Here is a 115,343-nt window from a genome sequence, read left to right on the forward strand (position 1 = left end):
CAAGCCTGGCCAGGCGCCGCGCCAGATCAGCCAGCTCGCCGGGGCTAGTGCCGCAGCGCAGATGCGTGCCGGCTGGATGGATGTGGATGTCCAGATGGGCTTTGGAAACGTCGATGCCGACGAAGCCGGAGTGTACTAACATGGCCTTGCTCCCAGGCTTGTGGTGCGGGCGAGAGCCCAATCAACCGTTCGGGGTCAAAGGGAGCAGGCAGGGCCTTGCTTGACCGCGGCTGTCAAAAACCAGCCCGTAAAGACGGCCTCCTGCCTGCATCAGCCGGGATGCGCATCCCGGCTGATGCGCCAAGTAAACCATATTCCCTCCACACAAGCCCGCGGGCAGCCCGAAGATGGTATCGAGGCAAGAATGGATTCCCGCCTGCGCGGGAATGACTCCGTGTCTGGCTGAGCTATCGTGCCTGGCTAGCCATCGCGGTTTGGCATGGGCCGTGTGCCTTGTCACACGCCCGCCCCCTAAGGCGCAGGCACATAAGTCTCGCTGCACAGCGCGATAAAGCTCTTCATCGCCGCCGATTGCGGGCTGGACTTGCGCCGCGCCACCAGCAATTGCCGCAATGCCCAGGGCTCGGCCAGCGGCGCACAGACCAGGTCCGTCCCTGCCAGCAAATGCAGGCTGGTGGAGCGCAGGAACCCGATGCCAAACCCGGCCTCGACCATGCGCACCAGCGCCGGGAAGCTCTCGACCCGCACGCTTTCGCCCAGGGGCCGTCCGGCGCGCTTGGCGGCTTCGCTCAGCAGGCGGTCGAGCGAGCCGGCCTGATGGATGCCGACGATTTCGTGGCCGATCACCTTGTCGAAGGCGATGTCCTGGCGCGGCAGGATCTGGGCGGCCAGCGGATGATCGGGCGGCGCCAGCACCCAGACGCGATCATCCTCGAAGGGTTTGATCTCGAAGCGGGCGAAATCGTAATTGTCGGAAACAATGGCGATATCGGCCCGGCCCTCGTCCAGCGCCAGCAACCCCCTGGCCGCGCTCATTTCCTGGATGTCCAGTGCGATGGCCGGATGCTTGCCGGCAAAGCGGGCCAGCAGTTCGGGCAACCGGCCGGTCAGGGCCGAACTGGTGCAGGCCAGCCGCAGGCTGCCACGCTGGCCGGTGGCGAAATCGGCCATCACCGCATCGAGATCGGCAATGGCCCGCAAGACGCTGCGGCACCCCTCGGCATAGGCGTCGCCGGCGGCGGTCAGGCGCACGCCCTGCGCCGAGCGGTCGAACAGCACGACGCCCAGCCGGCTCTCCAGATCGGATACCCGGCGGCTGACCGCCGAGGAGGCGATCCCCTCGCGCTCGGCGGCGCGACCAATGGAGCCGGTATCGGCCAAAAGCAGAATCAAGCGTGCGGTGACGCTGTCGAACGGATGCATGCCATCTCCCCAGATGGCGGCACCATAGCCACTCATCGCGCCTAGATCACCAAGGAGATACCGCGTGCGAGGTAAAAAATGCCAATCGCGGTGACAATCCAGCGGGTCCAGCGGCGGAAATTGGCGTCGGTCAGCCGCTGCAGGATCCAGTGTCCGGCGCTGGTGCCGGCAATGGCGAAGGGTGCAGCCAGCGCCACCGCCGCCCATTCATTGGCCGACAGCACCATGGCCGCGCCCCAATAGAACACCACCTTGGCCGCATGCGAGATCACCTGCGCCGCCGCCTTGGTGGCAATCACCTTGCGCCGGTCCATCTGGGTGCGGATGAAGAAGATGTCGATGGTCGGCCCCGAAACGCCCACCGCCAGGTTGAGCCCGCCCCCCACAAGGCCGCAGACAAAGGCATGGTGGGGCTTGCTGGCATCGAGCGCCAGCCAGTCCTTGGGAATCCAGACCAGGATCGGCATCAGGCCGATGGCGATGCAGACCGTCGCCAGGTCGGGCGTATAGCGCAGCAGGTAGAGCAGCACCCCGGCGACGACCAGGCCCATGCAGATGATGCCGAGAATGCGCCAGTCGATATAGTCGCGCGATAGCCAGGCGCGTGAGCCATTGGCGATGATCTGGATGGCGCCCTGCACCGCGATGGCGGTCCCCACCGGCAGGATCACCAGCAGCAGCGCCAGCAGGATCAGCCCGCCAGCCATGCCGAAAATGCCCGAAATTGTCGATGTCGCGAATACCGCCACCAGCATGGCGGCGCCGACCCAGATACTCATGGTTCGTCCTCAATCCCCATTGCGCTTGTGCGCCAACGCGGCGGACGCCGCCAGTGTGGATCCGGCATGAGGGGTTGCCGGGAACGAGAGTGCCCGCGGATCGTCGCCGCGGGCACCTTGCATTCAGCGCCCCTGCATCAGGTCGAGGCGGCCCTGGGCCCGCCCGCCGCCACCAGCTCGTCGGGGATATCGTCGAACGAGGCATAGTTCATGTTGTAGAGCCGCGCATATAGCCCATCGAGGGCCATCAGTTCGTCATGGTTGCCGTTTTCGATCAGCTCGCCATTCTGCAGCACGATGATGCGATCGGCGCCGCGAATGGTGGCGAGCCGGTGGGCGATGACCATGCCGGTGCGCCCCTCGAGCAGGGTCAGCAGCGCCTTCTGGATCTGCCGTTCCGTATAGCTGTCGATATTGGCCGTGGCTTCGTCCAGCACCAGGATCTTGGCGTCGGCCACCAGTGCCCGGGCAAAGCTGAGCAATTGCCGTTGCCCCAGCGACAGGTTGGAACCGCGCTGTTCCAGCACGCTGTCATAGCCGCCCGGCAGGCGCTCGATGAAGTCATGCGCGCCCACGGCCCTCGCCGCCGCGATGACGTCTTCGCGGGTCGCCGAGGCCTTGTTGTAGCGGATGTTGTCAAAGATCGAGCCGGTGAACAGGAAGGGCTCCTGCAGCACCATGGCCACCTGCTCGCCGAGCGATTCCTGGGTGACGTCGCGCACGTCATGCCCGCCGACCATCACCGCGCCGCCCTGCACCTCATAGAACCGGTGCACCAGCGACATGGCCGACGTCTTGCCCGAGCCGGTCGGCCCGACCAGCGCGACGGTTTCGCCCGGCTTGACGGTAAAGCTCACATTCCTGAGCACCGGCCGGTCGGCGCTATAGCCGAACACCACGTCGCGGAACTCGACCGAGCCGTCCATGTCCCGGGTCAGCGTCACCGCATCGGGCTTGTCATTGATGGTGGCGGGAATATCGAGCACATCGGTGATGCGGCGGCCCGAGGTCATGGCGCGCTGCATGATCGAATACTGCATGGTCAGCGAGCGGATCGGATCGAAGAAGCGCTGGATATAGAACAGGAAGGCGACGATGACGCCGATCTGCAGCCCGCCATTGAGCACCAGCGAACCGCCGACCACCACGACGATGGCCATGGCCATGCCGGTGAGGGTATCGACGATGGGCACCATGACCTGCGCATAGCGCGAGCCGGTGAGCTGGGTGCGCAGATTGGCATAGGCCTTGTCGTCATAGAGGTCGAAATTGACCTTCTGGCGATCCAGGTTCTGCACGGTGCGCACGCCGTTGATGCCCTCGGCCATGGCGCCATTGGTGATCGAATTGGATTCGTGCGCCGCCCAGAAGGCGCGCTTGGCCGGCGGCAGCCAGAAGATGCGCACCACGAACAGGATCGGCATGGTCGAGAGCGTCAGCAGGCCCAGCCGGAAATCCAGGGTCAGCAGCACCACGACAATGCCGAACAGCAGCACCACGTCGCCAACCGAAATAACCGAGGTTTCCAGGAATTCCTGCATGGAATTGACGTCGCCCTGCAGCCGGCTCATCAGCCGGCCGACTTCGGTCTTGTCCATGAAGCTCAGCGACACCCGCTGCAGCTGGGCAAACATCGCCCGGCGCATGTCGAACAGCACGTTCTCGGCCACCTGGCCGACCTGGCTTTCCTGCACCCAGGACGCGGCATAATTGATCGCCACCACCACGGCAAAGGCCGCGACGGCCCAGAGCAGGTTGGTGGCATCGCCACCCTGCACCATGCCCCGGTCGATGGCGAAGCCGATGATCAGTGGAATGGCCAATTGTGTCGCCGTGAATACCAGCACGGCGGCTACCGACAGGTAGATCTTCATGCGGTAGGGCCGCACAAAGGCCCAGATGCGGCGCACGGTCTTGGGGTCATAGGCCTTGCCGAAGACTTCCTCTTCGATGCGATGGCTGCCGACACTGGCGCGGGGCGGGCGCTGGCCCGGGAATGCGGCGACGTCGCTGTCGTTGTCTTCGATCACGCTCATCGGGCGGCGCTCCCCATTTCAAGGTCATCGACGGGGCGGGTCTGCAGGTCGTAAAGCGCCCGATAGCGGCCACCCAGCGCCAGCAGCTCTTCATGGGTGCCGCGCTCGACGATCTTGCCGCCGTCAAGGAACAGGATCATGTCGGCATGCAGGAGCGAACTCAGCCGGTGCGAGATGACCAGCGTCACCCGGTTGCTGGCAAAGCGCTTGATGGCGCTGCGGATGCGGTGCTCGGTGCCGGCATCGATGGCGGCGGTCGAGTCGTCGAACACCATCACCGCCGGCTTGAGCACGAGGCTGCGGGCAATCGACAGACGCTGGCGCTGGCCACCCGACAGCGACACGCCGCGTTCGCCCACCACGGTGTCGTAACCGGCGGGCAGGCCCATGATGTAATTGTGCAGCTGAGCACTTTCGGCGGCTCTTTCGATCTTGGTCTCCTTGGACCAGGGATCGCCATAGGCAATGTTGTTCTCGATGGTGGTGGTGAACAGGAACGAGTCCTGCTGCACCACGCCGACAGCTCGCCGCAGCGAGGCGAGCGAGACCGCGCTGACATCCTGCCCGTCAATGGTGATGCGGCCACCGCTGATGTCGTAGAAACGCGGGATCAAATGGGCGAGCGTCGACTTGCCGCTGCCCGGCGCGCCGACAATGCCTATCGTCTGGCCGGCCCTGGCCTCGAAGCTGACGCCATCGAGCGTCGGATATTTGGCGCCCGGATAGGTGAAGCGCACATCCTCGAAATGCAGCGTGCCATCGGTGACCTCGAGGTCGGCAACACCGGGCGCATCCTCGATTTCCAGCGGCTGGTCGAGAAAGCCATAGAAGCGCTCGCCGCAGGTGGCGGCACGGGCAAACGAATTGACCATCAGGCCCAGCTGGCGCACCGGCATTTGCAGGATGGTCATGAAGGTCAGGAACGAGGCGAGTGTGCCGACGCTCATGTCCCCGGCCATCACCTTGTTGCCGCCCACCCACAGCACCAGCCCCATCGCCACGAAGAACGAGAAGGTCATGATGCTGGTATTGCGCACGCGCACCTGCACGCGCTCATGGGCCAGGTCCAGCGCCGCCCTGGAGGCGGCGTCGAACTTGCCCAGCTCGAAATTCTGCGCCGAAAACGCCCGGACCACGCGGATGCCGCCGAGATTTTCTTCCATCACCCGGGTCAACGCCGAGAGCTTTTCCTGCAGCACCAGCCAGGTGGCGCGCAGCGTCAACTGGGCGACCGAGGAGCGCCAGGCGACAAAGGGCACAAAGCTCAGTGCCAGCAGGCCCAGCACCATATCGGTGCTCAGCAGCATATAGGCGCCGACCCCGATCAGCACCGTCAGCAGGATGGTGCGAATGAAGCCGGTGGAAAAGAACATGCGCAGCCCGTCCAGGTCGAGCAGGCCCAGCGTGATCAGGTCACCGCTATGGACCCTGTCATGATAGGAATAGGACAGGCGCTGCACCTTGTCGTAAAAGGCCAGGCGCAATTCATAGCCGACATGGTGGCCCACCGATTCCGAATAATAGTTCTGCAGCAGGGTGAAAAACCCGCGCGCCACCGAGACCGCCAGCAGGCTCATCGCGGTCCAGAACAGCGCCTGTTCGGCGCCCTCGCCCGCCGTGGTCAGAATGCCTTGCGCCTGATCCACCGCATGGCCGAGCAGGCGCGGAATCAGCAGCTGCAGCACCGCCGCAATGACCGTCGCGCCAATCGCGGCAGCGGCCTGCCAGGGATGGCGGAATGAATAGAGGGTAATCCGGGTCAGCGGCCCATGGTTCCTGCCCGCATGAGCGGCAGCCACATGCGCGCGCGCATCACCGCGTGATCGGACGCGGCCAGGCTTATCGGTGGTCAAGGAAGTATCCAGACTTCAATATAATAGGGGGCGCCCAAACAGGGAAAGCAGACAACCGGAAACCCGGTTCGGGCAAATCAACTCGCCATGGCATTCAATGCCCATTCGAACTGCCATTCAAGACGGTTTTCCGCAAAAAGCGCAAATCGCGCACCGTTTTGCCCCGTCACGGGACTGTCACTCGGGCAGCGGGGCCTCGGGGTAGATCAGGGCCGAACACAGCCGGTTCTGCGCATCCAGCTTTGCCTGTTCGTCGGCACTGACCCGGCCGGTATAGATGGCATTCCAGAGGTCGTTTTCCTGCACGCCTTCGAGCCCGCACTGGCAATAGGTGACGCATAGATTGGCCGGCGTGCCGCCCTCGGTACAGGTCTGCTGGCAGGAGCCGAGAAACTCGCCATTGCGGCTGGCAATCTCGGGCTGCAGCCATAGCGCAAATGGATAGAGCACGCCGAGCAGCAGCGGCTGGTGCACCAGATAGATGACGAGGCTCCAGCGCCCGGCCAGCGCCAGGCTGCGCAGGATCGGGCCCCGCGCCGTGATCGTCGCCAGCCGCTCGGCCAGCGATGAGGCCAGGATCAGGCGCGTCGCCAGCACGCCAAGCAGCACCACGCCAAACCAGGGAAACACCGGGACCAGATCATTGGCCGGCGGCGGCACCACCCAGAAGCCGATCCAGGACCAGACCTTGTGGTCAAACATCGGGTCGGAATAGACCAGCGGCAGGCCGATAAAGATCGCAGCGACAGCAACAACCAGCCAGAGCGGCGCGCGCAGGAAGGGCAGCGCCATCAGGCTGAACAGCGCGATGGCATGCAGCACGCCGAAATAGACGAAGCTATCGGGGAAGGCGAAAAACGTGGCCACGGTAATGGCCAGCGCCCCGGTTGCGACCATGGCAAAGCGCTTCCAGAAGGCGCGCCAGCGAATGGCTCGCCCATGTCCCAGCACAAGACCAACGCCCACCAGCAACAGGAAGCTGGCCAGCAAGGTCCGGGCAAAGGCGACCCAGCCGGGGTCATAGCCGACATCGACGGGAAAGAAGCGCAGATAGCTCAGATCCCAGAAGAAGTGGTAGACCACCATGCCCACAATGGCGACACCACGCGCGATATCGACAATGGCAAAGCGGGGAGGTTTTGGCGTAGTTGCGTCAGCGTTAGTCATTCCAAAGCCCCCTCACCCAAGTGCCTACCGCTGGAGCGTAGGCCACAATGCCACCCAACCCACCAGCCGTCATCCCGGCGAAAGCCGGGATCCAGTTTTCTTCCCGCACCCCCAAACTGGACCCCGGCATCAGTCGGGGTGACGCCGGGGTGGTCGACACGTCCGTAGCAACTCCCGCCCTAAAAACGAAAGCAGCGCTCTAATCCGCCTGCCGCTCCAGCACCGCCAGAAACGCATCGCCGTAACGCTCCAGCTTGGCCTGACCGATTCCGGGAATGCTCAACAGGTCATGCAATTGCCGCGGCCGGGCCAGCGCCATGGCGCGCAGGGTGGCGTCCTGGAACACCACATAGGGCGGCACGCCCTGTTCCTTGGCAATGCGCAGCCGTTCGGCGCGCAGCGCATTGAACACGGTCATCGCCGGCTCGGCCAATTGCACCGCGCCGGCCAATTGGCGGCGCACATCGGCAGATTTTTTCGGCCGGTCCTTGCGCAGGATCACCGTCTGCTCGCGCTTGAACACCGCATGGGCGCCCTGCCCCAGCGTCAGCGCGCCATGGGCCGCGTGATCGACCACCACCAGCCCGGACGCCGTCAGCTGCCGCAGCACCGATTGCCAGACCCGCGCGTCGAGATCCTTGCCCTGGCCGAACACGGCCTGCTTGTCATGGCCGAAGCGCTCGACCTTTTCGGTCACCTTGCCCATCAGCACATCGATGACATGGGCAGCGCCAAAGCGCTGGCCGGTCCGGTAGATCGCCGCCATCGCCTTGATCGCCGCCTCGGTGCCGTCCCAGCTTTCCACCGGCGAGCGGCAGGTATCGCAATTGCCGCAATCGCCGGCATAGTCCTCGCCGAAATGCGCCAGGATCGCCTTGCGGCGGCAACCGGCGGTTTCGCAGACGCCGAGCAGAGCATTGAGCTTGCGGTTTTCCAGCCGCTTGATCTCGTCGGGCGCATTGCCTTCGTCGATCATGCGGCGGCGCTGCACCACATCGGCCATGCCATAGCTCATCCAGGCATCGGCCGGCGCGCCATCGCGACCAGCGCGGCCGGTCTCCTGGTAATAGGCCTCGATCGAGGCCGGCAGGTCCATATGGGCGACATAGCGCACGTCGGGCTTGTCGATGCCCATGCCAAACGCCACCGTCGCCACGAGGCAGACGTCTTCTTCCTTGAGGAAGATGTCCTGATGCGCATTGCGGCGGGCGGCATCCATGCCGGCGTGATAGGGCAGTGCGCGGATGCCCTTGGCCGACAGCCATTCGGCGGTGTCCTCGACCTTGGCGCGGCTCAGGCAATAGACGATGCCGCTATTGCCCTTGTGCCCGGCAAGGAAAGTCAGCAGCTGCTCGCGGGCCTTGTCGCGCTCGATGATGGCATAGGAAATATTGGGGCGGTCGAAACTGGTCGAGAAGACCTCGGCGCCTTCCAGCCCCAGCCGCTCGATAATATCCTGTCGCGTCGTCGGATCGGCGGTTGCCGTCAGCGCAATGCGCGGCACGCCGGGGAACAGTTCGGTCAGTTGCGCCAGGTCACGATATTCCGGGCGGAAATCGTGGCCCCATTGGCTCACGCAATGGGCCTCGTCAATGGCGAACAGCGCGATATCGAGCCCTTCGACCATGTTGCGGAAGCCCTGCGTCGCCACGCGTTCGGGCGCCACATAGAGCAGGTCCAGTTCGCCATTGCGCAATTGCCGGCGCACATCGCTGGATTCTTCGGGCGTCAGCGACGAATTGAGCGCGGCGGCGGCAACGCCGGCCTGGCGCAGCGCCTCGACCTGGTCGCGCATCAAGGCAATCAGCGGCGAAATGACAATGCCGACACCGGGACGGCAGATGGCGGGGATCTGGTAGCAGGCCGATTTACCGGCGCCGGTGGGGAACAGCACAACCGCATCGCCGCCATTGGTGACATGATGGATCACATCGCCCTGCAGGCCGCGGAAAGACTTGTGGCCGAAGACATCGCGCAGCACGGCTTCGGGCTCGCGGGGCGTCGGCGAAACTGCCATCGTCCCGAATTGTGCCATGCCAAAATCCTGCCGTCGCCCGGCGCCGAATCCGGCACCCTCACCCGCCCCTTGGACCATAGGGCGCGGTGAGCCGCAAGGCATGGATGGGTCACGTGTTGCCGCAGTCCAGCAGCTTGTCAGCTATGGGCAGCATGCTGACTATTGCGCTTGCGCGTAGCGGCAGCCTTCTTCGCCGAGGCGGAGCGCTCGGCGGCCGAGCGGCTGGCCGAAGCCTTGCCGCCTTTTTCGCCCCCCTTATGGGCCGCGGGATGGCCTGTATCCTTGCCGCGCTCGGAGCCGGATTTCTTGCCGCCGCCATCGTCCTTGTTGACCGTGGCCCAGGCGCGGCTCTCGGCCTCCTGCTCGGAAACACCCCGGCTTTCATAGCTTTCGGCGATGTGTTCGGCCTTGCGCTTCTGCTTGTCGGTATAGGCGGATTTGTCGCCTCTGGGCATCTCGTCCTCCATCAGGTCGAGGCGCGAAGCGGGCGGGATAAGGGCTCGGCTACCATTTCGTTGGTCAGGATGGGAAACCGGAAAAACCATCCTGTTCCCTCTGCCGCCACGTCCGGTTGACGCGCTCGCTGCCTCAGCAAGAAAACCAGCATGCTGGTAGTTTTGTTCCCGCTTTTACGTTCACATCGCTGCTGCGCAGTCGATCACTTCGGCTGCGTCAGGGGCTTGCTGAGATAGCGCGAACCACCTTCGACGAACCGCCAGGGGGTCTCGACACCCTTGGTCAGCCCGATCCTTATCCCCGTCTGGACCTCGCCAATTTCGTCTGCCGGCGCCAGCAGGAATGGCGGCTCATCCAGCGGCAAGTGATTGTGCGCATTGCTTATTCCCAGCGCCTGGCACAGCCGTCCCGGCCCCGCACACAACAGGCGCTCATTACTCATCCCCCGCCGCTCCGCCATCAGCGACACTCCATGCGTCGGCCGCAATGCCCGGATCAGCACCGCGCTCCCCGGCCGGCACACAAAGTTGAGGCACCAATGCATCCCGTAGATCCTGTAGACATAGGCCCGCCCCACCGGCCCAAACATCGCGCCATTGCGCGGCGTCGGACCGTTGAAGCTGTGCGCTGCTGGATCGGTCTCGTCATAGGCCTCGACCTCGACCAGCGGCCCGCCAACGCCATCGACGAGCAGCGTCACCCCGATCAGGTCGCGCGCCACCTCGAGGACGGGACGGTCAAAAAAACTCTTGTCGATCAGAGGCGTATCAGCCATCGGCGCAACCAGGGCCGGTCAGCCCGGGATCGGGCCATCCTTTTGGGCACGCAGCATGCCGGCATAAACGCCGGGCTTGGATTTCGGGATTTCCAGGCAATCCAGCCGCTTCTGGTAAAACGCGATCGGGCCGGGATCGCCGATGACGGCATAGCCATAGCCCGCCTCGCGCATGCCCTTGAGGGTGGCGATCAGCAGCGCATCGCCAATGCCCTGCCCGCGTGCCGCGACATCGACGCCGGTGGGGCCGAAAAAGCCCTTGGCGGTGGTGTCATGGCAGGCAAAGCCCAGCATCTTGTTGTCCTTGACCGCGATCCAGGTGGTCACCGGCGTCTGCGCCAGGCCGCGCGCCGCTTCGGAGACCCAATGTTCGCTGAAATGCGCGCGGATCCAGTCCAGCACCACATGACCTTCCGGCGCAATGGCGCGGCGCACCATGATACCGGCGGCGGCCACGCGGGCTTCGGCTTCGAATACGGGCAGGTCGTAGAGGCGGACCAGATAATCGGTCACGGCAGTCTCCTCGGATCGGATAATGGTGGCGGGCCCGTGGCCGCGCATTTGCCGAACAATGTGGAAGCCTCGGGTCGGGCAAGTCAAGCAGACCAAACCGGCAAATTCGACAGAATTCGTACGGCGAAACGGCGGATAGATCAGTTCAAGTTATTGATTTACATATATTTTAATACTGACACGCGGTGCAGCACCGCGCAGCAGGGGGATAACTTGAAATGAGGTTATCCCCCTGCGCGCGCCCATTCGGGCAACCAGCTGCCATGGGCCGCGATCAAGTCGTCGACGAGGTTCCAGATCTGCTCCAGATCCAGCTCCGCCGCAGTGTGCGGGTCCATCATCGCCGCGTGATAGATATGCGCGCGGTTCTCGGTCATCAGCGCCGCCACAGTCAGTTCCTGCACATTGATATTGGTGCGCATCAGTGCCGTCAGCTGCGGCGGCAGCGCGCCGATAATGGTCGCCTGGATGCCCGAAGCATCGACCAGGCACGGCACTTCAACAGCGCAATTGGCCGGCAGCGAGGTGATGGCGCCATTATTGCGCACATTGCCATAGATCACCGAAGGCTCGCCGGTCCAGACCGAGTTCATGATCGAGGACGCGTATTCGTGGCTGGCCTTGACCTCGATTTTGTCGGCCTTGCGATAGTCGGCGGCCTGGCCCTTCCAGCGGGCAATCTGTTCGACGCAGCGCTTGGGATATTCATCCAGCGGAATGCCGAACTTCTCGATCAGGTCGTCGCGGCCTTCCTTGATGAAATAGGGCGTGTATTCGGCAAAATGCTCGGAGCTTTCGGTGACGAAATAGCCCAGCCGCGTCATCATCTCGTAGCGCACCTTATTGGGGCAGCGCGGGTTCCAGCCGGGCTTGGGGGCGCGGCCTTCGGCATAGGCGCGATGCAGGTCGGGATAGAGATCGCGATAGCTGCCATCGGGCTGGCGATGCTCGAATTGCAGGTAGAACGCCATGTGGTTGATGCCGGCGGAGCGGTAGCGGATCTCGTCATAGGGAATGCCCAGATCATGGGCCAGTTCATGGGCCGTCCCCTGCACCGAATGGCAGAGCCCGACCTGGCGGATGGCCGGATACTTTTCGGCAATGGCCCAGATGTTGATCGCCATCGGGTTCACATACTGCAGCATGATCGCCTGCGGGCAGACCTGCAGCATGTCCTCGCAGATGCTCCACAGATGCGGCACGGTGCGCAGGCCCCGCATGATGCCGCCGACGCCCAGTGTATCGGCAATGGTGTGGCGCAGATTGTATTTCTTGGGCACCTCGAAATCGACGACGGTGGCGGGCTCATAGCCGCCGATCTGGAAGCAGACGACGACGAAATCGGCACCATCAAGGGCGCGGCGCTGATCGGAGAAAGTCTCAACCGTCGCCGGCGCGCCAAGGGTGGCTACCAGCTTGCGGGCGATGATCTCGCTCTCCTCAAGCCGGGCCTGATTGATGTCCATCAGCGCAATGCGGGCACCGGCCAGCGCCGGGCGCTGCAGCACGTCGCCGACGATGTTTTTCATGAACACCGAGGAACCGGCGCCGATGAAGGTCACCTTGGGATTTGCCACGAGAGACGCTCCAGAATCAGCCGAACACACCGAAAATCTACGCCTTGCCCCAAGTCGCGCAATCGGCATTACTAAGCCATTCTTCCGGGATCCTAAGATTGAAACTGCAGCCACCCAACGTCAAAGCCAGCAATATCGCCCCGCGGCCGGCACCGCGGGCCGATCGGAGCTTTTACGCTTCCGGCAAGGCATTCGGCCGCTTCGGCATCCGCTCATTCCAGCCGCAGGTGATGGCGGAAGCCCATAGCCACGGCCATATCGAGCTCAATTGGCTGACGACCGGCAGCATCGGCTACAGCTTTGATGGGCGACCGGCCGAAGTTCCCGCCGGGCGCCTGGTGGCGTTCTGGGCCGGTATTCCGCATCAGGCGCTCACCCTCAGTCCCGATGCCGGGCGGCAGGTCAATATCTACCTGCCGATGGACGCGTTTCTCCACATGCCACGCCTGGGCCAACTCACCGAAACCCTGATGGGCGGCGGCGTAATCCAGCTACATGCCGAGGTGGCCAGTCTCGACATGGTCGAGCGCTGGCATCAGGACTATCGCAGCGGCGATGCCCAGCGGAGCGATCTGGCGATGATCGAACTGGGCACGATGTTCCGCCGCACCGCCCTGCTGGGCTGGGACGCATTGTTGCCGGCCTGGATTGAGCCATCGGCCATCCAGAACCGCTCTATGCCGCCAGTGCACTATGTGGTGCAGATGGTGCGTCATATCGTCGAAAATCTGACAGAACCACTGGCTACCCAGACCGTCGCTGCCGTCGTCGGCCTGCACCCCAATTATGCCAGCAACCTGTTCACCGCGGTGATGCACATCCCGATACAGAAATTCGTGGTGCGAATGCGGTTGATCAAAGCCCGGGGACTGTTGCTGGAGGGGCGGCTGTCGACTGCCAATGTCGGCTTTCAGTCGGGCTTCGCCTCGCAGAGCCAGTTCTACGAACACTTCCGCAAGGCCTATGGAACGACGCCGAGCCAGATGCGCAATTCCAGCAGGCGTTAGCGCCCAGCCTCTGTTAACCGAGGTCACCGCTTGCCGCCCCGCAGCGCCCCGCTTCGTGGTAATAATGCGCGAAACTATTGATACTGTTTCAATTCTAGCGAATTGGTGAAGCGCTGACCGTGACTATCAAGGCTGAATCACAGCGCAGTGGCGTCGAGATGCGGCGGCATCGCCGTTACCAGATGCCCAATCGGATTTACCTGGCGGTGCTGATCGCACTGGCGGAAGGCCTTGTTGCGGCAATCATCGTGCTTGTTGTCGCCATACTGGCCGGCGTGACCAGTGAGCCGCTGGCGCCAGCCAACCTGATCCTGGCGAGCGTGGCCGGCCTGGCCTATGGATTCGCCAGCCTTGTCAGCGCGGCCAGCTTTCTGTCGAATCCGCGGCCGCGCCGCCCGGTGCTCATGGAGAGCCTTGTCAGCTGGATTCTGGCCTTCGCGCTTGGGCTCGCGGCAATCTTCATGCTGGACCTCGACCATTCAGCCCAACGCAGCGGCCTGCTTGCAACATTTGCCGTGGTCGGTGTCATCGTGATGGGACTGCGCGGCGCCATGTTCATGCAGGTGCTGGCGATGATGTCGCGCGGCCAGTTGCAGATGGAGCGGATCGGGGTGGCCGGAGCCACCGAGGACGTCATCAATTACCTGGTCAATGGTCAGGTCTGGCGCCACGGCGCGCAACCGGTCAAGACGCTGCAGCTTGGCGCCGATGAAGCGGCGACACTGACCGAGGACAGCGAAATCCTGACGCGCTTCGTCGAGGACTGCATTGCGCGCAATTGCGAACAGGTGGTGTTTGTCGGCGACATGAACGACCTGGCCACGATGAGCCGCATCGTGCAGGCCTGCCGCCGCTATGCGCTCAACGTCGTGTTCGCGCCGGCGACCCGGCGCAATGACATGCAATATCTCGACATCGTGCCGCTGGGCCCCAACAACTCGGTCAGAATTCTCAACAAACCGTTGGGCCACGCCGGTCTTGCGGCAAAACGGCTATTCGACATCCTCGGCTCAGCAGCGGGCCTATTGCTGCTCTCGCCCTTCCTGCTGCTGGTGGCAGTGCTGATCAAGCTCGACAGCCCCGGCCCGGTGTTTTTCCGGCAGGAGCGCATGGGGTTCAACGGACGGGCTTTCAGCATCCTGAAGTTCCGCTCGATGCGGGTCATGGAGGACGGGCACACCATGCGCCAGGTCGAGCGTGAGGACCCCCGCATCACAAGGATTGGCAAGCTGCTGCGGTCCAGCAGCATCGATGAACTGCCCCAGTTGATCAATGTGTTGATGGGGCAGATGAGCCTGGTTGGTCCTCGCCCGCATGCCGTGTTGCATGATGCAACGATGGCGCGGCAATTGAGCCAATATGCCCATCGCCAGCGCATCAAGCCGGGTATTACCGGCTGGGCACAAGTCAACGGCTTCCGGGGAGACACCTCGACCTTTGAGCGTATCGAGGGGCGGGTGCTGCATGACCTCTATTATATCGACAATTGGTCGATGCTGTTCGACGTGTGGATCATCATGCTGACGGCGTTTTCGCCGCGGACGCGGCAGAACGCGCGTTAGCGCGGCTGGCGGATGACGTTGCGGATAGTGAAGCTTGACTGGATGCGTAACACACTGGGAAGACGCGATAAAACCTCAGTGTGGATGCGCTCGTAGTCGGCCATGCTGGAGGCTTCGACGCGCACCATATAGTCGGTCATGCCGGTCATCAGGTAGCATTCGCGGACTTCGGCGCATTTGCGGACGGCGGTCTCGAAACGGCGCATGACGTCCTCGGTCTGGCGTTCCAGGGTGATCTGGACGATGACCATGGTGGTATCTTCGGGCGAGGCATCAGCGATGATGGCGGTGTAACCGCGAATGGTGCCGTTGGATTCCAGCAGATGCAGGCGCCGCAGGCAGGCGGATGGCGACAGGCCGACCGCCTCGGCAAGCCTGGCATTGCTCATGCGGCCATCGCGGCGGAGCAGGCTCAATATCTGGTTATCGATAGCGTCGCGGGCCATGCACGCTCCTGCACAATGCTGATGCTTTCTGCCAAAAATGCTCACGCAGTGCAACTAAACACCGATCATTGACGGGATATTCGAATGTTTCTGCGCTAGTCTGTGGCGGTCAAACACGTCGCTGGGAGGCGTCGTTGAGCTGCTCTGAAACCGATTCAGCGACCCTGGCCAATGGTGTGCTGACCATTGATGTCGGCGCAGTGGTGGCCAATTATCGCACTCTGGTGGCTCAGGTGGCGCCGGCGCGGTGTGCGGGGGTCGTCAAGGCGGATTGCTATGGGCTGGGAGCCGACAGGATCGCGCCGGCGCTGTGGCAGGCGGGGTGCCGGGACTTCTTCGTGGCGCTGGTCGGCGAGGGGCTGGCGCTGCGCGATATTGTGGGGCCAGAGGCGCGGATATATGTGCTCAATGGGCTGCCGCCCGGCGCGGAAAGCGCGGCGGTATCGGCCAATTTGATCCCGGTTCTCAATAGCTTGGCGCAGTGCCGGGCGTGGAAAGACACCGGTCTGCCGGCAGTATTGCAGGTGGATAGCGGCATGTCGCGCATGGGGCTTTCGGTGGCCGACCAGCAGGCATTGCTGGCGGATAGGGACCTGCTGGAAAGCCTCGATCTGGTGCTGTTGATGAGCCATCTGGCCAATGCCGATGAGCCCGATCATGAGGGCAATTTTAGCCAGCATGCTGACTTTCTTGCTGCCAGCAGCTTGTTCCCAAGCTTGCCACGCTCGCTGGCCAATTCGGCGGGGTCATTTCACGGGGATAGATTTCATCTCGATCTCTGCCGGCCGGGCGCGGTGCTCTATGGCATCGAAGCTGGTCCGCGCGTCAGCGGGATCAAGCCGGTGGTCAGCCTGCAGGGTCGGGTGGGCCAATTGCGCGACATCCCCGCCGGGGCGGCCATTGGCTATGGCTACCAATTTACCGCCGACCGGAGGATGCATCTGGCGACGATCAGCGTCGGCTATGCCGATGGCTGGCCGCGCAGTCTGTCCAATCGCGGCGCGGCCTGGTTTGGAGAGCAGCGGCTGCCAATCGTCGGGCGGGTATCGATGGACAGCTTTGTCGTCGATGCCGGGGCTGTGCCGGAGCTGGCCGAGGGCGATCTCGTCGAACTCATCGGACCACATCAGAGCGCCGACGCTGTCGCGCGCGATGCCGGCACCATTGGCTATGAAATCCTGACCAATCTGGGCCGGCGGTATCATCGTGTCTATCGTTTCAGCGCAGGGGGCGCGTCATGAAGGTCATCATTCTAGGCGGCGGCGTCATTGGCGTGACCTCGGCCTATTATCTCGCCAAGGCGGGCCACGAGGTCGAGGTGATCGAGCGGCAGCAGGGCGTGGCGCTGGAAACCAGCTTTGCCAATGCCGGGGAAGTCTCGCCCGGCTATGCCTCGCCCTGGGCCGGGCCCGGCATTCCGCAAAAGGCCATCAAGTGGCTGATGATGCGGCACCCGCCGCTGATCGTGAAGCCAGTGCCGGACTATTACATGGCGCGCTGGATCCTGCAGATGCTGACCAATTGCACCGCGGGCCGCTACGCGCTCAACAAGGCGCGCATGGTGCGGATTGCCGAATATAGCCGCGACGTGCTCAAGGACCTGCGCGCCGATACCGGCATTGCCTATGACGAGCGCATGCAGGGCACGCTGCAGCTGTTCCGCACGCAAAAGCAGCTGGATGGCGCGGCCAAGGACATCAAGGTGCTGGCGGAATATGGCGTGCCTTACGAAGTGCTGGACCGGGCCGGCTGCATTGCCGCCGAGCCGGGTCTGGGCCAATCCACGGCGCCGATTGCCGGTGGCCTGCGCCTGCCGGGCGACGAGACCGGCGACTGCCATATCTTCACCAATCGACTGGCCGAGATGGCGGCCGCGCTGGGCGTGGTGTTCCGCTATGGCGTGACCATCAAGGCGCTGCAGTCCGAAGGTGGCAAGGTCACTGGTGTCGAGACCGATACCGGCGTGGTGCGGGGCGATGCCTATGTGCTGGCGATGGGCAGCTTCACGCCGCACCTGTCGCGCAAGCTGGGGATCGACCTGCCGATCTATCCGGTAAAGGGCTATTCGATCACCGCCAAGATCACGGATGCCAATGTGGCGCCGGTATCGACGATCCTGGATGAGACTTACAAGATTGCCGTAACCCGGCTGGGCGACCGAATCCGCGTTGGCGGCATGGCAGAGCTATCGGGCTATAGCGCCAACCTGCCGCCGGAACGGCGGGCAACGCTGGCCCATTGCGTCAACGAACTGTTCCCCGGTGCCGGCGATACGGAAACGGCGAGCTATTGGACCGGGCTGCGCCCGATGACGCCCGATGGGACGCCGGTGATCGGGGCCAGCAAGCTGAGCAACCTGTTCATCAATAGCGGCCATGGCACGCTGGGCTGGACCATGGCCTGCGGCTCGGCCCGGGTGATCGCCGACATCGTTTCGGGGCGTCCTGCCGAGATCGATGTCAGCGATATTGGACCCTCGCGTTATGACTGACGCTTAGGCGGCGCTGGGGCCGGGATCATCGCCATTGTCATGACCGCTCTCATGACCGTTGTGATGGCCGTGGCTATTGGCTTGGCCGAGCGACTGCCCGGCCCGGCGCAAACGGAAAGCGCTGAGATGGCTGACCGCATTGGGCGGAGCCGAGGCGGGCATCGCATCGGCGATGATCGCTGCAACCGGGTCGATGCGGCGCTCGGCTTCGGGCTGATAAAGCACGGCATCGAGCGTCAGCACTTCCTCGGCTCCGTCTTCACGAAGGCTGACAACGCTCTGGCCGGCACTGAGACCGAGCAATGCCAGACCGCGCGGCGAATTGAGCTGCAGGGTAATGCCCAGAATAGACTCGTGCGCGGCGGCGACGATGGTGCGCTCCTCAACACGGCCAGCATTGATGCGATAGCGGATGCGGCTGTTGATGGTCGCCACGTCACCGGCAATGTCATCGGCAAAGACCGGCACGGCGGCGTGGAGCTTGCGGCGGATCAGCATGGCGGCGCCGGCAAAGGCTTCCCGCGAATTGCCGAGCAGGGCTTCGAGAACGGCATAGTCCTTGGCGGTCAGGGTGATGGTTGGGGTCGACACAGGCAATCTCCGGGAAAGTGGGAACTGGGCCTTGAGCAGGCGCGGCTATGTCCCCTGACCCGGCGATCCCTTGGGGATTGCGGGCCAGGGGTCAGCAGCCTGCGACAAGCACCCCGGATGGCATGGAGTAGCGGCTCATTCGGCGGCTTCCGCTGCGGGCTCGGGCTCCGGCTTGGTGACAGCGAGCACGGTCAGCACATTCTTGCGACCGTCGCGGGTCAACCAGGTGATGGACTGGCCGGTGCGCAGCCCGATCAGGGCGGTGCCGATGGGCGTGAGCACCGAGACCTTGCCCTGGGAAATATCGGCATTGGCCGGATAGACCAGGGTGACGTCCTTTTCCTGGCCGTCATGGGTGCGGTAGCGGGCCAGCGAGCCCATGCGGATGACGTCGTCGGCCAGCTTATGGTCCGGCACGACCCGCGCCCGCTCCATTTCATAGAGCAGGTCATCAGCCGCATCGGCGGAATGGCCGGTGCCGCCCATGGCCAGCACCATCAATTGGCGATGTTCGGCGGCGCCGACGACAATGGCAGGCCGGAGAGTGTGAGTTCGCATGTGCAGGCTCCTATGCGATCGAATGCGGCGACCCCTTGTGGGTTCGCGCGCAAGAAACTGTTGGGATGGAGAAGCGCCCTGCCCGGCGCAAAGCACGGGCAGCGATCAAACGAGATATCGTCTGGAATGCGTCATGAACCCCTAAACCCGGCGGGCGCAAAAGCGCGCGGGTTTAGGGCTACTATCCTTCGACCGGATAGTCCCGGCGGGGTGCCGTGGCCAGAATGGTGTCAAACGGGTTCATGACTAGATAGGTAGCCGCTTGGCGCGGGAAGTCAAGGTCGGGACCCGCGGCCCGGCCTTTCGGTGGGTGACCGACGGCAAGCGTCGGCCAGGGATTAGCAGCAAGCGCCGGTCAGAGACGAGCGGCGGCAGCCTTGTCGCAGAACAGATGCACATTGGCGTGGTTCTGCAGGGCCGAGGCCGGGCAATCCAGGCTCTCGGCGCCGCGCAGCGCTGTGTGTAGCGCCTCGGCCTTGTGCTCGCCGGTGACCACCAGCATGATTTCGCGCGCTTCCAGGATGGTGCCGACGCCCATGGTGATGGCTGTTGGCGGCGGGGTTTCGCCGGGCGGGAAATCGCCGGTATTGGCGACAATTGTCGATTCCGTCAGCGTCACCTGGCGGGTGCGGCTGTCATGGGGCGAGCCCGGCTCGTTGAAGCCGATGTGACCATTGCGGCCCAGACCGAGGAATTGCAGATCGATACCGCCGGCGGCGATGATCGCCTCTTCATAGGCACGGCAGGCCGCGACCAGATCGGCCTGGGCGACGTCGGGCAGATGCGCACGGGCGGGGTCGATGTCGACCAGGTCGAAAAGGCATTCATGCATATAGGTGGCAAAGGCCGCCGGATGGCCGGGCGGCAGGCCGACATATTCGTCGAGATTGAAGGTCGTCGCCCCGGCAAACGGGCTCTGGCCGGCCTGATGCAGCGCCACCAGGTGCTGATAGACCGGGCGGAACGAATTGCCCGTGGCAGCGCCCAGCACCGCATTTGGCTTGGCGCGCAGCGTTTCGGCAATATGGGCAGCGGCGGCCGCAGCCACCTCATCGGCGGTGTCGAACAGGGTGACGATGAGATTGGTCATGTCGAAATGCTTTGCACTTGGAAGAAAACAACAGGGACGGCGTGGCTCAGGCCACGTCGTGCACCTTTGGCAGGCTGCCGGTACCGCCGGCCGCCTGGACCGAACGCATGCCCGCCTCTATCGCAGAGGCAAGGCACTTGTCCATATCGGCGCCCTGCAACCAGACATGCAGGAACCCGGCATTGAACGCATCGCCAGCGCCGGTGGTGTCGACAACTTCGACGACAGGCGAGGTCTGGGCGATAATTTTGCCCCCGGCGGCCAGCATGCCGCCATCGCCGCCGCATTTGAGCACGACGACTGGAAAATGCTTGGCGAGGGTCCGCAGGGCCTGTTCGGGATCTTCGCAATGGGTGAGCGCGCGGGCTTCTTCCAGATTGGGCAGGAAGACATCGACGCCGGCAGCCCGCTCGAAAAACAGCGGATCCTTGATCAGGTCCGCATCCCAGCTGGGATCGAGCGAAACGGTGAGGCCCCGACGCTTGGCAGCCTGAACGGCGCCCGGCATTTCGTGCAGGGTGGCATATTCGGCGATGTGCAGATGGGCCGCGTCGGACCAATCCAGCGCCGTCTCGAAGGACGCGGGCGCAGCATGGCCGGCACGGCGCGACAGGAAGGCACGTTCCTCGTCCTGCACCATGACCACGGTCAGCTGCGGGCCGGCCGAGGCGTGCAGTTCCAGGAATTGCAGATCGATGCCGAGGTCGAGCATCTGCGGCTTGAGCGCGTTGGAAATGGCATCGGTGCCAAAGCGCGCCAGGAGGGCCGCGGGACGGCCGAGCGCCGCCGCATGGGCCGCCGTGATCAGCGCGCCGCCGCCGGGGGTCAGCGTGAAATCGCGGGCGAACAATTCCCGGCCCAGCTCGGGCATGGAATCAAGGCCATTAAACACCATGTCGCAATAGACGCGGCCGAGGCTAAGAATAGCCCGGCCGCCCGAATTCGTAGAACTCATACCCGACCCAGTGCCTGCTCGGTTGCCGCATCGAAGATGTAGAGCGAGCCCGGCTCGGCGCGCGCCGTGATGGCACTGCCGATCTTGGGCACGACGCGGCCGGGAGCCGTGGCGATGACCGTGGTGCCGGCCAGCGTCATATGGACCAGGGTTTCCGAGCCGAGCGGCTCGACAGCGGTCACAGTGCCGGTCACGACGAGACCGCCACCCTGCATGTCGTCGACCACCAGGTCATGCGGGCGGAAGCCGACCAGCACATTGGCGTCCGCCGCGCCCTCGAGCCTGGGGCCATCCCAGGTGGCGCCGTCGATGGAAGGCGTACCGCCGACCAGCTTGCCGGCCACCAGGTTCATCGACGGGCTGCCGATGAAACGGGCGGTGAACACATCGGTGGGGTGCTCATAGAGATCGGTCGGGGTGCCGACCTGCAGGATGCGGCCATCGCGCATGACGACGATGCGATCGGCCATGGTCATGGCTTCGATCTGGTCGTGGGTCACGTAGACGATGGTGGTGCCGAGGCGCTGGTGCAGGCTCTTGATTTCCATGCGCATCTGGCTGCGCAGCTGGGCATCGAGGTTGGACAGCGGCTCATCGAACAGGAAGGCTGCGGGATCGCGCACCATGGCGCGGCCGATGGCAACGCGCTGGCGCTGGCCGCCGGACAGGGCAGCCGGGCGGCGATCCAGCAGCTTTTCCAGGCCGAGGGTCTTGCCGGCTTCCTCGATCAGGCGCTGCTTTTCGGCCTTGGGCAGCTTGGAGGTATAGAGGCCGAAGCCGATATTCTGGCCGACGGTCATGTGCGGATAGATGGCGTAGTTCTGGAACACCATGGCAATGTTGCGCTGCTTGGGCTCGCGCTGGTTGACGACTTCGTCGCCGATCAGCAGCTTGCCGCCGCTGATGTCTTCCAGACCGGCAATCATGCGCAGGGTCGTCGACTTGCCGCAGCCCGAGGGGCCGACAAACACGACGAACTCGCCGTCTTCAATGGTGAGGTCGATGCCATGGACAGCACGGGACTTGCCGTATTCCTTGACCAGACCTTGCAGTTCGATCTTTGCCATCAGGCAATTCCCCTCAGTGCTTCAAAACGCTGTTTCAAGAGTTGCGCGGCGGCCGACTGGCGCCGCAGAAGTTCGGTGTGGCGGGCGCCAAACCGGGCGGCACGATCGCGGTAGCCGGCGATGGCCTGACCCAGCGGCTCGGGCGCCGGGCCGCCGAAGCGGGTGCGCACGGCCACGAAATATTCCGGCGAGACCAGCTCGGCGAAGGTTGCCGCATCGATGCTGGTGGTGCGACCGGTCGCCTTGTCGAAGGCGGCGACGAAGGGCGCATAGCCATCGACGGGCAGGTCGCCATCCATCGCCACGACGGCACGGGCCACCGCGGCGGCAATCTCGTGGCCCTCGCGGAAGGACAGGCCTTCGCGGCGGACGAGGCTGTCGGCCAGTTCGGTGATGGTGATGCAGGAGCGGCGGATATTGGCGGCGACGCGCGCCGGATCGACCTTGACCTGGCTGATCAGGGCGGCCAGCAGGTCGAGCACGCGATAGGCCGAGTCAAAGGCCTGGTAGCCCATGGCCTGGGTTTCGCCCTCGCTGTCGTTCATGTCGGTGAACGGGGTGTTGTGCATGACGTCGAGCATGGCGCGGGCGCGGCCGAAGGTCTGGCTCGACAGGTGCCGCAGGTGCTCGATCGGCACCGGATTGCGCTTTTGCGGCATGATCGAGGAGATCTGCACCAGGGCATTGGGGACGTAGATCTGGCCGACTTCAAAGCTGGTCCAGAACTGCAGGTCCTGAATGGGCCGGCCGAGATGGAGGAACAGCAGCTCGATGGCGCCATAGGTGGCGGTGATATAGTCGACTGCGGCGATGCAGCTATAGGAGTTCTGCAGCGGGGCGGCAAAGCCCAGCAGTTCGGCGACGCGGGCACGGTCGATGGCGAAGCCGGAGGTGGTGATCGCGGCGGCGCCCATCGGGGACAGATCGACGATCTCATAGGCTTCGAACAGGCGCTCGATATCGCGGGCCAGCACTTCGGTCATCGCGGCGAGGTAGTGCCCGAAGGTGGTCGGCTGGGCCGGCTGGCCGTGGGTATAGGCCACGATCAGCGTCGCCTTTTCGCGGTCGGCGGCCTCGATCAGCGCGGTGTGCAGGGCCAGGGCCTTGCCGATCAGCACGTCGAGCCGGGCCTTGAGGCCAAGCTTGAACAGGGTGTGATCGATATCGTTGCGCGAACGCGAGGTATGCAGGCGCCCGGCCAGATCGGGACCGAGGCGCTGCTTGAGTTCCTTTTCGATGAGGAAGAAGAAGTCTTCCACCTCACCGGTATAGACGAGCTTGGTCGGATCGACTTCGGCATCGATGGCCACGAGCGCGCCAGCGATCTGCGCCGCCTGATCGGCATTGAGAATGCCGGTTTCGGTCAGCATGACCAGATGGGCCTGGTCGATGGCGCGGAACGCCTCGACATGGTGGTTCTTGGCGCCATCGAAGAGCGGCCGCAGGACAGTGTCCTTATAGACCGGATCGGGGAAGACGCTGGTATCGGAGAGACGAGGATCGGTCATGACTTAGCCCTTGAGACCGGCCAGCATCACGCCGCGCACGATATAGCGCTGCAGTGCCAGGAAGACGAGGAGCGTGGGAATGGTGGCGAGCGCAGCGCCCGTCATGATCATTTCCCACTGGATGGACTGTTCCACCGCAAAGCTCGAGAGACCAACCGGCAGGGTATAGAGCTCCTTGCTGGTGGTGACGATCAGCGGCCAGAAGAAGGCGGTCCAATTGCCCAGGAAGGTGAAGATGGCCAGCGCCGAGATCGCCGGGACGACCATGGGCATGGCGATCTTCCACCAGATGGTGAATTCGTTCAGCCCATCGACGCGCGCTGCCTCGAGGAAGTCATTGGGAACGCCTTCGAAGAACTGCTTCATCAGGAAGGTGCCGAACGCGGTCATCATGCCGGGGAACATGATGCCCCAATAGCTATCCAGCCAACCGAGCTGGCTCGACATCAGATACCACGGGATCACCAGCATTTCGGTGGGGATCATCAGGGTCGACAGGATGGCGAGGAAAATGAAGTAGCGGCCCTTGAACTCGAACTTGGCCAGCGTGTAGCCGACAAGGCTGTCGAAGAAGACGTTGGACACCGTCACCGCCAGCGCGATGAAGGTGGAGTTGAGGAACCAGCGCATGAAGCGGCCGTCCGACAGCACCTTGATGTAATTGTCCAGCGTTGGCGCGGCCGGGATCAGGCGCAGGTCATAGACCTGGCCCGCGGTCTTGAGCGAGGTCGAGAACATGAACAGCAGCGGGCTCACCATGATCAGCCCGCCGATGAACAGCAGGGTCCAGGCGATGATGCGGCCGGGGCGGATATTGAGGCGGTTGGCGGCGAGTTCGCCGGTGGGTGCAGTCACGGAGCTCATTTCTTTTCCCTCAACACCCACAATTGCAGCAGCGACACGCACAGCAGGATGGTGAACAGCACGACGGTCTGCGCGGCGGCATAACCCATCTGATAGGAGGAGAAGGCGGTCTGATAGATCATCAACACCAGCGGCTTGGTCGCATTGAGCGGACCGCCGGGGTCGTTGGTGGTCATGTTGTAGACCTGATCGAAAATGCGCAGGAAGCCGATGGAGGAGAACACGACGATGAACACCGTCGTCGGCTTCAGCAGCGGAATGGTGATCTTGCGCAGGATGGCCCAGTCACCCAGCCCGTCGATGCGGGCCGCTTCATAAAAGGTTGACGGAATGGCGCGCAGGCCAGCCATGAAGATGATGATCTGGAAGCCAAGGCCGGCCCAGATGGCTGGCACGAGGATGGTCGGCAATGCCTGGGTGGTCGAGCGCAGGAATGGCTGCTGCTCAAGCCCGATCGAGGACAGGATGCTGTTGATCACGCCAATCGGCAGCGGCTGATAGAACCAGCGCCAGACCCAGCCCATCGCCGCAGCAGTGGTCAGGAAGGGCAGGAAATACAGTGCCCGGATCAGGCCATGCATGAACCGCACGCGGTCAAGGTAATAGGCGATCAGGAACGACACGATCAGACTGACCGGCGTGCCGATCAGCAGGTAGAGGAAGGTGTTCTGGAAAACTTTCCAGAACACCGGATCGGCGAACATCTTCTGGTAATTCGCCAGACCGATGAAATTGGCTGGGCGCAAAAGATCCCAGTCGGTCATGGACAGCCAGAAGGCTTGCAGCGTCGGATAGAACCGGATGCCGGCATAAAACAGGATTGGCAGGGCCAGGAATGTCCAGGCCCAGATCACCCTTTTGGTGCTGATGCTGAAGCGGTCCCAGAGGCGCCCCCTGGCCGCCCCTTCAGTTATCGTATCCGACGCCATGTTCGTTCTCGCTTACCTGGAGCTTACTTTGCGGCTGCGTCGATGATTGCCTGCTCGGCCTGAGCGGCCTGTGCCAGGGAATCTTCGATGGCCTGGTTTTCCAGCAGCACGCGGTTGACCATGTCGACCGCAACCTGGCGCTGGCCAGCTTCGTCAACGAACTTGGTCGTGTGTGCGTATTCCAGGCCCTTCAGGAACGGGGCGCGGATCGGATCAGCCAGATTGGCGTCGGTCATCGCAACGTCGCGACGAGCTGGCAGTTCGCCAACCACGTTCAGCCAGATTTCCATCGCTTCGGGCGAGGAGATGTAGGCCAGGAACTTTTCCGCAGCGACCTTCTTCTCGCCTTCGGCTGTGGCGCCGATGGCGTTGGCGAAGTAGCTCGAATAGTTCGAACGCATGCCATTGGCATCAGCCGGCAGCTCGACCACACCCCATTCGAAGGGGTTGGAACCGAAGGCGCCGAGGCGGAAGGTGCCGTCGATGGTCATGGCAGCGAGGCCAGCGCGGAACGCGGCCTGGCCTTCGTCCATGAAGCCGACGACGCCGACTTTCTGCTCGGTCTGCAGGTCGGTGTAGAACTTGAGCGCGGCAGCGCCGGCTGCGTCGTTATACGCCACATTGCCTGCGTCATCATAGGGAACGCCACCGTTCTGGCGCACCAGAACTTCACGCCACCAATGGTGATCCTGACCAGCCATGTCCATGGTGATACCGGCCGAGGTGATGTTGCCGGCGCCATCGCGCTTGGTGGTGGCTTCGGCAGCAGCGAGCATCTCGTCCAGGTTTGCCGGTGGGTTGGCAATGCCAGCCTCGTCGAACAGGGCCTTGTTGTAGAACAGCGCGAGCGAACGCACGGCGGTCGGCAGACCATAATAGTCTTCGCCGCGCTTCATTGCCGAAACGATCGGGAAGAAGTCGGCTTCGATCGCATCATGCGGGAACACTGCGGGATCGAGCGGCTGAATGAGGCCACCCGAAACGAAGGTGTCGAGCCAGCCGTAGAACAGCTGCACAACATCGGGGCCCTGGCCAGCAACCTTGGCCGCGACAACGCGGGTCTGGTAATCGGCGTAAGGGAACGTGGTGTGCTTGACGGTGATGTCCGGATTGGCCGCTTCGAAATTGGCGATGAGCTGATCCATCGCCTGAACGCGGGTCTCGAACACATACTGCCAGTATTCGATTTCGACGGCCTGGGCCGAGCCCAGAGCCAGGAAGCTGATGCCGGCTGCAAGCCCGGCAAGTTTAGCCTTATTGCGCATGAATTCCCTCCAATTCGCCGGCCTGTCGCTAGGCGACTGCACTACCGGCATTCTCCAGCCAGCGGCGGGCCAACCCCACCATTCCGGCAGTTTGAAGGTCATCTAACTGACACGCCTTTGTCAATAACATAATCTACTTGCGTTATTTTTGTCCCGCTCTAGTGTTTTGGTCGCGGAGTGTGTAGGCGAGAGCCGGGGAGAACACATTGATGACCAGCCAGGACAAGCGAGGCATGCGCCAGCGCGTGGCGATCGGCAGCAATCCCGAACGCAACCGCGCCCATAATCGCCGGGTGGTGCTCGAAGTTATCCGCCTGCACGGCCATCTCGGCCGCACCGACATTGCGCGACGCGCGCAGCTGACCCCCCAGGCAGTGGCCAATATCGTTGAAGAACTGCTCGATGACGGGCTGCTGATCGAGCTGGGGCGCCTGCGTTCCGGCCGGGGCCAGCCGCCGATCCAGTTTGCGGTGAACCCCGATGGGCCGCTGACCGTGGGCGTCGAGATTGCCGCCGACCATATGGTAACGGTGCTGCTCGACCTGTCGGGCGGACTGCGGGCCCAGGCGATCAGCCGACTGGAACGCACCGACCCCGACTTTATCCCCGGCCATGTGGCCAGCGAGGTCGAAAAACTGCAGACCATGGTGGGCGCGACGCCAACGCGCCTGCTGGGCATTGGCGTGGTGATGCCCGGTCCGTTTGAAATTGAAGGCATGAGTTCGGTCGGCCCGGCCACCCTGCCCGGCTGGACCGGCGTGGACGCCGCCACGCTGATCGCCAAGGCGACCGGCGAACATGTAGTGCTGGAAAACGACGCCACCGCCGCCGCGGTCGGCGAGCGCCTGTATGGCGCCGGGCGGCAATTGGGCAATTTCTGCTATCTGTATTTCGGTGTCGGCCTGGGCCTTGGCGTGATCCAGGAGGGTCGGCCGCTGCGCGGCGCTTTCGGCAATGCCGGCGAAATCGGCCATATCGGACTGGTGCCGCGGCGCGGCAAGGCTATCCATGGGCCGGAGGGGGCGCTGGAGCGCTTTGCCTCGGTCTATGCGCTGCGCGATCATCTGGCAGCGGCCGGCATCGCAGCCACCAGCGTCGAGGATATACAGGCGCTGCACGACGCCAATAATCCGCATCTGGCAGCCTGGATCGCCGTGGCCGCCGATTATCTCGCCCCGACCGTGGCGATGATCGAGAATATCTTTGACCCCGAGGCCGTGGTGTTTGGCGGCGGGCTGCCCGATTCCGTGCTCGACGCGGTGATATCGGCGCTTTATCCGCTGCCGATGTCGGTGGCGACGCGCAGCGCGCGAGCCAGCGAGCGGGTGTTGCGCGGGCAGACCGGGCAGTTGACGGCAGCGCTCGGCGCGGCAGCCCTGCCGCTGCTGGAGACGGTGTCGCCGCATCTCAGCGTTGGCCCTGCATCGGCAGGCCCAGCCGGCTAGGCCCGGCGCAAAGCACCCGATTTTCCGGACGAAACCAGCAACGCAATCACGGCGGTGGTTTTGGCGCTATGGTTGGGTGGTTTTGCTAATTATTGGATTTTATTTAGCACATATTTCTACTTTTTATCCAGCGCGCGCCATATTTTCCTTTTACCCTGTGGTCAGACAAGATTGCGGTGAAGGAGCCCTGAAATGCGCGATGTGGAGCAGACAGCAAGCCGGTTGATCGATCAGGTCGCGGCGGCGGTGGTCGGCGCCAGCCATGCCGTTGCCGGGCCTTTCGGATCGCGTCGGCTGGTTTATGCCGATTATACCGCCTCCGGGCGCAGCCTGCAGTTCATCGAGGACGCGATGGCCAATCGGGTGCTGCCCTATTACGCCAACACCCATACCGAGACCTCCTATACCGGCATGCAGACGACGCGGTTTCGCGAACAGGCGCGGCGGGCAATCCGGCGAAGCGTGGGCGCGAGCGAACAGCATGCGGTGATCTTTTGCGGCTCGGGCGCCACCGCCGGGGTCAACAAGCTGGCCAGCATTCTGGGCCTGCGCAGCAATACATATGCCGGCAGCGACAGGCCGGTGGTGTTCGTCGGGCCCTATGAGCACCATTCCAACGACCTGATCTGGCGCGAATCATGCGTCGAGCTGGTGCGGATCCCGCTCGATGAAACCGGCCATCTCTGCATGGGGACACTGGCGGGCGAATTGCTGAGGCACCGCGACGCGCCGATGCGGATTGGCAGCTTCTCGGCGGCGTCCAATGTGACCGGGGTGCGCACCGATATGCGGGCGCTGGCGCAATTGCTGCATGAGCATGATGCGCTGTTCTTTGCCGATTACGCGGCGGCGGCGCCCTATGTGGCGATTGCCATGTCGGCCTCGGCGCCCGAGGCCAATGACCATATCGACGCGATCTTTTGTTCGCCGCACAAGTTTGTCGGCGGGCCCGGGGCGTCGGGCGTTCTGGTGGCGGATCGCAAGATCCTGGCATCGGCGGTGCCCAGTGTGCCGGGCGGCGGGACGGTGGCTTACGTCAATGCACGGATGCACCGCTATGTCGCCGATGCCGAGCGCCGCGAGGAGGCTGGTACGCCGGCGATTCTGGGCGATATCCGCGCCGGGATGGTCATGCAGCTCAAGGCCGATATCGGCGCCGAGCGGATCGAGGCGCTGGAAGCGGCCAATGTGGCGCGGGTGCTCGACGCCTGGGCGGATGAGCCCAATATCGAGATCCTGGGACCCAGCAGCACCGACCGGCTGGCGATCTTTTCGTTCAATATCCGGTCGGGCGGGCGCTATCTGCACCCCAATTTCGTGGTGGCGCTGCTCAATGACCTGTTTGGCATCCAGGCGCGGGGCGGATGCTCGTGCGCCGGGCCGTATGCGCATGACCTGCTGGGAATCAATGACGAGAAGGCGGCGCGCTATGATGCGCTGATCCAGGAAGGGCTCAGTGCCTATCGGCCAGGCTGGGTGCGGCTGAATTTCAACTTCTTCCTCGATGCGGCAACAGTGGAATTCATTGTTGCGGCGGTGCGGTTCATCGCACGGCGCGGGGCGGAGATGCTGGCCTATTACGGCTGCGATCCGGTCAGCGGGCGCTGGCGGGTCACGGGCACGGCAATCGAGCCGGCGTTTGGCTTTGACGATCTCTGCGACTGGGGCAGCAGTGATGCGGCAGTGGCAGTGGATTACCCCGATTTTGCAACGGCGCTTGCCGAGGCCGAGCGGCTGGCGGATGCGGCACAGCCATGCCGGGCCAGTGCGGATGCGGTGACCAGCAATCCCGATCGGTGGTTTGCGCTGGCGGGCGACGCCGCCTGAACCAGACTGCATGGCGCATAAAAAGGCCCCCGATCCAGGATCGGGGGCCTTCTGGTTTCCGGCTATTGGGAGGCGCCGAAAAGCCGACCCGCGACGGAGGCATCGCGGACCGGAAAGGTTTAGCGCCGGGCCGGCTGGGTCAGGTTCGCCAGGAGGCGGAAGGCGCCGGGGGTGAGCTTGTCGAGCTGATGGTGCAGCACGAGGCTGGTGTGGGTATGGCGGCCCTCACCAATCTCGGCCGACATCAGCGAGCCGAGCAGCGGCTCTTCGCCGGCATCGCTCATCGACAGCAGCGGCTTGTAGACCTCGTCCCATTCGGAAACGAAGTAGAGGCCACGCTCCTTGTCCCAGTTCGCCCAGTCTTCTGGACCAATGACGTTGGGGTAGTTGAGCAGCGGGTGATCGGGCTCGAGCGCCGTCACTTCGGCCTTGGCATCGGTGACGCGATAGCGGATCGAGGGCGAACCGATCTTGAGGAAGGCCAGCGGCACGGTCTCGGGATCCCAGCCGTCGGACGGACGGTGGTAGAGGGTCACCAGGTGGCCGCCATTGTTCACCCATTCATGGATGCCCGGGAGAGCAGCGACCAGATCCTTGCGGCGGCCGAAGGCGAAGATGCCGACGACGATGGTGGTGAGGCCACGATAGGCGCCCGCCTCGATATCGGAGGGGCTGAGTTCGACGAGATCGAGACCCAGACGCTTCAGCCAGATGGCGACATTGTCATTGCCCGAGCCGACATAGCCCACCTTGGCGCCTTCCGGCAGAGCGGCTTCAACCGACTGCACCGGGACCGATACCAGGGTCGGGACGACCGACTTGCCGATATGGGGATAGGAGAAGGTGTTGATGGCGTAGGCCGGCTGATCCAGGAGGCTTGGCTCGATGGCGATGCGGGTGGTGCCCAGATCGGCAGGCGGGGTCAGCTCGAACGTGCCGGCTTCGCGGCCGGTTTCGCCGGTTGCCGTCATCGACCAGCCTTCAGGCAGGTTGAAATCGAGATCGGACGTGGTGGCGCCACCAACGACGGCGGTCATTTCCACCGGCTCGAGTTCATTGACGGTGTTGAGAACGACGGCATCGGGCTTGAGCTCGAGCGAAGCGGCCGGGATGACGCGCAGGGCATCTTCCAGGTCGATATCGAGCACCGCCGTGCGGCCGGCGATCTCGGCCGTGAGACGCACAAAGGCATCGCCATTGCCGCCAAGCGGATCGAACTGCTCGGTCAGCGGATTGGTCAGCACGGCATCGGCGGCGACGGTGACCTTCTGGCCATCGGCATCGTCAACGCTGGTGAGACCTTCGCGGCCGATGACCGCAACCGACTTGACGACCACGGCTTCGGGCGCATCGACCAGGGTCTTGACGATGACGTCCTCGCCCGGACGCAGGTCAGCACCATCGGTATAGGCGCGGACATTCATGCCGGCGGCAGTGGCCAGCACCAGGTCGACCTCCTTGACCTTGCGGTCGAGGCGGTGGGCAACGCTATCGACCAATTCGGCCGGCAGCTGAGCGCGGGCAGTGTCGATGGCAGCGCCGACTTCGGCGATCTTGGCGAGCACGACCGCCGGATCACCATAATCGGCGATGGCTTCATCGATGAGGCCCTGAGCGGTGCGCAGTGCGTCGGCAGCAGAGGCGGGCATGCCATCGAGTTCGGCAATGTGGCCGACGGTGGCGATGAGGCCTTCACGCATGTCGCTTTCCGGCTGGCCGGCTTCGCCCTTGGCCGTCCAGGCCAGGTTGAGCGCCCATTCGGTCTCCGGATCAGGACGCCAGCGGCCCATGCCCTGGGTCAGATGGCACGACCGCGACCATTCACCCATCTGCGGGAAGGTTGCGCCCGAAATCGGATCGCGCTCCGGTGCCTTGACCACCAGCGTGGTCGGTGGGGGTGGGGTTTCGTCGTCATAAACGCCGCCGCCACCGCCATAGGCCGGCAGGTAGATCTTGGGCACCGACCAGGGCTTGAGACCGGCAGCGATCTGATCGGGGAATTCCTGCGCATTGCCCGACAGTTCGGCCGTGACGAAGGTGGCGACGTTGGCGGCGCGGTGATGACCGTGCTGGCCGCCGACATCGAGGAAGCAGTTCATGATGACGTCGGGACGGTAATAGCGGAAGGCCCAGGTCATGCGTTCGATGACGCGATCACGACCCCAGCGATCGATGGTGGCATTGGGGTCTTTGGAGAAGCCGAAATCGTGGACACTGTCATTATGGCCCTGGCCGCCAAAAGCCAGCGAGGCATCGAGCGAGCGCGAGGCTTCGGTCATTTCACGGGTGCGCAGCACGCCGAGAACCGAACCGCGCTCCGGGCCGATAGCGTTCTGGCCACCTTCGCCGCGGGTGATGCAATAGAGCACCGGGCGGATGCCATAGACGTGGCGGAGCGCTGCCAGCATGCCGCTTGGCTCATCGTCCGGGTGGGCGCCGGTGGTCATCAGGGTGACGGTGGACGTCAGGCGCTCGAGCTGGCGATACAGCTTGACGATTGCCGGTTCGCCCTTCTGGGCTGCGATCAGCTCCAGGTTCGACGCGGGCGCTGCCCAAGCCGGGATTTGCGTGGCCGCCAGCACTGGCGGGACGGAGGCGATAAAGGTTCGCCGGCTCATTCGTGTCATCGAAAGATTCCTCTCATTCCCAACCCAAGGCCCGGCAAAAGCCGGGAAAACCTGGGCTCTCCCAAGGCACATGACATGCCTATGACGGAACTATGGAAGGCCGATTAACTTAACTCAAGTGTGTTAATCAGCTTATTTCGAAGACTTTAGTTTTAGCACGAACGGAGCCGACGACGCTGCGGCGAGACTAGAGCGAAACGGTAACCGGGGTCTCCAGCTGGTGCAGAATGCCATCATCGCCGGCATCGGCTTTCCACATCAGCATGCCGAATTCGGCCGGCCTGTCGAGCACGGTCAGACCAGCGTGCCAGACATTGCGGCCGATGCAGATGGCATCCTCGGGGCCGGCGATGAAGGCGCGCGCGCCGGACATGTCGGGCGTGCCATCGGCAGAAGTTGGCGCGACGAGAACCAGCCAGCGACCGGCCTTGATCGGCAGGAAGCTCTGGGTGGAATGGGCATGGCGTTCCAGCGCGGTGACGGTGATGGCCGTCTCGGCAACCGGATTGGGGCAGAGAATGGTGAAGGCGTGATGGCCGGGCACATCGCCGACCTCAAGGACGGGCGCGAAGACGGTCGCCTGGCGGTCCGGCGCGGCCAGAATGGTCACATAGGGCGCGATGGCTTCGGCGGTGAGCTGCTGGGCAATCAGGGTCTGGGTCATGGGATGGTTCCGGTTAGTTCAGTCGCCTGAAGCCGCTATGGCAGACTGGCCCCTTGAGCAAGGCGGAAATGTCGCGGCCGTTTTCACATTGTGCAACCCGGCCGAAAATCGGATCCAGCGCATCGAAGTAACCGGCGACGATATCGGGCGTGTGCTGGGTGCAGACATAGACGGCCGGCAAGGGCCGGCAGGCCCGACGTGGTGATGGTGTGGCGCGTGCCATCGCCGGGTGAAGTGCCTATTCGTGCGGCTTGATGGTTTTCATCAGGATGGTGGGATCGGTCGAGGGCGAGGGAATGGCGATGCCGATGCTGGACACGGTGTAGCGGACGCGGCGCAGGGTTTCGCGCGCGGCTGGACCGCCGCGATAGGCGACACCGGTGGCGATGGTGTCGATGACGCCCATATGGGCGTAGCGTGAGGGCGTCGGGATCAGCACATTTTCGTCCTCGTTGATGACAATGGGGATGACCACATCGGCCACGCGGGCCAGGGGGCTGTCGGGCCGCGTGAGGGCGATGGTTCTGGCCCCGAAGGAGCGGGCGATCTCGACAGCCTCGGCCACCGGCTTGGAGCGACCGCTATTGGAGATGGCGAGAACGGCGTCACCACGCGACAGGGTCGCGGCGGACATGCGCTGCTGGTGGCCGTCGATATAGGCGCTGACGGGCATGCCAATGCGGAACAGGCGCAGCTTGGCGTCTTCAACGAGACTGGCCGAGCCACCGCCCTGCCCATAGATATCGATGCGGCGCGCAGTGGAGAGGATATCGATGGCAGCGCCGACGGCGGCCGTATCGAGATCATTGAGGCAATCACGCAAAGCCGACATGGCCCGGCTCATTACCGATTGCGCCAATTGGCCGATATCGTCGGAGAACTGCCGTTCCGGGCGCAGATAGGCAGCGGCCACTGTCAGCGTGGTGGCCAGCATTACCTTGAATTCGCTGAACGAGGCACACCCGACGGAGCGGCAAAAACGGGTGACGCTGGGCTGGCTGACGCCGGCGCGCCGCGCCAGTTCGGCAATAGTCATGCGGGTGGCTGCGTCGTAATCGCTGCGCACGGCCACGAGGACCTGATGCTCGGCGGGCGACAGGTTCTCCTCGACCCGCTGCATGCGCGAGACCACGTCGATAACTTCCGGATTGAGCGAGCGATGCGTGGTCTCGGCTTTTTTGCTCTTGGTCATGCTGGCTCCGGAAGGATGAGGACACGCTGAAACATAATTTCACTCGCGGCACTTGGCTAGCGACCTTGAGGCCGCATCGCCCGTCAGGTCAGCGAAAACCAGGCGACCAGTTCGGCGGTGTTGCGCACGCCAATGGCACGGGTAAGGCGGAGGCGATGGGCTTCCACCGTACGTCTGGAGAGACCGAGCTCGGCGGCGATGACAGCATTGGTTTTGCCCTGGGCGACGAGGCTGAGGATCTGACGCTGCCGATCGGTCAGGGTCATGGTGGCGTCGGTTACGGCCCGGTTCATCGGCTCGAAGCAATAGATCGCCTGCGCAAACGGGTCATCCTGATCGCGTGAGCGACCATTGACCCGACACCAGAAGCGATGGCCCTGCGCATCGGCCATGATGCGCTCGTCATAATAGACCTGACCGCCGGTCAGGTGGTTGCGCCACATCTCGCCGGTGCGGACAAAATCGGCCAGTTTGGGATAGAGCCGGGAGAAGCTGCGATCGATCAGATCGTGGCGTTCGAAGCCGAACAGATCGGCAAATTCGCGGTTGCAGTCGCGGATGATGCGGTGTGTGGCATAGACCATCGGCACGGGAATTTCGGCCAGGGTGAAGCGCTCGACCGGTGCATCGGGTTCATGCTGTGTCATATGGTATAAATACGACTAACTGCGGTAGCGCGACAAGCCTTAGCTATTTGCAACATGGCCGATCGGAACACCGACGGCAGGGCGTGACGCGAGGAGGCCGAAGTGCAAAAAGTCTATGCGGGCGCGGTGGAGGCCCTGGCGGGCCAGCTGGCTGATGGCATGGTGGTGATGTCGGGTGGATTTGGCCTTTGCGGCATTCCCGAAGCCCTGATCGAAGCGGTTCGCCTCTCGGGCGCCAAAGACCTCACAGTGATTTCCAACAATGCCGGGGTCGACGGGATCGGGCTCGGCAAGCTCCTCGAAACGCGCCAGATCCGCAAGATGATCTCGTCCTATGTGGGCGAGAACAAGCTGTTTGCCCAGCAATTCCTGTCGGGCGAACTGGAGCTGGAATTTACCCCGCAAGGCACGCTGGCCGAGCGCATTCGCGCCGGTGGCGCGGGCATCCCGGCGTTTTTCACCAAGACCGGCGTCGGCACGGTGATTGCCGAGGGCAAGGAAGTGCGCGAGTTCGATGGCGAGCTGTTCGTGATGGAGCGTGGGCTCGTCGCCGATGTGGCGCTGGTGCATGCCTGGAAGGGCGATAGCGAAGGCAATCTGGTCTATCGCAAGACGGCGCGGAACTTCAATCCGATGATGGCCAGTGCCGGCAAGGTGACGATTGCCGAGGTCGAGCATCTGGTGCCGACCGGCGAGATCGAACCCGATCAGGTGCATACGCCCGGCATTTTCGTATCGCGGATCGTGCATGTGCCCAATCCGGTCAAACATATCGAACAGCGCACGGTGCGACCGCGCCAGGAGGAGGCAGTCTGATGGCCTGGACGCGTGAAGACATGGCGGCCCGCGCGGCTGCGGAACTGCGTGACGGCTACTACGTCAATCTCGGTATCGGCATTCCGACGCTGGTTGCCAACTATATCCCGGCGGGGATCGATGTGCGGCTGCAGAGCGAAAACGGCATGCTGGGCATGGGCCCGTTTCCGCTGGACGGCGAGGAAGACGCCGACCTGATCAATGCCGGCAAGCAGACCATTACCGAACTCGACCTGACGAGCTTTTTCTCCAGCGCCGACAGCTTTGGCATGATCCGGGGCGGCCATATCGACCTGTCGATCCTGGGCGCCATGCAGGTGGCCGAGAATGGCGACCTGGCCAATTGGATGATCCCGGGCAAGATGGTCAAGGGCATGGGGGGCGCCATGGATCTGGTCGCCGGCGTCAAGCGTGTCGTCGTGGTGATGGAGCATGAGGCCAAGGGCGAGCCCAAGCTGCTGAAGGCATGTACCCTGCCCCTGACCGGGCAGCGCGTTGCCGACCTGGTGATCACCGATCTCGGGGTTTTCACCATCGCCCGTCGCGGCGAGACGCGCATGGTGCTGACCGAACTGGCGCCGGGCGTCAGCCTTGATGAGATCACCGCCAAGACTGAAGCCAGTTTCGTCGTCGGGCTCAACTGAGGGGCTTTGCCATGAGTGATATTGTCATTGTTTCGGCAGCGCGCACGCCGGTGGGCTCGTTCATGGGAGCGCTGGCCAGCGTGCCGGCGCACCAGTTGGGCGCCGTGGCGATCGGGGCGGCGCTGCAGCGGGCGGGCGTTGATCCCGCTAGCGTGGATGAAGTGATCCTTGGACAGGTGCTGACGGCAGCGCAGGGGCAGAACCCGGCGCGGCAGGCAGCAATGGCCGCAGGCATGGGTCACGCGGCGACGGCGTGGAGCCTCAATCAGGTCTGCGGCTCGGGACTGCGCGCTGTGGCACTCGGCATGCAGCAGATTGCGCAAGGGGATGCAGGGATCGTGGTGGCGGGCGGGCAGGAATCGATGTCGCTGTCGCCGCATGCGCAATATCTGCGGACGCCGACCAAGATGGGGCCGGTGACGCTGGTCGATACGATGACCGTTGATGGTCTGATCGACGCGTTTGGCGGCTATCACATGGGGATCACCGCCGAGAACGTGGCGCGGCAGTTCGGCATCGACAGGCAGGCGCAGGATGGGTTTGCACTGGAGTCGCAGGTCAAGGCAGCGCAGGCGCAGGCGGCGGGGCGGTTTGTGGCCGAGATTGCTCCGGTCACCGTCGCCGGGCGGAAGGGCGAAGTGATCGTCGATGCCGATGAGTATATTCGCACGGATGCCAATGCCGAGGCGCTGGCCAAGCTGCGGCCGGCATTTGACAAGGCGGGTACGGTGACGGCGGGCAATGCATCGGGGATCAATGATGGCGCGGCGGCGCTGGTCTTGATGCATGCCGACGAAGCGCAGCGACGCGGGCTGACGCCGCTGGCCCGGATTGCTTCCTGGGCGACAGCGGGCGTTGATCCGGCCTTGATGGGAACCGGGCCGATCCCGGCTTCGACCAAGGCCCTGCAAAAGGCGGGCTGGCAGGCAGCCGATCTGGACCTGATCGAGGCCAATGAGGCGTTTGCGGCGCAGGCCTGCGCGGTCAATCAGCAGATGGGCTGGGACCCGGATCGGGTCAATGTCAATGGCGGCGCCATTGCCATCGGCCACCCGATTGGCGCATCGGGCGCGCGCATCCTCGTGACACTGCTGCATGAAATGGGCCGTCGCGGCGCCCGCAAGGGTCTCGCGACGCTGTGCATTGGCGGCGGCATGGGCGTAGCGCTTTGCGTCGAGGCTGACGCCTAAAGCGCGCTCGCGGCGAGGAAGTCGCGGGTATAGGCCTCATTGAGGTCGCGGTTGCGGAGTTGCTCGCGCGTCAGGGTTTCGACCACCTTGGCGTGCTGCATCACCATCAGGCGATCGCACATATAGGACACGACAGCCAGATTGTGGCTGACGATGGCGAAGCTCAGGCCAAGCTCCTGGCGCAGGCGATTGAGCAGGTTGAGAATCTCGGCCTGGATCGACACGTCGAGCGCCGAGGTGGGTTCATCGAGCAGCAGCAGCTTGGGCGATAGCGCCAGGGCCCGGGCGATGGCAACGCGCTGACGCTGGCCACCGGACAGCTCATGGGGATAGCGATAGGCAAATTTGCTACCCAATCCGATCAGATCGAGCAATTCCATGGTGCGCGCTTCGGCATTGGGGAGGCCATGGATGCGCATGGGTTCAGCGATGGCGCGGCCAATCTGGTGGCGCGGGTGGAGCGAGGCATAGGGGTCCTGGAACACCATCTGCACATGCTGGGCAAATTGCCGGCGCGGGGTCTTGGCGGCTTCCAGCCCATCGACCTGCACTGTGCCGGACCAATCGCCGACCAGCCCCATAATGGTGCGCAGGATGGTGGACTTGCCGGAGCCGCTTTCACCCACGAGGCCAAAGCTTTCGCCCGGAGCCACGGCGAAGCTGACATTGTCGACGGCGGTGGTGGCGCCGAAGCGGACGGTGAGGTTTTCGACGGAGAGAATGGGCCTGGTCATAATTGCGTCGCCCAATCGGCTTGCCGCTGCAGGATCGCCAGCGGCTCAAGCGGTCCGTCAATGGTGGGAAGGCAGGCCAGCAGCCCGCGGGTATAGGGATGCCGGGCCTCGTTGAGGCGACCGGCCACCAGCGTCTCGACGATCTGGCCGGCATACATGACCAGCACCCGGTCGCAGAAGCGGCTGACCAATTGCAGGTCATGGCTGATGAAGATCAGACCCATCTGACGGCGGGTCACCAGTTCATCGAGGATCGACAGCACCTGCAATTGCACGGTGACGTCGAGCGCGGATGTGGGTTCGTCAGCGATCAGCAGGTCGGGCTCGCGCACCACCATCATGGCGATCATCACCCGCTGGCCCATGCCGCCCGAAAGCTCGTGCGGATAGCGATCGAACACCTGCTCGGGATCGCGGATATGCATGGTGGCGAGAATATCGAGCGTGGTGCGGCGGGCGGCATCGCGGCTGATGCGGCGGTCACCGATGCGGATGGCTTCGACGATCTGTTCGCCGACCCGCATCACCGGATTGAGCGAGAATTTGGGGTCCTGCAGGATCATGCCCATACGACCACCGCGCAGCTTGCGTCTCGTGCCGCGGGGGGCTTCGAGCAGGTCGATATCGTCGAAGCGCAGCACATCGGCCTGCATGCGGGCATAGTCAGGCAACACGCCGAGCAGGGCGCGGCCAGAGAGGCTCTTGCCCGATCCGCTTTCGCCGACCATGCCGAGCTTTTCGCGGCCAAGGGTGAAGCTGACGCCGCGCACGGCCTCGTGCAGCGAGCCGTCCTCGGTGGGAAAGGCGATGCGCAGGTTTTGGATTTCGACGAGCGGCCTGGTCATATGCGGGCCTTCAGATGTGGGTCGAGCAGGTCGCGAATGGCATCGCCCAGAAGGTTGAAGCCGAGCGAGACGATGAAGATGGCGAAGCCGGGCACCGTCGCCACCCACCACTGATCGAAGATGAACTTGCGACCAGTAGAGATCATGGCGCCCCACTCGGGCAGCGGCGGTTGCGCGCCGAGGCCGATGAAGCCGAGGCCGGCGGCGGTGAGGATGATGCCGGCCATATCCAGCGTCATGCGCACGATGACCGAGGACATGCACATCGGCATGATGTGGAAGAAGATGATGCGCATTTCGGACGCACCGGCCAGCCGCACGGCATTGACGTAATCACTGTTGCGGACGGCCAGCGCTTCGGCGCGGGCCATGCGGGCATAGGGCGGCCAGGCAGTGAGGGTGATGGCCAGAGCAGCGTTGACGATGCCCGGTCCAAGTGCGGCAACAAAGGCCAGTGCCAGCAGCAGCTTGGGCACGGCGAGGAAGACGTCGGTGACGCGCATGAACACCACGTCGAGCCAGCCGCCATAGGTGCCCGAGACGACGCCGATGAACAGGCCGATCGGCGCGGCGGTGACAATCACCAGCCCGACGATCAGCAGGGTCAGGCGCGAGCCATAGATGACGCGGCTGAGAATATCGCGGCCCAGCTCGTCCGAGCCCAGCCAGAACTCGGGACCAGGCGGGGTCAGGCGCGCCTGCAGATTGGGCAGATAGGGATCATGAGGCGCCAGCCAGGGTGCGAAGGCGGCGCAGAACAGCAGGATGACGATGATGGCGAGGCCGAACATGCCCAGCGGATTGCGGGAGAAGCGGCGGCAGAAACTGACGACCTGCTTCCACTGCGCGGCCCGCGCGGCGCTGCCGCCGATGATTGTCGCCTGGTCGATTGTGCTCATCGCCGGCTCCTAGCGGGTACGCGGGTCGAGCGTGGCATAGAGCACGTCCGACAATTGATTGAGGAAGACGAAGATGGCGCCGACGAGGAAGGTGCCGCCCAGCACTGCGTTGATATCGCCGCGGAACAGCGAGGAGGCGATGTAGCTGCCAATGCCGGGCCAGCCGAACACGGTTTCGATCAGCACCGAGCCCTCGAGCAGGCCGCCATAGGAGAGGGCAATAATGGTCACCAGCGGGATGGCGGCATTGCGCAGGGCGTGGCCGAGGACAACTTCAAACTCGTTGGCGCCCTTGAGGCGCGCCGTCAGCACATATTCCTGGGTCAGCTGATCGAGCATCAGCGAGCGGGTCATGCGCGAGATATAGGCGAGGCTGAAATAGCCGATCAGTGCCGCCGGCAGGGTGATGTGGCTGACCGCGTTCCAGAACACCTCCCATTCGCCGCGCAGGGCGCTGTCGATCAGGATGGAATTGGTGATCGGCTTGACGATGCCGACATAGAAAACGTCGATCTGGCCGGGGCCCGAGACCCAGTCGAGCTTGAAATAGAACACATAGAGGCCAACGAGGCCGAGCCAGAAGATGGGCACCGAATAACCGATCAGCCCGATAATGCGGATCAGGTGATCGGGCCACTTATCGTGCCAATAGGCCGAGGCGACGCCGGCGGGCACGCCAAGCACGATGCCGATAAACAGGCCGATGGTGGCTAGCTCAAGCGTGGCCGGAAAGAAGGTCAGCAGATCGCTGAGAACGGGGCGCGTGGTCGTGAAGGAGGTACCAAAGTCGCCCTGCAGCAGCTTGAGCGTATAGGTGGTGAACTGCTCCCAGATCGGCTTATCCAGCCCCAGGGCGAAGTAGACCTTGTCATAGGCTTCCTGCGTGGCCTTTTCACCGACGATGGACAGCACCGGATCGATCGGGATGACGCGGCCGATGAAGAAGGTCAGCGCCACCAGCCCCAAAAGGGTGACGGCCACTGTTGCCAGCCAGGAGGCGACGCGCCCGAGACGGTGCACATTATCTGTTGCTGAAAGCGCCACCGGATACCCTTGAGGCTAAAGAAAGAGACCGGCACGGCGGACAGCGCCGCCGTGCCAAAGCATGGATCAGTCCTTGGTGACGTTCCAGTAGCGGTCGTCTGACAGGGTCAGGCCGAGGACGAGACCTTCGACATTGGAGCGGATGGCGACGCGGCGCACTTCCTGGAACATGTAGAGGAAGGGCGAGGTGTCGGTGTGCTCGACCTGGATTTCCTCGTACATGGTGCGGCGGGCTTCGGTGTCGTTTTCGCGCAGCGCCGCCATGGCGCGGGGCGACAGATCACCGGCATCCCAGCCGAAGCGATCGGCAAGGCTCTGCGAGCCGTCAGGTGCATCCTCGGCATTGACCGCAAAGGCCTTGGCGTTGGAGTGGGGATCCGGATAATCCGGGCCCCAGAGGCCGACCCAGACGTCGAGGTCGGCGGCGCGGTAACGCTCGAGCCATTGCTGGCCATCCACGACGAGCAGGTTCAGGTTCACCCCGACCTGCGCCATGGTGGCCTGGACCGCCTGGGCGAAATCGGTATAGGGCGGCACGTTCCAGACCACGGCATCAAGGGTCACCGGGGTGCTGACACCACTGGCGGCGATCAGTTCCTTGGCCTTTTCGATATCGAGCGAATAGGGCGTGTAATCGGAGGCACCGAGGAAGCCGGCAGGCACCAGCGTCTGGTGGACGTCGATCGTGCCCTGCCCGATGGTCTGGGCAATGCCGTCATAGTCGACCAGATACTTCATCGCCTTGACGAAATCGGGATTGCTCAGCGCCTCGTTACGAACATTGAGGCCCATGTAATAGATGACGCCGGAGCTGCCATCGAGGGTCTTGACGTCGGCATTGGCCGAGATCGAGGCATGGTCATCGGGTCCGAGCTTGTTGGCGATGTCGATGTCGCCCTTTTCCAGCAGCAGGCGCTGGGCGGCGCTTTCGGGCACGTGCTGGAAGAAGACGCGCTCGACGCCGGGCGTTTCCTGCCAGAAGTTGGGGTTGGCCGACAGCAGGATGGACTGCTTTGGCTCCCAACGGGTCAACTCAAAAGGACCCGATCCGGCCGAATTGCCCTGCTTCAGCCAGGCATTGCCCCAATCGCCATCCACCTCATGCTCCTTGACCAGGACGCTATCGACGATGCCGCCGACATAGGATGAGAGGGCATAGAGCACGAACGACTCGGCATAGGGCTGACCGATGGTGAAGACAAAGGTGCTTTCGTCTATTGCCTTGATGCGCTCTTCGACATTGTCGCTCGAGATTTCAAACTGCGTCAGCAGGAAGGCAGAACGCGAGGCCATCGCCACGACGCGGCGCAACGAATATTCGACGTCGAAGGCGGTGACCGGATTGCCCGACGCGAATTTGGCATCGGGGTTCATCGTGAAGGTGAAGACAGTACCGTCTTCGGAGACTTCCCAGCTTTTCGCCAAGACGCCGAAAATCTGGGTCGGATCCTTGACGTCGAAGGTCACCAGAGGCTGGTAGATCTGCTTGGCGGCCATGATGCCACCGACTTCGCCGACTTCACCGGGATCGAGCGTGATCACGTCGTCAATTGCGTCGGCAATGACCAGGGTATCGGCGGGCGTGGCGGCAAAGCTGACGCCGGTCAGCATGGTCATGCCGAGCAGGGCTGTGGCCAGGGTCTTGGTTAGTCTCATCGGGGTTCTCTCCTCAGGCAAATTCGGGGCCGCGCGGCATCGCGGCGCTCAGGGGGCAGGTGAATATTCGGCGAAGAGGCGCAAGGTGCCGACCCACAATTCAGTGGCGACAACATCGCCGATATTGCGGGAAGCATGGGGGCGCGAGGACTTGAAGTGCAGCGTGTCACCCGCCTGCAGCCGATATTCGACGCCCTCGACTTCGTAGGCCATGGCACCGGCGATCAAGTAGACGAATTCCTCGCCCTCATGGCGCATCACCTCCGACGCAAAGCCGGGGGGGACATGGGTGATGCAGGCGTTGAGCTTGGCTTCGGCAAAACCGGGTTCGAGAAACTCGTACATCGGCTCGGTCGAGCCGAGGCGGAATTTGGAGCGCTGCGCAGCGCGCGTAATCGCGTGGTGATCGCGTGCCGGAGCCAGCGACAGAAAGCGGTCGACGCTGGTTTCGAGCGCCTTGGCAACGGCATAGAGCGAGGCCAGGGAGGGGCGCGAAATATCGCGCTCGATCTGGGAGATGAAACCAACGGTCAGCCCGCTGGCTGCGGCGACTTCCTGCATGGTGAGGCCAAGCTCCTTGCGGCGCAGCCGCAAGCGCATGCCCAAGCTTGGCTCGGTCGTATCAGCCTTGACCACCGCATCCCCCATGAGCCCGATTTTGGGGCTTCAGTTTTAGTCAGACTAAACAGAAGCCCGAAGCGGCGTCAATGTCCAAGAGGAGCATAGGAAGCCAGCGTGCGGCGCAGCGCGATATCCTCATCGATCAGCTCGGCAAAACCCAGATCGGCGCGGATGAAACTGGTATCCAGGGTGAGCGGATAGCGCAGGTCCATCGCATCGGCGCGGTCGGCCCAGACGCCCTGCCCCGCCGGCGCGGCGACCACCGCACTATCGATATCGAGGATGGCCAACAGGTGGGTGGCCCATTGGGCGGCAGTACGGACGATATCCTGCCCGACATTGTAGGTCTTGCCGCTGGCCCTGGGGGAGAGCGCCGCCAGCACCATGGCCTCTGCCACATCCTCGACATAGCCGTAGGAATTGGGCCAGCCAAAGGCCCGCTCATCAATGGCGAAGGGTTCGCCGGGCCTGGCATTGTCAACGACCCAGCCGAAACGGCGCTGCTTGTCGGCGACACCAAAGATCATCGGCGGGCGGATCACGACCAGGTCGAGATCGGCAGCGGCCGCAGCCTCCTCCAGCACCAGCTTGTCGTAATTGTCGAACAGGTCTTCGCTGACGCCCTGGGGGCGCCGTGGATTGCCGCGATAGGGATAGCGCATGTTGCGCAGCGGCGCGTCTTCGCTGGCGGGCGCCGGCCGGATGGGCGGTGTCTCCTTGCGGAGGAGACCGGCATAATTGGCATAGACATCGACCGAGCTGGTCAGCACGTAGCGGGCGCCTTGCCGAGCAGCGGCATTGATGACCGGCTGGGTATTGCCCAGGCTCAAAGCGAAGATATCGATGACGACCTTGACGTCATGGGCGCCGAACACCGCGCGCAGGGCGGCTTCATCGGTCCGATCGGCGTGGGCGATCAAAACGGCTTCGGGCAGGTTCGCCGGCTCGTTGCCGCGATGAATGACCAGCGGCCGCGCGCCGTGCGCGAGCAAGCGCAAGGCAACATGGCGCCCCAGAAACCCGCTGCCGCCAACAATAGCTACCGTCACCTGACCACACCCCGCTTTAGCACCGCTAAAATGACGTGTTTATCCGGGCAAGTAAAGTAGGCCGGTCTGCCGGTTCAACGACGCCTGCCCGGCCAGCCCCCTTACACTTGTGCGGGGAGCACCAGGCTGACCTTGAGGTCCTGGGCCGAATAGACACAGATGTCGTCGGCAAACACCCGGCCGTCGGCCACGCCGACCACCAGCTTGCCGCGCCGGACCTGGCGCATGTCGATCTCGTAGCGCACCTGTCGTGTCTCCGGCGTGATCTGCCCCCGAAACTTGACTTCACCGACACCGGACGCACGCCCCTTGCCGGGCGAGCCGGACCAGCCGAGCCAGAAGCCGACGATCTGCCACATGGCGTCCAGTCCGAGGCATCCGGGCATGACCGGATCGCCGGGGAAGTGGCAGTCGAAGAACCACAGGTCCGGCGCGATATCCAGTTCGCCGATAACCTGCCCCTTGCCGTATTGGCCGCCATCAAGGCTGATTGCGGTGATGCGGTCCATCATCAGCATGGGTGGCGCCGGCAATTGCGCGTTGCCCGGACCGAAATAGCCGCCCTGCCCAGATCTAAGCAGGTCCTGCTTGCTGTAGGCCGACTGGGGCGTGTGAAAGGCGCTGGGGTCAAACACTGGAAGATCCTTTTGCTGCGGTGACGGACTGTCAGGCTGGCTGCTCGCGATGACTGAGGTCGATGCCGGCGCGCTCGGTCAGGCACAAGGCAGCCGCCATGAAGCCCCAGACCTGGTCGGTCACACGCTCAAGGTCGGGCCGCGGCTCACGCATCAAGGCGCCGATGAGCGCCTGCCGAATGCCACCAATCATCAGGGCAATGAGCAGATGAGGATCCAGCGGGCTGGCCACGACATTGTCCCGCTGCGCCGCCGCAATCATCCGGGCGCCCGCAGCCAGCTGCCGGCTGGTGAAGGCTGCCTCCACCTCCAGAACTTCCGGCGCGCGGCTCAAGGGACCAATGACCAGCGGGGCAAAGGGATGGGCGTAGTGGAACCGCAGATAGGCCGCCACCCGCCCCTTCTCCCTGTCCGTCCAACTCCTGGAGGGCAGATCGGCACCCGTAAAGGCGGCGGCATCGAGGCGATGGTAGAACGCCTCCACGACGCCCGCGATCAGGCCGGCCTTCGAGCCAAAATGGTGGTAGGCCAGCCCGACCGAAACCTGCGCCCGTTGCGCGACCGCCTGCATCTCCAGATGCCCCTTGCCCGCGATGAGCTCCTGCTGCGCTGCAGCGATGAGACGTGCGCGCGCTCCGCCGACAGCAGTCATGCTCAATTCGCCTTCTCTGAACTGAATTCAATTCAGGCCAAGAATCGTGCGCTGTCAAGACAAAGGCCTGGTGTCGAGCCAGACTGCGGGACCAATGAATCATACGCATTTGCCCATAGGAGCGAGGTGGACTGCTGCAGCCACGGCATGGGTGCGGGGCGAGAAGGACCGGAATCCATGCAAAAATGACACAACCTGCCAGCGCAGCCGGCCCGACCGCCAAACCAGAACGGGTGCTGTACTGGACTATTCAGAGCAACATCGCACGGTCATTGCAAAAATTAACAGAGCAGATGCAAAAATAACAGACGAACCAGCGAAATGCATTATTCCAGATCGAACAAGTATGGCAAATGCAATTGCCTACAGATCCCGCAGAGTCTTTTGCATGAACACGCCAATACCGCTTGAAGGTTTCCTGAATCAACGCCACAGGGGCGCTGCATATCAATGAAGATCAATGAAGATCAATTTACAGCATCTCGCCAAAATCAAGTCGTTCCAGACCAATCTTAACGATCAAAGAACCCAGAATGGGTGTGGTGCTTGATAAAACACAAATTGCAAAGTAATAATTCAATCTCTACGGAGGGGGCCAATGCGAGCTAGTTTTGTGCGCTGCGTGATTGCAGGGGTGTTTTTATGTGCTGGAGCAGCAGCGACCCCAGCGGCAGACCTGTCAGGCAATTACCGCGGGTCGTGTGTAGCGGCCTCCCAATCAAATCTCATCAATCAGAGCCCCGACATCATTCGGCAGACCGTCTGGTCGAACCTGGACAATGCGAAGGCTGCAATGAGCGACGTCACCGTCCTGGCGGCGCGACAGCCGGCATTCACCTGGGCGATGGAAGCGCGCTGGGCCTGCGAAGCCGCCGCTGGCTACTTGAAGACGGGCCATTTCGACACCGAGTCAATTCAAGAATGTGACTGCTTTTATCAGCGTCACCTCTCGTTCAGGTAGTGTAACGACATGACGACAGTTTGCGTGCGACAGGTTCTCCTATCCGGCGTTGCTCTTCTGGTGCTGATGCAGGGCGTTTCTGCGATGCCGCTGCGCGATGCCGTTCAGATCGCCATGGAATCCAATCCAGAGATCGGGCAGGCTATCCAGAACCATGACGCAACCGGGTTCGAACTCCGCCAGGCGCTGGGGCTTTATGCGCCCCGGGTCGATCTGGAGGCATCGGCGGGCGTGCAATTCCTGGACAATCCATCCCGGCGATCTCTCAATGTTGCCGGCGATGCGCTCTACCCAGCCCAGCTTGGCGTGGTGGCAACGCTCGACCTGCTGGATGGCGGCTTCCGCGACGCCGAAGTGGCCCGCCAGGCCGCGCGTGTCGACAGCGCATCCTACCGCGTGCTGGAGCGCAGCGAGTATATCGCGCTGCAGATCGTTCGCGTCTATTATCAGGTTCTGCTGCAGCAGCAGGTTGTCGGCCTCAGCCGCGAAAACGCGGCATTCCACGAAGCCATGGTCAGCGATGTCGCGGCCGCCATCGACAGCGGCCAGCTGACGGAAGCCGACCGCTTCCAGTCCATCGAACGCATGGCGGCAGCCCGCGCCCGGCTGACGGAAGCCGGCGTCGAACTGGCGGCCGCGCAGATCGAGTTCAAGACGCTGGTCGGGATGATGCCCGGTGCGGTCGTATCGCCGCCGCGAGCCGGCCGATCCCTCGACAATTCCCTGGAAGTCACCATCGCCAAGGCGATCATCAACAACCCGCGCATGTTGACCGCCGGGGCCGATATTGACGCGGCCTCCGCGCTTGTCGACCAGGCCGAATCCGCGTTCAGTCCAAAGTTGTCCCTCGAGGGTCGCGTCGCCACCGGATATGATATTTCTGGCTCACAGGGCGTCACCAATGACGGCAGTCTGCGCCTGTCATTGCGGTGGAACATCTTTGACGGCGGCATCAAGGAAGCCCAGGTCCAGGAAGAAATCCGGCGCGAAAGTGAAACCAAGCTGGTTTTCGACCAGACGGCGCGTGAGGTTGAGCAGGCCGTTCGCGAGTCCTGGCTGCGCCTGAAGAGCCAAACCGAACTGGCCAGCGTTTATCAGCAGCAGCTGAGTTCCTCGTCCGAACTGATCACCTCCTATCGCGAGCAGTTCAACATCGGCGATCGCTCCTTGCTGGACGTGCTGGATGCGCAAAACACCCGCTATAATGTTCAGGTCCTGCAGCAGACGGCGCAATACAGCGTGATGTTTGCAGAGTATCGCGTGCTGGCGGTGAGCGGGGATCTGCTGTCATTTATCGGCGCCACCGCACACCCCACGGCGCGGGCGGATACACGGGCAGCGACCAATACGCCATCCTGGGAAACCGCCGAGCCGCGCGCGCGTCAGCCGCTCGTCATTCCCACCACCAGCAATTAGCCGGGCCTGGCATCGACCGGCCCGATAGCGAATTGACCGGCAGACAGGGGGCATTGCCAATTGTCACGGGAAAGGTCTAAGCGATAGATGGACGCGGCTTCCACGCCAGATGCCGTCGCCCAGGACGAGCACTCCACGGACATCATCCTTGATTGCGTGCGCTATCTGGCGCGCGCCTGGCGGAAGTCGGACTCGCCGGCCCTGTTGACCGCCGGCTTGCCGCTGACCGATGGACGACTTGCCCCCGACCAGATCGATGCCGCCTTTGGCCGTATCGGCGTGAATGTGCGGCGGAGACATGTCGAGCCGGCCCGGCTCAAGGAATTTGACTTCCCTGCCCTGATCTTTTCGGACACGCGGCCGCCCCTGGTGCTGCTGGCGCGCGCCGGTCGGCGGGCATTCCGGGCCTATGATCCGGTGCTCCAGGCTGAAGTCGTGATCGACGGGCGCGCCATCAGGTCAAAGCACAGCCAGCAATTACTGCTGGTCTCGCCGAACTACGAAGCGGTTCAGGAATCATCGGGCAGGCGTTTCGCACGGCAGGGCCACTGGTTCTGGTCGGCCGTCGCCGGACATACCCGCAGCATCTGGTACGTATTGCTGTCGGCGGCGTTCATCAACCTGTTCGCGCTGGCCTTCCCGCTCTTCACCATGAACGTCTATGACCGGGTGCTGCCCAACGCGGCGCAGACGACCCTTTGGGTCCTCGCCATCGGCGTGACGGCGGTGGTGATCTTTGACACCTTGCTGAAACTGGCCCGCTCGGCCGTCATCGAATATGTCGGGCGCAGCATCGATTTCCGCTTGTCCTCCGCCCTGTTCGACCGGGTTCTGAATACCCCGATGGCAACGCGGCCGGAATCGACCGGCGCCTTCGTCAGCCGCATCGGGCAATATGAGGTGCTCCGCGAATTCGTGGCCGCCAGTACGCTGGTCATGTTCGTGGACGTGCTGTTCCTGGGCATCTTCGCTTACATCATTACCCTGTTGATTGGCTGGCTGGTGGTGTTTCCACTCGCGGCCGGCGCGATCGCCATCGTGGTGACGCTGGTGGTGGGCACCATGTCGGGACGTGCGGTCAAGGCAGCGCTCAGCGAGGCTTCGGCGCGCAATTCGGTGCTGGTGGAGGCGCTGACAGCGGTGCAGACCGTCAAGGCCTCGCGCGCCGAAGGCCAATTGCTGCGCCGCTGGGACGCGGCGGTGCTGGCCTCCTCGCGCACGCAGGATCGCATCCGCAAGCTGCAGGCTGTCGCCAGCAATACAACCGCGGCGCTCTCTCAATTATCGCTGGTGGGGATCATTGTTGGCGGTTCGTACCAGTTCGCTTCGGGCGAAGTGACGACCGGCGCGATCATTGCCGCAATGATGCTGTCAAACCGATTAATCGCGCCGATTGGCATGATTGCCTCCACCCTGCTGCGGGCTCGTACGGCGGTGGAAGCCTATCACACGATCGACACCATCATGAAGCTGCCAGACGAGCGGCCCAGCCAGCACAACCCGATCCAGCGGGTGGTCACCTCGGGCAAGCTGTCGTTCAACAAGGTCCGTTTCGCCTATCCGGGCGCCAAGGTCTTCGTGCTGGATGGCATCTCGTTCAGCGTGCAGCCCGGCGAAAAGATCGGCATTATCGGGCGTATTGGTTCGGGCAAGACCACGATCGGCCGGTTACTGGTGAACTTCCACTCGGCCAGCGAAGGCGAAATCATGGTCGATGGTATCGACATCGCCCAGTATCACCCCGACGATCTCAGACGGGCCGTGGGCTTTGTCGTGCAGGACCCCGAAATCTTCAACGGCACGGTCCGTGACAATATCCTGATGAGCGATCCGACGGCGAGCGAGGAACGCCTGCTCAATGCGGCGCGCAAGGCTGGTGTCGAGGAGTTCGTTTCCCGCCACCCTCAGGGGTATGACATGCCGGTCGGCGAACGCGGCATGCTGCTATCGGGCGGCCAGCGCCAGGCCCTGGCCCTGGCCCGGGCGATGCTGGTCGAGCCCAAGGTGATGTTCCTGGACGAGCCATCTAGCTCGATGGATCTGGCGACCGAGCGGCAGTTGATCCAGCATCTCGAGAACAGCCTGACACCCGAACAGACCGTGCTGATCGCCACGCATCGCTTTAGCCTGCTGTCGTTGGTCACACGATTGATGGTGCTCGACAATGGCCGGCTCATCGCCGATGGTCCCAAGGACGCGGTGCTGGCGCAATTGCGCGCGCGGGGGGAAAGCGGATGAATTTGTTTCGTTCCGCCCGCAACAAGGACATGGACCGTTATGCGCTGCCGCCCGATGAACCGCCGCGGTCCTGGGCCTTTGTCATTGCCATTATCGGGGCGGTGCTGGTCAGCTTCCTGATCTGGGCGAACTGGGCCGAGGTGGACCAGATCAGCCGGGCAGAAGGACGGGTCATTCCCTCGGGCAAGACGCAGATCATTCAGAGCGCCGAACAGGGCGTGGTAAGCGAAATTCTGGTGCGCTCGGGCGAGCAGGTGTCGGCGGGCCAGCTGCTGATGCGGCTCGATGACACCAACACCACTTCCAGTGCCGGCGAGGTCGAGGCGCGGGTGCTGGCGCTGCTGGCGCAAGTCGAGCGTCTGCGGGTTGAGTCCTCCGGCGGCACGGCGCTGGACTATGTCTGCCCACCCACTGTCGAGGCGCAGGCCCCGGCCGTCTGCGCCGCCGAAACGGCGCTGCTGACGTCGCGACTGTCGAGTCTGATCAGCAGCCAGCAGGTGCTGGAGCAACGGGTGGAACAACGCCAGCGTGAGCTCAATGAAGTCGTCGCCAACAAGACCCGCGTCCAGGGCAATCTCACCATTACCCAGGAACGCCTGGCCCTGATCCAGCCGATGGCCGAACGGGGCCTGGCGGCGCGCACCGACCTGTTGGCGCTGCAGGCCGAAGTCAGCGACCTCACCGGCCAACTCGCGGCTGCCGAGGAAGGCATGGCCCGGCTGCAATCGGCGCTGAAGGAAGCCCAATTGCAGGGGGAGCAGGCCGATCTGCAGTTTCGGCAGGAAGCGCTTTCGGAACTGACCATGCGCAGCGCCGAACTGGCCAGTGCCCAGCAGCAATTGCGCGGCGCGGAGGATCGCGTGGCGCGCACCGATATCCGCTCGCCTGTCGATGGGATCGTCAACAGCATCGACGTCACCACGATCGGCGCGGTGGTGACTGCCGGGGCCAGATTGCTGGACATCGTGCCGAAGTCCGATTTCCTGCTTGTAGAGGCCAAACTGCGTCCGGCCGACGTGGCGTTCGTCATTCCCGGTCAGGCCGCGCGGATTTCCTTCACGGCCTATGACTTCTCCATTTATGGCGGTCTCGAGGGTATTGTCGAGAACGTCTCGGCCGACAGTATCGTCGACCAGAACACGCGAGAGACCTATTATCTGGTGACGATCCGGTCAGACCGCACCACCCTGGCCTATCGTGGTCAGGAACTTGCCGTGCTCCCGGGCATGGTGGCGACGGTGGACATCATCACCGGGCGTCATTCGATCCTGCAATACCTGCTCAAACCCATCAACAAGGTGAGGCAGGAGGCGCTGATTGAACGATAGCTCCGAGCCCGATACCCCCTCGATGGACTGGGCCACCCCCATCTTCCGCACCGTGACCACGGCTTCCGGTCGGCACGCGCTCCGGCTGGAAGCGGCGTTCTGGGATGCACTGCAGGTGCTGGCGCAGCAATCGGGCCGCCGAACCAACGACCTGGTGCGCGAAATCGTGGACGTCCCCCTGCCCGACAATATCAATGTGTCGCGGGCACTGCGGAGTACGCTCGCCAAGCGATTACTGGACGAGCAAGTGCGCATGGCACCGCTCGCGGCGCCGCTGGCGGTCGTCCAGTTGATGCAGCTGGCACCGACGCCTGCCTTTGCACTGGACCGCCAGAAGCGCCTGGTGCGGGTCAATGATGAGTTTGTGCGCTACCTGCGGACCATCGTGGCCCGCGCGCCGTCGCCCGAGGGCGCTCAATTGACGCTGGACCGCCCGATCGAGCAATTGTTCGCGGAAATCCGCCCCGGCGCCGCGCTGGAATGCGCCATGTCCATTCGGGTGGATACGCACGAGCGGCGGACCCAGGTCCGCATCGTCATCCCGCCACCGGCACCCGCCAATGTGTTGGTCGGGTTCGTGCTGACCTGATCAGAAGCCCTGGCCCGGTGCCACAGTGCTCAGATTGACCGCGACCGCGCTGGTCGGATTGGTGAAGCCGTGGATGTAGCTCTTGCCGTCGGCAAATGACATGATGGGCATGTAATTGCGGATGCTGGCATCGCTCCGCACGGCATTCGACAGATTGTCCAGAACATAGGCCGTGTCATTGTAGTGCGCGACCAGCACGGCGTGAAATGCCTGGCGACGCGTATCGGCCAGCACCACGATCTGCAGGCTCTCACTGGGGAAGCCGAGAGACCGCAGCAGCCAGTATTTGGCGATGGCGTAATCCTCACAATCGCCAACGCCCTTGGCGGACAACTCGGACATGGTCACCCAACGGTCGGCCTGGCCCCAGATTTCCGCATCGGACTGGTAGGGCAGAGCCGCGTTGATGCTTCGGTTCACGGCGCGCAATAGCGGCAGCCCGGAAAGCGCCCCGGCATTGCGTCGCGCCGCCTGCGCCTTGCGGGCAAAGGGCGTATCGCATTGAGCAATGCCGGCGCTGGCGCAATTGGCCGTGAAGAAGGCGCGATAGTCTTTGCGGGTCGCATCCTGCCACTTGCTGGCCGCAGGCAACTTGGCCGCAGAAATAGCAACCGACTGGAAGACCCCAAGCGAAACAACACCCGAATTGGTGCGAGGCACTATTGGCCCAATCTCGAACTTCATCGAAGTCGCTACGACCGGCTGCTCAACCGCAGCAGCTAGGCCTGCAATCGCCAGCGACATTAGAGTTGCCACAATTGCGATAATAGTCGAGCGATACTTGTTGTTTGAGCGAACCAGCATATCTCTGCCCCTTATTTGAAACAGAGTTTCTCATTGCCATATTGAATTTTGCCAAATTTACTTGGTATATTTAGGTGAAATAGTATCGATAAAATTGTATCTAAATCCTGCAACGGGGGGCCTTGTCGCACCAGCTCCTGCGGCTCCCAGCCTCAGCGTCTGTAGGGACAAGCAACAGCGCTAAGGCTCAAGACATCGTCCAATGCCGACACATCCATCAGCGCGAAGAATTCCATCCTGCTGAACTCCGGCCGATCTTTCGCTTGGCGCGTCTTATCATGCAGTCCGGCCTATCTTGCCGCAAAGGGACCTGTTACGCATAGCATTCGGCTCTTGAACACAAAGGTTGCTGGTAAGAATGACTTCTAGCTGCAGAACATGCGTGGTCATTTGCTATTGGACCGGACGGTCCAGCAAGCCATTATTCAAACTCTTGTCGGCCATGCAGAGTATCCGCGCGGGCGCGCCTTTCGACGTCGTCATTGTCTGCAATGGCGGCGATGCCGCTCCTCTGGAAATTCCGCCTCGTTTCTCGACCATGTCGATACGCGTGATCAACCGCGAGAATACCGGCTGGAATCTCGGTGCCTGGGAAGCCGGCTGGCGCGCCAGTCCGGGCTATGAGTATTTCCTGTTTCTTCAGGCTGAATGCTTCATCAAGACCGAAGGCTGGCTCCATCGCTTCGAGCACCGCATGGACTTTGACGCCGGGATGGGTCTGCTCGGCGAGCGCATCATGTGGAACGGAATGACTTGGGACTACGCGAAAGCGAGAACCGCCCTCGATCTCAGTGACCAACCCGAAATACTAACGAACTTCGAGTCCTACCGGCACAATCTCCGCCAAAAGGGCATAGAGCCGGGCGCTCTCGGAACCCATGTCGTCAGTATCATCCTCTTCACGCGCCGATCGATACTGGAAGACGTCGACGGCTTTCCGCTGATGGGCGACACCTATGTGGAAGCCGTTTCTTGCGAGATCGGCTTGTCCAAGAACGTCGAGAACAAAGGCTATCGGATCTCGCAGCTCGGCGACGACGCATTTTGCACGATCGGGCACACGCAATGGACCGCGCTCGATCACCTCAAGACCACCGCGTTCGATTACGGGCGCCGGATATATCGCAGCGTTTTTCCGCGCACCTGAGTCTGCGCCCAAGGTGTGGGGCCTGGCGCGGGATGTGCCCGACGCCGATCAAACGACTCTCGAATATCCAGTTGGCTCCAGGTCCATGCATATCCAACCTTCCCGCTCGCGGGAGCCAGCGTGTCGCCACCGACGCGCCTGTTACGTCTTGGCCTGGCGATCATGGCCAGCGGACTGGAATTCCTTCCGGGGTCGGCCGGTGTCGTCCTCGTGCGAACGGTGTCGCCGGGCCGGATCGGGGCCTCCGGATGGGGGACGCGACGATGCAATAACGCTTGCAATCTCCTGCTGCGTCGGCTTGGCTAAAAGCCAGCCTTTTGTTTCAGCCACCGTGGCCTTCACGCGTGCCCCCGGTGGCAGCGAGCGAGCAACTGGAGGAATCAATGAGCTCTATTATTTGCGGTCCCATAGCGCGCTGCGTATTGGCCCTGAGCTTGGCCGGCTGCGCCGTTTTGATACCAGCGGCTGCCGCGTCTGCGGCTTCAGAGCCGACCCGCATCCGGCTCGCCCAGGCCGATGCGGGAATGCCGGCAACGTTTTCTGCCGAACAGGCCGATCACGGAAAGGAATTGTACGACCACCAGTGCACCGAGTGTCACGGCAGCGACCTGTCGGGGGGACTGCTCGGCGGGCCGCCCCTGCGCGGCGCGGGCTTCGCGCAGAAGTTCTTCGATGGCGCGCCGGCTTCGGGCTTATTCCTGTTTATGAGCACCCTGATGCCGCCCAATGCGCCGGGTCGTTTTTCGGCGAGCGCCTATGCCGACATGATGGCCTACATCCTCAAACGGAACGGCTTCCGGGCCGGTGCGGAGCTGCCCTCGGACGTCGACGCGCTCGACAATTTGATCCTGAAGAAGTGATGGGCGGCGGGGTCGGCGTCAGGCCTTTGACCGGGGACTGAAGATGGGGCTGGACGACATCACCATCCAGTCGATCATTTTCCGTGTTCTGGCCCTGCTGATCATTGCCGGCGTGCAGGGTGGCGTGCTGGCAGGAGCGGCCGGCCTGCTCGGCGACATGGGACCGCGCTACGACAACCGCCTGACGATCCTGCCCTTTGGCCATATCGATCCGCTCGGCGCCATCGGCATGATACTGTTCGGCTTCGGCTGGGCGAAACCAATCGCCATCGATGCCGGACAGTTCCGTATTGGTCGAGCCGGTATCATCGTCGTCATCCTGGCAGGCTTTGTTGCGCTGCTCGCGACAGCTTTCCTTCTCGATGCCCTGGTCCGGCCGGCCCTGACGAGCTTGCCCTACACCGCCGGGCTGACGACGGCGGCGTTTCTCAGAACCGCCAGCAGCCTGTCGATCTGGTTCGCGCTGTTCAACCTCCTCCCCGTCCCGCCGCTGACCGGCGGGCTGCTGCTCGGCGCCCTCGGAATCCGTGTTTCCCGGCAAGCTCAGCTGATTGCTGCCGCCATATTGCTCCTGACGGTGGCGACGGGCCTGATCGGAAGAGGTCTGGGCCCGGCCTACGCCGCCCTGGCGCCGGCCCTGATCGGCGGGTGAGAAGGGTCACCGAGGCGGCGGGGAACCGTCGCGTCCCAGCGGCAGCGCGCCGTAACGCGCAAGGATTGCCGCCAGCGTGCCGTCTGCTTCCAGCTGCTCCATGATCTCGACGATCCTGCGCTTGAGGGTGAGGTCGCCCTTCCACAGGCCGAAGACAAGATTGTAGCGGGTGAGCTCTTCGGGCATATCGGTGACCCACCAGCCGTTGTCCGACGCAATCGCGCGTGCCAGCAGCGCCTCGGTTACGCCCCCATCGAGTTCACCACCGGCAATGGCATCGACGAGCTGTCGGCTGTCGCGCATGATACGGACGGTCACGTCGAGACGGCGCAGGTAGCTCGACAGGCCGAGGCGATCAAGACCGGAGATGTTGGTCAACACCCCGATGGTGAGGCCGCCGATATCGTCCAGCGATGCCGGCGCCATGATCGCCCAACCGGTCCTGGCATAGGGCGGGCTGGTATCCAGGAACGAGCGGGTGAGCGTGGAATCGACGACGCCCCCGGCGAGTATCTGGCACTTGCCGCGATTGATCGCCCAATTGCGTGGATTGAAGTCCTGGCCAATGGCATCGCTGGGGGAGAGGAGCAGCTCAACCCCGATCCTGTCGGCAACCGCACCGAGGAGTTCGATGTCGATGCCCGGCCGCTGATCGTCGCCGGTGACCAGCGGCGGGTAGACCGTCGGAACGCAGGCGCGTAGGGCACCGCTCGCCTGGACTTCGCTGAGCGAGGTATCGGGCGGCAGAAAGGTGAGCAACAGCAGCAGCCCGATAACCACCAGCAAGCCGCCCAGGTCGCGCACGAATCTTGGCAGAATCTGCATGACGCGCCGCTCACATCCTGCGGAAATCGAGCAGCGCGATCGTAAACAGCACCGCGCCAGCCACGACCATGACCGCAATGCCGAGGCGCGGATCGAACTGGTTATAGTGGATCAACACGCCACGCAGCACATCGATTGCATAGGTGAGGGGATTGTACTCGACGATTGTGACCAGCCAGTCGGGGTAGACGACGCGCGTCTGCGATCGCGTCAATGCCGGATCGAGCGGAAAGACCGAGCTCGAGGTGAAATAGAGGGGCAGGATGACGGCGTTGGAGAAGACGCCAAACCCCTCGAAGCTGCGGATGCGGTTGGCGATCACGATACCGAGCGAGGTCAGCGCGAAGGCCAGCATGGCCATCAGGCCGATGGCCTTGAGGACATCGGTCCATGTCAGGGGCACGTCGGCGAAGCGGGCGAGCAGCAGCACCAGGCAGCCATGAACCACCGCGACCGTAGCGCCGCCCAGCACCTTGCCGAGCAGGATCATGCCGCGCGACATCGGCGAGACCAGGACTTCGCGCAAGAACCCGAACTCGCGGTCCCAGATGACGGAGACGGCCGACTGGACCGACGTATACATGATGTTGAGTGCCACGACGGCAGGAAAGATGAACTGCAGGTAGGTGAACGGAACCACGAAGGTCACCTCGCCATAAGCTTCGCCGCGGAAGTAGGGATTCAGGCCGATACCCAGGATCAGCACCCACAGGATGGGACGGCTGATGCCGCCGACAAGCTGCCCGCGGTCGCGGATGGCGCGTTTCACTTCGCGCAACCAGATGCCGTAAAGGCCGCCGAGCTGAGTCAGGATCGGCGAGCGGCGGACTGCAACGATCTTGGCGGCGGCGCCGGTAGTGGTCATCTCGTGTGTTCTCCTCCCCGTTTGCCGAAAGCGAGTGTGCGCTCGCGGGCATTGGCGGCCTGATCGCGCAGTGCCCGGCCAGTCAGCGCCAGGAACACCGTCTCCAGGCTCGGCACCTCGACGGCCAGCGCCCGGATGCGGCCGCCATATTCGGCGAGGAACGCTTCGACAAAACCATCATCCGAGTTGAGCAGGATGTCCTCGCCTGCCACGCCCGCCAGGCGATCGGCATAGCGGGCCAGAATCTGCTTGCCGGCATCGTCGTCCCTGGGGACGATGCGCAGCACCTGCTGGCCATAGTCGCGCTTGAGGGCTTCAGGCGTGTCGAGCGCCAGCACCTTGCCATGGTCCATGATGCACACCCGGTCGCACCCCTCGACCTCTTCAATATGGTGAGTGGTCACCAGGACGGTGATCTGCCGCTCGCTGCGCAGGCGGCGGATATACGCCCAGATGCGGTCACGGGTCTGGGCGTCGAGCCCAACCGTCGGTTCATCGAGCAGCATGATTTCGGAGTCATGGACCAGGGCCCGGGCGATCTCCAGCCGGCGCTTCATGCCGGAGGACAGCGTCCGTACAGGCTTGTCGGCCCACTCGGTCAGTTCCACCAGAGCCAGCATTTCCTCGATGCGTTGCCGCCGCAGCTTGCGCGGCACCCCATACACCAATCCGTGCAGGTCGAGATTCTCCAGGACCGTCAGCCGGTCATCGAGGCTGGGTTCCTGAAAGACGATGCCGAGGCGGCGGCGCGCGGCAAGAGGCTGCGTGACCACGTCGAATCCGCCGATCATGGCAACGCCGCTGTCGGGGCGCACGATGGTGCACAGGATGTCGAGCAACGTCGTCTTGCCAGCGCCATTGGGTCCCAGCAGCGCGAACAGCTCGTTGTCGCGGACCTCAAAGCTGATCGCGTCGAGCGCCAGCGTACGCCCGTAGCGCTTGGTTACGGCGTCGACCCGGATGGCGGGTGCGGAAGAGAGGGGGTTTGCCATCAAGGGCTGACCGACGCCGGGAACTTGTACGTCTCAAGGATGTCGGCGATCGTTCCGTCCTGGCTCAGCGCCGCGATCGCCTCATCGACTGCCGTGCGCAGGAAGGTCTCGTCGGCGAGCATCAGCGCCCCAACACCCAAGGTGGTCGGCGGCAGGGGGGCCGGGTCGATCACGTGAAAATCGGCATAGGCCGGCGTGGTGCGCTGCTTGGCCCACAGACTGGGGGCCCAGACCAGCGCAACGTCGATCGTGCCGTTCAATAGTGACTCCAGCGCGAGCTCGTTGGTGCCCATCGGATAGGTGGGCCAGCGCTCCTCCCGGGGCAGTGCACCGAGGTAGGAGACCAGCCGGATATGCGCCGAGGTGCCGACGGTCGCGCCGATCGGACGCGCGGGCGCCAGTTCGGCGAGTGAGCCGATGTCGGGATCGGCGGTGACGAAGACATACTGGGCCTCGTAGTAGGCCCGAGTCAGCGCCGCCCAATTGCCATATCCCTCAGGAATCAGCTTGAAGCCCATGTGAAGGTCGCAGTGCTCCAGCATTATGCCGTAAACCTGCGTGATGTTTTCGAGGACGAAAGCGCGTTCAACCTCGTATCTCTGCGGCTCCAGCAGCAGCGCGCCAGCGACAGCATCGGCAATCGCTCCGGCGACCTCCCAGTCGGGTTGGCGCGGATCGATGCAGTAGCGAAGCTGCGATTGGTCCAGTCGCCGGCCGATATTCCACTGGCCCGGGGCATAGGGCACGTCATAGAATTCCGGCTCGGCCTGAGCATATGCCGGGGCCACCGTCACGGCGGCGGGTACGGCGAACACCAGAACCAGAGCGATCCGACACAGGAACTTGAGGATTGCGGGCAAGATCCCCTCCTCCGGGCGTGCCCGGGCGGTGCTGGAAATACCAGTCCACCCGGGCAGTTGGCTAATTGCCGGCCATCTGGTCGGGAAGCGCGAAGACGAACACCGCCGCAGGATTGTTCGCCGGCAGCACGACGTCTGGCGTCAGCGATTGCAGACGGCCCAGGCCGGAAGCCCAGTTCGCGACAATGGCAACATATTGCTTGCCGTCGGCCTCGTAGCTGATCGGGAAGGATTCAAGAGAGTTGGTCAGCTTGCCGCTGCGCCACAGGATGTCGCCGGTCTCGTCGTCGAAGGCAAGGAAGTGACGGTCGAGAGTGCCGACGAATACCAGGCCGCCGCCTGTCGGCAGGGTCGAACTGGTAACCGGCGCATATTGCCGATATTCCCACATCTCCGACTGGTCTTCCAGGTTGATGGCACGGACCTGGCCGATATTGCCATCGCTGTCGGGATGCGGCACGCGAGAGTAGGTCTGCAGGCCGCCGCCAGTGTAAATCTCGCCCGGATCGAGCGGGTTCACCGTGGTATTGGAGCAGAACTCAACCATTGGCAGATAGAGGGCCTTGGTGCGCGGGCTGTAGGCCGTGGCCTGCCAGGCTTTGGCACCCGGGTCGGCCGGGCAATTGAAGGTGGTCTCACCGATAACCGGAATTACGTCCGGGTTGATTTCCTTCTCACCGGTTTCCGGGTCGATCGACAGCACCACGTTTTGTGGGCCAGTCTCCTTGGACCAAAGCCACTCCCCGCTTGTCCGGTCGAGGGACTCGATGATCCCGATCTTTCCGGTCGTGACCACCTGTTGGCGCATCTCGCCATCGACCGGCAAATCGATGAGCAGACGTTCATAGACATAGTCGAGATCAAGCGAGTCGGTCGGGAGGTGCTGGTAGTACCATTTGAGCTCACCGGTATTCGGGTCGATGGCGAGCGTGGAATTGGTGTAGAGCGCCTCGTTGGTAACGTCAGGATCCGAACTTGGAGGGGTCAGTCCAGCGATCTCGGCATTCCACGGATAAATCTGGCCGACGCCGGCGAAGACCAGGTTTTGCTCGGGATCGTAGGACCCGGTAATCCAGGCCGACGCGCCGTAACGGCTTTCCACCGGCAGGCCGTTCCAGCTGTTCCCTTCGGGCGTATCGCCACGGGCGATCGTGTGAACACGCCACAGTTCCGCGCCGGTTTCCACGTCATGCCCGGTGAAGAAGCAGCCGCCGGGTTGAGCGTTGCTGCACCCCGTCGTGCCCTGAATGATCACGCCATTGGCGACAATCGGCCCGCTCGAAAAGGCGAAGCCCTGCTCATAGTTGGCGACCTGCTTGTCCCACACCAATTGGCCCGTGTTGATGTCGAGCGCGATCAGATGGGCATCGCGGGTCGCAACGATCAGCTTGTCTTCGTAGATTGCCTTGCTGCGCTCCCCGTTGGGATTGACGTCATCGGGCAGTTCATACTGATATTCCCAGATCAGATCGCCCGTGGCCGCGTTGAGCGCCTGGATCAGGTGCGTCGAATTCTGCAGGAACATGACCCCGTCATGGACGAGCGGGGTTTCCTGTGACCGTCCGCCCGGCGACATCCCCCAGGACCAGGCCAATTGCAGCTGGCCGACATTCTCCTTGTTGATCTGATCAAGCGGGCTGTAGCCCCAGCCGTCATAGGTGCGACGCCACATCAGCCAGTCGCTGTCGGGGGGATTGAGCAGCATCTCCTTGGTCACCGGCGAAATGCTGTCAATCGGGTCCTGGGCGGCCACTTGAACGGCAAGCAGCGAGCACGACGAGGCGGCGACTGCTAATAGCGCAAGTATTTTTCCACTAAACATGAGTTTCTCCTCCCTCGGCTTCTGATGTCACTAGCGCACTGGCTCGACAGAATGCTCAACAGAGAAAAGACGCAGGCCCGCAGAGCCTCGCTAGACTTTTTCAAGGGTACGCCCGCACGGCCGGCAGCGTCAATATGTCACAAAATCGTGCCTCCGTAGCAGGCTGGGCCGCCAGCAGGCCCAAGGGCTCATACTGGCTCACCGGCCGGAGGCGGTTGGCTCATTCTCCGGCGCGGCCGTTTCCGTCGATGTCGGTTCCCGCTGGAAAAACTCCGATTGAGGGTCGGCGAGGACCAGGTCGCGCATGCGCGCTGACAGGTACCGGCGCAATTCCACATAACGAGCGTCCGAGCGGGTGTCGTAGGCCCAGCGGGGGCGATCGAGATCGACATCAAGGCTCTCCACCACGCGCCCCGGCCGCGGCCCAAGCAGCACGATCTGGTCCGACAATACGATCGCTTCGTCCACGCTATGGGTGACGAAGAGCACGGCCGATTTCCGGCGCGCCCACAGCCGCATCAATTCGACCTGCATGAGTTCGCGGGTTTGTGCATCGATGCTGGCGAAGGGCTCGTCCATCAACAGGATGCGCGGTTCACAGGCGAGGGCGCGTGCCAGCGCGACGCGCTGCTTCATGCCGCCCGACAGCTCGGCTGGATAGGCCTGTGCAAAGCCCGTCAGCCCCACGAGCCCCAGATACTCGTGCGCCTGCGCCTGCCTGTCCGGCCTGGACAGGGCAAGACTGCGTAGCGCGAACTCGACATTGGCCTGCGCCGTCAGCCACGGGATGAGGCGAAATGACTGAAACACCAGGCCAATGTCCGGCCCCGGGCGCGGTGCACTGCCATAAACCTCCACCCGACCGATATCTGGGGCAATCAGACCATCAACGATGCGCAAGAGCGTGGTCTTGCCGCAGCCAGATGGTCCCAGCAACGTTACGAACTTGCCTTCTGGGACCGACAGGGTGACGTCGCGCAGCGCTTCGGTGCGGCTGCCCTTGCCGGAGCGAAACGACTTCGACACGCCTTCCAGCAGAACAGCCTGCGCAACCGATGCGGCAGTATCCCTGGGTAGCCCGCCAGCGCTCATCGCGTCGGCCGGTCCGCGGTTTCGTCAGTCCCCATCCCGGCCAGCACCGCGTCGATGACGGTGAAGTCGGTCCATGCCGCCAGATCGACCGGAGCGACATCGGCGAAGTCGGGCGTTTGATAGATCCAGTCCTGCGTGTAGGCGAGTTCGTCCCGGCTCATGCCCCCATTCACGCTCCAGCTGCCTTCGAACGATCGTGCGAGCGTGTCGAGCTGCTCCCGACCGATCCCCGGCACCAGCGGGTCCATGGCCTCGGCCCAGGCCGAGGGATTTTCGGCAAAGTCGCGTGAGATCCTGACGAGCGCGCGCACGACCGCAATGACATCGTCCCGGCGCTCATCGAGCACGCTTTCGGGCACGACGTTGACCTTGTTCACCACGGGCGCGGCCTCATAATACTGCTCCTGATCGATGACGACGGTCAGGCCTTCCCGGTCGGGAAGGGAAAGCCAGACCCCGATCGACATCGTGGTCGCATCCACCTGGCCGGCAGCCAGAGCCTGGGCGCGGACACTGGGTTGACCCAAGGTGAGGATCTCCAGGCTGGAAACGTCCACATCGTGTTGGGCCAGCACATTCATGCTCAAGGAGTGGTCGAGGCTGCCGACCCTGCCGACCCCGAAACTGCGGCCGTTGAGATCGACAGGCGTGGGATACTCGGCTTTGGCGGCAATGAGGAATGGCAGCGACTTGTTCGGGGACGCAACCGCCTTGAAATCGTTGCCCCCCTGGGCTACCAGGTGGAGCAGCGCATCGACGCTGACATTGGCCATTTCGCCTGCACCGGCCTGGAGCGCGGCAAGGGCGGATGGCGTCTGTTGAACCCTGATGAGTTCGACATCCACGCCCTCGCGCTCGAAATATCCCAGTTCCTCGGCCAGATCCATGACCGAGTTGGGCACCAGCGGCGGCTCGATATGGGTCAGGATCAGTCGGAATGGCTCGGCCAGGGCCAGGCTCGGGGTAACGACTGCGACGGCAAGCGCCATCACGCGAAGGGTAGACCGCAGAGCGTAAATCATCGGATTTTCCTCTCCCTGGAATTCGGCAACCGGCGTCGCAAGTCCGACTTTGTCGTCGTTGCCATCTAATTTTGCGTGCGCGGACGCAGCCGCGGACACTGCCAGACCATCCATCCTGTCGGGCGCGTCCCCGAAGGAGCGTTATGAGCATGCGCGCCGGACGCGGTCCAGTCGAGTCCCGAGCCGTGACCAAATCGAGATCGGGCCAACACTTTGGCGTGCGGAAACCGCTGCTAGCTTCTCTGGCGCCAGCGGCCAAGACGCGTTTCGATGAGCCGCAATATCTCGGTCACGACCACGCCAATCAGGGCCAGCGTCAAGACGATGACGAAATATTCCGCCATCCTGAACGTGTTGCCATAGACCGCCAGCAGTCCCCCAAGGCCAGTCACCGCCGTGTAGAGCTCGGCGACCACCGTGTTGATGAGGCCGATAGTGGCCCCGATTCGCAAACCAACGACAACGAAGGGCAGCGCGCCGGGCAGGACGATCCTCAGGAAAATGCGCCCCTTGCCCGCGCCCACCGAGCGGGCCATCTCGATCAGTTCGTCATCGGCCGCCAGAACTCCGGCGTAGGTATTGATGATGATCGGCATGACCGCGCCCAGGAATACGACGAATATCTTGGCCTGCGGCCCAAGTCCGAGAAGCACGATGATCAGCGGGATAAAAGCGACGCGCGGGGTTGCCGAAAGCGCAAAGACAAAGACGTCGAGTGTCTTGCCCACCGGGCGCATGGCCCCCATGAGCAGCCCGATCGGGATCGCACAGATCGCTGCGGCCAGATATCCGGAGAAATAAACGGAGAGGCTGCTCAGGAGAGCATCGGGCAGCCGGCCTTCGCCGATCAGCTTGACCGCCGCCTCGGCTGTGGCCCAGGGCGTGGGGATGATGTTGCGTTGCACGCTTTGCGACGCCCAGAACCATGCCAGGATCAGCAGCACGAGAAATCCCAACCGATACAGGCCAACCACCGCTGCACCCTGCCAATAGGGCGGGTCGGGCAACGGCGACCGCCCTGCGTCGGCCGCGCCCGTGGTCATCGAATTCGTAGGCTGCTTCGTCCTGTGCTTTCCCCCGTCCGGGTTCGCTTGCATGTCGCTCCTCCGGATGCAGGCTGCCATAGGCCTGACGGATCGGTCTGAGGAACATGGTAGGTCACACGGCCTGCCTCCTGTCAAAGGGCGCGATAGTGTCCCCGCCCCTGACAATCGGCCGCTTTCGACGTGAACGCGTTCAAGAAGCCCCCCGCCAATCGTCCGAGCGCGCCGATGGCGGCGCAACGGCCAGGCGAACGACGATGGCAGCAATGGCCATCACACCCATTGCTTCCGCAAAATGTCGATTGGAGAAGAATGGCGCGCCCCACCGGGTGACGACACGCTCCGCTTGACCTGCCGTGGAGCGTCGATCCCGTGTCACTGCGGATGGAGGCGGCCGGGCGCTGGCGCCTGGCCGGTTTCACGCAATCTGATGCGCGTCTCTAATCGAGGTATTCAGCGATATAAAGGCCCAGGCCCGCGAAATCGGTGATGTACATCAACCTGTTCTCATCCACGAAGACGTCCGTGGTGTTGGCGACAAGTGGCCTGCCCTTGCGGTGATCGATCAGCCGTTTGGGCGCTGGCGGCACGAAGGCGCCAACCTCTACCGGGGCATATTGGTCGCGAATATCAAAGATGCGAAGCCCCGCGTTCTGATAGGTGGCAAAGATCAATTGATCGCTGACAAAGCTGCCGGGGCGGTTTTCATGGATGTTGTGCGGCCCGAAATGACCGCCAATGGCCTTGTAATCCTGATCTTTCGGCTTGGGCAGCGTCGAGATGCTGATCGGGTTTTTCGGTTCCCGGATATCGAAGATCCAGATGGGCTTTTCGCCATCTTCCTCATTGTCCAGAACCGCCTCATCTACCACGACCAGCAGGTCACGATTGGGCAGTGGCACGCAATTGTGGGTGCCCCCGCCGAAAGGGGGAGACCAGATCGTGTGCGAGATCAGTTTGGGGTCGGTGCGGTCCTTCACGTCCAGCATCACAAGGCAACCGTCGCGCCAACCGCAATAGGCGGTATCACCATGGACAATGGGGTGATGCAGGCTGTATCGCCCATCCCTGGTCGGCCAGTTTGGCACCTCGCCCGCCGCAATGTTCTGGCCGGGGAGCCAGTAGCGCCCAGCCAGCGTCGGGCGCGTCGGGTCGGCCATATCGATGGTAACGAAAATGAAATCGGTGAAGCCGTCGAACTTGGCCGAGGCGTAGGCCCAGCGTCCACCGGCATACCAGATCCGGTGCAACCCGACGCCGTCGATGTCCAGAAAGCCGATCTGGCGCGGTTGTTCGGGATTGGAAAGGTCATAGACTGCCATTCCGGCAGACCAGTTCTTTTCGGTCGGCCTCAGGATCGCGCCACCGGCGGTCGGTTTGTAGTAGGCGCGCTCATCCTCAACGACATCGGGAATGGAATACTGATCCTGCGCGTGGACAACCAGCAGCAGGTTGTCATGCACCTGTAGGTGGAGGTTCCAGGTATTGGGTGGTGCCGGTACGAAATTGACGGTCTTCGGATTGCGAGGGTCTTTCACATCGACGATGGAAAAGCCCTTGGAAAAGATATGCCCGATATAGGCATAGCCCTTTTCGACCATGATCTGCGTGCCATCAAGCCGCCCGCCCTGATCGCTGTGGCCCAGAATCCGGACGTTCTTTTGGTAAGCCGGTTCCAGGATATTGCCCTGAAGCATATTGATTCTCCGTGTACTGCAGCCTTGCATCAGGCCAAAATTCAACAGCCCCTGCCCTTGCACGAACGAGGTTCCCGTCTACGGTGATTTAGGGGCGATGTCCGGGCACGATACCCTGCACCCGGACGGGTTTTGCCGACGCGGCTAGCCGAGCCTGAACGCCCTAGAAGTCGTAGTTCGCGATGTTGTCCTTGGTGAATTCGACGCGTTCCGGCAGCACGACAATGCCGTTGCCATCAGCCTCGTATTCCCAGCCCTGCACGGCGTTCGGCTCGACAGTCACCTTTCCGACGCCAGGCACATCGATCGAGTCGCCAACATTGAGCGGCCCGTTCTTGAGAACCCAGTCGGCAATGTAGATGGTAATCTGGCCCTGCTTGGTCACATCCCACAGGCCGAACCGCTCAAGTGAGCCGCGCTCGATATAGGGACGCATGACGTTAGGGGTGGAAAAGCCCACGATCGTCACGTCCTTGGTGCGGCCGAGGTTTTCGGCGGCCTGCACAGCTGCCGGCAGTGCGGTTGCATCTGGAGCGATGATTGCATCCAGATCAGGGTAGGCATTCAGAATGCTTTCGGCACCTTGCAGCGATTTTTGCGCATCCTGATAACCGTATTGCGTGGTCACGACTTCCCAGCCGGGATGGTCTTCAGCAATGCGCTGCTTGGCGATTTCCACCCACTGGTTCTGGTCGGTCACGGTCGGGCTGGAATAGAACAGCGCGACCTTCGCGTTCTCTTTCTTGACACCCTTGGCAGCCATTTCAACCAGCATGGCTCCCAACTGAGGCGGGGTGCCCTGGCTGACATGATAGGATCGGCACTTCGGGTCGACGTCGCTGTCGAAAGTCATGATCAGAGCGCCGCGGTTCTTGGCGCGATCGAGAGCCGAGCACAGGCCATCGGGTGACAGGCTCGCGATGGCAATGGCGTCATAGCCCTGGTTCGAGAAATTGTTGATGAACTGAACCTGCGCCGAAACGCTGGGTTCGGTCGGCCCGTCATACGTAACTTCGGTGCCCAGATCTTTCCCTGCGGCCATGGCGCCGTTGCCAAGGCTGGTGAACACGCCAATGCCGACCAGTTTTGGAATGAAGGCGATGCGGGTTTCTTCGGCATGCACGGCAAGGCTGCTTGCCAGAAGCCCGGCACCGGCGGCCAGTGTGGCAATCCACGCGGTTCTCTTAGACATTTCTCTCTCCCTTTGTCATTTGCTCGCATGCAGTGCCGTCGGCCGTAGGAACGACAGCACGGATACACCGCCAGCGAGTTGACGCCCGCTGACGGCGATAAGAAGAAGGGCACCGGAAAGTGCTCCCGAAATCTGACTGGAAACGCCGCTCATCTGCAGGCCCTGTTGCAGGTAGCCAACCAGAAGCGTGGCGATGAGTGTACCGAATATCGTACCCTTGCCGCCGTAGACCGAGGCCCCGCCAAGCGCCACGGCTGTCACCGCCGACAACAGCGTCTGCGTGCCGAGATCGGTGCGCGCCGAGCCGAAATATGAGGTCAGGATCAGGCCAGCGATGGCGGCAAACACCCCGAGCAGGACGTAGGTCCACATCCGCACCCGATCGAGCGGCATGCCGTTGAAGAGCGCTGCCTTCTCGCTCAGCCCGACAAGATAGACCATGCGGCCAAAGCGGGTGAACTGCAGGATACAGCCCAGCAGAATCGCCTCGATCAGCAGAATCGCAAGCGGCATCGGCAGGCCCAGGAGGTGCATGTTGGCGATATCGGTGAAGAACTGCGGAAAGCCGCCGATGCCTTCATACCCCCCGGCCCCAATCGAGCCGGACAACACCACCGCAAGTCCAGAAAACAGATAAAGCGAGCCCAGTGTCACGACCAGAGGTTGGATGCGAGAGGTCAGGATGACCGCAGCATTGAACAGTCCGCACAGGCCCCCGGCTAAAACCGCAAGCAGCATCGCCACCGGCACATTGAGCCCGAAATGCACTGACACCCCGAAGACAATGGCGCAAAGCCCCACCACCGAGGCAAAGGATACGTCGATGCCTCCGGCGATGATCACCAGCGTAAGCGGCAGGGCGACAATACCGATCTGCACGAAATCGCTGGTCGAATAAAGCAGGCTGGACGGGCGCAGGAAACGCGGGTTGATCGCGCCGAAGATCAGGATCTCTGCAATCAGCAGCAAGACAAGAAAGCTCTCCCACCGCAGCAAAAAGCGCAGACTCGGCCTCATTGGTTCCCTCCTGAAGTGGTCAGACCGGGCGTAGCCTTGATCAGGCTTTGGCCTTTGTCGGTGGATGCATGATTGGCGTAGCGTTTCGCGCGGACGGACTTGTCGATCAGCAGCCGCAGGCGGCCATCGACGACCAGCACAAGCAGCAGCATGGCCCCGGCAATCAGGTCGTTCCAATAGCCTGGAATGCGCAGATAGATCAGCGCACTGTCGATTGAGGTCAGGAAGAATACGGCCACCACCAGACCGGCGACGGTGCCGCTACCGCCCAGCAGACTGATCCCGCCCAGAACGCAGGCGGCGATGACACGCAACTCGATCCCGGAACCAGCTTGACCGGGCAGGAAGCCGATCTGAGCGGCAAAGATGATTCCGCCGACAGCACTCATCAACCCCGCGAAAACAAACACAGACAGTTCAATGTGGCGTACCGGTAGACCGATATGGCGTGCCGCATCGCGGTTGTCGCCAACGGCATAAACGAACCGCCCCTTGCGGGTGTGCGAAAGGAACAGATGAGCCAGCAGCACAATCGCCGCCACGACAAAGATTAGAATTGGAAAGCCAGCAAATCGCGGGCTGGCCAAGGCCTTGAGGCTTTGCGGCAGGTTCTCGATCCACACGCCTCCGGTCAGGATCAGCAACAAGCCGCGATAGAGGCCAAGCGTGCCAAGCGTGGCGATGATGGCCGGAACCCCGATGACGGCCACCAGAACGCCGTTCAGCAACCCGGCGAGCAGTCCGGTAGCGAGTGCCCCCGCCATAGCGAGTGGCAGGGCCACCTCCGCCTGAAGCAATAGCCCCAGAACCGCCGCACTTAGCCCAAGCGTCGAGCCGACCGAGACATCGATGTTGCGCGTCAGCAGCACACCCATCACGCCAAGCGAAACCGTCATCATGATCATGCCGTTGATCAGGATGGTCCGCACCGTGGCGAAGGACAAAAAGCCGGGCGCGAAGGCACCGATCAGCGCAAAACTGACGGCGCTTATGACCAGCAGCGACGCGGTGCGGTTCTTACTAAAGAAGCGAATCAAAGCGACACCTCTGCCGAAAATGCAAGCTGGGCTATAGCTTTGACAGACACATCCGCCCCTTCCAGCACCCCGGACAGATGTCCATGCGCCATGACGGCCACCCGGTCGCAAAGCTCCTCGATCTCGTCGAAATCCGATGAGATGACGATGATCGCCGTCCCGGCCGCCGCCAACGCGAAAATGATGTTGTAGATGTCGGCGCGGGCAGCCACATCGACGCCGCGTGTAGGCTCATCCAGGATCAGAACCTGCGGCTTGGCGGCCAGGCAGCGGGCCATCAGCACCTTTTGCTGGTTGCCCCCGGAAAGACGCAGAACCTGCTGTTCGGCGCCGCGGCATTTGATACCAAGTTCGCGGATGAACGTTTCGGCCCGCTTGGTCTCAGCTGCCCCGGCGAAAAACGTGGGCAGGCGGTGCATGATGGCCGCCGAGACGTTCCAACTGATCGGCGCCTCAAGAAACAGGCCGTTCGACTGGCGGTCTTCGGGCAGATAGACCAGCCCTAGGTCGGCGCAGGTCTTTGGCGAAGGCTGCGCGATCTGGCGCCCATCCAGACGGCAGGTGCCGCTGGCAATCGGACGAAGGCCAACAATCGTTTCGGCAAGCTCTGTCCTGCCGGCGCCCACCACGCCTGCGATGCCAAGGATCTCGCCGCGACGCAGCGCCAGCGATACACCGTGAAATCCCTCTCCACCCAGACGGTCAAGTTCAAGCACGACCTCATCGGCCGCATGCGAAACCTCGTGTCTTGCCTTGTCGGCCACGGCATCTATCATCGCCGCGACGATACCGTCGTCGGAAATCTCCGACAGCATCCCCGAATGCACGATCACCCCGTCACGCAGCACGGTGATGACATCACAGATCTCGCGCACCTCGCGCAGCTTGTGCGAGATGAAGATGATGCCCATTCCTCCCGCTACAAGCCGACGCATCGTGGCAAAGAGGGCGCCGGTCTCCCGCGGAGTCAGGGCCGAGGTCGGCTCATCGAGGATCAGGTATGACGCGTCGCGGATCAGCCCGCGTAGAATTTCAACGATTTGCCGGTCGGCAATTTCAAGCGAGCCGGCGATTTCCTCAAGGTCGAGACAAACCCCCATTTCCCGCATGAAACCTTCGAGCTTGGCACTGAGGGCTGCTTTGCTACCCGGCACGCCGATCACGATATTTTCGTAGACCGTCAAGCTGGCAAAGACATGCGCCTCCTGCGGCACCAGATAGAGCCCAAGCATATGGGCCTTCTTGGCGCTGGCAGGGCGCAATTCCTGGCCGCGGATGAAGACGGCGCCGCGATCGGCATGGGCCAGGCCCGCAATCACGCGCATCAGGGTTGATTTGCCAGCGCCATTGCCGCCCAGCAGTGCGTGAATCTGCCCGCGTTCCAGCGACAGCGAAACCCCCTTCAGGACAGGAACCCCGGCATAGCCTTTCCACACGTCACGTACGCTTACCCCCGCGGCCTCCTCCGTCACCTTACCCCCCCATCGCCAAACTGTTCATATGTTACAGTGATGATCATAAGAACGGCAAAATCAATTTCCGGTCAAGCCCACCACGATCCACAGAACTCATCCATGCTGATGACCGCCTCGCCGGGATTTCGGATGCAAGACGCGCTCCGAGGGCTAAATTCCTCCCTTAAGTAGTGACTTCCTGCCGAATTTGACCCGAATTATTCCTCATCGACACTTCTTCGCGCGCGGCGAAGCCAACCCCACACGCGCCGGAATTTTTTCAGATTGAACTTCCCGGGGCGCTGGAAAAAAGATACAATGGCACAAACCAAAACATATGATCATGGATTTGGAGCTATCCGCATGTCCGATCAAAATTCAGACACACCGATGTCCCTGGATGAGGAAGAATTGCTGCCTCGGGTTGCGTGGTACTACTATCATGACGGCCTGACGCAGAACGCGATTGGCGAAAGGCTCGGGCTTTCGCGCATCAAAATTTCGCGGATTCTCGATGCCGGCCAACGCTCGGGCCTGTTGCAGGTCACGATCAATTCGAGCCTTCATGGCAGTTTTGAACTGGAGCGCGAAATCGCCGAGCGCTTCGGGCTGGACGAGGTGCGCCTGATCCCGACGCTTGAAACCGGCGTGACAAGCGAAAGGCTGGGCCAGGCAGCAGCACAATATCTGATGCAAAAACTGCCTTCCAAAAGCATGCTTGCCGTCGGGTGGGGCGAGATGGTCAGCGCCGCGATTCAACGGCTGGGGCACCTGTCGAACCAGCGGATGTTTGATCTCGTCGCCATGACCGGAGGCGTCCAAAGCTATGTCGACGGCCTGCGAATCATGGGGCTGGGCCGCAAAATCTATCTCGTGCCCGCACCTTTGGTGTGCAGCACGCAGGAACTGACGCGGCTGCTGATGGAAGAGCCGGATGTGATGAATACGCTCAACATGTCGCTCAACGCCGATTATGCGCTCATCGGCATCGGCTCGCTAAACGAAAATGCCAGCGTGCTGCGGGCGGGGCATATCCACCCTTCGGAACTGCCCGCCATGCGCCGTCTTGGCGCGGTCGGCGATGTGCTCTGCCGCTTCATCGACGAGAATGGCGAGGAATTGCCGCTGCCGATCCATGACCGGGTGGTGGGTCTGCCGCTGAAAAAACTGACCGCAACGACCCGCCTGATTGCGGCGGCGGCAGGCTCCGAAAAAATAGACTCGATCCGCGCCGCGCTCAATGGTCGCTTCATCAACATATTCATTACCGACGAGACCACCGCCGCTGCTCTGATGTCATAGGACGACAAGGGCGGTTTGGTCGCGGCACAACGGAAGAACTGATAGATGATACAATCCCGCTGGAACGAGCAGGAAGAAATCCGCCTGACCACAGAGGCGCGCAGCGATGCCGAACGCGACCTTGCCTTAAGGATCTATAGCGCGCGGCTGATTGGGGAAGACCCAGATCTCGTGCTGCATGGCGGCGGCAATAGCTCGGTCAAGCTCACGGTCACGGGTGCTGACGGGCAGCCGCAGGATGTCATTCACATCAAGGGCAGCGGCCATGACCTTGCCACCATTGGAGCCGAGGGAATGCCTGCCGTCTATGCCGCGCCTCTTGAGGAGTTTCGTACCCTCGATCGGTTGAGCGATCTCGACATGGTTGCCGGGTTGCGGCGCAATCTGATCGACCCAGCCGCGCCGACGCCGTCAATCGAGGCCCTGTTGCATGCCTATATGCCCGGCCGCTATGTCGACCACACCCATTCAACCGCTGCCCTCGTCATCGCCAACCAGCCCGACGCGGCCGAACTGGCGGCACGAATCTATGGTGATCAACTTACGGTGGTGCCCTATGTCATGCCAGGGTTTGAACTTTCTATCGCAGCAGATCGGGTGTTTCGCCGTGCGCCTGCGGGTAGCGAGGGGCTGTTTCTGGTCAACCATGGCCTGTTCACCCAAGGCGAGACTGCGCGTCAATCCTATCTTCGGATGATCGATGCCGTTCGCGCCGCCGAGACGTTTCTGGCAGATTGCGGCATCGTCGTCGGTCCGCCGGAAGCGCATGAGCCGGGCTATGATGCCGGAGCGGCGCCGGTTCGGGCGTTGCTGCAAGACGCCCTGGCTCCCAACGGGCTGGCGCATGTGCAGTTTTGCAGCACCCCTTCGCTGCGCACCTACAGCGCCCTGCCGGACCTGGCCGAGGTCAGCGCGCGGGGCACTGCGACGCCCGATCATGTCATCCGCACCAAGCCCTTTCCGCTGATATTGGAACGTGGTGCGAACAAGGAAAAGCTCACCGCAGCGCTGGATGATTACGCACAGCGCTACCGGGCTTATTTCGACCGCAACCTAGCCCTGACGGACGAACCGAAGACGATGCTCGACCCCTTTCCCCGCACGGTGCTGGTGCCGGGGCTTGGCGCCTTCGGCATCGGCAACACTGCCGTTGCGGCCGGGATCGTGGTCGAACTCGCGGAACAGACCGCCCGCATCATACTGGCAGCCGAAGCGCTTGGCCGCTATCACCCGCTTTCTGAGGCTGAACTGTTTCAGATGGAATACTGGTCGCTCGAGCAAGCGAAGCTGAAGAAGGGCTGAGCTTTGCCGCATATCAGGGAGAGAGAAAATCATGTTGATGGCCATAGATGCCGGCACTGGCAGTGCCCGGGCGGTCTTGTTTGAGGCTGACGGAACTGAAATTGCAGCCGCACAGGAGGAATGGCACCATCTTGAAGACCCGCGTTATCCCGGATCGAGCGACTTCGATATTGCGACGAACTGGGCGTTGATATGCCGCTGTATCCGCAAGGTGATGGCAATCTCGGGTCGAAAGGCCGAGGATGTTGTGGCGATCAGCGCCACCAGCATGCGCGAGGCCTTTGTCGCCTATGACGACAGCGGCACAGAAATCTGGGCTTGCGCCAATGTGGACAGCCGCGCTTCAAGCGAAGTGCGAGAGCTGACGCAAAGCAAGCCGCACCTGCAGTCGCAGCTTTATGAAATCAGCGGCCAGACCTTTGCCTTGGCCACACTGCCCCGCCTACTTTGGTTAAAGCGCAACATGCCCGGCGTTTTTGCCCGCGTCAGCCGTATCTCGATGCTGTCTGATTGGATACTGGCGCGTCTGAGCGGCGAATTGTTCAGCGACCCCAGCAATGCCGGAACGACGGGCCTGTTGTCGCTGAAGACCCGCGACTGGAACCGTCAAGCGCTGGAACTCCTGGAAATGCCGTCCGATGTCTTGCCGCCCATAGTTGAACCCGGGAGCGTGATCGGCAAGCTGACGCGCAAGGCGGCGGCGGAGACCGACCTGCTGCCCAGCACGCTGATCGTCGCCGGGGGAGGCGATTGCCAGATTGGCAGCGTTGGACTGAACCTGGTGCGCGAAGGCGATTGCGCAGTTTTAGGCGGCACCTTCTGGCAGCAACTTGTCAACGTATCCGACGGGCTGCGCGATCCGGCAATGGATCTGCGGATCAACCCTCACGCCATTGCTGGCTTGAACCAGGCCGAGGCCATCAGCTTCTTCGTCGGTTCGGCAATGCGCTGGTTTCGCGACAGCTTCGGACAAGAGGAATTGCGCAATGCCGGGGGTGATCCTTCGCGAGCCTATTCCCTGCTGGAGGCGCTGACAGTTGACATCCCCGCCGGCTCATATGGCATTTTGCCGATCCTGTCGGATGTTATGCACTATGGTCGCTGGTATCACGCAGCGCCGTCGCTGCTGAACCTGAGCCTTGATCCTGCCAGGTCAGGCAAAGGCGCCATCTTCAAGGCCTTGCAGGAAAACGCGGCGATTGTCGCCTCGCTGAACCTGCACCGTGTGTTTGCCCTGGCCAAACACACGCCCGACCGGGTTGTTTTCGCCTCCGGTGCCGCCAAGAGCGAGCGTTGGTGCCAGATATTGAGCGACGTGACTGGGCTTGCGGTCGTCGTGCCCAAAGTGACCGAGGCCACCGCCCTAGGCGGTGCGGCCGCCGCTTCCGTCGGGGCCGGTCTCTACGACAATCTGTGCGAGGCCAGCAGCGCCATGGTGCGCACCGAAAGGGACTACCAACCCAACCGCTCCCTTGCCGGGGTTTATGACGACGTACGTGAGCGTTGGCGGATCGCCTATGCTAGCCAGCTCGCCCTGGTGGATCAGGGCGTTACAACATCAATGTGGAAAGCCCCGGGGCTATAAGGAAACGCGAATGTTCGTGCAATTTGTTACCATCAACGTGAAACCGGGTTTCGCCGACCAGTTCGAGAAGGCTTTTCGCATCAACTTCGAGGGTACGCGGAAAGAACCGGGAAACCTGCGTTTCGATGTCCTGCGCAGTCAGGACGAACCGAACCGATATACCATTTATGAAGTGTTCCGTGACGAGGACGCGTTTCAGGCACATAAACAATCCGAGCACTACGCCGAATGCGTGCGCCTGATCGACCCGATCATCGTACTGCCCCGGCCAAAGCAATATTTCGATGCCGTGATGATCGATCTGGCCGGCACGGAAAACTGAGCGGCGGTCCGCCGCGGTAAACCGCGCATCCCCCATCGCGAACAGGGCTCGTCCGTTCCTATGTTGATTCCCTCACTTCGGGATCGGGGCAGAATTTGCCGCAATGCTCGACGCCAGGCACCCGGTACCCCGACAGAAAACCTTTCTGCGGCGTACCCGGCTTCGTCAACGCATCCTCTCCTTCGCATCACTTGCGAGGGAGTGAATAGCCCCGCGCACCCCGCACCAAGAGCTCACCATCCAGCAACATAATTGCTATTGACGAGTTAAACCTCCGGCGAGCCCGATGCTGCAAGCATCACAAGCAGGTCGTCTACTATCGCTATGTGATAGAGAAGAATGGCGCGCCTCGACCTAGAAACTTCGAACGAATTGTTCGAGGTTCTGGCCGACTGGAACACCTATCTTGAGCACCGGAAGCTTGATGCCAAGCCTCCGGTGCCGCCATGTCCATAAACGAGCAAAAGGCTGTTCGCGAAGTCCGGCTCAAGACGGCTTTCGGACCTGTATCAGCGAAAAAGCGTCCCGCTCCCTTCTCCCTGAGATTGAGTGAGGCCGAACGCGCCCGCCTGGCTGCTGAGGCCGCAGGCGCTCCCTTGGGGGCCTATATAAAAGCCAAAGTGCTCGGCGATGCCCCAGTGCAGCGGCTGCGCCGGACGGGCCTATCCATACAGGACCGGGAGGCGCTGGCGCGGGTGTTGGCGCTGTTGGGTAACTCTGAAATCCCCAGTCAATTGGCCCAGCTCTCATTTTACGCAGAGATCGGTTCGCTCCCCATCACCCCCGAAATCCAGTCCCAGTTGTCGGCTGCGCTCAGTGACGTGCAGGAATTGCGCGCGCTGCTGCTGCGGGCGCTCGGCATGCAGCCGGAGAGCGAATGATGATCCTCAAAGGTTCACAGCGCAGCGGCGGGCAGAACCTCGCCGCTCATCTGCTCAATATCAACGATAACGATCATGTCCGGCTGCATGAGCTGCGCGGTTTCGCTTCGCGCGATCTCAAGGGCGCTTTCAAGGAAGCTGAGGCCGTCGCGCGCGGGACGAAATGCCGACAGTATCTGTTCTCGCTGTCTTTCAGCCCGCCCTCTTCCGAGAGCGTCACGGTGGAGCAATTCGAAGAGGCGATTGGCCGGGCTGAAACAAAACTGGGACTGGATGGCCAGCCGCGCGCCATCGTCTTCCATGAAAAAGAAGGCCGCCGCCATGCGCATTGCGTGTGGTCGCGTATTGATGCGCAGACCATGACTGCGCGCCAGATGAGCTTTTTCAAAACCAAGCTCTCTGGTCTTTCTCGCGAACTCTATCTTGAGCATGGCTGGAAAATGCCACGCGGCCTCGAGAACGCGGCAGAGCGCAATCCGGTCAACTTCACCCTGGCGGAATGGCAACAGGCAAAACGCCAGGACATTGATCCGCGCTGGCTCAAATCCACCTTGCAGGACTGCTGGCAAAGATCGGACAGCGCTACTGCGCTTAATCAGGCTTTGCAGGAACGCGGCTTCTTCCTGGCGCGCGGTGATCGGCGAAGCCATGTCGTGCTCGATCATCGCGGCGAAGTCTGGTCGCTACCGCGCATGCTGGGCCTCAAAACCAAAGACGTCCGAGATCGGCTCGGTGATGGCGAAAACCTCGGCACGGTTGAGGACGCAAAAAAGCAGATCGCCGAAAAGATGACGCCTGCGCTGCGGCGTCATGTCGAGGAATCCCGCGCGGATTTCAAAGAGCGGGACAGCCAGCTCAAAAACTACCGCGCAGAGATGGTGCGGCTTCAACGCAAGGTCCGCGATACGCTGGAAAGTCAGCACGCCCAGGAGTGGCAGGCGGAAACCCGCGCGCGGGCTGAACGCCTGCCCAAGGGTCTGCGCGGCCTGCTGGCCCGGCTGACTGGCACCTACAAGAAAATCAAAAGCCAGAATGAAGCCGAGGCCAAAGCGACAAGCGAGCGGCAGGCGGTGGAACGGCAAAAGCTCATCGAACAGCACCTAAAGCAGCGCGCCGTCCTGCGAGAGCGCGAACAGGAACTGCGCCAGCAGCAGGCCGAACGCCTGTCGGCGCTGCGCAGCGATATTGGCCGCTATCTCACGATGGGCCGGAGTGAACCGCCGCGCCGGGATCGCGGCGAGAGCAGACGCAAATCCGAAGGCCGCGCAGATCGCAGCGCGTCCACCAGCTTGAAACTCACACGCTAGGAGAAGCGAAAATGGCTAGAGGCGGAGCGGACGTTGTTATCCTCCTGATCCTGTTGGCGGTCATCGCCTGGGTGATCTCGATTGTGCTTGTGGCGTTGATGTATCTGGCGATGGGCATTGCTGCCCTTGCGGCCTTCATCGCCTTTACCTGGACATTGTTGTGCCTGATCGCCTGGCGAAATGGCCTCCGTCTCGGACGTATCTACATAGACGCTGGCAATGCGCGCGCATTCATCGTGCGCGGCGTGCTCGGTGCCGTGAGCGTTCCGGCATTTTTGCTGCTGGCTGAGTACCTGACAGACCTCACCGTCAAATGGGAGTACCTGACCTACTACATCGCGGGTGGGTACACCGTGTTCTCAGTCGGCTTTGAGTACTTGGTCGCACGTCATATCAGCATGCCCTACGTCGATGAGGACGATACTATTTCGCTGCGGGCATCGCGCCAGCAAGAAGTCCTGCCGCCGCCGTCGCAGCCCCGGCTTACTCGCTATGCCAGTTGGGACGACGAATAGGGGCGCGGCGCATGATCCTCGATGACATCTACCGTGTTTATTGGATGCTCAGATCCCACGGCGAGCAAAAGCGCGCCTGGCGCGACGCGGCGCAGGCCCGCATTGCCAGGGACCGGGCCGAAGCGCAGGCGGCGGCGCGTTTGCAGGACATGCTGAACGCCAATCCCAGCGGCGCGCTCGGCAAGGCCACAGTGAATGACAGCAAGGCACTCAAGAAGGGCGGCTTGCTATGAGGCGCGGGATTGAACTCGGCTTCTTCAATGGCCGGGCCATTGTCTATGACGGCACCGAACCTGTTGCCATCGATGCGCAGGCGGGCAAAGGCAAGCTGACCCGGTTTCTCGGGGTCAATCTTGTCTCGCCGCGCACGGCGCACCTGACCAAGATCATCACCGATCCTAAGGATGCAGAGCTGGCGTGGGTGTCCTGGAAGACGCTGGAGCGGCAAGGCTACCGCGTGCGCTTCATCAATCCAGGCCGCCTCTATGGCTATCCGTCAGAAACCTACAATCTGGCAACGCGCGTGCTGCAAGTTGCCGCCCGGCCTGAACTGCATGGCATCCTAGGAGAGGCCGCCTATGACGCCGCCAGTTATCTCGTACCGCTTGATCCCAACGCCAACCACCGCTGGATCGGTCAAGGTGTGCGCTCGGCCTTCGCGCTCTATTACAAAATCACCGCGCTACTTCCCTTGAACCGCTGGCCGTGCTCGCCAGGCGGCTTATGGGATTTTTTCGGGCGCAGCCGTTTTGACATTGGCGATGATTTGCTTGAATGGGCGGAGAACCCGCACCTCGCCAATGAGGCGGGCATGTGCCGCCAGATCGCAAGCCTGACTGAATCCACCGATCAATGGAATGCTTATGCCTCGCTTATCATTGAGCGGTTGCAGGGTTTCCAACCCGGCTCTGCGGGCCGCTCCGTCACAGAAGAAAACTCCTTCGATCCGGCAGAAATGAAGAGCGAGCGCACGGCGCTTTTCATCATCGGTTCGGCCCGCTCAGAAGCCAGCCGCACCTTTGTCGGTGCAATGGCTGCCGCCATCATTGAGCGCTTTGCCGACGCGCCTGGCCCGCTGCGCGCGCTCGTCGTTGGGGAAGAATGGGGACAGCTCTATGTGTCGAATTTCTGGGAAATCCTCACCCTCTACCGACAAGGCGGTATCAATTTCCTTGGCGTGTTTCAGAACGCTGCCGCCCAGATTGAAAACCGCTACAGTAAGGAATTGGCGCGCACCTGGAAGAAGGCAGTTGCGCACACGCTCTATCGCGGTCTGCCGGATTCGGACACCATGCGCGATATCGAGCACCGCTCCGGGCGCACCTCGGTCATGGTGCGCGGCTTCAACGTCAACGCCAATCAGGTAAACGGCTCGGGTGACACACTGTCAGAGCAATCCCGTCCGCTGCTCCAGGTCGAAGATATCCGCGCGGCCACTGGCGGCGACACCTCCCTGCTCGACGCGCGTGACCTGGGATTTTTCACAGTGAATACTCCCAACTTCTGGGAGAGGCCGGAGATGGACGGTTATCTGCGGGATGTGCGGCTGAAGCCGGATAAGTATCAATGGCTGGAGCAGACACAGAGCCCTTTGCCACTACCTTCGGCAGCGACCGACACCGATCTGAGCTGATGTGCTTGGGGCGTGTGCTTGTGTCCGTTATTGGGGCCATTCGGAAAGACGAATGCTCACTCGCCGCCCGGCAACGGGGAGAGCCCGAGTTCCTTCAAAAAAGCGTTGTGTCTCGAAGTTTCGCCCCGGATCTGCTTTTCCAGCAGAACTAGTTCACTCTGGGTGACCGACAGATCAATCTCGGCCTCGTCCACAGCAGTGCTGATGTAGCGCGATATGTTAAGATTGAAACCCTCCTCAGCAATTCGCTCCATGCTCACGCGCTTGGAGTAACGCTCTTCTTCTTTTCGGAACTGGTAAGTGTCGATGATCTTGCTGATATGCTGGTCGGTAATCAGGTTCTGGCGCTTGCCCTTCGCAAAATGCTCGGCTGCGTTGATGAACAGCACGTCGTCCGGCTTCTTGCACTTTTTCAGCACAAGGATGCAGACCGGGATACCTGTCGAATAAAACAGGTTTGCAGGCAATCCGATGACCGTATCAATGTGGCCATCCTTCAGCAGCTTTGTTCGGATGCGCTCTTCCGCCCCACCTCTAAATAGCACACCGTGGGGAAGGATGATGGCCATAACGCCCTCGTCCTTCAGGAAGTGGAAGCCATGCAGCAGGAAGGCAAAGTCCGCAGCAGACTTGGGCGCTAGGCCGTAGTTCTTGAATCGAACGTCATCGCCCATCGCCTCAGTAGGTTCCCAGCGGAGGCTGAAAGGCGGGTTGGCTACGATGGCATCGAAAGCGGGCTTCTTGGCCGGATTCAACTCGCGCAGGATATCCCAGTCATTGGCCAGTGTGTCTCCGTGGTAGATTTCGAACTCGGTGTCCTTCACGCCGTGCAGCAGCATATTCATGCGGGCAAGGTTGTAGGTGGTAATGTTCTTTTCCTGCCCGTAGATTTTCCCGATGCCGTGCGGCCCCATGCGCCTCCGCACGTTCAACAGCAGCGAACCTGAGCCGCACGCGAAATCGAGCACACTGGCCAGCCGTTCCTTCTTGCCGGTTGCAGGCTCCTGGCTGTCGAGCGTCACGATTGCGGAAAGGATGTCTGAGACCTGCTGCGGGGTATAGAATTCGCCCGCCTTCTTGCCCGACCCGGCGGCGAATTGGCCGATCAGATATTCGTAGGCGTCGCCTAGCGCATCTACATCTGAGGAAAAATCAGCCAGCCCTTTCGCGATCTCGGTTATGATCGCGCCGAGTTTGGCGTTGCGATCAGCGTAGGACCGCCCGAGTTTGTCAGAGCCGAGATTGATCTCCGAGAACAGGCCGCCGAACGTGCTCTGGAACGACTCGGTCTCGATGTACTTGAAACCCGCCTGTAGGGTGTTCAACAGGTCGTCGTTTTGGGTGCGCGCCATATGTGCGATGCTGGTCCACAGGTGCTCCGGCTTAATGACGTAGTGCGCCTTGAGGCGCATCTGCTTTTCAAAATCCGCAACATCATCGGGGTTCTCCGCGTACCATACAGAGAGGGGCGAACGCCCACCGTTGCCAATCGCGTTAGGATCGGGGTAGTCGTGCCCGAGCTCCTTTTTGGCGGCAATCTCGTAGTTGTCAGAGAGATAGCGCAGGAAGAGGAAAGACAGCATGTAATCGCGAAAGTCGTCCGCGTTCATTGCGCCGCGTAGCGTATCAGCAATATTCCAGAGCGTCTTGCCCAGCTGTTTCTGAAGTTGATCGTTCATTGTGCGGGGGCCTCTTCTGGTACGGATACAGGTTGAGTGGGGATAACTCCTGGCAAAGCGAACTCAAAACGCGAGATGAACTCGCGCAGGATGCGGCGGAAAAGTTCTTTGTTGTCCTCGCCCATTTCAGTGGGTTCGTTGATCGCATAAGCGCCGTGGCTCAACAGGTTAAGGGCACGATTGAACAGCGCCCGATCTTCTTCGTTGTCGAGCGCCTTCAGGCAGAAAGCCATGCTCGGATGCCCGAAGAAAGAGGCCGTCTTCTCCATGACGCTGCGCAGGGCGTTGAAATGGAAGGTATAAAGCTTCCCTTTGGCGGGATCGGCGGCGCGCTGCAACTCAGCCAAAGTGGCGACGTGGTGGAAGAAGGGAGTGTCGTGGGTTGCTTGAAGAGTGTAGGTCCCGTCGCCGTCCGGGCGGTGCAGGAAATAGCGCTTGTGGGTGACTTTCGCTTCGCCTTGGACCCGGCCGCCGATTTCGTTACACATCACGTTGAAGAACAGGGCGTGGTGCGAAGAAAAGATCACCTTGATCGGTGTCGGCGCGCCATTGCCATCTTTCCGCGTGGCCGCTCGGCGGAGGAGCTTGGCGAGGTCGCAGGCGACGGAGATCGCGTTATTGTCATCTAGCGACGAGATAGGGTCGTCGATATAGAGGTATTTCTTGCCCTGATACGACTGATGGCCATCCAGCATCCGTTCGCAGATCGCCATGAATACGCACCAGATGAAGATGTTTTGTTCGCCTCGCGACACCTTGATGTTCGTCTCGTCGCCCTTGCGGAAGCTCACGAAATCGGGCTTTGAGATGGTATCCTTGTCCTGCTGAACCTCCTTATAGGTGAAGTCGAATTCGAAGTCGGCGTAGCGCGAAAGATATTGCGCAATCGTTTCGTCCAACGTGAGTTCAGTCATCGCGTTGAAGAACGATGATTTCTCATTCAATTGGAGCCGGCGCACGCTGTCGCCTTCAAGGTCATTCTCCCAGACGAACAGATCCTCGGTGAAGGCGTTGAAATAGAGCGTGTCGGGAGTGCCGGTCGGGTTCTTTGTCTTATGCTTGCGCTTGCCAGCGTCCTTGAACTCCATCGAGAGGCGTGTTTTGCCGGTACGGTTGTAGGCGTAAAGCAGCACGAAATCGGCGTCATTCAGATCATCCCGCAGCCGTGTCACGAGCTTGCTTAAGTTATGATAGGTACGGATACCGTTCATTCGTCATCCTCCCCAATCTTGGGGAAAAGCTGCTGCATCAGCCCTTTCTTGTGTGTCTTGAGCGTGTTGAGCTTTCGGATCTCGGCGGCGATGAGCTCGTCGAGAGAGGTGAGGCAGCCAGCGATGCGTTGTTGTTCAGCCTTGGTCGGTGGAACACAAAGCGGACACTCCAGCACGTTGCTTTTACTCAAATGGGTTTGAGTTTGCCCGTCATCATAGGCCAACAAATTAGGATTACGATCGAGAATGAAGAACAGGAATTTGGAGGCTAGTTGCTTTCCCTTTAGCCTGCAAATGCGCTGATTAACAGCATATCGGTCATTTGTTTCAACAAAGTAGCACTTCGCAAGCGCCCTGCCTTTCGGCAGATCGCTCAAGACCATCAGGACATCACCCGCATTGGCAGTCAAATAGTCCGCATTCGTGTACTTGCGGACCACGCCATCTGTTGAAATGAAACGCGAGTTGACGACGATGTACCTGCCGTCTTCCACAATGTCTTGCTCGTAGGCTTTCCCGTTTTCATAGGTTGCAACTTCTGAGAGTGGCTTGACTTCCCACTCCCCCGCCCCCTCGAACTCTGGGAAGCGGAGGCGGGGTTGGGTTTCGCCATCCTGTGGGAAAAGCTGCTGCATCAGGCCCTTCTTATGGGCCTTCAACGCCTCCACCTTCCGCCCCTGCGCGGTAATCAGCGTGTCTACCGAGTTTAGAAAGTCTGCGATCTTTTGTTGTTCGGGAAGGGTCGGTAGTGGGGCACGCCAGTCGCAAAGTTTACTGAAATATAGTCGAGTCCGCGTGCCACCTGCCTTCTGCGAAAATGCGAAGCGCTTGAAATGCTCACCCTCGTTCAACAATGCGAGAAGAAAATTAGATTCGAGCTCGACCGTTTCAAAAACAGGATACTCTTTGCTTACGGCGATTTCGCCTCCAGTGTGGTTGATGTTGAATTTGAAAGACCCATCATCGCTCATGTGGCGATAAACGAAGCATCCCGGCGGCACCACTCCATAGTCATTCTTGTTCTGAAGGACTCTGCCGTCGAAGTATGTGTCTTGGCGCTGAAGCCCCTCTCGAGTCGAGCTAAAGACCGGCAGCGTGGTGTTGGATCGCGCGCGCCCACTGCTGTCTCTCAAGAATGATGCCAACCGCTTGTGTTTCCAGCCTGGTGCGGCCTTGAACTCTGGAAACCGTAGCTTCGGCATCAACGCAGGGCCGCTGCCCATCTCGGCAGATGATTTCCCCTTACTGCTCATAAGCGCTCAGCCCCGAAATTTCGCGCCCACCGGCCCGCTTGAGCAGCAAAGGCATCAAGTCGGCCATCAGGTCCAGTTCCTTCACGCGCCGAGCCTTCCAGTTCAAGCCAAGGGGTTCCATCAGGTCGGTTAGCGCCTCGCCATCAAAGATCATGCGTTGCAAAATGGTATCAACAAAGCTTTGCAGCGCCTCCTTCACCAGCCCATGCTTTCCCGCGATGCTCGCCAATTCCGCCGCGTTTTTCTCCGCCTTGAAGCGTCTGTAACCGTCGCGGATCGCCTTTTCGCTTAGGCCCTCTCCCGCCTTGAGGGTGTTGATGTAGGCCGCGATCTCCTCGCGCTCGTCCATGAACTTGGCGTCGGACTGGATCAGGCCGATTAGCTCTTCGCGGCTCATCTTCTGCTTTCCAGGGCTCGCCTCGGAATAGCGAGCGATCAGGCCCATGATGTAGTCATAATCGATAACGGCCGAGGCAAAGAGCACGAACTCGAAATCAAGCTGGTCCGCCTCTTGCGCGGGCTTGTCCGCGCCCTTGCCCTGTTGTGCACGGAGGCGCTGCGCGGTTTCCAGATAGGCGCCGCGGAAGCCTAGTAGGTCGTCGCGCGGCAGGACCTGTTCGATCGCTACCGCGTTCTCCAGGGTCAGGTCCGTGTACTGGTCCAGCTGCGTCTTGAGCCGCTGGACCTCCTTGAAGTGTTCAATGAAAGCCGCACGGGCTGCGTCTCCCTTGAGGTTGGGCACGGCCTCAGGGGCGCAGTCGAGGCCCTGCGACTTCATGAAGGTGTCGAGCTTTAGCACTGCGCTTTCCAGTTTCTGGATGACCACCGGAGCCTTGTCTACCAGCCAGATTTCGCGGGCCTTTTCGGCAGCGGCCTCGCCCGAGAAGAGGGCGATAGCGGTATCGACGGCCGACTGCTGTTGGCGGAAGTCAAGGATATTGCCATAGGGCTTGGTGGCGTTAAGCACCCGGTTCGTCCGCGAGAAGGCCTGGATCAGGCCGTGATGCTTCAGGTTCTTGTCGACGTAGAGGGTGTTCAGGAATTTGGAGTCGAAGCCGGTCAGCAGCATGTCGACCACAATTGTGATGTCGATCTTGTGGTGCGGCTGGTTTGGGTAAGCCTTCTTCAGGTCGGAATGCGGCCATTGCTGGTCTTTGATCCGCTTTTGCACGTCCTGATAGTAGAGGTCGAATTCACCGATCTTGTGGTTTGTGCCGTACTGGACATTGTAGTCGGTAAGGATGGCCTTCAGGGCCTCCTTCTTCTTTTCAGGATCGACCTTGTTGTCTTCTCTCTCGTGTTCAAGGTCTTCAGAAAGCTGTTCGATGTCCTTCTTCGCCTCTGGGGTTTCAGCCAATTGCGAAGGTGGAGAAAAGACGCAGACGATGTTCAACGGCTGGAAGCCGGGATCAACGCCCAGCTTCTCTGCCTGCATCGTCTTGAAAAGGTCGTAGTACTCAATGGCGTCATTGATCGACGATGTGGCGAGCAGGGCGTTGAACCGACGCTGCCCAGTGGCCTGGTCATGCTTGGCAAGGATCGCCTCGATCACTGCCTTCTTGGCCAGAGGTTCGCCGGGCCTCGGCAGAGTTTTACCCTGTGGCTTGAAATAGTCGATATGGAACCGAAGGACGTTTCCGTCTTCGATGGCGTGGGTGATCGTGTAGGTGTGAAGGCGCTGCTGGAATAAGTCTTCCGTCGTCTTCATACTGGCTTGGGTATCTTCGATTTTCTGCTGAGCCGCGTTTTGGTCGAAGATGGGGGTTCCGGTGAAGCCAAAGAGCTGGGCGCGCGGAAAGAACTCCTTGATGGCTTTGTGGTTCTCGCCAAATTGCGACCGGTGGCATTCGTCAAAGATAAAGGCAATGCGCTTGTCACGCAGGGGCTCCAGCTGCTCCTTGAAGCTCTTCTTGCCGTCCTTCTTCTGCTGCTTGTTGCGTTTGCTGTTCTCGTCCAGCGCGAGGCCGAGCTTCTGGATCGTGCAGACGATGACCTTGTCGGCGTAGTCGTCCGACAAAAGGCGCCGAACGAGGGACGCCGTGTTTGTGTTCTCCTCGACACAGCCTTCCTGGAACTTGTTGAACTCCTCGCGAGTCTGGCGATCGAGATCCTTGCGGTCCACGACAAAGAGGCACTTCTCGATGTCCGGATTGTCCTTCAGAAGCGTTGACGCCTTGAAAGATGTGAGCGTCTTGCCGCTGCCAGTGGTGTGCCAGACGTAGCCATTGCCGCAGTCTTGCGCGATGGAGTCGACGATCGCCTTCACCGCGTAGACCTGATAAGGCCGCATCATCAGGAGCTTCTGCTCGCTTGCAACCAGAACCATATAGCGGCTGATCGTCTGACCAAGCGTGCACTTAACGAGGAAGGTCTCGGCGAAGCTATCGAGATGGACAATCTTCTTGTTGTCGACATCCGCAAACTCATAGACTGGCAGAAAACGCTCTTCGGCATTGAAAGCGAAGTGACGCGCGTTGTTGTTTGCGAAATAGAATGTTCTATCGCGGTTGCTGACGATGAAGATCTGCAGAAAACACAGGATTGTTTTGGTATAGCCGTTACCGGGATCGTTCTTATACTCGACGATCTGCTCCATAGCGCGACGCGGGCTTACGCCAAGGGTTTTCAGTTCGATCTGAACGACGGGCACGCCATTGATCAGGAGAACGACGTCATAGCGATGGTGGCTGTTATCTGTATTGATGCGGAGCTGGTTGACCACCTCAAACGAGTTTTTGCACCAGTCCTTGATGTTGACGAGCGTGTAGTTCAGCGGCGTGCCGTCATCACGAATGAAGCTATTGCGCTCCCGCAGTGTCCGGGCAGCGGCGAACGCATCTGGCGTGACAATCTCGTCTGTCAGCCTCTGAAACTCGCTATCGGTAAGAGTAACCCGGTTTAGGCTCTCGAATTTCTCACGGAAGTTTTTCTCTAGCGTGGCGCGATCGCGGATATCAGGACGGTACTCATACTTGAGGTCTTTCAGCTTGGATACCAGAGCATCTTCAAGATCGCGTTCGGGCTTTGTCGTTATCATTGATGCAGCTCAGTTCTCTCCGGCGCCAGTTGGCTGGGCCGTCTTGCTTGTGTTCAAGTTTTTGTCTTCGCCACCAACCACGCTGTTTTTCAATCTTTCGTATTCTTCAACCGACATTACCACTACGACTGGCCGACCATGCTTGGCGATCAACACCGGCTCGGCGCGAGCCAAATCGATCAAGCGCCCAAAGCCGTATTTGGCGTCCTTCGCCGACATGCTTTGCATGGCGCGACTCCTGTTCAACTGTAGCCCACTATGGCCATTTTGGCCATTTTGGCAAGCCCCCCATCGGACAGCCATCTCAACCCGTGCCTCATCGCGCGGCCTTGCATGAGGGCAGGAACGCCCTTTGCTCTCGATGAAATCGTCATGGAGGTGTGGGAGGAGCAGGAACGCTTCTCTGACTGGTGGTGCGGCGGCCACACGACCGCGAGCTGGTTTCAAGGGGTGGCGATAAGACCCTTTGATCGATGGGTGCAGGGAGAGCGAAGTCTCTTGCGAGTGCTGGGGCGGCGATACGGCCCGATGGCACGACAAGGCTCAATGCCGAAGCCGTGCCAATGGCCTGGGGGATGCAACGGGGGCGCGCAGCGGCCCCCTTGCCAAGATTGCGGGTACTACCCCGCACATCTTGCGAACAACGATAATGGAATTCTGAGCGAACCGGGACTGATGGCACTGAACCGTCAACGCGCTCCTGCTCCCTTACCGCCCTATCCCCTCCTCTGTCTTCTGTGCTTTCTCACTGCCTTCTCCGCCCTCCTCTTCCTGCTCCAGCCTCTCCAATGTCTCAAATGCTCTTCCTGACACAATCGGGTCCAGACGATCTGCCTCGGCCAATGCCCAGGCCGACCATGTTTCAAGACGGCCTGCGGGGGCAGATGCGGCCAGGTCATCTTTGACGCGGGCGACGTAGGCGCGGATATTGGCCGCCTGCTGGAGCGCGGCGGCATCGGCATGGAGCGAATCCAGCCGCGCCTTGGCGAAGGCTGCAATGCGCTCCTGGCGTTGTCGCTCAATCTCGGCGAGCCGCTGGCGCTCCTTTTCTTCGGCGGCGGCTTTGCGTTCCAGGGCCCATTGGATCTGACGGCGTATCCATCCGCGATGAAGTTGCTCGGCGGCGATAGCGATCTCAATGAATATGTCACCGAAGCGCTTTTCAATTGTGGTGTCCGCCTCGTCCACCCATGCCATGACGATGCCGCCGGGCGGTTCATGGTAGGAAATGGCAAGCCGCAACTGATCGGTAGTACCAGCCTTGGTACTACCGCGCCGGGCACCGGCGCTTTGCGGCTTGTCCAGCTTCAGGCTGATTTGCTGGTCGCCGATGGTAATACCAAACTCGCGCGCGCTCTGGTCATTCACCCAGCTTTTGCCGCCGGTGCGCGATGCCGCGATGAAGAGGGCGTTGATGATCCGAAGCCGCCGCCGTTCGAAGGGCGTGTCGAATACCGGCTCGTGGTAGTACCAGCGCTCGGTCAGTTTCTTCTGCCGATGCAGCTCGTCCTTATCCAGCAGCTTGCGGATTTCGGGATGCGCTTTGGAGAAGTCGCGCGGTACTACCATCTTGCCGAGGCGCTTGCGGTAACGCGCCGCCATGGCGTCGATGTCCTCGTACGGGCCGTCCTGATATTCGCAGGCCCCTTCGCCAAAGCGGCGGGTCAAAACACCGGCGATGTTGCCGGATACGGCGACATGGGTGGCCTCTCCCAGCTCTCGCACCGGTAGCGGAATGCGGGCGACAGCCTTGCCCGCCTGTAACCGCGCCCAGTAGCCGCGCGGCGGCAAAGGGATGCCGGACTTACGGCAGGTCTTGGCCAGCGCGACATCGGATATGCCGACCTCAGCCGCGAGCTTTTGCATGGGCTGCTCCCACACCAGCTCATAGAGCCGCTCGCGCGGGACGCGCTCAGAATTGTAGTAATTGAACATGGGGCGATTTCACCAGATTCTCCGGCTCATCGCAGCAGGTAATACCACCTGCTACCCCAACGGGAGGGGTTTGGGGCTGACGGCGCGACCCCATCGGGTAAGCCGTCAGGGGCAAACGGCCAAAGGCCGTATCGGCATGAAAAAGCGCTCGGCTAGTCCTGCGCGATACCAACCAGAAGCGTGGCAAGGGCGCTTGTGATCATCAACCCGGCGAGCAGCGCTGATGCTCCGATGATGATCATCACACCCGGAGCAATGATGTGCGGCTGGCCGATACCAAAGCCAACGCAGACCATGCCGATGGAAAAAATCGCCAGGAGCATCATCGGACAAGTAAATGCTCGCGATAGATTTTCGCCAAAACTGTTCCGGCAAAACCGGCGGTAGACCAGCGGCAATGTCAGTGTGCTGAGCAAAGACCCATAGACCGGGAACGCCCACACAGCCGCGCCTGTCCATGAGAACTCAGTCGATGGATCATGCCAGCGCAGCAGCATGAAAACTATGCCAGCGAGCGCGCCCAGCCAGAAGGCAGCGGCCAGCAGAATTGATCGTCCGGTGTGAAGAGCGAATGCGTACATGGCGATGAGGCTGAGCGCGACCACGACCAGATAACCGGCAATGTCCGGTGCCCAGCCCAGCAGGGCGGCACCGGCCTCCAGTGCGCGGTCTGCTGCCCAAATCCCCAGCGCAGACGAAGCAGCGACGATCCCCGACCACACCCAGGGCAGCAGCACCGGACCGAGAAACCACAGCCCGGCAATCGAGATAGCGCCGCCGAACAGGAGGCGGAAAAAATCGGACACACTGTCGATTCCGCCCCCGCCACCTCCGCCCCCGCCTGAATAACCGCCGGAACTGCGGGCCGGTGTAGCGTGAACCTTTTGGGCATTGCGCTCGCGCTGCGCGGCGTCCGCGCCAACCTGTCCGGCCATGGTCCCGGAAGTGTTATACCCATGGGCTCTGGCGTCGCTCATCTGCCGGGAAGCTTTGAGCATCGGGCTTTCATGATCGGACATGATGAATGCTCCTTCGATAAAGGGCGCTAGATCAAGAAGCGCATAAGCGAGTAGCGCCAGACGGATTCACCGCCGAGCCGGACGCGAATGATGTCTGCATTTGGGGGAGCGCCGTCGTATGCCGATGGCAGCGTGCCGGTCACAAACGCATCGACATAAGGCTCCCATCCGCCCGGCAGATGGACGAAGACGGTGTCGCCTTTTTTTAGCAGTTCGCAGCTCGGATCATTCGAGAGCGCAGTGAAGTGCTCAAGGAACACGCCGGGGTCGGGGTCGGCATTGGCGACCAGAAGCCCGCCCATCTGCTCGGCGCGCTCACACATGAGCAGATAGCGCTTCTGGACTTTCTGGATTTTTACATCGTCGTCCGCCGCAACAGCCATCGGCAGCAGGAACGCCGTAGCGGCGATGCCCGATATGAGCCATCCCGTGAAATGGTTCATGACACGGCTCCGATCAAAGCAGGAATTGCAGCAAGGTGTAGCGGTAAGTGGTATCGCCTTCAGCGCGCACACGGACGATGGCAGGCGCCGAAGGGACGTTGAAGCCGAACGCTTCTGACAAGGCGCTCTGGAGCCCCATGCGCATCCCTTTGTCGAGCACGTCCATCTGCTCCAGATAAACACCTTCACCCAGGGCATGCACTTTGCAGTGCGGATTGACGAACAGCTCATTGAGATAGCGGCGGTAGGCGGGATCATCGCCCGAACGGATCAGTCGCTCCAACTGGGTGATGAGTTCGCTGTCTGCGCAGGCGATAATGGGAAACTTGATCGTGATCATCCGCTCGTCCGCCTGGGCGGGCATGACAACGGCCATGGTTGCGGCGACTGCCGCCGATGCATGAATGGCAAGGTTTCTGACTAAAGCTTTCATCATCAATTCCCTTCCTCGATATCGGCTAGTGACGGCGCAGGGCGCGGCTGAGCGTCCAGGGCGCGACGTGAAAATCTTCGGCAACGGAGCGCGTGGTTTCGCCTGCGCACACGCGCGTCCGCGCATCGCTCAATTGCTCGGGTGTCAGTTTGGGTGGGCGGCCAAGGCGCTTGCCGCGCTGCCTTGCAGCGGCCAGCCCTTCCTTAGTGCGCTGTGAGAGCATGCGCCGCTCAAACTCAGCCAGCGCGCTCATCATCGTGTAGACGAAGATGCCCGCCGGTGTGCTGGTGTCGATGCTGAGATTGGCGATGCGGAAGTGAACGCCGCGCGCGCGCAACTTCTCCGCTTCAGAGAGCGCATCAATGACGGAGCGAAAGGCGCGGTCCAGATCCCACACCACCAGCATGTCGCCCCGCCGCAGCGAGGCGATCACCCGCTCATAGACGGGCCTGTGCGGAGAGACCGCAGAAAGCTTCTCGATGTGCAGCTCGTCACAGATCATCTTCAGCCCGTCTATTTGACGATCCGGCCTTTGCTCTGCGGTTGAAACCCGCAGATAGCCGATGGTCCTCATCGCCGGGGTTTCTTGGATGGCTGGTAGGTCTGGCTCCGAGGTCTGCACAATATGGTTCGTTTTCGTGCGCCGCCCCTTTGAGCCGTGCAGCGTTGGCTTTTGTTATCAAAAAGAGCGGAATTCAGCACGCCCCAAAAAAAGCGTACCCCAAAGCAAAAAGGGGATTCAAATTTCTACAGAAACGAACGTTTTTGTGGTTCTAATAATTAGGCATTAAAAAAAGAAATACTTTTGAACGGAAAGGAGTTTCCTCACCTCCTTCACGAATGCGAGAAATACTGGATTTCCGCTTCGCAATATCTATTCGGTTTGGAATTTGTTCTGACGCGAGTTTACCAAATTAACCATATTCTGTTGCTCTTTAGAGCAAAAAAGATAGGGCTAGTCGCAACACGCAAGACTTAAAGATCTTAGCACTGTAGGAATTTATTCCTTGCTTGTTCTGCAAATGTTCGCTATATTGCCGGGTTCTTTTGGCGGCGAACGAGAAAGGAGGCCAGTCATGAGTAACGAGGGCAATATCACCGGCTTCAACGAGTTTGCCGGAAAACAGCTCGATGCTTTCGAGCCCGCTGTCAGCGATCTTGAGATGGACACCGAAAAGTACAAACAGGTGCTGGAGGGCAGTGGCCAGACTGATGAGCAGATCGAAGAACTATTGCATGCCTACTTTGAAATTCTACGCTCGTTTGTCGAACTGGGGATGAGCGTCGAAATTTGTGGGCAGATTTTCGAGGGCATCATTGAGGGGGCCGATGATGAAGCCGCTGATGGTACAATTCCCTCATCATCAAACACGGAGAAGCGATCACCGCCAAGCGGAAAGGAGACCCCATGACGATACATCAACCTACAGCGCAGGCTGTGATTTACTGCCGCGTGTCGAGCACCAAACAGCTCCGCGAAGGTCACGGGCTTAAGTCTCAGGAGACGCGCTGCCAGGAGTTCGCTGAGCGCCTAGGATATACAATTGTCGAGGTTTTCTGCGACGACATCACCGGCTCGACTGCGGTCCGTCGCGGCATGGCGGACATGCTGAGCTTTCTGCGCACTAACCGCCGCAGCGGCACAATCGTCTTGATTGATGACATCTCACGTCTCGGCCGCGACAGGGATGTCTATTGGGAGCTTCGAAAGGCTATCGACGTTGCGGGCGGCGATCTGAAGTCCCCCTCCTTTAAGTTCGGGCAGGATGCCGACTCAGCTTTTATCGAAGCGCTGCTGGTAGAAGTGTATCAGCACCAGCGTCTGAAGAACGCTGAGCAAACCCAAAACCGCATGAAGGCGCGCACGCAAAACGGCTATTGGACCCTTCAGGCACCAGTGGGTTACAAATATAAGAGTGTGCCAGGTCAAGGACGGATGCTCTTTAGAGACGAGCCTGTCGCCTCCATCATACAGGAAGCACTTGAGGGCTATGCCTCCGGGCGCTTCGGCACGCAGGCCGATGTCATGCGCTTTCTTCAGGAGAGCCCGCTGTTCCCAAAAGGAGCACGCGGCGTTGTGACCAATCAGCGCGTGTCTGGCCTTCTCAATCAATGCCTATACGCTGGCTATATAGAGATGCCGAGCTGGGACGTTTCATTGCGTCCCGCCAAGCATGAGCCCATCGTCAGCTTTCAGACATGGCAGCGTGTTCAGGATCGACTAGCTGGCGGCTTCTATGCTCCGCGCAAAAGGAATGTCGATGAGGACTTTCCGCTAAGAGGTTATGTGGCTTGCGACGATTGCGGCACGCCATTGACCGCCTGCTGGTCGAAGGGCTCACACGCCAAACACCCCTACTATCTTTGCCCCAAACGCGGATGTGCTTCGTATGGCAAGTCGATCCGCCGCGCCAAGATCGAAGGGGAATTTGAAAAAATCCTGAAGTCGCTTGTGCCTAGCGAATCTCTGATGAAGGTAGCGGAGATGATGTTCCACGACTTGTGGAATCATCGTGTCGCTCAGGGCGAAGCGCGCAAGAAGGCAATCCGTTCGCAGATCGCAAAAGTGGAAAAGCAGATCGACCAATTGGTCGATAGCATTGCTGACGGCGGTGCCGACAAGATAATTGCTGTTATCGGGGCGCGGGTCGAAAAGCTCGAACGCGAGAGGCTCGTTTTAGAAGAGCGCATCGCAGAAATGCCAGGCCCGAAGACCAGCTACAGCAAAACACTTAGAACGGCGCTGTCGTTCCTCGCAAACCCTTGGAATCTATGGGCCTCGGGACAGCTAGACCACCGCAAGACAGTGCTCAAGCTCGCATTTCCGACCCGCCTGCAATACCAGCGCGAAAGGGGATTTAGAACGGCAAATATAGCCTTACCGTTCAAGATGTTAGCTGAAATTTCCGGTGATAAAAGAGATATGGCGCGCCCTAAGAGATTCGAACTCCTGACCCCCAGATTCGTAGTCTGGTGCTCTATCCAGCTGAGCTAAGGGCGCGCACTGTTGAGGTGAACTCAACGGCAACACGGTGGAAGCGGCGCTTGGCGCAGCTCCTGTGTGCAGCGGCGCAACCCATACATGGGCCTTATGGGGTTGGCAAGCACGCTCTGGAGAGAAATGTGGAGAACTTGCTTCTTCACGGCAAACGGACGGCCGATGGCAGGATGACATCGAAGCGCGTGCCTTGCGGTACGTCGACGAAAATCAGCCGGCCGCCATGGGCTTCCGTCAGTTCGCGGGCAATGGCGAGCCCCAGCCCGGTGCCGCCGGCGCGGGCCGAGCCCTCGAAGGCGATGAACAAATTGTCGCGGGCACGGGGCGGCAGGCCCGGACCATTATCGATGACGCTGACGGCCAGGCCATCCGCATTCTCTTCGACCTGCACTTTGACTTGGGGATCGGGAATCGCTGTGCCGGAGGCTTCCAATGCCTCGCGGGCATTCTTGAGCAGGTTTAGAAACACCCGGGCGAACTGGCCGCCATCGACATTGATGCGCAGGCCCGCGGGGGCGCCATTGACGAAGGCGATACTGGGGTGGCCGACCAACCTGGCATCGAAGGCGGCATCGTCGATGAGGCTGCGCAGGTCAATTGGCGCGGGAACCGGCGGGGCAGCGCTTTCGCGGCCGTAATCGAGCACCGACTGGGCGAAGCCGATGGCGCGGTCCAGCGTGGTCACCAGACGCGGCGCCAGGCGCTGCACCTTTGGATCATCCAGGGTCGCCACCTGATCGGACAGCAATTGCGCCGAGGTCAGGGTGTTGCGCAGGTCATGATTGATCTTGGCGACGGCTAGGCCGAGATCGGCCAGATGGCGGCGCTGGCGCAGCATGGAGAAGATGTCTGTCTCCATCGCCGCCAGTTCGCGCTCCATGATGCCGATCTCGTCGCGGCGGGTGGACGGCACGATGATCAGGCTGGCGTTTTCGGGCGCCCGCCGATAGGCGAGCATATTGGCGGTGAGGCGCCGCACCGGAAAGATGAAAAGCCGGCTGACCACAAGATAGAGTGCCAAGGCGGTGAAGGTGGCCACCAGCAAGGAGACCAGCACAATATTGCGCGAGAATTCGAGCATGTCGCGGCGCAGGGGGCGCTCGGGCATCAGCAGTTCGACGAGGCTTTCCGAAAAATCACCCTCGCCGACGATGCGCAGGGTGCGCGTGCCCCCGCCGGAAAACAGCGTATCCAACGCGCCCATGATCAGGGTGACGTAGTCGCGCTGGCGCATGTCGGCGGTGACGGCCAATGTGGGGGTCACAGCATCGGCACGCTCGATCAGCTGGCTCTGGCCTTCACGGCGATAGACGATGGCGTCAGCCCCCGCCGAGGCAAGCAGGCGGTCGGTCAGGTTGCGGGGCAGTGCCATTACGTCGGGCACGGCGTCCAGCACCCGCGCCGCGACAACCCCGATGCGCAGGCGATCATCGAGCCAGCTGGCGCGGTAATTGGCAATGGTGGGGAGATAGACCACGACTGCGACCGTAAAAATCACCCCCACAATGGTGGCGATCAACTTGATCGAGAGGCCGGAGAACCAGCCAGGGAGGACGCTGCGTTTGGCTGTCATTTCAAGCCATTATACGGCATGCAGGATTGCGCGAAAGCCCCCGGGCACGGCTTGCCCTCAGGGCAATATCCGGTTGAGCGCCAGCAGACGCTGCCGCCACGGATCAGGCTTGGCTGCATCGCGCCAGATCTGGCCAAGACGCGTCACGACAGTGGCAAAACTGGGTTCGGGCAGGTCGAGTTCGGCAAGATCGGCCACGGCAATCCGCTGGCGCAACGCCAGGGCAAACAGCGCGCTCAGCTCCCCTGCTCCTGGCCCGAGGAGTGCCGCCCCGAGAATCACCCCCTTGGCATCGGTCATCAACTTGACCGTGCCCAAGGTCTGCCGGGACACAATGGCGCGGCCGTTCTCGGCGAAGCTGGCACGGAGGACGCGGTAATCGGCCTTGCGGCGCCGCCGTGCCTCCAGCTCGGTCAGACCGATCTCAACGATCTCGGGATCGACCGCCACCAGTCGCGGCAAAGCTGCGACATCGAATCGGGCTTTCTGGCCAAACAGGGCGTGCTCGACGGCGCGGGCCGCTTGCTGGCGGGCCGATTGTGGCGATTGATCGGGCCAGGCAGCATCCCCGATGGCCAGAACGCGCCGATTGCTGGTCGTGAGGGTCTTGCCCAGGGCCAGCCGCTGCGGCGTGATGTGGTCGCGCCTGATGCCAGCCGCATCCAATCCCAGCCCATCCAGATTGGGCTGCCGCCCATCAGCAATGAGGATATGGGAGGCATCGAGGCTCTCTGTCCCCGGCCCCACTTGTGCAGTGACGCCAATACCCTGACTGCGTGGCTGGATGGCGATCTTCTCGACATCAGCATAAATGGCCACGCCTTCCTCGCGGAGCCGGCGCAGGGCGACCTCGACCAGTTCGGGATCAAAATCCGGCAGCAGCGGTCCGGTCGCCAACAGCGTAACCATGGCGCCCAGGCGCCGATGGGACTGTGCCAATGACAGGGCAATGCTGCCGCCACCGATGATCACCAGATGGCTCAGCTTGTGGGTATTGGCGAAGATGCTGTCGACCGTGAAAGACGGCACCTGATCGAGGCCAGGGATAGAGGGAATGTGCGGCTGCGAGCCGGTGGCCAGCACGAAGCGGCGAGCGCGTATCGGGATATCACCGGCCTTGAGCGTCCGAGAATCGACAAACACCGCCGGGCCCTCGATGACAACAATGCCCTGAGCCCGTAATTGCTCGACGCCTTCGCCCGGAGCAATGGCGGCGATGGCCCACTGCACATGATCGTGCACGGCACGGAAACTGGGCCTGGGTTCGTCATTGGTGATGCCGAACTGGCTGGCCGTGCGCATTGACTGGGCCCGGGCGGCGGCGGCGGCCAGGGCGGCAGCCGGCAGCGCACCGGCCGCGAGGCTATCGCCGGTTTCCACCCCTGTGTCGATCAACACGACATCGGCACCGTGCCGACGGGCGATGGTAGCCGCAGCACGTCCTGCGGCACCAGCGCCGATAATGCAGAGATCAGGTTTGAGAACTTCCGCCATATTCAGTGTGCGCCGCCGATAGATTTCGTTATGGTCTTATGCGGCGGCCCAACGGGGAAGACAACGCCCGCGGCGTTCCCCGGTAAATACAAGGCCAAGGATAGACGCCCAAGACCGGGGACAAGGCGCAGATGGCGTTGATTTGGCCGCCGGGATGCGTTGACTTGCCCAGCGCTTTTCCCTATAGACCCCGACAACCCGCACCGTCCGAGCCCGCCTCGACGTGTGTCACATATTTTCTTGCGCAAGCAGAGCCAATAAGAGGAACCGTGCCGAGCGCGGTTTGATGTTATGAAGCGTACATACCAGCCAAGCCAGCTCGTGCGTGCCCGCCGTCACGGTTTCCGTGCCCGCATGGCAACCAAGGACGGTCGTGCCATCATCAATAAGCGCCGTCGCGACGGCCGCAAGAAGCTCACGGCCTAAGGCCGTCTGGCCGGATGACGGCCATGGATCAGACCGAACGCTCCTTGCGCCGGCTGACCAAGCGCTCCCAGTTTCTGCGAGCAGCCCGGGGCAATCGCGCCGGGCGTTCTGCATTTGGGCTGCAGGCAATTGCCAGCAGCGAGGCAGCGCCCGGTATCGGCTTCACCGTGACCAAAAAAACCGGCAATTCTCCCGAACGCAACCGCATAAAGCGGCGTCTTCGCGCGGCTGTGACTGCTTGCGCTGATGACTTTCACCCCAGCCATGACTATGTGCTGGTGGGCCGACGCGAAGCGCTCGGCGAATCCTTCTCGCGGCTGGTGGCAGACTTGACGACGTGCATCGCTCGCGTGCATGCACCCAAAAGTCCTGACAAGCCCAACACCCACGGCCGCGCCGGCCACCGGAACACTCGACCATGACAGACAACCGCAATGTGATTATCGCCATCGTCCTCAGCATGCTCGTGCTGTTCGGCTGGCAATTCCTCGTTGCCGGTCCCCAGCTCGAACGCGCGCAGCAGCAGGCGGTGATCGCCCAGCAGCAGGCCGAGGCCGAAGCGTCGCTGGCCATTCCGACGACCGGACCCGATGGCGCGCCGATTGCCGCCAGTGGCGCCGTGACCTTCCCCGATCGCGCCGCGGCCATTGCCGCATCGCCGCGCATTCCGATCGACACCGCCGATCTCGCCGGCTCGATCAACCTGACCGGCGCGCGCATCGACGACCTTGAACTCAAGATGTACCGCGAAACGGTTGATCCCAATTCGCCGATCATCACGCTGCTGACGCCTGCCGGCGTCCCCAATGCCTATTTCGTCGAGCAGGGCTGGACCCCGGCCGCCGGCACCGCAGTCGCGGTTCCCGATAGCCAGAGCGTCTGGACCGTCGAAGGCGATACCGCCACGCTGACCGCCGAAACCCCGATCACGCTGGTTTATGACAATGGCCAGGGCCAGATTTTCCGCCGCACCTTTGCGGTCGATGATCGCTACCTGTTCACAGTCACCCAGTCAGTCGAGAACCAGGGCGCTGCCGAAGTCGCGCTGTATCCCTATGCGCGCGTCGTCCGTCACGGCACGCCCAAGGTCGCCAATTTCTTCATCCAGCATGAGGGTCCGCTCGGGGTTCTGGGTTCGAACAACCTGATCTCCAAGAAGTACACCGACCTGCACAACGAGCCGCTGCTGCGCTTCGACAATACCAGCGGCTGGCTCGGCTTTACCGACAAGTACTGGGCAACTGCCGTGCTGGCCGAGCCCACCGCCGGGATCAACGCACAGTTCTCCTGGAAGAACACCAATGGCCTTGACGACTACCAGACCAGCTTCGTCGATACGACGCCGGTTGTGGTCGCTCCGGGCGCCACCGCGAGCCATGAAAGCTTCGTGTTCGCCGGCGCCAAGGAAGAAGCGGTCATCTCCTCCTATGAGCGCGACTACAATTTCGATCGCCTGTCGCTGCTGATCGACTGGGGCTGGTTGCACTTCATCACCAAGCCGATGTTCCACCTGCTGACGTTCCTCTATGGCGTTCTGGGCAATTTCGGTCTCGCAATCCTGGCCGTGACGGTTATCGTCAAGGCGATCTTCTTCCCGCTCGCCAGCCGCTCCTATGCGTCGATGGCCGCCATGCGCCGCGTGCAGCCGGAAATGAAGTCGATCCAGGAGCGCTTCAAGGAAGACCGTCCCGCCCAGCAGCAGGCGATGATGGAGCTCTACAAGCGCGAGAAGATCAATCCGCTCTCTGGTTGCTGGCCGATCCTGATCCAGATCCCGGTATTCTTCTCGCTCTACACCGTCATCTTCATCAGCCTTGAAATGCGCCATGCGCCGTTCTTCGGCTGGATCCAGGATCTGGCGGCACCAGATCCGACCAATATCTTCACCCTGTTCGGCCTGATCCCGTGGGATCCGACCGTGATGCCGGTCATCGGCGGCTTCCTGCACCTGGGCGTCTGGCCCGTCATCATGGGCATCACCATGTGGGTCCAGATGAAGCTCAACCCGCCGCCACCGGATCCGACCCAGGCGATGATCTTCAACTGGATGCCGGTGATCTTCACCTTCATGCTGGGCACGTTCCCCGCCGGTCTGGTGATCTACTGGGCCTGGAACAACACCCTCTCGGTGACCCAGCAGTGGTTCATCATGAAGCGGCACGGCGCCGAGGTGAACCTGTTCGGCAACATCATGGACAGCTTCAAGCGCAAGCCGAAGCCGGCAGAGACGCCCAAGGCCTGATCGCCAAAAGCCAATAACCATGCTACTGCCCGCCGAACGCTTCGGCGGGCAGTTCATTTTTGAGACGAGCAAGACCATGACCGCATTCGATTACGCACCCGACCTCATCGAAAGAGGCCGCCTGCTGTTTGCGCGCCCCTTCATGTTTACCAAGGGCTGCGTGCGCATTGCCGACCTGCCGCCGATGGACAAGGTCGAGATCGCCTTTGCCGGCCGCTCCAATGTGGGCAAGTCCAGCCTGATCAATGCGCTGTGCGGTACATCCAGCCTGGCGCGCACGTCCAATACGCCGGGGCGCACACAGGAGCTCAATATCTTCGAGAGCCAGAGCGAGAACCTGCGCATCGTCGACATGCCCGGCTATGGCTATGCCAAGGCGCCCGAAGACAAGGTGCGGGCCTGGACCAAGCTGATCCACCAATATCTGACCGGCCGCGCCACGCTGCGCCGCGTCTATGTGCTGGTCGATGGCCGCCATGGGCCCAAGGACAATGACCTGACGGTGATGAACGAGCTCGACAAGGCAGCGGTGAGCTACCAGGTCGTGCTGACCAAGGCCGACAAGCCGTCCGAGAAGGAACTCGAAGCCGTAATCGCGGCGACGCAGGCGGCGATCGCCAAGCGCCCGGCGGCACATCCGCGCGTTATCCTGACCTCGAGCGTCAAGGGCGACGGACTGCGCGACCTGCGGGCCGAAATCGCGCAGCTGCTGGAAACCTGATCAGCAGTTCTTGAAGAACTGGGCGATATAGCCGGCGACATCGGCGCTGTGAGACGGGGTGGCGACCGAGGCCAGTGCGGTCTCGACCACGTCGTCGGAAGCCTTGCCGCGGCGCATCTCGGCCAGGGCCAGCGTGTAGTCATCCAGAAATTCGGGATGCGGCTGGAAGCTCAGGGCCGCGCCATTGCGATAGACCAGACCTGCATTGGGCGTGAAGTCCGAGGCCAGGATCACCTCGGCTTCGGCCGGCGGCACGATGACCTGGTCCTGATGCGAGCAGGCAATCGACAATGCCGCAGGGGCGGCGCTCATGTAGCCGGGGCGATGGGTAACCCCATAGGTGTGCCGGCCCAGACCCCAGCCCTTGTCGGACTTGCGGACATCGCCACCCAGTGCGTCGGCCATGATCTGGTGGCCGAAGCAGACGCCCAGCATCGGGGTGCGGTCGGCATAGGCGCCGCGGATGAAGCGGCGGAGCGGTTCGAGCCAGGCATGGTCTTCATAGACGCCGGCGGCGGAGCCGGTGATGACGATGCCCTCGAGCGCCCCCGCATCGGGGAATGGCTCCCCCTCGAAGACCCGCACCGCCTCGTAACTGAAGCCCTGCCCCGTCGCATCGAACATGCGTTCGAACATCCTGGCATAGGGCCCGAACCGGTTGAGCAGGGGCTGTCCGAGTTCGCCGGTCTGGATAATGGTGAGTTTCATGAAATCCGCAGCCAGAAATGCCGATGCCCTTCGCATAGCGGCAAAGGGCATCCCAATTCAACTGGGCAATCCGACTAGGCCGTGGTCGGCGCGAATTTTAGCGCCACGCCATTGATGCAATAGCGCAGGCCCGTTGGCGGCGGGCCATCCTCGAAGACATGGCCCTGATGACCACCGCAGCGGCTGCAGTGCACTTCGGTGCGGGTCATGAACAAGGAATTGTCGATGGTGGTGCCCAGGGCGCCATCGATAAAGGTATAGAAGCTCGGCCAGCCGGTGCCGCTATCGAATTTGGTTTCGGAGACGAATAGCGGCTGGTCACAGCCGGCGCAGAGGAAGGTGCCGGCGCGATGCTCATCGTTGAGGGGCGAGGTGAAGGGGCGCTCGGTGCCTTCATGGCGCAACACGTCATAGGCAGCCGGATCGAGCCTGGCTTTCCATTCGGCGTCGCTGAGCGTGACGGCAAAATTGCCCTCGGCGGCCAAGGGCGCATTCATCGGGCGGGCGATGGCATACAGCCCGAAGGCGGCGACGGCCGTACCACCCAACAGCAGATTGCGGCGATTGATGCTCATGATCGACTCCTTGGACGGCGCTGCCCCGCCGCGTGATACCGGGAGGAGTATATCACGCGTCCGGGGCAGCGAGGCCAGGTTCCAGCCCGGGAAGGGCGTCTGGCCTGTCAAAATTTGGTGAGAGCGCAGGACCGATGTCGGACCTTTCCCGCGCTCTCGGGGGCGCCAGCGGGCGCCGTAACGGATCGTCGTATTACATTGCCGACTTGGGGGTCAGCACGGCGTCGATGACGTGGATGACGCCATTGGACTGGATCACGTCGGCGATGGTGACATTGGCGACAGTGCCATTTTCGTCAGTCACGGTGACCTTGCCGTCCGCGGCTTCCAGGGTCAGCTTGCAGCCGCCAACGGTGTCGACGACATGCTTGCCGCCATCGGCTTCAACCATGCCGACGATGTCGGTGGAGAGCGCCTTGGCCGCAATCACATGGCAGGCCAGGATGGTGGACAGCATTTCCTTGTTTTCGGGCTTCAGCAGCGTTTCGACCGTGCCAGCCGGCAGAGCGGCGAAGGCTTCATTGGTCGGAGCCAGAACGGTGAAGGGGCCTGCGCCCGACAGGGTATCGACCAGGCCGGCGGCCTTGACGGCGGCAACGAGCGTGGTGTGGTCAGCCGAATTGACGGCGTTTTCGATGATGTTCTTGTCGGCGAACATGGCAGCGCCGCCAACCATAGGGTTGTCCTGGGCGTAGACGGCAGCGCCGGAGATCGAGCCGACGGTGAGCATGGCAGCGAGGGTGAGGGTACGGAGAGAGAAAGTCATTGAGGTTGTTCCTTCCTGTGTTTCGTTCCCATGTTCGGCTGGGACAATGAGAGATACGGAACGCCGGACGAAAGAGTTTCAGGCAGTTTCAAAAGGTCGTGATAAAAAATGCAGGGCGAGCGCAGGCGCCGCTACCGCGCGCAGGCGTCGCTGAGGCGCGCAGGCGCCGCTGAGCGCGCGCAGGCGCCGCCCGGCAATTGCGGCGGTTACAGATTGCGATACATGCGGCGAGACGGGCCTCATGAGTTTAGTAATATGCGAGACACCGCCTCGCCGCATGCCATGGGTTTTCTGGAACGAGCCAAGGACCCACCTTTTGAGCTTAGGCGGATGCACAAAGCCTGGACCCAAGGGGAGGCGAAATCCCCCCTCTCCCATCTGCTCCCCACGGACCGTTTCGCGCGGCCCCGCAAGTGTTGTGGCAGTAGTGGGGTGAGTATGGGGGTGGAACGGTGGGGCGGGGATAAGTTTTGGTGGGATGTGCTGTATGCCCGTCCATTCCGGGGTTTTTTAGTCCGGCCACTGGGGCTGGGGCGGGTGTGGGGGGCAGTGCCAGCGCGTGCCGTGGGGAGAGTGGCCCACGGGTCAGGCCCGTGGGCAGCGCGGTGGGGGGTGGAGGGATGGGAGGATTGGTGCGTGGGCACACGGAGTGGGCTCCCCTCCCCCTTGAGGGGAGGGGTTGGGGGTGGGGGTGCTGAGGGTTCAACAGACGCCGGCTTTGGCGGAGGGCGCAGCACCCCCACCCTTGATCCCTCCCCTCAAGGGGGAGGGAGATGACTGAGGGGGCGGGGATGGAGGGATGGGGGGATTGGCGCGTGGGCACCAAAGAGAAGCGCACACCTCAGCACCCCCACCCCCAACCCCTCCCCTCAAGGGGGAGGGGAGCCCACGCTCAACGGACGCAACGTTTGTGGAGGGCGCAGAACTCCCACCTTTGCCAGCCATTCGAGCACAGCTCTCATGGCCTTCCGCGCTCAAATCGCTCCACTGGAACGATTTGTCCCTTCGGGTCGCTTGGAAGCCCCGCAAGGGGGAGGGAGATGACTGAGGGGGCGGGGATGGAGGGATGGGGGGATTGGCGCGTGGGCACCAAAGAGAAGCGCACACCTCAGCACCCCCACCCCCAACCCCTCCCCTCAAGGGGGAGGGGAGCCCACGCTCAACGGATGCAGCGCTTGTGGGGGTCGGTGGCGCAATGCATCAGAAGACGCAGCGTCACCCCGGCGGAAGCTGGGGGCCGGTTTGGGGACTGGCAAAGGAAACTGGATCCCGGCTTTCGCCGGGATGACGTGGTGGGTGGGGTGATGTGGTGCCAGGTGCGCCGACAGGCGCGTGCCTAGATTGGCGTGACGGCGCCCTTGGCGACGACGGGACCGGTGGGGTCGCCATCGGGGGCGCCACCCTTGGGTTCAAGGGTGATGGCAAGGATGGAGCCTTCGCCCCAGCCGGCGGCGATTTCAGGGGACAGGCCGATTGCGCTGCGGGCATTGACCGGGATCACGCCCATCGATACCGGCTTGTTGTCGCCCTGGATGGCCCAGAGTTCAAAATCGCGGTCGGGGATGGCTTCACCCGACAGGGCGGTCAGGCGGACCATGCCGGTGGCGCCGTCATAGAGCGCGACAAACTTGACGTCGCTGCCCTCTTGCTCGAGCGCGGCGACCAGCTGGACGGCCAGGGCCGAGGAGGTGGGAGTTGGCTGGAAGGCGCTGAAGCCGACAGCGACGACGGCAACGGCCAGCGCACCGGCGGCGACGCTGCGCCAGAGCATGAGACTATCCCACAGGCGCGCCGGGGCGGGCTTGGCTGCATCACCAAAGGCGCGGGCTTCGATGCGGGCCAGGAGATGGCCGGGGACGGCAACCTCCTCGAACTGGGTATTGAGGGCAGCGAAGCGGTTCACCCAGAAATCGCGCTCGGCGCGCAGGGCCGGATCGGCCTCGATCAGGCGGCCAACGCGTTGATGCTCGGCGCTGTCGAGCAGGCCGAGGACGTATTCGGCAACAAGGGCATTCTGCCCGCCGCTCGGATCGTCGCTATGGTCGCTGCTCGTCATGCGGTCAGACACTCTCTGAGTTTGATCAGGCTGCGGCGCAGCCAGGTTCGCATTGTATTCAACGGCACTTCAAAGCGCTGCGCCAACTCGTCATAGCTATAGCCATCGAGATAGGCACCGCGCACCGCCTCGGCCCGGTCGGGCTCCAGCGTTGCCAGGCAGGTATCGATCCGTGACCGCTCCTGGCTGTCCTCGGTCGCCCGTTCCGGCGTTGGGCCCGCATCGGGAATTTCCAGCGCCACGTCGATATCGTCCGATACCGGGCGGCGGGCGCGCAGAATATCAAGCGAGTGGTTGCGCGCCACGGCCACCAGCCAGCTGATCGGGCTGGTGCCACCCGCCACATAGCGGTCGGCGCGTTGCCAGATTTTGACATAGACTTCCTGAATCGCCTCTTCGGCTTCGGAGCGGTCTCTCAAGATACGCAGGGTGACGCCGAATAGTTTCGCGCTGGTGCGCTCATAAAGGGAACGGAAAGCCGCTCGATCACGCAGCGCACAGCGGGCGATGAGATCGGCGATATCCTGACTCGGGCTCTGCATGGACATGATTCTAGCGCGCCTCCCTGGCCGTGGCTATCCCCGGTCCTGTATATGCCGACTACGCTGGGCGGACCCAAATGGATCAATCGTCACGTCCGTGGCGCATAAGCTATAAGGCAACAGTGCAGAAACAGTTTCATTTGCCCACCGCCATAAATGAAAACCACCTTTCCCTTTGCGGGATCATGTTCTAGAGCGGTTGCGGTCTTTTTAGTGCCGCTTTGCCAAGGGAATGGGTCCGTCCATGAGTGAACCAACCAATTCGACCGACCGCTTCTCCCACGATGCGGGAATTCTGGCCCAGGCCCTGCCCTATATGCAGCGCTATGAGGGCAAGACCGTTGTGGTGAAATATGGCGGCCATGCCATGGGCGATGCCGCCCTGGGGCAGGCGTTTGCCCGCGATATCGCCCTGCTCAAGCAGTCCAAGGTTAATCCGATCGTGGTGCATGGCGGCGGGCCGCAGATTGCCTCGATGCTGACCAAGCTGGGCATCGAATCAAAATTCGAGAGCGGGTTGCGCGTCACCGACCGGCGGACGATGGAAATCGTCGAAATGGTGCTGGCCGGTTCGATCAACAAGGAGATCGTCGCGCTGATCAATGCCGAAGGCGAATGGGCGATTGGCCTGTGCGGCAAGGACGGCAACATGGTCTTCGCCCGGAAGGCCGAAAAGCGCGTCATCGATCCGACGTCCAATATCGAGCGCGTGCTCGATCTGGGCTTTGTGGGCGAACCGGTGGAAGTCGATCGCACGCTGCTGGACCTGCTGGCGCGTTCCGAGATGATCCCGGTGATCGCCCCGGTGGCCCCAGGCCGCGATGGCGCGACCTACAATATCAATGCCGATACCTTTGCCGGCGCCATTGCCGGCTCGCTCGGCGCCAAGCGCCTGCTGTTTCTGACCGACGTGCCGGGCGTGCTCGACAAGAATGGCAAGCTGCTGCCGGAACTGTCGGTGCGCGAAGCCAAGGCGCTGATTGCCGATGGCACGATTTCGGGCGGCATGATCCCCAAGGTCGAGACGTGCCTGGAAGCGCTGGAAAACGGCGTCGAGGGCGTGGTGATCCTCAATGGCAAGATGCCGCATGTGGTGCTGGTGGAGCTGTTCACCGAATTCGGCGCCGGCACGCTGATCGTGCGCTGAGGCGCTGACCATCATCAAATGCAAAGGCCGCCCCCGAGGGCGGCCTTTTTGTTCAGGCTTCGACGATGACCGGCTGGGCCGGCGCGCCCTGGCGCTGACCTCCACCCTTCTTGAAGAAGGGCACCATCAGCAGCACCAGCAGGAAACTGCCCACCTGGTACCAGAGCGCGTAGCTGGCCGCCTCGGCAAACACGACATGAGGCGCATTGCCGGAGGCAAAGCCGGCCGCCACCGCGCCAAAGAACATCTGGCCAACCAGGGCAATGCCGAGCGCACCACCGACCTGCTGAAAGGCCTGCAGCGCGCCCGAGCCAGCACCGGCATCGCGATGGGGCACATTGCGCAGCACCAGCTGGAACAGCGACGAGAAGCCCAGGCCCAGGCCAATACCGGCGATCAGCAGCGGCGGCAGGAAGGTCCAGTGATCGATGCTGTCGCCAGCCCCGGCGATAATGAAATGCAGGGTGGCAATGCCGCCCGAGAGCAGGGCGCCGGCGACTGCGAGGCGGCCGCGCAGGAAATTGGAGCCCAGCTTGCCGGCGATGAAGGAGGCGATCAGCACGCCCACCGAGAAGGGCGTATTGGTGAGGCCCGATTCAAGCGGGGTGAAGCCGAAGCCCGATTGCAGCAGGATCGAGATCACCATGAAAAAGCCGGGAATGCCCGAGGCAAAGACGGTGATGACGAAGGCGCCAAACATGAAATCGCGGTTGGTGATCAGGTCGAAATTGAGCAATTGCGGCAGGCCGGCCCTGGCCCGGGCGCGGGTCCACAATCCGAAGCCAACCAGCAGCACGAGGCCGGAGGCCATCATGGCAAAGGCCCAGAGCGGCCAGCCATAGGCGCGGCCCTCGATGATGGGGAAGACGACGCAGATAATGCCGAGGCCGAACAGGGCAATGCCGACATAGTCGTTCTTGAGCGTGGCATGGCCGGGCAGGCGCGGAATGAGGAAATAGCCGGCGATGATGGCGGCAATGCCGACGGGAATGTTGACGAGGAAGATCGGCTGCCAGTCCATGCCGAACAATTGGGCCGAGATCAGCAGGCCGCCCAGAATGGGACCACAGACCGAGGCGAGGCCGGCAGAGAGGCCGAACAGCGAAAAGGCCTGGCCGCGTTCATGGGGCGGGAAGGTGACGGTGGCGATGGCCAGCACCTGCGGCGTCATCATGGCGCCGGCCAGGCCCTGGATGATCCGGGCGACGATCAGGGTTTCAATATTGGGCGAGAGGCCGCACAGCGCCGAGGCGATGGTGAAGCCGGCGACGCCCCAGAGGAACATATGGGTGCGGCCAACAATATCGCCGAGGCGGCCGAAGGGCAGCAGGCCCAGCGCAAAGGCCAGCACATAGGCGGCGACGACCCATTCGATCTGGCTATCGGTGGCGCCCAGCCCATCGCGCATCGAGGGCAGCGCGACATTGACGATGGTCACATCGATCAGGTTCATGAAATTGGCGATCAGCAGCACGAACAGCGCTGGCCAGCGGCGCGGATCGGCCATGTCGGGGCCGGCTGGCGGCATGGATGGGGAATTCATGCTGGGGTCCTTAGTCAGTCAAATTGCGGATAAAGGCACGCTCAAGTTCGGCGATGAGGGCGTCGAGCGAGGCCCGGAAGTCTGTCCAGCCGCGCCAGTGGTCACTGAGGGCGCCGGTGACGATACAGGCGGCGGCAGCGGGATCGACATTGCGGCGGAAGGAGCCATCGGCGATGCCAAGGGTGAAAATGTCGGTGAATTGCTGGCGCCAGTAATCGTAGAGCGGCAGCACGATGGCCCCGATGGCTGGATCGCGGCGGGCCCGCTCGAACAGATTGGGCAGGACGACGATCATTTCGGGTGTGTCGGTGACGGTTTCGCGGAAATCGGCAAACTCCAGGCGCAATTGCTCCAGCCCGGACTTGCCGGTGCGCGGATGACGCTGGGCCTGGGCCTGGAAATCGTCGCGGAGGCTTTCGGCCACCAGGGCGACCAGGGCTTCCTTGGTCGGGACGTGATAATGCAGCGTGGCGATATTGATGCCGACGCGCTGGGCGATGTCGCGGGTGCGCAGTCCTTCGAGGCCCTTTTCGGCAATCAGCGTCCGCGCGGCCAGGGCAATCGAGCGGCGGCGATCCTCGCCGCTTTCGCGGCGGCTGATGGTACTGATGTCGGACATGAAGACCTGCCAGTTGCGCGGTGGCGGTGTAGCGCAGGCCTGTTTCTCAATCAAGTGATTGATTGATGACAAATCGGCGATGGGCGCATGGGTGGCAGAACCGCGCAAGCGCGTGAAAGCGGTTGACGGCGCAGGCGGTTTGCAGCGATCTCAAACCGGGCCGGCGGAACCGGCAAGGGCAATGATTTCAGGATTGATCGGATGCAGGACTATGTCCGCCGCATATTGACGTCATCGGTTTATGAAGTGGCGCAGGAAACGCCGCTCGAGCCCATGAAGCTGCTGTCCGGGCGGCTGGGCGTGGATGTGCTGCTCAAGCGTGAAGATCTGCAACCGGTGTTCTCGTTCAAGATTCGCGGCGCCCATAACCGCATTGCCCAATTGACCACGGCGGAGCGGGCGCGGGGCGTGATCTGCGCCTCGGCCGGCAATCACGCACAGGGCGTGGCGCTGTCGGCGGCGCGGCTGGGTGTTCGGGCCGTGGTGGTGATGCCGACAACGACCCCGGCGATCAAGGTGGGCGCGGTGCGCCGGCTGGGCGGCGAAGTGGTGCTGCATGGCGAGGGGTTCGATGCGGCCCGCGGCCATGCGGTCGAGCTGGCCGAGCAGCATGGCTATGTCATGGTGCATCCGTTCGACGATCCCGATGTCATTGCCGGCCAGGGCACGATCGGCATGGAATTGCTGCGCCAGCATCCCGGCCCGATTGGCGCAATCTATGTGCCCGTGGGCGGCGGCGGCCTGGCAGCCGGCATTGCTGCCTTCGTCAAGTTCCTGCGCCCGGACATCAAGGTGATCGGCGTCGAGCCGGAAGAAGCCGCCAGCATGAAGGCCGCCATTGCGGCGGGCCATCCGGTGCCGCTGGACCAGGTGGGGCTGTTTGCCGATGGCGTGGCCGTGCGCCAGGTGGGAACCGAGACGTTCCGGCTATGCAGTGAATTGCTGGACGACATCGTCACGGTGTCGGCCGACGAAATCTGCGCCGCGATCAAGGACATCTTTGACGACACGCGCGCCATTGCCGAACCCGCCGGAGCGCTGGCGCTGGCCGGGCTGCGCCGGCAGGTGGAGCGCGGCGAGGTCCCGGAGGGCGCGCTGATCGCCATCAATTCGGGCGCCAATGTCAATTTCGACCGGCTGCGCTATGTGGCAGAGCGGGCCGAGATCGGCGAGCGCGCCGAAATGCTGCTGGCGGTGACCATTCCCGAACAGCCCGGCAGCTATCGCGCCTTTATCCAGCTATTGGGCAATCGATCGATCTCCGAGTTCAATTATCGCTATGCCCCCGGTGCCTCGGCGCGCATTTTTGTCGGCATCAAGCTGACCCAGGGGGAAGCGGAAAAGCAGCACATCATCACCATGCTGGAGCAGCACGGCCATGCGGTCATCGACATGACCGACAATGAAGTCGCCAAGCTGCATGTCCGCTACATGGTGGGCGGGCGCGTCGCCGATCTCGGCGATGAGCTGGTCTATCGTTTCCAGTTCCCCGAGCGGCCCGGCGCCTTGCTGCGCTTTCTCGAAGGCCTGCATGACGGCTGGAATATTTCGCTGTTCCATTACCGCAATCACGGCGCCGATTATGGCCGGGTGCTGGTGGGCATCCAGGTGCCACCCGCCGAGAGCGGCCAGTTCATCGCCCATCTTGAAGCCATCGGCTTTCCCTTCTGGGACGAAACCGACAATCCGGCCTATCGACAATTCCTTGACGCCGAAACGGTTTAGGACACGCCAGCGTCATCATTGCGTCGTTTATTGTGCCGGGATTCACTTTCGATTGAGGGTGCGGGGCAATTTGGACCCCACGCTCTTGCATTGCGAGCCTGGCCGGGCCATTTGCCAAGTCAAATGACCGGGCCATGTGCCAAGTCAAATGACCGGAGCATGTGCCAAGGCAAATGTCTGGGCCATGTGCCAGGTCAACAGTCCAACCGCCTGCCCGACACACAGATCACCATAATGCCGGAGACGACAATGAGGACCTCGAAACGCACCCGCCTGACCCTGCTGGCTGGTGTTGCCACCGCTGCGTTGATGCAGCCCGCCATGGCGCTGGACGCCCAGGCTTTCATCGACCGGGTGACCGATGTCTATGGCCAGGTCGGCTATGACTTCACCTTTGGCCCGGCCACGCTGGATGGCGACACGGTGACCGTCGATGGCGTGACCGTTGGCTTCAACAATGTACCCGAATTCGGCGAGCCGCTGACCTTTGACACCGAACTGACCTTCAATGGCGTCGTCGAGCTGCCCGATGGCGGCTATACCGCCGAGAGCCTGACCCTTCCCGACATCGACACCGAGATCGAAGCCGAGCCCAGCGGTCGCGTGACACTCAGCGATATTCTGGTTGAGGATCTGTATGTGCCCGGTGGCGACACGGTCAGCGCGCTGGCCATGCTCCAGCTGGTTGGGACGATGAGCACCGGCCCGCTGACTGTCACGCGCGACGGCGCCAAGTTCCTCAGCATCGAATCGATGCAGGCCGGCAGCAGCTTCACCCCCGAACAGGGCACCGAAGCCCTGACCGATCTCAGCTCGCAGCTCACCATCAATGGCCTGTGGCTCGACCTGTCGACAGTCAAGGAAGAGGACGCCGAGGCGGGCGCCATCATCGACGGCCTCGGCCTCAGCACGATTTCGGGCGACATCACCCAGTCGCTGAACTGGTCGATGGCCGACGGCCATCTGGTCATGGATGAATTCCTGTTCGACTTCGACGAGTTGGGTGCACTCAACCTGGTCGCTGACGTGACCGGCGTGACCCCCGCCATGCTCGACAAGCTCTATGCCATGCAGGCGCAGGCAATGGCCAGCGAGCCCGCCAGCAGCGAAGCCCAGGCCGCCCAGATGATGGCCGGCATGGAAATGCTGCAGGGCATTTCGCTGGTTGGTGCATCGGTGCGCTATGACGACGCGTCGCTGGCAGGGCGCCTGCTCGACTTCTTCGCCGAACAGCAGGGCATCGAGCGCGTCCAGTTCGTCGAGGGGCTCAAGGCCATGCTGCCGGCCATGCTGGCCGGCACTGGCGTTCCCGCGCTGAACGATCTGGTCGTGCCGCCGGTTTCGGCCTTCCTCGACGATCCGCAGAGCCTGGAAATCAAATTGCAGCCGGCGTCGCCGACCACCCTGCTGGTGCTGACAGCCGCCGCTTCCAACCCGGCCGGGCTGATCTCGGCGCTGGGCCTGGCGATCACTGCCAACACGGCAGCAGACTAGGTCTGACACAAGATATTGAGGGCGGCTCGCAATGGCGCGCCGCCCTTCCCACATCTGTTAGATGAAACCTTCAAGAATTTCTGGCATGGTCGGACCATGAATGACCTTATGCCAAAGACCAGCCGCAGCCTGTCGCATGTGACCGAATGGGTGTTCGATCTCGACAACACCCTCTATCCGCGCCAGTGCAACCTGTTCGCCCAGATCGATATCCGCATCACTCATTACGTGATGAGCCTGACGCAGCTGGATTTCACCGCAGCGCGGGCGCTGCAGAAGACCTATTACCGCGATTTCGGCACGACGCTGAACGGGCTGATGAGTCGGCACCAGGTCGATCCGGATGACTTCCTCAACACCGTCCACGCCATCGACTATTCGCCCGTAGACGCTCATCCCGACCTGGTGGCGGCGATCCGCGCCCTGCCCGGCCGCAAGTTCATCCTGACCAATGGCGATACCGGCCATGCCCGCAATGTGCTGACCCGACTGGGCGGCGACGACCTGTTCGAGCATGTCCACGACATCCGCGCCATGACCTATGTGCCCAAGCCGCACAAGGCGGCCTATGACGGTTTCTTTGCGCTGCACGGGATCGATCCGACCCGGGCGGTGATGTTTGACGACCTGGAAAAAAACCTGCTCGTGCCGCACGAGACCGGCATGGTGACCGTTCAGGTGGTGGCGGGCGAAGATTATGCCCATGAACAGGTGGACGCCTGGGAGCTGGGCCGGGCCGCCGGCCCTCATGTGCACCACGTCACCGAAGACCTGACCCAGTTCCTGCGCAGGCTGCCCTGAGGCAGGCCTGACGTCTACATGCTGTTGATATGCAGGATATTGCCGTCCGGATCCTTGAACCAGACGGCCTTGAACCCGCCGCTGGAGTGGATGCCGTCCCGGTAATCCATGCCTGTCTCGGGATAATGCTCGAAAGCGACGCCCTTGCTGCGGAGATCGGCGACGATGGCGTCGATCTCATCGCCGGCGCCCCAGACCACGGCATTGGCCTGATTGGTGCCGGCGTGATCCGACTTATAGACGACAACCACCGTGTTGCCGGTCTTGTATTGGGCGACGTTGTCATCGCCCGAGACCCGCTCGAGCCCGAGCTTGCCGCCATAGAAATCATGGGCACGGGCCAGGTCGCGAACGGCGACGATGGCGGCAGAATCCTTGTCTTTGAGCATGGAATGGTCCTCCTCGATGATGATGGGGAACGTGTCAGCGCCGTTCCGGTTCAACGACGTTCGAGCCGCGTCGATTTCGACAGGTTGCCCCGGCAAAATCACTTCATCCCCGCTCCCGGGCGAGCGGGCACCCTTCCCGGCGCCTGGCGCCCCAGCTATCATGGCCCATGACCACGACCGACACTCGCCCCCGCCCCGCCGAACCCAATGCCTCCTTTCGTGACCGCCTGAACAATCTGCGCCATCTCGGCCGGCTTGTTGCCCAGATCTGGCGCACCAGCCGCTGGCTGACCGCGGCCAGTATCGGGCTGCGGCTGGTCCGTGCCCTGCAGCCGGTGGCAACGCTGTTCGTCGCCAAGCTGATCATCGATGAAGTGGTGCGCCTGTCCGGCCAGACCGGGGGCAGCCATGACTTTGCCCAATGGTGGGCCGAGGGCAAGCTCAATACCGTCGCCATCCTGCTGGCACTGGAATTCGGGCTGGTGATTGTCAGCGACCTGCTGGCGCGGGCCACCAGCCTTGTCGATGCGGTGTTGGGAGAACTGCATTCCAACACGGTCAGCGTGGAACTGATGGCACATGCGGCGCGGCTGGACCTGCGCCATTTCGAATCGGCGGAGTATCAGGACCGGCTGGAGCGGGCGCGGCGGCAGGCTTCGGGCCGCAATGCGCTGCTCAGCCAGATGTTCGGGCAGGCGCAGGACATGATTACCGTGGTGACGCTGGCGGCGGGCCTGTTCGTGTTCGCCCCCTGGCTGGTGCTGCTGCTGCCCCTGTCCTTCGTGCCGGCCATATGGGGGGAAACCCGGTTCAATACGCTGAGCTATTATCTCAGCCGTGGCCGGACGCCCGAGCGCCGGCAGCTGGAATATATCCGCCAGATCGGCGCCAGCGCCGAGACCGCCAAGGAAATCAAGCTGTTCGGATTAAGCGCGTTCCTGGTCGAACGCTTCCGCACCCTGGCGACGACGATCTTCAAAGAAAACCGCAAGCTCTCGATCCAGCGGGCGAAATGGGGCGCGCTGTTTTCGGCCATCGCCACGCTTGCCTATTACGGGGCCTATGCCTTCATCGTCTGGCGCACCATTGCCGGGGAATTCTCCATCGGCGACCTGACGTTTCTGGCCGGATCGTTTCTGAGCCTGAATGGGCTGTTCCAGAAGATCCTGCTGGGCTTCACCCAGATTGCCGGACAATCGCTCTATCTGGACGATCTGTTCTCGTTCTTTGAAATCCAGCCGGCCATCCTGCCGCCGGCCAATCCCAAACCGTTTCCGCAGCCGATCCGCGACGGCATCGTCTTCGACAATGTGGGCTTCCGCTATCCCGAGACCGACAATTGGGCCATTCGCGGGCTGAGCTTCACCCTCAAGGCCGGGGAGACACTGGCGCTGGTCGGCGAGAACGGGGCGGGCAAGACCACGATCGTCAAGCTTCTGACCCGGCTATACGACCCCGATGAGGGGCGCATAACCGTCGATGGCACGGACCTGCGCGATATTGAGATCGAGGACATTCACGCCCATATCGGGGTGATCTTCCAGGATTTCATCCGCTATAGCCTGACCGCCGCCGAGAATATCGGGGTGGGCCGGATCGAGGATCGTGGCGACCGTATGCGCATCGAGGATGCGGCGAAAAGCAGCCTTGCCGATGCGGTCATCGAGCGGCTGCCGCTACGCTATGAGCAACCGCTCGGGCGTCTGTTCAACAAGGGACGCGACCTGTCGGGGGGCGAATGGCAGAAGGTGGCGATTGCCCGCGCCTATATGCGCGATGCCGACCTGATCATCCTCGACGAGCCGACGGCGGCGCTCGACGCCAAGGCCGAAGCCGAGGTTTTCGCGCGGTTCAAGAGCCTGGCCACGGGCAAGACGGCGGTGATCATCTCGCACCGCTTTTCGACCGTGCGCATGGCCGACCGGATCATCGTGCTGGATGGCGGCAAGATCATCGAGGCGGGCAGCCATGCCGAGCTCCTGGCGCTGCACGGGCATTATGCCGAGCTGTTCGAGCTGCAAGCCGCTGGGTATCGGTAGGACGCCTCACCCACGGGGCATGGCCATCAGCGCGGCTTCACCAGCAAGCGCCCGCGCACATTGCCGGCGATGATGTCCTTTGCGGCCGCTGGCAGGTCCTCCAGCCCGATCTCATGGACAAGGCTGCCATAGACGGCGGGGTCGAACAGCTCGACGATGCGCGACCAGGCGGCCACGCGCGTGGCGTAGGGTTGCATGACGCTGTCGATGCCGATCAGGGTGACGCCGCGCAGGATGAAGGGCAGGACATTGGTTTCGAGCCCGATGCCGCCGGCATTGCCGAGGGCAGCGACGGCGCCGCCGTAATTGACCTGCTTGAGCAGTTTGCCCAGCACCTTGCCACCAACGCTGTCGATGGCCGCGGCCCAGCGGGCGCTTTCGAGGGGCTTGTCGGGGGCGGCGAGGAATTCGTCGCGGGACATGACGGCGCTGGCGCCCAGGGCCAGCAGCGCTTCGGCATGTTGCGGACGGCCCGAGAGCGCGGTGACGTCATAGCCGAGCCGCCCCAGCATGGCGGTGGCGATGGAGCCAACGCCGCCGGCGGCGCCGGTGACCAGCACATCGCCGGCAGCGGGGGTGAGCCCGGCGGCTTCGAGCCGGTTGATCGACAGCATGGCGGTGAGCCCTGCGGTGCCGACG

General features: G+C 62.1%; 105 protein-coding genes, 1 tRNA gene and 1 pseudogene (1 of these 107 running past the window's edge). 37 read left to right on the top strand and 70 right to left on the bottom strand.

Annotated features, from left to right (window positions below; translation table 11 throughout):
- Positions 1–471: 471 nt before the first annotated feature.
- The 10 genes from BUA69_RS10635 to melA form a co-directional block, all read right to left on the bottom strand.
- Complete coding sequence (locus tag BUA69_RS10635) at positions 472–1,383, bottom strand: LysR family transcriptional regulator (RefSeq protein WP_160300171.1); 912 nt, start codon at positions 1,381–1,383, stop codon at positions 472–474.
- A gap of 41 nt (positions 1,384–1,424) precedes the next feature.
- Complete coding sequence (locus tag BUA69_RS10640; RefSeq protein ID WP_046136992.1) at positions 1,425–2,162, bottom strand: sulfite exporter TauE/SafE family protein; 738 nt, start codon at positions 2,160–2,162, stop codon at positions 1,425–1,427.
- Between the two features lie 137 nt (positions 2,163–2,299).
- Positions 2,300–4,198: an ABC transporter ATP-binding protein gene (locus tag BUA69_RS10645; RefSeq protein WP_046136991.1), complete on the bottom strand. Its 1,899-nt coding sequence runs from the start codon at positions 4,196–4,198 to the stop codon at positions 2,300–2,302.
- Positions 4,195–6,051, bottom strand: a complete 1,857-nt coding sequence (locus BUA69_RS10650; RefSeq protein WP_046136990.1) for an ABC transporter ATP-binding protein — start codon at positions 6,049–6,051, stop codon at positions 4,195–4,197. Before BUA69_RS10650 ends, BUA69_RS10645 begins: the two co-directional genes overlap by 4 nt.
- A gap of 177 nt (positions 6,052–6,228) precedes the next feature.
- Complete coding sequence (locus BUA69_RS10655; RefSeq protein ID WP_046136989.1) at positions 6,229–7,218, bottom strand: heparan-alpha-glucosaminide N-acetyltransferase; 990 nt, start codon at positions 7,216–7,218, stop codon at positions 6,229–6,231.
- 199 nt (positions 7,219–7,417) lie between these two features.
- Complete coding sequence (recQ, locus tag BUA69_RS10660; protein WP_425283968.1) at positions 7,418–9,235, bottom strand: DNA helicase RecQ; 1,818 nt, start codon at positions 9,233–9,235, stop codon at positions 7,418–7,420.
- A 137-nt stretch (positions 9,236–9,372) separates the two neighbouring features.
- Positions 9,373–9,690 carry a plasmid stabilization protein gene (locus BUA69_RS10665; RefSeq protein WP_046136987.1) on the bottom strand — a complete coding sequence of 106 codons (318 nt, stop codon included), beginning with the start codon at positions 9,688–9,690 and terminating at the stop codon, positions 9,373–9,375.
- Positions 9,691–9,893: 203 nt separating this feature from the next.
- Positions 9,894–10,466 (bottom strand): DNA-3-methyladenine glycosylase, encoded by a 573-nt coding sequence (locus tag BUA69_RS10670; protein ID WP_046136986.1) that lies wholly within the window; start codon positions 10,464–10,466, stop codon positions 9,894–9,896.
- Between the two features lie 18 nt (positions 10,467–10,484).
- Complete coding sequence (locus BUA69_RS10675) at positions 10,485–10,979, bottom strand: GNAT family N-acetyltransferase (RefSeq protein ID WP_046136985.1); 495 nt, start codon at positions 10,977–10,979, stop codon at positions 10,485–10,487.
- 224 nt (positions 10,980–11,203) lie between these two features.
- Positions 11,204–12,586, bottom strand: a complete 1,383-nt coding sequence (melA, locus tag BUA69_RS10680; protein ID WP_072866535.1) for an alpha-glucosidase/alpha-galactosidase — start codon at positions 12,584–12,586, stop codon at positions 11,204–11,206.
- A gap of 68 nt (positions 12,587–12,654) precedes the next feature.
- Between melA and BUA69_RS10685 the strand changes: the two genes are divergently transcribed.
- Together BUA69_RS10685 and BUA69_RS10690 are read left to right on the top strand one after the other, a co-directional pair.
- Entirely contained in the window at positions 12,655–13,563 is a 909-nt protein-coding gene (locus BUA69_RS10685) for a helix-turn-helix domain-containing protein (protein ID WP_046136984.1), read from the top strand.
- Positions 13,564–13,682: 119 nt separating this feature from the next.
- Positions 13,683–15,125, top strand: a complete 1,443-nt coding sequence (locus BUA69_RS10690; RefSeq protein WP_052950773.1) for an exopolysaccharide biosynthesis polyprenyl glycosylphosphotransferase — start codon at positions 13,683–13,685, stop codon at positions 15,123–15,125.
- Here the strand turns inward: BUA69_RS10690 and BUA69_RS10695 are convergent.
- Positions 15,122–15,571: an Lrp/AsnC family transcriptional regulator gene (locus BUA69_RS10695; RefSeq protein WP_046136983.1), complete on the bottom strand. Its 450-nt coding sequence runs from the start codon at positions 15,569–15,571 to the stop codon at positions 15,122–15,124. The two genes, BUA69_RS10690 and BUA69_RS10695, sit on opposite strands and share 4 nt — an antisense overlap.
- A 134-nt stretch (positions 15,572–15,705) precedes the next feature.
- Between BUA69_RS10695 and alr the strand changes: the two genes are divergently transcribed.
- A complete protein-coding gene (alr, locus tag BUA69_RS10700; protein WP_046136982.1) occupies positions 15,706–16,812 on the top strand; it encodes an alanine racemase in 1,107 nt (368 codons plus the stop codon).
- Positions 16,809–18,062, top strand: coding sequence for a D-amino acid dehydrogenase (locus BUA69_RS10705; RefSeq protein WP_046136981.1), 1,254 nt, complete (start codon positions 16,809–16,811; stop codon positions 18,060–18,062). The genes alr and BUA69_RS10705 overlap by 4 nt, the downstream gene beginning before the upstream one ends.
- 3 nt (positions 18,063–18,065) lie before the next feature.
- Here the strand turns inward: BUA69_RS10705 and BUA69_RS10710 are convergent, their stop codons facing one another.
- From BUA69_RS10710 to BUA69_RS10750, 9 genes are all read right to left on the bottom strand, one after another.
- A complete protein-coding gene (locus BUA69_RS10710) occupies positions 18,066–18,653 on the bottom strand; it encodes a GreA/GreB family elongation factor (RefSeq protein ID WP_052950772.1) in 588 nt (195 codons plus the stop codon).
- Positions 18,654–18,788: 135 nt separating this feature from the next.
- Complete coding sequence (gene rnk, locus BUA69_RS10715; protein WP_046136980.1) at positions 18,789–19,211, bottom strand: nucleoside diphosphate kinase regulator; 423 nt, start codon at positions 19,209–19,211, stop codon at positions 18,789–18,791.
- Between the two features lie 355 nt (positions 19,212–19,566).
- A complete protein-coding gene (nagB, locus tag BUA69_RS10720) occupies positions 19,567–20,301 on the bottom strand; it encodes a glucosamine-6-phosphate deaminase (RefSeq protein WP_046136979.1) in 735 nt (244 codons plus the stop codon).
- A 46-nt stretch (positions 20,302–20,347) separates the two neighbouring features.
- Positions 20,348–21,256, bottom strand: coding sequence for a carbohydrate kinase family protein (locus tag BUA69_RS10725; RefSeq protein ID WP_046136978.1), 909 nt, complete (start codon positions 21,254–21,256; stop codon positions 20,348–20,350).
- A complete protein-coding gene (locus tag BUA69_RS10730) occupies positions 21,253–22,323 on the bottom strand; it encodes an ABC transporter ATP-binding protein (protein ID WP_046136977.1) in 1,071 nt (356 codons plus the stop codon). The genes BUA69_RS10725 and BUA69_RS10730 overlap by 4 nt, the downstream gene beginning before the upstream one ends.
- Positions 22,323–23,831, bottom strand: coding sequence for an argininosuccinate lyase (argH, locus tag BUA69_RS10735; protein ID WP_046136976.1), 1,509 nt, complete (start codon positions 23,829–23,831; stop codon positions 22,323–22,325). Before argH ends, BUA69_RS10730 begins: the two co-directional genes overlap by 1 nt.
- Positions 23,832–23,834: 3 nt before the next feature.
- On the bottom strand, positions 23,835–24,695 hold the full coding sequence (locus BUA69_RS10740) for a carbohydrate ABC transporter permease (protein WP_046136975.1): 861 nt from the start codon (positions 24,693–24,695) through the stop codon (positions 23,835–23,837).
- Positions 24,692–25,624, bottom strand: coding sequence for a carbohydrate ABC transporter permease (locus BUA69_RS10745; RefSeq protein WP_046136974.1), 933 nt, complete (start codon positions 25,622–25,624; stop codon positions 24,692–24,694). The genes BUA69_RS10740 and BUA69_RS10745 overlap by 4 nt, the downstream gene beginning before the upstream one ends.
- Before the next feature lie 23 nt (positions 25,625–25,647).
- Positions 25,648–26,889, bottom strand: coding sequence for a sugar ABC transporter substrate-binding protein (locus tag BUA69_RS10750; protein ID WP_046136973.1), 1,242 nt, complete (start codon positions 26,887–26,889; stop codon positions 25,648–25,650).
- Positions 26,890–27,098: 209 nt separating this feature from the next.
- On the opposite strand from BUA69_RS10750, the gene BUA69_RS10755 reads away from it, so the two are divergent.
- Positions 27,099–28,334, top strand: a complete 1,236-nt coding sequence (locus tag BUA69_RS10755) for an ROK family transcriptional regulator (protein ID WP_046136972.1) — start codon at positions 27,099–27,101, stop codon at positions 28,332–28,334.
- 192 nt (positions 28,335–28,526) lie between these two features.
- Positions 28,527–30,161 (top strand): aminotransferase class V-fold PLP-dependent enzyme, encoded by a 1,635-nt coding sequence (locus tag BUA69_RS10760; protein WP_046136971.1) that lies wholly within the window; start codon positions 28,527–28,529, stop codon positions 30,159–30,161.
- Between the two features lie 119 nt (positions 30,162–30,280).
- On the opposite strand, the gene BUA69_RS10765 is transcribed toward BUA69_RS10760, so the two are convergent.
- The 5 genes from BUA69_RS10765 to BUA69_RS10780 all read right to left on the bottom strand — a co-directional run bounded on the left by BUA69_RS10765 (position 30,281) and on the right by BUA69_RS10780 (position 35,291).
- Positions 30,281–32,788: a PIG-L family deacetylase gene (locus tag BUA69_RS10765; RefSeq protein WP_052950771.1), complete on the bottom strand. Its 2,508-nt coding sequence runs from the start codon at positions 32,786–32,788 to the stop codon at positions 30,281–30,283.
- Between the two features lie 187 nt (positions 32,789–32,975).
- A complete protein-coding gene (locus BUA69_RS10770) occupies positions 32,976–33,452 on the bottom strand; it encodes an ureidoglycolate lyase (protein WP_052950770.1) in 477 nt (158 codons plus the stop codon).
- Positions 33,453–33,465: 13 nt separating this feature from the next.
- Complete coding sequence (locus BUA69_RS20970; RefSeq protein ID WP_160300170.1) at positions 33,466–33,633, bottom strand: hypothetical protein; 168 nt, start codon at positions 33,631–33,633, stop codon at positions 33,466–33,468.
- 57 nt (positions 33,634–33,690) lie between these two features.
- Complete coding sequence (locus BUA69_RS10775) at positions 33,691–34,644, bottom strand: MurR/RpiR family transcriptional regulator (protein ID WP_052950769.1); 954 nt, start codon at positions 34,642–34,644, stop codon at positions 33,691–33,693.
- Positions 34,645–34,727: 83 nt separating this feature from the next.
- The gene (locus tag BUA69_RS10780; RefSeq protein WP_046136970.1) at positions 34,728–35,291 is read right to left on the bottom strand and encodes a LuxR family transcriptional regulator; all 564 of its coding nucleotides are present in this window, start codon (positions 35,289–35,291) and stop codon (positions 34,728–34,730) included.
- Positions 35,292–35,393: 102 nt separating this feature from the next.
- Here BUA69_RS10780 and BUA69_RS10785 point away from each other — a divergent pair, with 102 nt between their 5' ends.
- From BUA69_RS10785 to BUA69_RS10795, 3 genes are read left to right on the top strand one after another with little or no spacing between them, the layout of a single operon-like run.
- Positions 35,394–36,107: a CoA transferase subunit A gene (locus BUA69_RS10785; protein ID WP_046136969.1), complete on the top strand. Its 714-nt coding sequence runs from the start codon at positions 35,394–35,396 to the stop codon at positions 36,105–36,107.
- On the top strand, positions 36,107–36,751 hold the full coding sequence (locus BUA69_RS10790) for a 3-oxoacid CoA-transferase subunit B (protein WP_046136968.1): 645 nt from the start codon (positions 36,107–36,109) through the stop codon (positions 36,749–36,751). The genes BUA69_RS10785 and BUA69_RS10790 overlap by 1 nt, the downstream gene beginning before the upstream one ends.
- Positions 36,752–36,762: 11 nt before the next feature.
- Positions 36,763–37,941, top strand: a complete 1,179-nt coding sequence (locus tag BUA69_RS10795) for an acetyl-CoA C-acetyltransferase (RefSeq protein ID WP_046136967.1) — start codon at positions 36,763–36,765, stop codon at positions 37,939–37,941.
- On the opposite strand, the gene BUA69_RS10800 is transcribed toward BUA69_RS10795, so the two are convergent.
- From BUA69_RS10800 to BUA69_RS10840, 9 genes are all read right to left on the bottom strand, one after another.
- The gene (locus BUA69_RS10800; protein ID WP_046136966.1) at positions 37,938–38,675 is read right to left on the bottom strand and encodes an ABC transporter ATP-binding protein; all 738 of its coding nucleotides are present in this window, start codon (positions 38,673–38,675) and stop codon (positions 37,938–37,940) included. The two genes, BUA69_RS10795 and BUA69_RS10800, sit on opposite strands and share 4 nt — an antisense overlap.
- On the bottom strand, positions 38,672–39,520 hold the full coding sequence (locus BUA69_RS10805; RefSeq protein WP_046136965.1) for an ABC transporter ATP-binding protein: 849 nt from the start codon (positions 39,518–39,520) through the stop codon (positions 38,672–38,674). Before BUA69_RS10805 ends, BUA69_RS10800 begins: the two co-directional genes overlap by 4 nt.
- On the bottom strand, positions 39,517–40,419 hold the full coding sequence (gene nikC, locus BUA69_RS10810; RefSeq protein WP_082093986.1) for a nickel transporter permease: 903 nt from the start codon (positions 40,417–40,419) through the stop codon (positions 39,517–39,519). The genes BUA69_RS10805 and nikC overlap by 4 nt, the downstream gene beginning before the upstream one ends.
- Before the next feature lie 9 nt (positions 40,420–40,428).
- The gene (locus tag BUA69_RS10815; RefSeq protein ID WP_046136964.1) at positions 40,429–41,439 is read right to left on the bottom strand and encodes an ABC transporter permease; all 1,011 of its coding nucleotides are present in this window, start codon (positions 41,437–41,439) and stop codon (positions 40,429–40,431) included.
- A gap of 90 nt (positions 41,440–41,529) precedes the next feature.
- The gene (locus BUA69_RS10820; RefSeq protein WP_046136963.1) at positions 41,530–43,119 is read right to left on the bottom strand and encodes an ABC transporter substrate-binding protein; all 1,590 of its coding nucleotides are present in this window, start codon (positions 43,117–43,119) and stop codon (positions 41,530–41,532) included.
- A 48-nt stretch (positions 43,120–43,167) separates the two neighbouring features.
- Entirely contained in the window at positions 43,168–43,755 is a 588-nt protein-coding gene (locus tag BUA69_RS10825) for a helix-turn-helix domain-containing protein (protein WP_160300169.1), read from the bottom strand.
- 68 nt (positions 43,756–43,823) lie between these two features.
- Positions 43,824–44,789, bottom strand: a complete 966-nt coding sequence (locus BUA69_RS10830; protein ID WP_046136961.1) for an NAD-dependent epimerase/dehydratase family protein — start codon at positions 44,787–44,789, stop codon at positions 43,824–43,826.
- Positions 44,790–44,890: 101 nt separating this feature from the next.
- A complete protein-coding gene (fabA, locus tag BUA69_RS10835; RefSeq protein ID WP_046136960.1) occupies positions 44,891–45,424 on the bottom strand; it encodes a bifunctional 3-hydroxydecanoyl-ACP dehydratase/trans-2-decenoyl-ACP isomerase in 534 nt (177 codons plus the stop codon).
- A gap of 31 nt (positions 45,425–45,455) precedes the next feature.
- Positions 45,456–46,076, bottom strand: a complete 621-nt coding sequence (locus tag BUA69_RS10840; protein WP_046136959.1) for a TetR/AcrR family transcriptional regulator — start codon at positions 46,074–46,076, stop codon at positions 45,456–45,458.
- A 598-nt stretch (positions 46,077–46,674) separates the two neighbouring features.
- Here BUA69_RS10840 and BUA69_RS10845 point away from each other — a divergent pair.
- The 5 genes from BUA69_RS10845 (at position 46,675) to BUA69_RS10865 (ending at position 52,608) form a co-directional block, all read left to right on the top strand.
- Entirely contained in the window at positions 46,675–47,037 is a 363-nt protein-coding gene (locus BUA69_RS10845) for a hypothetical protein (protein WP_046136958.1), read from the top strand.
- 24 nt (positions 47,038–47,061) lie between these two features.
- A complete protein-coding gene (locus BUA69_RS10850; RefSeq protein WP_160300168.1) occupies positions 47,062–48,453 on the top strand; it encodes a TolC family protein in 1,392 nt (463 codons plus the stop codon).
- Between the two features lie 87 nt (positions 48,454–48,540).
- A complete protein-coding gene (locus BUA69_RS10855) occupies positions 48,541–50,691 on the top strand; it encodes a type I secretion system permease/ATPase (protein ID WP_052950766.1) in 2,151 nt (716 codons plus the stop codon).
- Positions 50,688–52,019 carry an HlyD family type I secretion periplasmic adaptor subunit gene (locus tag BUA69_RS10860; protein WP_244468821.1) on the top strand — a complete coding sequence of 444 codons (1,332 nt, stop codon included), beginning with the start codon at positions 50,688–50,690 and terminating at the stop codon, positions 52,017–52,019. Before BUA69_RS10855 ends, BUA69_RS10860 begins: the two co-directional genes overlap by 4 nt.
- Positions 52,009–52,608 (top strand): ribbon-helix-helix domain-containing protein, encoded by a 600-nt coding sequence (locus BUA69_RS10865; protein WP_072866536.1) that lies wholly within the window; start codon positions 52,009–52,011, stop codon positions 52,606–52,608. Before BUA69_RS10860 ends, BUA69_RS10865 begins: the two co-directional genes overlap by 11 nt.
- Here the strand turns inward: BUA69_RS10865 and BUA69_RS10870 are convergent, their stop codons facing one another.
- Positions 52,609–53,412, bottom strand: coding sequence for a transglutaminase-like cysteine peptidase (locus BUA69_RS10870; protein ID WP_082093984.1), 804 nt, complete (start codon positions 53,410–53,412; stop codon positions 52,609–52,611).
- Positions 53,413–53,854: 442 nt separating this feature from the next.
- Between BUA69_RS10870 and BUA69_RS10875 the strand changes: the two genes are divergently transcribed.
- From BUA69_RS10875 to BUA69_RS10885, 3 genes are all read left to right on the top strand, one after another.
- On the top strand, positions 53,855–54,559 hold the full coding sequence (locus BUA69_RS10875; RefSeq protein ID WP_072866537.1) for a glycosyltransferase family 2 protein: 705 nt from the start codon (positions 53,855–53,857) through the stop codon (positions 54,557–54,559).
- Between the two features lie 383 nt (positions 54,560–54,942).
- Complete coding sequence (locus BUA69_RS10880) at positions 54,943–55,419, top strand: c-type cytochrome (RefSeq protein ID WP_046136955.1); 477 nt, start codon at positions 54,943–54,945, stop codon at positions 55,417–55,419.
- A 43-nt stretch (positions 55,420–55,462) separates the two neighbouring features.
- On the top strand, positions 55,463–56,071 hold the full coding sequence (locus BUA69_RS10885) for a zinc metalloprotease (protein ID WP_052950764.1): 609 nt from the start codon (positions 55,463–55,465) through the stop codon (positions 56,069–56,071).
- 6 nt (positions 56,072–56,077) lie between these two features.
- On the opposite strand, the gene BUA69_RS10890 is transcribed toward BUA69_RS10885, so the two are convergent.
- The 13 genes from BUA69_RS10890 to lsrA all read right to left on the bottom strand — a co-directional run bounded on the left by BUA69_RS10890 (position 56,078) and on the right by lsrA (position 71,007).
- Positions 56,078–56,896 carry a substrate-binding periplasmic protein gene (locus BUA69_RS10890; RefSeq protein ID WP_052950763.1) on the bottom strand — a complete coding sequence of 273 codons (819 nt, stop codon included), beginning with the start codon at positions 56,894–56,896 and terminating at the stop codon, positions 56,078–56,080.
- Between the two features lie 10 nt (positions 56,897–56,906).
- Positions 56,907–57,761, bottom strand: coding sequence for an ABC transporter permease (locus BUA69_RS10895; RefSeq protein ID WP_082093983.1), 855 nt, complete (start codon positions 57,759–57,761; stop codon positions 56,907–56,909).
- Positions 57,758–58,753 (bottom strand): ABC transporter ATP-binding protein, encoded by a 996-nt coding sequence (locus BUA69_RS10900; RefSeq protein WP_046136954.1) that lies wholly within the window; start codon positions 58,751–58,753, stop codon positions 57,758–57,760. The genes BUA69_RS10895 and BUA69_RS10900 overlap by 4 nt, the downstream gene beginning before the upstream one ends.
- Positions 58,753–59,613: a substrate-binding periplasmic protein gene (locus tag BUA69_RS10905; protein WP_046136953.1), complete on the bottom strand. Its 861-nt coding sequence runs from the start codon at positions 59,611–59,613 to the stop codon at positions 58,753–58,755. The genes BUA69_RS10900 and BUA69_RS10905 overlap by 1 nt, the downstream gene beginning before the upstream one ends.
- A 61-nt stretch (positions 59,614–59,674) precedes the next feature.
- Positions 59,675–61,435: a pyrroloquinoline quinone-dependent dehydrogenase gene (locus BUA69_RS10910; protein WP_046136952.1), complete on the bottom strand. Its 1,761-nt coding sequence runs from the start codon at positions 61,433–61,435 to the stop codon at positions 59,675–59,677.
- 198 nt (positions 61,436–61,633) lie between these two features.
- Positions 61,634–62,527: an ABC transporter ATP-binding protein gene (locus tag BUA69_RS10915; protein ID WP_046136951.1), complete on the bottom strand. Its 894-nt coding sequence runs from the start codon at positions 62,525–62,527 to the stop codon at positions 61,634–61,636.
- On the bottom strand, positions 62,524–63,648 hold the full coding sequence (locus tag BUA69_RS10920) for an ABC transporter substrate-binding protein (RefSeq protein WP_244468820.1): 1,125 nt from the start codon (positions 63,646–63,648) through the stop codon (positions 62,524–62,526). The genes BUA69_RS10915 and BUA69_RS10920 overlap by 4 nt, the downstream gene beginning before the upstream one ends.
- A 134-nt stretch (positions 63,649–63,782) precedes the next feature.
- Entirely contained in the window at positions 63,783–64,673 is an 891-nt protein-coding gene (locus BUA69_RS10925; protein ID WP_244468819.1) for an ABC transporter permease, read from the bottom strand.
- Positions 64,674–65,032: 359 nt separating this feature from the next.
- A complete protein-coding gene (locus BUA69_RS10930; protein WP_046136948.1) occupies positions 65,033–66,289 on the bottom strand; it encodes an LVIVD repeat-containing protein in 1,257 nt (418 codons plus the stop codon).
- Positions 66,290–66,452: 163 nt separating this feature from the next.
- The gene (gene lsrB, locus BUA69_RS10935; RefSeq protein ID WP_046136947.1) at positions 66,453–67,481 is read right to left on the bottom strand and encodes an autoinducer 2 ABC transporter substrate-binding protein LsrB; all 1,029 of its coding nucleotides are present in this window, start codon (positions 67,479–67,481) and stop codon (positions 66,453–66,455) included.
- Positions 67,482–67,496: 15 nt separating this feature from the next.
- Positions 67,497–68,498, bottom strand: a complete 1,002-nt coding sequence (locus tag BUA69_RS10940) for an ABC transporter permease subunit (RefSeq protein WP_046136946.1) — start codon at positions 68,496–68,498, stop codon at positions 67,497–67,499.
- The gene (locus BUA69_RS10945) at positions 68,495–69,535 is read right to left on the bottom strand and encodes an ABC transporter permease subunit (protein WP_046136945.1); all 1,041 of its coding nucleotides are present in this window, start codon (positions 69,533–69,535) and stop codon (positions 68,495–68,497) included. The genes BUA69_RS10940 and BUA69_RS10945 overlap by 4 nt, the downstream gene beginning before the upstream one ends.
- Positions 69,532–71,007 carry an autoinducer 2 ABC transporter ATP-binding protein LsrA gene (gene lsrA, locus BUA69_RS10950; protein WP_046136944.1) on the bottom strand — a complete coding sequence of 492 codons (1,476 nt, stop codon included), beginning with the start codon at positions 71,005–71,007 and terminating at the stop codon, positions 69,532–69,534. The genes BUA69_RS10945 and lsrA overlap by 4 nt, the downstream gene beginning before the upstream one ends.
- 300 nt (positions 71,008–71,307) lie before the next feature.
- On the opposite strand from lsrA, the gene BUA69_RS10955 reads away from it, so the two are divergent.
- From BUA69_RS10955 to BUA69_RS10995, 9 genes are all read left to right on the top strand, one after another.
- Complete coding sequence (locus BUA69_RS10955) at positions 71,308–72,291, top strand: sugar-binding transcriptional regulator (protein ID WP_244547461.1); 984 nt, start codon at positions 71,308–71,310, stop codon at positions 72,289–72,291.
- 48 nt (positions 72,292–72,339) lie between these two features.
- Positions 72,340–73,593 carry a class II aldolase/adducin family protein gene (locus tag BUA69_RS10960; protein WP_046136996.1) on the top strand — a complete coding sequence of 418 codons (1,254 nt, stop codon included), beginning with the start codon at positions 72,340–72,342 and terminating at the stop codon, positions 73,591–73,593.
- Between the two features lie 31 nt (positions 73,594–73,624).
- Positions 73,625–75,178, top strand: coding sequence for an autoinducer-2 kinase (lsrK, locus tag BUA69_RS10965; protein ID WP_046136942.1), 1,554 nt, complete (start codon positions 73,625–73,627; stop codon positions 75,176–75,178).
- A gap of 10 nt (positions 75,179–75,188) precedes the next feature.
- Positions 75,189–75,500: an antibiotic biosynthesis monooxygenase gene (locus BUA69_RS10970; RefSeq protein ID WP_046136941.1), complete on the top strand. Its 312-nt coding sequence runs from the start codon at positions 75,189–75,191 to the stop codon at positions 75,498–75,500.
- Positions 75,501–75,946: 446 nt separating this feature from the next.
- Entirely contained in the window at positions 75,947–76,381 is a 435-nt protein-coding gene (locus BUA69_RS10975; RefSeq protein ID WP_046136940.1) for a hypothetical protein, read from the top strand.
- Positions 76,378–77,688 carry a relaxase/mobilization nuclease domain-containing protein gene (locus BUA69_RS10980; protein WP_244468818.1) on the top strand — a complete coding sequence of 437 codons (1,311 nt, stop codon included), beginning with the start codon at positions 76,378–76,380 and terminating at the stop codon, positions 77,686–77,688. The genes BUA69_RS10975 and BUA69_RS10980 overlap by 4 nt, the downstream gene beginning before the upstream one ends.
- 11 nt (positions 77,689–77,699) lie before the next feature.
- Entirely contained in the window at positions 77,700–78,203 is a 504-nt protein-coding gene (locus BUA69_RS10985) for a hypothetical protein (RefSeq protein ID WP_046136938.1), read from the top strand.
- Positions 78,204–78,214: 11 nt separating this feature from the next.
- On the top strand, positions 78,215–78,436 hold the full coding sequence (locus tag BUA69_RS10990; RefSeq protein ID WP_046136937.1) for a hypothetical protein: 222 nt from the start codon (positions 78,215–78,217) through the stop codon (positions 78,434–78,436).
- Positions 78,433–79,836, top strand: a complete 1,404-nt coding sequence (locus BUA69_RS10995; protein ID WP_046136936.1) for a TraM recognition domain-containing protein — start codon at positions 78,433–78,435, stop codon at positions 79,834–79,836. The genes BUA69_RS10990 and BUA69_RS10995 overlap by 4 nt, the downstream gene beginning before the upstream one ends.
- Positions 79,837–79,892: 56 nt before the next feature.
- On the opposite strand, the gene BUA69_RS11000 is transcribed toward BUA69_RS10995, so the two are convergent.
- From BUA69_RS11000 to BUA69_RS11045, 10 genes are all read right to left on the bottom strand, one after another.
- Positions 79,893–81,515, bottom strand: a complete 1,623-nt coding sequence (locus BUA69_RS11000; protein WP_046136935.1) for a type I restriction-modification system subunit M — start codon at positions 81,513–81,515, stop codon at positions 79,893–79,895.
- On the bottom strand, positions 81,512–82,726 hold the full coding sequence (locus tag BUA69_RS11005) for an AAA family ATPase (RefSeq protein WP_046136934.1): 1,215 nt from the start codon (positions 82,724–82,726) through the stop codon (positions 81,512–81,514). The genes BUA69_RS11000 and BUA69_RS11005 overlap by 4 nt, the downstream gene beginning before the upstream one ends.
- Positions 82,723–83,979 (bottom strand): restriction endonuclease subunit S, encoded by a 1,257-nt coding sequence (locus BUA69_RS11010; RefSeq protein ID WP_082093982.1) that lies wholly within the window; start codon positions 83,977–83,979, stop codon positions 82,723–82,725. Before BUA69_RS11010 ends, BUA69_RS11005 begins: the two co-directional genes overlap by 4 nt.
- Positions 83,969–87,016 carry a type I restriction endonuclease subunit R gene (locus tag BUA69_RS11015; RefSeq protein ID WP_046136933.1) on the bottom strand — a complete coding sequence of 1,016 codons (3,048 nt, stop codon included), beginning with the start codon at positions 87,014–87,016 and terminating at the stop codon, positions 83,969–83,971. Before BUA69_RS11015 ends, BUA69_RS11010 begins: the two co-directional genes overlap by 11 nt.
- 9 nt (positions 87,017–87,025) lie before the next feature.
- Positions 87,026–87,244, bottom strand: a complete 219-nt coding sequence (locus tag BUA69_RS11020; RefSeq protein WP_046136932.1) for a type II toxin-antitoxin system Phd/YefM family antitoxin — start codon at positions 87,242–87,244, stop codon at positions 87,026–87,028.
- Between the two features lie 480 nt (positions 87,245–87,724).
- Positions 87,725–88,951 carry a hypothetical protein gene (locus tag BUA69_RS11025; RefSeq protein ID WP_046136931.1) on the bottom strand — a complete coding sequence of 409 codons (1,227 nt, stop codon included), beginning with the start codon at positions 88,949–88,951 and terminating at the stop codon, positions 87,725–87,727.
- Between the two features lie 152 nt (positions 88,952–89,103).
- On the bottom strand, positions 89,104–89,970 hold the full coding sequence (locus tag BUA69_RS11030) for a hypothetical protein (protein ID WP_046136930.1): 867 nt from the start codon (positions 89,968–89,970) through the stop codon (positions 89,104–89,106).
- A 26-nt stretch (positions 89,971–89,996) separates the two neighbouring features.
- The gene (locus BUA69_RS11035; RefSeq protein ID WP_046136929.1) at positions 89,997–90,413 is read right to left on the bottom strand and encodes a hypothetical protein; all 417 of its coding nucleotides are present in this window, start codon (positions 90,411–90,413) and stop codon (positions 89,997–89,999) included.
- A 13-nt stretch (positions 90,414–90,426) separates the two neighbouring features.
- Positions 90,427–90,852: a hypothetical protein gene (locus BUA69_RS11040; protein WP_143154488.1), complete on the bottom strand. Its 426-nt coding sequence runs from the start codon at positions 90,850–90,852 to the stop codon at positions 90,427–90,429.
- 19 nt (positions 90,853–90,871) lie between these two features.
- On the bottom strand, positions 90,872–91,420 hold the full coding sequence (locus tag BUA69_RS11045; protein WP_046136927.1) for a recombinase family protein: 549 nt from the start codon (positions 91,418–91,420) through the stop codon (positions 90,872–90,874).
- Between the two features lie 502 nt (positions 91,421–91,922).
- Between BUA69_RS11045 and BUA69_RS11050 the strand changes: the two genes are divergently transcribed.
- Both BUA69_RS11050 and BUA69_RS21480 read left to right on the top strand, forming a co-directional pair.
- Complete coding sequence (locus tag BUA69_RS11050) at positions 91,923–92,258, top strand: hypothetical protein (RefSeq protein WP_046136926.1); 336 nt, start codon at positions 91,923–91,925, stop codon at positions 92,256–92,258.
- A pseudogene (locus BUA69_RS21480) lies at positions 92,255–93,268 on the top strand (recombinase family protein); the annotation flags it as partial. The gene BUA69_RS11050 and the pseudogene BUA69_RS21480, both read left to right, overlap by 4 nt.
- Before the next feature lie 502 nt (positions 93,269–93,770).
- On the opposite strand, the gene BUA69_RS11060 reads toward BUA69_RS21480, so the two are convergent.
- The 3 genes from BUA69_RS11060 to BUA69_RS11070 form a co-directional block, all read right to left on the bottom strand.
- A tRNA-Arg gene (locus tag BUA69_RS11060) sits at positions 93,771–93,847 on the bottom strand.
- Positions 93,848–93,986: 139 nt separating this feature from the next.
- Complete coding sequence (locus BUA69_RS11065) at positions 93,987–95,417, bottom strand: sensor histidine kinase (RefSeq protein WP_046136924.1); 1,431 nt, start codon at positions 95,415–95,417, stop codon at positions 93,987–93,989.
- A gap of 57 nt (positions 95,418–95,474) precedes the next feature.
- A complete protein-coding gene (locus BUA69_RS11070; RefSeq protein ID WP_046136923.1) occupies positions 95,475–96,911 on the bottom strand; it encodes an FAD-dependent oxidoreductase in 1,437 nt (478 codons plus the stop codon).
- A gap of 291 nt (positions 96,912–97,202) precedes the next feature.
- Between BUA69_RS11070 and rpmH the strand changes: the two genes are divergently transcribed.
- The 4 genes from rpmH to yihA all read left to right on the top strand — a co-directional run bounded on the left by rpmH (position 97,203) and on the right by yihA (position 100,300).
- Positions 97,203–97,337, top strand: coding sequence for a 50S ribosomal protein L34 (rpmH, locus tag BUA69_RS11075; protein ID WP_046136922.1), 135 nt, complete (start codon positions 97,203–97,205; stop codon positions 97,335–97,337).
- Positions 97,338–97,360: 23 nt separating this feature from the next.
- On the top strand, positions 97,361–97,759 hold the full coding sequence (gene rnpA, locus BUA69_RS11080; protein WP_052950760.1) for a ribonuclease P protein component: 399 nt from the start codon (positions 97,361–97,363) through the stop codon (positions 97,757–97,759).
- Complete coding sequence (gene yidC / locus BUA69_RS11085) at positions 97,756–99,579, top strand: membrane protein insertase YidC (protein WP_046136920.1); 1,824 nt, start codon at positions 97,756–97,758, stop codon at positions 99,577–99,579. The genes rnpA and yidC overlap by 4 nt, the downstream gene beginning before the upstream one ends.
- A 76-nt stretch (positions 99,580–99,655) precedes the next feature.
- A complete protein-coding gene (gene yihA / locus BUA69_RS11090; protein WP_046136994.1) occupies positions 99,656–100,300 on the top strand; it encodes a ribosome biogenesis GTP-binding protein YihA/YsxC in 645 nt (214 codons plus the stop codon).
- On the opposite strand, the gene BUA69_RS11095 is transcribed toward yihA, so the two are convergent.
- The 5 genes from BUA69_RS11095 to BUA69_RS11120 all read right to left on the bottom strand — a co-directional run bounded on the left by BUA69_RS11095 (position 100,301) and on the right by BUA69_RS11120 (position 104,947).
- The gene (locus tag BUA69_RS11095) at positions 100,301–101,008 is read right to left on the bottom strand and encodes a type 1 glutamine amidotransferase (RefSeq protein WP_046136919.1); all 708 of its coding nucleotides are present in this window, start codon (positions 101,006–101,008) and stop codon (positions 100,301–100,303) included. It lies immediately after the preceding gene.
- A gap of 74 nt (positions 101,009–101,082) precedes the next feature.
- Positions 101,083–101,577: a peptide-methionine (R)-S-oxide reductase MsrB gene (gene msrB, locus BUA69_RS11100; protein WP_046136993.1), complete on the bottom strand. Its 495-nt coding sequence runs from the start codon at positions 101,575–101,577 to the stop codon at positions 101,083–101,085.
- 199 nt (positions 101,578–101,776) lie between these two features.
- Positions 101,777–102,349 carry a fasciclin domain-containing protein gene (locus BUA69_RS11105; protein WP_046136918.1) on the bottom strand — a complete coding sequence of 191 codons (573 nt, stop codon included), beginning with the start codon at positions 102,347–102,349 and terminating at the stop codon, positions 101,777–101,779.
- A gap of 1,336 nt (positions 102,350–103,685) precedes the next feature.
- Complete coding sequence (locus BUA69_RS11115) at positions 103,686–104,405, bottom strand: anti-sigma factor (protein ID WP_052950710.1); 720 nt, start codon at positions 104,403–104,405, stop codon at positions 103,686–103,688.
- Entirely contained in the window at positions 104,402–104,947 is a 546-nt protein-coding gene (locus tag BUA69_RS11120; RefSeq protein ID WP_046136634.1) for a sigma-70 family RNA polymerase sigma factor, read from the bottom strand. Before BUA69_RS11120 ends, BUA69_RS11115 begins: the two co-directional genes overlap by 4 nt.
- A 244-nt stretch (positions 104,948–105,191) precedes the next feature.
- Between BUA69_RS11120 and argB the strand changes: the two genes are divergently transcribed.
- Positions 105,192–106,094 (top strand): acetylglutamate kinase, encoded by a 903-nt coding sequence (argB, locus tag BUA69_RS11125; protein WP_046136536.1) that lies wholly within the window; start codon positions 105,192–105,194, stop codon positions 106,092–106,094.
- A gap of 52 nt (positions 106,095–106,146) precedes the next feature.
- On the opposite strand, the gene BUA69_RS11130 is transcribed toward argB, so the two are convergent.
- The gene (locus BUA69_RS11130) at positions 106,147–107,637 is read right to left on the bottom strand and encodes a DHA2 family efflux MFS transporter permease subunit (protein ID WP_169749462.1); all 1,491 of its coding nucleotides are present in this window, start codon (positions 107,635–107,637) and stop codon (positions 106,147–106,149) included.
- Between the two features lie 10 nt (positions 107,638–107,647).
- A complete protein-coding gene (locus BUA69_RS11135) occupies positions 107,648–108,256 on the bottom strand; it encodes a TetR/AcrR family transcriptional regulator (RefSeq protein ID WP_052950711.1) in 609 nt (202 codons plus the stop codon).
- A gap of 201 nt (positions 108,257–108,457) precedes the next feature.
- Between BUA69_RS11135 and ilvA the strand changes: the two genes are divergently transcribed.
- The 3 genes from ilvA to BUA69_RS11150 all read left to right on the top strand — a co-directional run bounded on the left by ilvA (position 108,458) and on the right by BUA69_RS11150 (position 112,276).
- Positions 108,458–109,981: a threonine ammonia-lyase, biosynthetic gene (gene ilvA, locus BUA69_RS11140; RefSeq protein WP_046136537.1), complete on the top strand. Its 1,524-nt coding sequence runs from the start codon at positions 108,458–108,460 to the stop codon at positions 109,979–109,981.
- Between the two features lie 249 nt (positions 109,982–110,230).
- Positions 110,231–111,475, top strand: coding sequence for a hypothetical protein (locus BUA69_RS11145; RefSeq protein WP_046136538.1), 1,245 nt, complete (start codon positions 110,231–110,233; stop codon positions 111,473–111,475).
- Between the two features lie 108 nt (positions 111,476–111,583).
- Positions 111,584–112,276, top strand: coding sequence for a pyrimidine 5'-nucleotidase (locus BUA69_RS11150; protein ID WP_046136637.1), 693 nt, complete (start codon positions 111,584–111,586; stop codon positions 112,274–112,276).
- Between the two features lie 14 nt (positions 112,277–112,290).
- On the opposite strand, the gene BUA69_RS11155 is transcribed toward BUA69_RS11150, so the two are convergent.
- A complete protein-coding gene (locus tag BUA69_RS11155; protein ID WP_046136638.1) occupies positions 112,291–112,665 on the bottom strand; it encodes a VOC family protein in 375 nt (124 codons plus the stop codon).
- Between the two features lie 167 nt (positions 112,666–112,832).
- Here BUA69_RS11155 and BUA69_RS11160 point away from each other — a divergent pair, with 167 nt between their 5' ends.
- Positions 112,833–114,704: an ABC transporter ATP-binding protein gene (locus BUA69_RS11160; protein WP_046136539.1), complete on the top strand. Its 1,872-nt coding sequence runs from the start codon at positions 112,833–112,835 to the stop codon at positions 114,702–114,704.
- A 26-nt stretch (positions 114,705–114,730) separates the two neighbouring features.
- On the opposite strand, the gene BUA69_RS11165 is transcribed toward BUA69_RS11160, so the two are convergent.
- On the bottom strand, positions 114,731–115,343 hold the 3' portion of the coding sequence (locus tag BUA69_RS11165; RefSeq protein WP_046136540.1) for an MDR family oxidoreductase. Its footprint extends 377 nt past the window's final position; only the last 613 of its 990 coding nucleotides appear in the window; its start codon lies off the right edge, out of view — the gene reads right to left on this strand; its stop codon occupies positions 114,731–114,733.

Source organism: Devosia limi DSM 17137 (assembly GCF_900128975.1).
GTDB lineage: Bacteria > Pseudomonadota > Alphaproteobacteria > Rhizobiales > Devosiaceae > Devosia > Devosia limi.

Excerpts from the sequence above, each read along its gene's own strand:
- BUA69_RS10800 (WP_046136966.1), bottom strand. The coding sequence starts at position 38,675 with ATGACCAGGCCCATTCTCTCCGTCGAAAACCTCACCGTCCGCTTCGGC.
- BUA69_RS11150 (WP_046136637.1), top strand. The coding sequence starts at position 111,584 with ATGCCAAAGACCAGCCGCAGCCTGTCGCATGTGACCGAATGGGTGTTC.
- argB (WP_046136536.1), top strand. The coding sequence starts at position 105,192 with ATGAGTGAACCAACCAATTCGACCGACCGCTTCTCCCACGATGCGGGA.
- BUA69_RS10915 (WP_046136951.1), bottom strand. The coding sequence starts at position 62,527 with ATGAGCGCTGGCGGGCTACCCAGGGATACTGCCGCATCGGTTGCGCAG.
- BUA69_RS10925 (WP_244468819.1), bottom strand. The coding sequence starts at position 64,673 with ATGGCAGCCTGCATCCGGAGGAGCGACATGCAAGCGAACCCGGACGGG.
- BUA69_RS10740 (WP_046136975.1), bottom strand. The coding sequence starts at position 24,695 with ATGAGCTCCGTGACTGCACCCACCGGCGAACTCGCCGCCAACCGCCTC.
- BUA69_RS10745 (WP_046136974.1), bottom strand. The coding sequence starts at position 25,624 with ATGGCGTCGGATACGATAACTGAAGGGGCGGCCAGGGGGCGCCTCTGG.
- BUA69_RS11045 (WP_046136927.1), bottom strand. The coding sequence starts at position 91,420 with ATGAGGACCATCGGCTATCTGCGGGTTTCAACCGCAGAGCAAAGGCCG.
- BUA69_RS11020 (WP_046136932.1), bottom strand. The coding sequence starts at position 87,244 with ATGCAAAGCATGTCGGCGAAGGACGCCAAATACGGCTTTGGGCGCTTG.
- BUA69_RS11015 (WP_046136933.1), bottom strand. The coding sequence starts at position 87,016 with ATGATAACGACAAAGCCCGAACGCGATCTTGAAGATGCTCTGGTATCC.
- BUA69_RS10975 (WP_046136940.1), top strand. The coding sequence starts at position 75,947 with ATGTCCATAAACGAGCAAAAGGCTGTTCGCGAAGTCCGGCTCAAGACG.
- BUA69_RS11105 (WP_046136918.1), bottom strand. The coding sequence starts at position 102,349 with ATGACTTTCTCTCTCCGTACCCTCACCCTCGCTGCCATGCTCACCGTC.
- yidC (WP_046136920.1), top strand. The coding sequence starts at position 97,756 with ATGACAGACAACCGCAATGTGATTATCGCCATCGTCCTCAGCATGCTC.
- nagB (WP_046136979.1), bottom strand. The coding sequence starts at position 20,301 with ATGACCAATCTCATCGTCACCCTGTTCGACACCGCCGATGAGGTGGCT.
- BUA69_RS10985 (WP_046136938.1), top strand. The coding sequence starts at position 77,700 with ATGGCTAGAGGCGGAGCGGACGTTGTTATCCTCCTGATCCTGTTGGCG.
- BUA69_RS10990 (WP_046136937.1), top strand. The coding sequence starts at position 78,215 with ATGATCCTCGATGACATCTACCGTGTTTATTGGATGCTCAGATCCCAC.
- BUA69_RS10705 (WP_046136981.1), top strand. The coding sequence starts at position 16,809 with ATGAAGGTCATCATTCTAGGCGGCGGCGTCATTGGCGTGACCTCGGCC.
- BUA69_RS11130 (WP_169749462.1), bottom strand. The coding sequence starts at position 107,637 with ATGAATTCCCCATCCATGCCGCCAGCCGGCCCCGACATGGCCGATCCG.
- BUA69_RS10755 (WP_046136972.1), top strand. The coding sequence starts at position 27,099 with ATGACCAGCCAGGACAAGCGAGGCATGCGCCAGCGCGTGGCGATCGGC.
- BUA69_RS10820 (WP_046136963.1), bottom strand. The coding sequence starts at position 43,119 with ATGAGACTAACCAAGACCCTGGCCACAGCCCTGCTCGGCATGACCATG.
- BUA69_RS10795 (WP_046136967.1), top strand. The coding sequence starts at position 36,763 with ATGAGTGATATTGTCATTGTTTCGGCAGCGCGCACGCCGGTGGGCTCG.
- BUA69_RS10765 (WP_052950771.1), bottom strand. The coding sequence starts at position 32,788 with ATGACACGAATGAGCCGGCGAACCTTTATCGCCTCCGTCCCGCCAGTG.
- BUA69_RS10910 (WP_046136952.1), bottom strand. The coding sequence starts at position 61,435 with ATGTTTAGTGGAAAAATACTTGCGCTATTAGCAGTCGCCGCCTCGTCG.
- BUA69_RS10880 (WP_046136955.1), top strand. The coding sequence starts at position 54,943 with ATGAGCTCTATTATTTGCGGTCCCATAGCGCGCTGCGTATTGGCCCTG.
- BUA69_RS10840 (WP_046136959.1), bottom strand. The coding sequence starts at position 46,076 with ATGACTGCTGTCGGCGGAGCGCGCGCACGTCTCATCGCTGCAGCGCAG.
- BUA69_RS10845 (WP_046136958.1), top strand. The coding sequence starts at position 46,675 with ATGCGAGCTAGTTTTGTGCGCTGCGTGATTGCAGGGGTGTTTTTATGT.
- BUA69_RS11010 (WP_082093982.1), bottom strand. The coding sequence starts at position 83,979 with ATGAGCAGTAAGGGGAAATCATCTGCCGAGATGGGCAGCGGCCCTGCG.
- BUA69_RS11120 (WP_046136634.1), bottom strand. The coding sequence starts at position 104,947 with ATGCAGAGCCCGAGTCAGGATATCGCCGATCTCATCGCCCGCTGTGCG.
- BUA69_RS10640 (WP_046136992.1), bottom strand. The coding sequence starts at position 2,162 with ATGAGTATCTGGGTCGGCGCCGCCATGCTGGTGGCGGTATTCGCGACA.
- BUA69_RS10775 (WP_052950769.1), bottom strand. The coding sequence starts at position 34,644 with ATGACCAAGAGCAAAAAAGCCGAGACCACGCATCGCTCGCTCAATCCG.
- BUA69_RS10900 (WP_046136954.1), bottom strand. The coding sequence starts at position 58,753 with ATGGCAAACCCCCTCTCTTCCGCACCCGCCATCCGGGTCGACGCCGTA.
- lsrB (WP_046136947.1), bottom strand. The coding sequence starts at position 67,481 with ATGTCTAAGAGAACCGCGTGGATTGCCACACTGGCCGCCGGTGCCGGG.
- BUA69_RS10890 (WP_052950763.1), bottom strand. The coding sequence starts at position 56,896 with ATGCAGATTCTGCCAAGATTCGTGCGCGACCTGGGCGGCTTGCTGGTG.
- BUA69_RS11145 (WP_046136538.1), top strand. The coding sequence starts at position 110,231 with ATGAGGACCTCGAAACGCACCCGCCTGACCCTGCTGGCTGGTGTTGCC.
- BUA69_RS10730 (WP_046136977.1), bottom strand. The coding sequence starts at position 22,323 with ATGGCAAAGATCGAACTGCAAGGTCTGGTCAAGGAATACGGCAAGTCC.
- ilvA (WP_046136537.1), top strand. The coding sequence starts at position 108,458 with ATGCAGGACTATGTCCGCCGCATATTGACGTCATCGGTTTATGAAGTG.
- recQ (WP_425283968.1), bottom strand. The coding sequence starts at position 9,235 with ATGGCAGTTTCGCCGACGCCCCGCGAGCCCGAAGCCGTGCTGCGCGAT.
- BUA69_RS10695 (WP_046136983.1), bottom strand. The coding sequence starts at position 15,571 with ATGGCCCGCGACGCTATCGATAACCAGATATTGAGCCTGCTCCGCCGC.
- lsrK (WP_046136942.1), top strand. The coding sequence starts at position 73,625 with ATGTTGATGGCCATAGATGCCGGCACTGGCAGTGCCCGGGCGGTCTTG.
- BUA69_RS11135 (WP_052950711.1), bottom strand. The coding sequence starts at position 108,256 with ATGTCCGACATCAGTACCATCAGCCGCCGCGAAAGCGGCGAGGATCGC.
- BUA69_RS10855 (WP_052950766.1), top strand. The coding sequence starts at position 48,541 with ATGGACGCGGCTTCCACGCCAGATGCCGTCGCCCAGGACGAGCACTCC.
- BUA69_RS10940 (WP_046136946.1), bottom strand. The coding sequence starts at position 68,498 with ATGAGGCCGAGTCTGCGCTTTTTGCTGCGGTGGGAGAGCTTTCTTGTC.
- BUA69_RS10980 (WP_244468818.1), top strand. The coding sequence starts at position 76,378 with ATGATGATCCTCAAAGGTTCACAGCGCAGCGGCGGGCAGAACCTCGCC.
- BUA69_RS11070 (WP_046136923.1), bottom strand. The coding sequence starts at position 96,911 with ATGGCGGAAGTTCTCAAACCTGATCTCTGCATTATCGGCGCTGGTGCC.
- nikC (WP_082093986.1), bottom strand. The coding sequence starts at position 40,419 with ATGAGCACAATCGACCAGGCGACAATCATCGGCGGCAGCGCCGCGCGG.
- BUA69_RS11095 (WP_046136919.1), bottom strand. The coding sequence starts at position 101,008 with ATGAAACTCACCATTATCCAGACCGGCGAACTCGGACAGCCCCTGCTC.
- BUA69_RS10760 (WP_046136971.1), top strand. The coding sequence starts at position 28,527 with ATGCGCGATGTGGAGCAGACAGCAAGCCGGTTGATCGATCAGGTCGCG.
- BUA69_RS10655 (WP_046136989.1), bottom strand. The coding sequence starts at position 7,218 with ATGACTAACGCTGACGCAACTACGCCAAAACCTCCCCGCTTTGCCATT.
- rnk (WP_046136980.1), bottom strand. The coding sequence starts at position 19,211 with ATGCGAACTCACACTCTCCGGCCTGCCATTGTCGTCGGCGCCGCCGAA.
- BUA69_RS10805 (WP_046136965.1), bottom strand. The coding sequence starts at position 39,520 with ATGACCAGGCCGCTCGTCGAAATCCAAAACCTGCGCATCGCCTTTCCC.
- BUA69_RS10970 (WP_046136941.1), top strand. The coding sequence starts at position 75,189 with ATGTTCGTGCAATTTGTTACCATCAACGTGAAACCGGGTTTCGCCGAC.
- BUA69_RS10665 (WP_046136987.1), bottom strand. The coding sequence starts at position 9,690 with ATGCCCAGAGGCGACAAATCCGCCTATACCGACAAGCAGAAGCGCAAG.
- BUA69_RS10770 (WP_052950770.1), bottom strand. The coding sequence starts at position 33,452 with ATGACCCAGACCCTGATTGCCCAGCAGCTCACCGCCGAAGCCATCGCG.
- yihA (WP_046136994.1), top strand. The coding sequence starts at position 99,656 with ATGACCGCATTCGATTACGCACCCGACCTCATCGAAAGAGGCCGCCTG.
- rpmH (WP_046136922.1), top strand. The coding sequence starts at position 97,203 with ATGAAGCGTACATACCAGCCAAGCCAGCTCGTGCGTGCCCGCCGTCAC.
- BUA69_RS11000 (WP_046136935.1), bottom strand. The coding sequence starts at position 81,515 with ATGAACGATCAACTTCAGAAACAGCTGGGCAAGACGCTCTGGAATATT.
- BUA69_RS10670 (WP_046136986.1), bottom strand. The coding sequence starts at position 10,466 with ATGGCTGATACGCCTCTGATCGACAAGAGTTTTTTTGACCGTCCCGTC.
- BUA69_RS11160 (WP_046136539.1), top strand. The coding sequence starts at position 112,833 with ATGACCACGACCGACACTCGCCCCCGCCCCGCCGAACCCAATGCCTCC.
- BUA69_RS10725 (WP_046136978.1), bottom strand. The coding sequence starts at position 21,256 with ATGAGTTCTACGAATTCGGGCGGCCGGGCTATTCTTAGCCTCGGCCGC.
- BUA69_RS10645 (WP_046136991.1), bottom strand. The coding sequence starts at position 4,198 with ATGAGCGTGATCGAAGACAACGACAGCGACGTCGCCGCATTCCCGGGC.
- BUA69_RS11050 (WP_046136926.1), top strand. The coding sequence starts at position 91,923 with ATGAGTAACGAGGGCAATATCACCGGCTTCAACGAGTTTGCCGGAAAA.
- BUA69_RS10955 (WP_244547461.1), top strand. The coding sequence starts at position 71,308 with ATGGCACAAACCAAAACATATGATCATGGATTTGGAGCTATCCGCATG.
- BUA69_RS10750 (WP_046136973.1), bottom strand. The coding sequence starts at position 26,889 with ATGCGCAATAAGGCTAAACTTGCCGGGCTTGCAGCCGGCATCAGCTTC.
- BUA69_RS11005 (WP_046136934.1), bottom strand. The coding sequence starts at position 82,726 with ATGAACGGTATCCGTACCTATCATAACTTAAGCAAGCTCGTGACACGG.
- BUA69_RS11115 (WP_052950710.1), bottom strand. The coding sequence starts at position 104,405 with ATGACGAGCAGCGACCATAGCGACGATCCGAGCGGCGGGCAGAATGCC.
- BUA69_RS11030 (WP_046136930.1), bottom strand. The coding sequence starts at position 89,970 with ATGTCCGATCATGAAAGCCCGATGCTCAAAGCTTCCCGGCAGATGAGC.
- argH (WP_046136976.1), bottom strand. The coding sequence starts at position 23,831 with ATGACCGATCCTCGTCTCTCCGATACCAGCGTCTTCCCCGATCCGGTC.
- rnpA (WP_052950760.1), top strand. The coding sequence starts at position 97,361 with ATGGATCAGACCGAACGCTCCTTGCGCCGGCTGACCAAGCGCTCCCAG.
- BUA69_RS10895 (WP_082093983.1), bottom strand. The coding sequence starts at position 57,761 with ATGACCACTACCGGCGCCGCCGCCAAGATCGTTGCAGTCCGCCGCTCG.
- BUA69_RS10875 (WP_072866537.1), top strand. The coding sequence starts at position 53,855 with ATGCAGAGTATCCGCGCGGGCGCGCCTTTCGACGTCGTCATTGTCTGC.
- BUA69_RS11155 (WP_046136638.1), bottom strand. The coding sequence starts at position 112,665 with ATGCTCAAAGACAAGGATTCTGCCGCCATCGTCGCCGTTCGCGACCTG.
- BUA69_RS10635 (WP_160300171.1), bottom strand. The coding sequence starts at position 1,383 with ATGCATCCGTTCGACAGCGTCACCGCACGCTTGATTCTGCTTTTGGCC.
- BUA69_RS10860 (WP_244468821.1), top strand. The coding sequence starts at position 50,688 with ATGAATTTGTTTCGTTCCGCCCGCAACAAGGACATGGACCGTTATGCG.
- BUA69_RS11025 (WP_046136931.1), bottom strand. The coding sequence starts at position 88,951 with ATGTTCAATTACTACAATTCTGAGCGCGTCCCGCGCGAGCGGCTCTAT.
- BUA69_RS11065 (WP_046136924.1), bottom strand. The coding sequence starts at position 95,417 with ATGACAGCCAAACGCAGCGTCCTCCCTGGCTGGTTCTCCGGCCTCTCG.
- BUA69_RS10885 (WP_052950764.1), top strand. The coding sequence starts at position 55,463 with ATGGGGCTGGACGACATCACCATCCAGTCGATCATTTTCCGTGTTCTG.
- BUA69_RS10780 (WP_046136970.1), bottom strand. The coding sequence starts at position 35,291 with ATGACACAGCATGAACCCGATGCACCGGTCGAGCGCTTCACCCTGGCC.
- BUA69_RS11035 (WP_046136929.1), bottom strand. The coding sequence starts at position 90,413 with ATGAACCATTTCACGGGATGGCTCATATCGGGCATCGCCGCTACGGCG.
- BUA69_RS10930 (WP_046136948.1), bottom strand. The coding sequence starts at position 66,289 with ATGCTTCAGGGCAATATCCTGGAACCGGCTTACCAAAAGAACGTCCGG.
- BUA69_RS10870 (WP_082093984.1), bottom strand. The coding sequence starts at position 53,412 with ATGCTGGTTCGCTCAAACAACAAGTATCGCTCGACTATTATCGCAATT.
- BUA69_RS10995 (WP_046136936.1), top strand. The coding sequence starts at position 78,433 with ATGAGGCGCGGGATTGAACTCGGCTTCTTCAATGGCCGGGCCATTGTC.
- BUA69_RS10790 (WP_046136968.1), top strand. The coding sequence starts at position 36,107 with ATGGCCTGGACGCGTGAAGACATGGCGGCCCGCGCGGCTGCGGAACTG.